Annotated in this window: 87 protein-coding genes and 3 pseudogenes (2 of these 90 running past the window's edge); 68 read left to right on the forward strand and 22 right to left on the reverse strand. The window is 69.7% G+C overall.

Translation table 11 applies throughout. The features are described from left to right. Nucleotides 1–387, reverse strand: the beginning of a protein-coding gene (locus tag ACZK5N_RS01160) for a glycoside hydrolase family 3 protein (protein WP_459018008.1). The gene continues 1,377 nt to the left of window position 1, outside the view; 387 of the gene's 1,764 nt are visible here — the first part of the coding sequence; the start codon lies at nucleotides 385–387; its stop codon lies off the left edge, out of view. A 176-nt stretch (nucleotides 388–563) separates the two neighbouring features. Here ACZK5N_RS01160 and gnd point away from each other — a divergent pair. The 3 genes and pseudogenes from gnd to ACZK5N_RS01175 form a co-directional block, all read left to right on the forward strand. Then, nucleotides 564–2,021: pseudogene (gene gnd / locus ACZK5N_RS01165) on the forward strand (NADP-dependent phosphogluconate dehydrogenase); the annotation flags it as partial. A gap of 11 nt (nucleotides 2,022–2,032) precedes the next feature. Beyond that, nucleotides 2,033–3,106, forward strand: coding sequence for a PfkB family carbohydrate kinase (locus tag ACZK5N_RS01170; RefSeq protein ID WP_459018009.1), 1,074 nt, complete (start codon nucleotides 2,033–2,035; stop codon nucleotides 3,104–3,106). Nucleotides 3,107–3,191: 85 nt separating this feature from the next. Then, a complete protein-coding gene (locus ACZK5N_RS01175) occupies nucleotides 3,192–4,499 on the forward strand; it encodes a lactate racemase domain-containing protein (RefSeq protein WP_459018010.1) in 1,308 nt (435 codons plus the stop codon). An 831-nt stretch (nucleotides 4,500–5,330) separates the two neighbouring features. Here ACZK5N_RS01175 and ACZK5N_RS01180 read toward each other — a convergent pair. After that, the gene (locus ACZK5N_RS01180; RefSeq protein WP_459018011.1) at nucleotides 5,331–6,785 is read right to left on the reverse strand and encodes an MFS transporter; all 1,455 of its coding nucleotides are present in this window, start codon (nucleotides 6,783–6,785) and stop codon (nucleotides 5,331–5,333) included. A 284-nt stretch (nucleotides 6,786–7,069) separates the two neighbouring features. On the opposite strand from ACZK5N_RS01180, the gene uidA reads away from it, so the two are divergent. From uidA to pknB, 14 genes are all read left to right on the forward strand, one after another. Further along, the gene (gene uidA, locus ACZK5N_RS01185; RefSeq protein ID WP_459018012.1) at nucleotides 7,070–8,854 is read left to right on the forward strand and encodes a beta-glucuronidase; all 1,785 of its coding nucleotides are present in this window, start codon (nucleotides 7,070–7,072) and stop codon (nucleotides 8,852–8,854) included. Between the two features lie 5 nt (nucleotides 8,855–8,859). Beyond that, nucleotides 8,860–9,774 (forward strand): ATP-dependent sacrificial sulfur transferase LarE, encoded by a 915-nt coding sequence (gene larE / locus ACZK5N_RS01190; protein ID WP_459018014.1) that lies wholly within the window; start codon nucleotides 8,860–8,862, stop codon nucleotides 9,772–9,774. Next, the gene (gene larB / locus ACZK5N_RS01195) at nucleotides 9,771–10,457 is read left to right on the forward strand and encodes a nickel pincer cofactor biosynthesis protein LarB (RefSeq protein ID WP_459018016.1); all 687 of its coding nucleotides are present in this window, start codon (nucleotides 9,771–9,773) and stop codon (nucleotides 10,455–10,457) included. Before larE ends, larB begins: the two co-directional genes overlap by 4 nt. Next, nucleotides 10,450–11,829, forward strand: a complete 1,380-nt coding sequence (gene larC, locus ACZK5N_RS01200) for a nickel pincer cofactor biosynthesis protein LarC (RefSeq protein ID WP_459018018.1) — start codon at nucleotides 10,450–10,452, stop codon at nucleotides 11,827–11,829. Before larB ends, larC begins: the two co-directional genes overlap by 8 nt. Beyond that, a complete protein-coding gene (locus ACZK5N_RS01205; RefSeq protein ID WP_459018020.1) occupies nucleotides 11,822–12,880 on the forward strand; it encodes a LacI family DNA-binding transcriptional regulator in 1,059 nt (352 codons plus the stop codon). Before larC ends, ACZK5N_RS01205 begins: the two co-directional genes overlap by 8 nt. Before the next feature lie 7 nt (nucleotides 12,881–12,887). After that, entirely contained in the window at nucleotides 12,888–14,309 is a 1,422-nt protein-coding gene (uxaC, locus tag ACZK5N_RS01210; RefSeq protein WP_459018022.1) for a glucuronate isomerase, read from the forward strand. Further along, the gene (locus ACZK5N_RS01215) at nucleotides 14,306–15,730 is read left to right on the forward strand and encodes a mannitol dehydrogenase family protein (protein ID WP_463624562.1); all 1,425 of its coding nucleotides are present in this window, start codon (nucleotides 14,306–14,308) and stop codon (nucleotides 15,728–15,730) included. Before uxaC ends, ACZK5N_RS01215 begins: the two co-directional genes overlap by 4 nt. 38 nt (nucleotides 15,731–15,768) lie before the next feature. Further along, nucleotides 15,769–16,800: a methylmalonyl Co-A mutase-associated GTPase MeaB gene (meaB, locus tag ACZK5N_RS01220; protein ID WP_463624563.1), complete on the forward strand. Its 1,032-nt coding sequence runs from the start codon at nucleotides 15,769–15,771 to the stop codon at nucleotides 16,798–16,800. Between the two features lie 111 nt (nucleotides 16,801–16,911). Beyond that, the gene (locus ACZK5N_RS01225) at nucleotides 16,912–17,616 is read left to right on the forward strand and encodes an FHA domain-containing protein (protein ID WP_459018028.1); all 705 of its coding nucleotides are present in this window, start codon (nucleotides 16,912–16,914) and stop codon (nucleotides 17,614–17,616) included. Next, complete coding sequence (locus ACZK5N_RS01230; protein ID WP_459018030.1) at nucleotides 17,617–18,078, forward strand: FHA domain-containing protein FhaB/FipA; 462 nt, start codon at nucleotides 17,617–17,619, stop codon at nucleotides 18,076–18,078. Then, complete coding sequence (locus ACZK5N_RS01235) at nucleotides 18,078–19,532, forward strand: PP2C family protein-serine/threonine phosphatase (protein WP_463624564.1); 1,455 nt, start codon at nucleotides 18,078–18,080, stop codon at nucleotides 19,530–19,532. Before ACZK5N_RS01230 ends, ACZK5N_RS01235 begins: the two co-directional genes overlap by 1 nt. Then, nucleotides 19,532–20,926 carry an FtsW/RodA/SpoVE family cell cycle protein gene (locus tag ACZK5N_RS01240; protein ID WP_459018034.1) on the forward strand — a complete coding sequence of 465 codons (1,395 nt, stop codon included), beginning with the start codon at nucleotides 19,532–19,534 and terminating at the stop codon, nucleotides 20,924–20,926. The genes ACZK5N_RS01235 and ACZK5N_RS01240 overlap by 1 nt, the downstream gene beginning before the upstream one ends. Then, nucleotides 20,923–22,350, forward strand: coding sequence for a peptidoglycan D,D-transpeptidase FtsI family protein (locus ACZK5N_RS01245; protein WP_463624565.1), 1,428 nt, complete (start codon nucleotides 20,923–20,925; stop codon nucleotides 22,348–22,350). The genes ACZK5N_RS01240 and ACZK5N_RS01245 overlap by 4 nt, the downstream gene beginning before the upstream one ends. A gap of 68 nt (nucleotides 22,351–22,418) precedes the next feature. Further along, the gene (gene pknB, locus ACZK5N_RS01250; RefSeq protein ID WP_463624566.1) at nucleotides 22,419–24,305 is read left to right on the forward strand and encodes a Stk1 family PASTA domain-containing Ser/Thr kinase; all 1,887 of its coding nucleotides are present in this window, start codon (nucleotides 22,419–22,421) and stop codon (nucleotides 24,303–24,305) included. A 24-nt stretch (nucleotides 24,306–24,329) separates the two neighbouring features. Here pknB and ACZK5N_RS01255 read toward each other — a convergent pair whose 3' ends face one another. Next, a complete protein-coding gene (locus tag ACZK5N_RS01255) occupies nucleotides 24,330–24,968 on the reverse strand; it encodes an aminodeoxychorismate/anthranilate synthase component II (RefSeq protein ID WP_459018039.1) in 639 nt (212 codons plus the stop codon). 50 nt (nucleotides 24,969–25,018) lie between these two features. After that, the gene (locus ACZK5N_RS01260; RefSeq protein WP_463624567.1) at nucleotides 25,019–25,798 is read right to left on the reverse strand and encodes a DUF881 domain-containing protein; all 780 of its coding nucleotides are present in this window, start codon (nucleotides 25,796–25,798) and stop codon (nucleotides 25,019–25,021) included. Between the two features lie 75 nt (nucleotides 25,799–25,873). On the opposite strand from ACZK5N_RS01260, the gene ACZK5N_RS01265 reads away from it, so the two are divergent. The 12 genes from ACZK5N_RS01265 (at nucleotide 25,874) to ACZK5N_RS01320 (ending at nucleotide 39,227) form a co-directional block, all read left to right on the forward strand. Then, the gene (locus tag ACZK5N_RS01265; RefSeq protein WP_459018043.1) at nucleotides 25,874–26,158 is read left to right on the forward strand and encodes a cell division protein CrgA; all 285 of its coding nucleotides are present in this window, start codon (nucleotides 25,874–25,876) and stop codon (nucleotides 26,156–26,158) included. Then, nucleotides 26,155–26,799 carry an HAD family hydrolase gene (locus tag ACZK5N_RS01270; protein WP_463624568.1) on the forward strand — a complete coding sequence of 215 codons (645 nt, stop codon included), beginning with the start codon at nucleotides 26,155–26,157 and terminating at the stop codon, nucleotides 26,797–26,799. Before ACZK5N_RS01265 ends, ACZK5N_RS01270 begins: the two co-directional genes overlap by 4 nt. Nucleotides 26,800–26,822: 23 nt before the next feature. Next, nucleotides 26,823–28,331: a lysine--tRNA ligase gene (locus ACZK5N_RS01275; protein WP_463624569.1), complete on the forward strand. Its 1,509-nt coding sequence runs from the start codon at nucleotides 26,823–26,825 to the stop codon at nucleotides 28,329–28,331. Between the two features lie 197 nt (nucleotides 28,332–28,528). Beyond that, nucleotides 28,529–29,548: a LacI family DNA-binding transcriptional regulator gene (locus ACZK5N_RS01280; protein WP_463624570.1), complete on the forward strand. Its 1,020-nt coding sequence runs from the start codon at nucleotides 28,529–28,531 to the stop codon at nucleotides 29,546–29,548. A 54-nt stretch (nucleotides 29,549–29,602) separates the two neighbouring features. Further along, a complete protein-coding gene (locus ACZK5N_RS01285; RefSeq protein WP_463624571.1) occupies nucleotides 29,603–30,667 on the forward strand; it encodes a BMP family lipoprotein in 1,065 nt (354 codons plus the stop codon). Nucleotides 30,668–30,742: 75 nt separating this feature from the next. Further along, on the forward strand, nucleotides 30,743–33,523 hold the full coding sequence (locus ACZK5N_RS01290; protein WP_463624572.1) for an ATP-binding cassette domain-containing protein: 2,781 nt from the start codon (nucleotides 30,743–30,745) through the stop codon (nucleotides 33,521–33,523). Then, nucleotides 33,520–34,479 carry an ABC transporter permease gene (locus ACZK5N_RS01295; protein WP_458995246.1) on the forward strand — a complete coding sequence of 320 codons (960 nt, stop codon included), beginning with the start codon at nucleotides 33,520–33,522 and terminating at the stop codon, nucleotides 34,477–34,479. Before ACZK5N_RS01290 ends, ACZK5N_RS01295 begins: the two co-directional genes overlap by 4 nt. 56 nt (nucleotides 34,480–34,535) lie before the next feature. Continuing rightward, entirely contained in the window at nucleotides 34,536–35,516 is a 981-nt protein-coding gene (locus ACZK5N_RS01300; protein ID WP_458995247.1) for a nucleoside hydrolase, read from the forward strand. Nucleotides 35,517–35,535: 19 nt separating this feature from the next. Next, nucleotides 35,536–36,486: a nucleoside hydrolase gene (locus tag ACZK5N_RS01305; protein ID WP_459018057.1), complete on the forward strand. Its 951-nt coding sequence runs from the start codon at nucleotides 35,536–35,538 to the stop codon at nucleotides 36,484–36,486. Next, the gene (locus tag ACZK5N_RS01310) at nucleotides 36,486–37,460 is read left to right on the forward strand and encodes a nucleoside hydrolase (protein ID WP_459018059.1); all 975 of its coding nucleotides are present in this window, start codon (nucleotides 36,486–36,488) and stop codon (nucleotides 37,458–37,460) included. The genes ACZK5N_RS01305 and ACZK5N_RS01310 overlap by 1 nt, the downstream gene beginning before the upstream one ends. A gap of 4 nt (nucleotides 37,461–37,464) precedes the next feature. Then, entirely contained in the window at nucleotides 37,465–38,268 is an 804-nt protein-coding gene (locus ACZK5N_RS01315) for an SDR family oxidoreductase (protein WP_459018061.1), read from the forward strand. Further along, the gene (locus ACZK5N_RS01320; protein ID WP_459018063.1) at nucleotides 38,265–39,227 is read left to right on the forward strand and encodes a ribokinase; all 963 of its coding nucleotides are present in this window, start codon (nucleotides 38,265–38,267) and stop codon (nucleotides 39,225–39,227) included. The genes ACZK5N_RS01315 and ACZK5N_RS01320 overlap by 4 nt, the downstream gene beginning before the upstream one ends. Here the strand turns inward: ACZK5N_RS01320 and ACZK5N_RS01325 are convergent. Further along, nucleotides 39,208–40,110, reverse strand: a complete 903-nt coding sequence (locus ACZK5N_RS01325) for a LysR family transcriptional regulator (RefSeq protein WP_459018065.1) — start codon at nucleotides 40,108–40,110, stop codon at nucleotides 39,208–39,210. The two genes, ACZK5N_RS01320 and ACZK5N_RS01325, sit on opposite strands and share 20 nt — an antisense overlap. A gap of 107 nt (nucleotides 40,111–40,217) precedes the next feature. On the opposite strand from ACZK5N_RS01325, the gene ACZK5N_RS01330 reads away from it, so the two are divergent. The 12 genes from ACZK5N_RS01330 to ACZK5N_RS01385 all read left to right on the forward strand — a co-directional run bounded on the left by ACZK5N_RS01330 (nucleotide 40,218) and on the right by ACZK5N_RS01385 (nucleotide 53,769). Next, the gene (locus tag ACZK5N_RS01330; protein WP_459018067.1) at nucleotides 40,218–41,138 is read left to right on the forward strand and encodes a pseudouridine-5'-phosphate glycosidase; all 921 of its coding nucleotides are present in this window, start codon (nucleotides 40,218–40,220) and stop codon (nucleotides 41,136–41,138) included. Beyond that, on the forward strand, nucleotides 41,138–42,028 hold the full coding sequence (locus ACZK5N_RS01335) for a carbohydrate kinase family protein (protein WP_463624573.1): 891 nt from the start codon (nucleotides 41,138–41,140) through the stop codon (nucleotides 42,026–42,028). Before ACZK5N_RS01330 ends, ACZK5N_RS01335 begins: the two co-directional genes overlap by 1 nt. A 349-nt stretch (nucleotides 42,029–42,377) precedes the next feature. Continuing rightward, nucleotides 42,378–43,679, forward strand: a complete 1,302-nt coding sequence (locus tag ACZK5N_RS01340) for an ABC transporter substrate-binding protein (RefSeq protein WP_463624574.1) — start codon at nucleotides 42,378–42,380, stop codon at nucleotides 43,677–43,679. Between the two features lie 72 nt (nucleotides 43,680–43,751). Continuing rightward, nucleotides 43,752–44,684 (forward strand): carbohydrate ABC transporter permease, encoded by a 933-nt coding sequence (locus ACZK5N_RS01345; RefSeq protein WP_463624575.1) that lies wholly within the window; start codon nucleotides 43,752–43,754, stop codon nucleotides 44,682–44,684. Then, on the forward strand, nucleotides 44,684–45,592 hold the full coding sequence (locus tag ACZK5N_RS01350) for a carbohydrate ABC transporter permease (RefSeq protein WP_463624576.1): 909 nt from the start codon (nucleotides 44,684–44,686) through the stop codon (nucleotides 45,590–45,592). The genes ACZK5N_RS01345 and ACZK5N_RS01350 overlap by 1 nt, the downstream gene beginning before the upstream one ends. Then, nucleotides 45,589–47,004, forward strand: coding sequence for a GH1 family beta-glucosidase (locus tag ACZK5N_RS01355; RefSeq protein ID WP_463624577.1), 1,416 nt, complete (start codon nucleotides 45,589–45,591; stop codon nucleotides 47,002–47,004). The genes ACZK5N_RS01350 and ACZK5N_RS01355 overlap by 4 nt, the downstream gene beginning before the upstream one ends. 8 nt (nucleotides 47,005–47,012) lie before the next feature. Further along, nucleotides 47,013–48,017 carry a LacI family DNA-binding transcriptional regulator gene (locus ACZK5N_RS01360; RefSeq protein WP_463624578.1) on the forward strand — a complete coding sequence of 335 codons (1,005 nt, stop codon included), beginning with the start codon at nucleotides 47,013–47,015 and terminating at the stop codon, nucleotides 48,015–48,017. 97 nt (nucleotides 48,018–48,114) lie between these two features. After that, nucleotides 48,115–49,068, forward strand: a complete 954-nt coding sequence (locus ACZK5N_RS01365; RefSeq protein ID WP_459018080.1) for a DMT family transporter — start codon at nucleotides 48,115–48,117, stop codon at nucleotides 49,066–49,068. Further along, the gene (locus ACZK5N_RS01370; RefSeq protein ID WP_459018082.1) at nucleotides 49,065–50,351 is read left to right on the forward strand and encodes an ABC transporter substrate-binding protein; all 1,287 of its coding nucleotides are present in this window, start codon (nucleotides 49,065–49,067) and stop codon (nucleotides 50,349–50,351) included. The genes ACZK5N_RS01365 and ACZK5N_RS01370 overlap by 4 nt, the downstream gene beginning before the upstream one ends. Continuing rightward, nucleotides 50,348–51,271 carry a carbohydrate ABC transporter permease gene (locus ACZK5N_RS01375; protein WP_459018084.1) on the forward strand — a complete coding sequence of 308 codons (924 nt, stop codon included), beginning with the start codon at nucleotides 50,348–50,350 and terminating at the stop codon, nucleotides 51,269–51,271. The genes ACZK5N_RS01370 and ACZK5N_RS01375 overlap by 4 nt, the downstream gene beginning before the upstream one ends. Before the next feature lie 3 nt (nucleotides 51,272–51,274). Next, nucleotides 51,275–52,132 carry a carbohydrate ABC transporter permease gene (locus ACZK5N_RS01380; RefSeq protein ID WP_459018086.1) on the forward strand — a complete coding sequence of 286 codons (858 nt, stop codon included), beginning with the start codon at nucleotides 51,275–51,277 and terminating at the stop codon, nucleotides 52,130–52,132. Further along, on the forward strand, nucleotides 52,132–53,769 hold the full coding sequence (locus ACZK5N_RS01385; RefSeq protein WP_459018088.1) for an MGH1-like glycoside hydrolase domain-containing protein: 1,638 nt from the start codon (nucleotides 52,132–52,134) through the stop codon (nucleotides 53,767–53,769). Before ACZK5N_RS01380 ends, ACZK5N_RS01385 begins: the two co-directional genes overlap by 1 nt. Nucleotides 53,770–54,012: 243 nt before the next feature. On the opposite strand, the gene ACZK5N_RS01390 is transcribed toward ACZK5N_RS01385, so the two are convergent. Further along, nucleotides 54,013–54,726 carry an NUDIX hydrolase gene (locus tag ACZK5N_RS01390; RefSeq protein WP_459018090.1) on the reverse strand — a complete coding sequence of 238 codons (714 nt, stop codon included), beginning with the start codon at nucleotides 54,724–54,726 and terminating at the stop codon, nucleotides 54,013–54,015. Between the two features lie 63 nt (nucleotides 54,727–54,789). Between ACZK5N_RS01390 and nadA the strand changes: the two genes are divergently transcribed. From nadA to ACZK5N_RS01410, 4 genes are all read left to right on the forward strand, one after another. After that, the gene (gene nadA / locus ACZK5N_RS01395; protein ID WP_459018092.1) at nucleotides 54,790–55,824 is read left to right on the forward strand and encodes a quinolinate synthase NadA; all 1,035 of its coding nucleotides are present in this window, start codon (nucleotides 54,790–54,792) and stop codon (nucleotides 55,822–55,824) included. Next, complete coding sequence (nadB, locus tag ACZK5N_RS01400; protein WP_459018094.1) at nucleotides 55,821–57,500, forward strand: L-aspartate oxidase; 1,680 nt, start codon at nucleotides 55,821–55,823, stop codon at nucleotides 57,498–57,500. Before nadA ends, nadB begins: the two co-directional genes overlap by 4 nt. Then, nucleotides 57,497–58,414 carry a carboxylating nicotinate-nucleotide diphosphorylase gene (gene nadC / locus ACZK5N_RS01405; RefSeq protein ID WP_459018096.1) on the forward strand — a complete coding sequence of 306 codons (918 nt, stop codon included), beginning with the start codon at nucleotides 57,497–57,499 and terminating at the stop codon, nucleotides 58,412–58,414. The genes nadB and nadC overlap by 4 nt, the downstream gene beginning before the upstream one ends. Nucleotides 58,415–58,550: 136 nt before the next feature. Further along, nucleotides 58,551–59,387, forward strand: a complete 837-nt coding sequence (locus tag ACZK5N_RS01410) for a type IV toxin-antitoxin system AbiEi family antitoxin domain-containing protein (protein ID WP_459018098.1) — start codon at nucleotides 58,551–58,553, stop codon at nucleotides 59,385–59,387. A gap of 76 nt (nucleotides 59,388–59,463) precedes the next feature. Here ACZK5N_RS01410 and ACZK5N_RS01415 read toward each other — a convergent pair whose 3' ends face one another. The 4 genes from ACZK5N_RS01415 to ACZK5N_RS01430 form a co-directional block, all read right to left on the reverse strand. After that, the gene (locus ACZK5N_RS01415) at nucleotides 59,464–60,948 is read right to left on the reverse strand and encodes an amino acid permease (protein ID WP_459018100.1); all 1,485 of its coding nucleotides are present in this window, start codon (nucleotides 60,946–60,948) and stop codon (nucleotides 59,464–59,466) included. 25 nt (nucleotides 60,949–60,973) lie between these two features. Further along, a complete protein-coding gene (locus tag ACZK5N_RS01420) occupies nucleotides 60,974–61,426 on the reverse strand; it encodes a NanQ anomerase/TabA/YiaL family protein (RefSeq protein ID WP_459018102.1) in 453 nt (150 codons plus the stop codon). Then, entirely contained in the window at nucleotides 61,423–64,509 is a 3,087-nt protein-coding gene (locus ACZK5N_RS01425) for a glycoside hydrolase family 2 TIM barrel-domain containing protein (protein ID WP_459018104.1), read from the reverse strand. The genes ACZK5N_RS01420 and ACZK5N_RS01425 overlap by 4 nt, the downstream gene beginning before the upstream one ends. A gap of 112 nt (nucleotides 64,510–64,621) precedes the next feature. Next, nucleotides 64,622–66,073 carry a nitronate monooxygenase gene (locus ACZK5N_RS01430; protein WP_459018105.1) on the reverse strand — a complete coding sequence of 484 codons (1,452 nt, stop codon included), beginning with the start codon at nucleotides 66,071–66,073 and terminating at the stop codon, nucleotides 64,622–64,624. A gap of 219 nt (nucleotides 66,074–66,292) precedes the next feature. Here ACZK5N_RS01430 and ACZK5N_RS01435 point away from each other — a divergent pair, with 219 nt between their 5' ends. The 9 genes and pseudogenes from ACZK5N_RS01435 (at nucleotide 66,293) to ACZK5N_RS01475 (ending at nucleotide 74,696) form a co-directional block, all read left to right on the forward strand. Beyond that, nucleotides 66,293–67,318, forward strand: a complete 1,026-nt coding sequence (locus ACZK5N_RS01435) for a LacI family DNA-binding transcriptional regulator (RefSeq protein ID WP_459018106.1) — start codon at nucleotides 66,293–66,295, stop codon at nucleotides 67,316–67,318. Between the two features lie 169 nt (nucleotides 67,319–67,487). Further along, nucleotides 67,488–68,615 (forward strand): molybdopterin-synthase adenylyltransferase MoeB, encoded by a 1,128-nt coding sequence (gene moeB / locus ACZK5N_RS01440; RefSeq protein ID WP_459018108.1) that lies wholly within the window; start codon nucleotides 67,488–67,490, stop codon nucleotides 68,613–68,615. Between the two features lie 16 nt (nucleotides 68,616–68,631). Continuing rightward, nucleotides 68,632–68,871, forward strand: a complete 240-nt coding sequence (locus ACZK5N_RS01445) for a MoaD/ThiS family protein (protein WP_459018110.1) — start codon at nucleotides 68,632–68,634, stop codon at nucleotides 68,869–68,871. 13 nt (nucleotides 68,872–68,884) lie between these two features. After that, nucleotides 68,885–69,103: pseudogene (locus tag ACZK5N_RS01450) on the forward strand (DUF4031 domain-containing protein); the annotation flags it as partial. Nucleotides 69,104–69,179: 76 nt separating this feature from the next. Beyond that, nucleotides 69,180–69,755: an HD domain-containing protein gene (locus tag ACZK5N_RS01455; RefSeq protein WP_459018112.1), complete on the forward strand. Its 576-nt coding sequence runs from the start codon at nucleotides 69,180–69,182 to the stop codon at nucleotides 69,753–69,755. Between the two features lie 84 nt (nucleotides 69,756–69,839). After that, the gene (locus ACZK5N_RS01460; RefSeq protein WP_459018113.1) at nucleotides 69,840–70,295 is read left to right on the forward strand and encodes a cupin domain-containing protein; all 456 of its coding nucleotides are present in this window, start codon (nucleotides 69,840–69,842) and stop codon (nucleotides 70,293–70,295) included. 89 nt (nucleotides 70,296–70,384) lie between these two features. Then, on the forward strand, nucleotides 70,385–70,975 hold the full coding sequence (locus tag ACZK5N_RS01465) for a TetR/AcrR family transcriptional regulator (RefSeq protein ID WP_459018115.1): 591 nt from the start codon (nucleotides 70,385–70,387) through the stop codon (nucleotides 70,973–70,975). Continuing rightward, on the forward strand, nucleotides 70,972–72,717 hold the full coding sequence (locus tag ACZK5N_RS01470; protein ID WP_459018117.1) for an ABC transporter ATP-binding protein: 1,746 nt from the start codon (nucleotides 70,972–70,974) through the stop codon (nucleotides 72,715–72,717). Before ACZK5N_RS01465 ends, ACZK5N_RS01470 begins: the two co-directional genes overlap by 4 nt. Next, nucleotides 72,714–74,696: an ABC transporter ATP-binding protein gene (locus tag ACZK5N_RS01475; protein ID WP_459018119.1), complete on the forward strand. Its 1,983-nt coding sequence runs from the start codon at nucleotides 72,714–72,716 to the stop codon at nucleotides 74,694–74,696. Before ACZK5N_RS01470 ends, ACZK5N_RS01475 begins: the two co-directional genes overlap by 4 nt. Before the next feature lie 372 nt (nucleotides 74,697–75,068). Here the strand turns inward: ACZK5N_RS01475 and xylB are convergent, their stop codons facing one another. Together xylB and xylA are read right to left on the reverse strand one after the other, a co-directional pair. Continuing rightward, complete coding sequence (gene xylB / locus ACZK5N_RS01480) at nucleotides 75,069–76,460, reverse strand: xylulokinase (RefSeq protein ID WP_459018120.1); 1,392 nt, start codon at nucleotides 76,458–76,460, stop codon at nucleotides 75,069–75,071. 11 nt (nucleotides 76,461–76,471) lie between these two features. Then, the gene (xylA, locus tag ACZK5N_RS01485; protein ID WP_459018121.1) at nucleotides 76,472–77,641 is read right to left on the reverse strand and encodes a xylose isomerase; all 1,170 of its coding nucleotides are present in this window, start codon (nucleotides 77,639–77,641) and stop codon (nucleotides 76,472–76,474) included. Nucleotides 77,642–77,713: 72 nt separating this feature from the next. Between xylA and ACZK5N_RS01490 the strand changes: the two genes are divergently transcribed. From ACZK5N_RS01490 to ACZK5N_RS01505, 4 genes and pseudogenes are all read left to right on the forward strand, one after another. Continuing rightward, nucleotides 77,714–78,934 carry an ROK family protein gene (locus tag ACZK5N_RS01490; protein WP_459018122.1) on the forward strand — a complete coding sequence of 407 codons (1,221 nt, stop codon included), beginning with the start codon at nucleotides 77,714–77,716 and terminating at the stop codon, nucleotides 78,932–78,934. A gap of 27 nt (nucleotides 78,935–78,961) precedes the next feature. Beyond that, nucleotides 78,962–79,813, forward strand: a complete 852-nt coding sequence (locus ACZK5N_RS01495) for a VOC family protein (protein WP_459018123.1) — start codon at nucleotides 78,962–78,964, stop codon at nucleotides 79,811–79,813. A 188-nt stretch (nucleotides 79,814–80,001) separates the two neighbouring features. Then, entirely contained in the window at nucleotides 80,002–81,519 is a 1,518-nt protein-coding gene (locus tag ACZK5N_RS01500; RefSeq protein ID WP_459018124.1) for a potassium/proton antiporter, read from the forward strand. A 63-nt stretch (nucleotides 81,520–81,582) separates the two neighbouring features. Then, nucleotides 81,583–82,428: pseudogene (locus ACZK5N_RS01505) on the forward strand (PPK2 family polyphosphate kinase); the annotation flags it as partial. A gap of 164 nt (nucleotides 82,429–82,592) precedes the next feature. Here the strand turns inward: ACZK5N_RS01505 and ACZK5N_RS01510 are convergent. Further along, a complete protein-coding gene (locus tag ACZK5N_RS01510; RefSeq protein ID WP_459018125.1) occupies nucleotides 82,593–82,949 on the reverse strand; it encodes a BlaI/MecI/CopY family transcriptional regulator in 357 nt (118 codons plus the stop codon). Between the two features lie 80 nt (nucleotides 82,950–83,029). Here ACZK5N_RS01510 and ACZK5N_RS01515 point away from each other — a divergent pair, with 80 nt between their 5' ends. The 4 genes from ACZK5N_RS01515 (at nucleotide 83,030) to ACZK5N_RS01530 (ending at nucleotide 90,682) form a co-directional block, all read left to right on the forward strand. Next, nucleotides 83,030–84,514 (forward strand): cytochrome ubiquinol oxidase subunit I, encoded by a 1,485-nt coding sequence (locus tag ACZK5N_RS01515; RefSeq protein ID WP_459018126.1) that lies wholly within the window; start codon nucleotides 83,030–83,032, stop codon nucleotides 84,512–84,514. Between the two features lie 13 nt (nucleotides 84,515–84,527). Next, nucleotides 84,528–85,604 (forward strand): cytochrome d ubiquinol oxidase subunit II, encoded by a 1,077-nt coding sequence (gene cydB / locus ACZK5N_RS01520; RefSeq protein WP_459018127.1) that lies wholly within the window; start codon nucleotides 84,528–84,530, stop codon nucleotides 85,602–85,604. 34 nt (nucleotides 85,605–85,638) lie between these two features. After that, entirely contained in the window at nucleotides 85,639–89,049 is a 3,411-nt protein-coding gene (gene cydD, locus ACZK5N_RS01525; protein ID WP_459018128.1) for a thiol reductant ABC exporter subunit CydD, read from the forward strand. Between the two features lie 127 nt (nucleotides 89,050–89,176). Continuing rightward, a complete protein-coding gene (locus tag ACZK5N_RS01530; RefSeq protein ID WP_459018130.1) occupies nucleotides 89,177–90,682 on the forward strand; it encodes a molybdopterin-dependent oxidoreductase in 1,506 nt (501 codons plus the stop codon). A gap of 12 nt (nucleotides 90,683–90,694) precedes the next feature. On the opposite strand, the gene ACZK5N_RS01535 is transcribed toward ACZK5N_RS01530, so the two are convergent. Continuing rightward, nucleotides 90,695–91,765 carry a glycerate kinase gene (locus ACZK5N_RS01535; RefSeq protein ID WP_459018132.1) on the reverse strand — a complete coding sequence of 357 codons (1,071 nt, stop codon included), beginning with the start codon at nucleotides 91,763–91,765 and terminating at the stop codon, nucleotides 90,695–90,697. 53 nt (nucleotides 91,766–91,818) lie between these two features. Between ACZK5N_RS01535 and ACZK5N_RS01540 the strand changes: the two genes are divergently transcribed. Continuing rightward, nucleotides 91,819–93,090 carry a glycosyltransferase gene (locus ACZK5N_RS01540; protein ID WP_459018134.1) on the forward strand — a complete coding sequence of 424 codons (1,272 nt, stop codon included), beginning with the start codon at nucleotides 91,819–91,821 and terminating at the stop codon, nucleotides 93,088–93,090. A 144-nt stretch (nucleotides 93,091–93,234) separates the two neighbouring features. On the opposite strand, the gene fumC is transcribed toward ACZK5N_RS01540, so the two are convergent. The 4 genes from fumC to ACZK5N_RS01560 all read right to left on the reverse strand — a co-directional run bounded on the left by fumC (nucleotide 93,235) and on the right by ACZK5N_RS01560 (nucleotide 97,661). Continuing rightward, nucleotides 93,235–94,623, reverse strand: coding sequence for a class II fumarate hydratase (gene fumC / locus ACZK5N_RS01545; RefSeq protein ID WP_459018135.1), 1,389 nt, complete (start codon nucleotides 94,621–94,623; stop codon nucleotides 93,235–93,237). A 211-nt stretch (nucleotides 94,624–94,834) separates the two neighbouring features. Beyond that, the gene (locus ACZK5N_RS01550) at nucleotides 94,835–97,015 is read right to left on the reverse strand and encodes a heavy metal translocating P-type ATPase (protein WP_458995293.1); all 2,181 of its coding nucleotides are present in this window, start codon (nucleotides 97,013–97,015) and stop codon (nucleotides 94,835–94,837) included. Between the two features lie 104 nt (nucleotides 97,016–97,119). After that, nucleotides 97,120–97,329 carry a heavy-metal-associated domain-containing protein gene (locus ACZK5N_RS01555; RefSeq protein ID WP_458995294.1) on the reverse strand — a complete coding sequence of 70 codons (210 nt, stop codon included), beginning with the start codon at nucleotides 97,327–97,329 and terminating at the stop codon, nucleotides 97,120–97,122. A 20-nt stretch (nucleotides 97,330–97,349) separates the two neighbouring features. Further along, nucleotides 97,350–97,661 carry a metal-sensitive transcriptional regulator gene (locus ACZK5N_RS01560; RefSeq protein WP_458995295.1) on the reverse strand — a complete coding sequence of 104 codons (312 nt, stop codon included), beginning with the start codon at nucleotides 97,659–97,661 and terminating at the stop codon, nucleotides 97,350–97,352. 590 nt (nucleotides 97,662–98,251) lie between these two features. Between ACZK5N_RS01560 and dnaB the strand changes: the two genes are divergently transcribed. Then, on the forward strand, nucleotides 98,252–99,604 hold the full coding sequence (gene dnaB / locus ACZK5N_RS01565) for a replicative DNA helicase (protein ID WP_458995296.1): 1,353 nt from the start codon (nucleotides 98,252–98,254) through the stop codon (nucleotides 99,602–99,604). Between the two features lie 85 nt (nucleotides 99,605–99,689). Continuing rightward, a complete protein-coding gene (locus tag ACZK5N_RS01570) occupies nucleotides 99,690–102,389 on the forward strand; it encodes a phosphoenolpyruvate carboxylase (protein WP_458995297.1) in 2,700 nt (899 codons plus the stop codon). 321 nt (nucleotides 102,390–102,710) lie between these two features. Here ACZK5N_RS01570 and ACZK5N_RS01575 read toward each other — a convergent pair whose 3' ends face one another. Then, entirely contained in the window at nucleotides 102,711–104,123 is a 1,413-nt protein-coding gene (locus ACZK5N_RS01575) for a sodium:proton antiporter (protein WP_458995298.1), read from the reverse strand. A 326-nt stretch (nucleotides 104,124–104,449) separates the two neighbouring features. Here ACZK5N_RS01575 and ACZK5N_RS01580 point away from each other — a divergent pair, with 326 nt between their 5' ends. Further along, nucleotides 104,450–105,310 (forward strand): iron-sulfur binding domain-containing protein, encoded by an 861-nt coding sequence (locus tag ACZK5N_RS01580; protein WP_458995299.1) that lies wholly within the window; start codon nucleotides 104,450–104,452, stop codon nucleotides 105,308–105,310. A gap of 966 nt (nucleotides 105,311–106,276) precedes the next feature. Here the strand turns inward: ACZK5N_RS01580 and yicI are convergent. After that, on the reverse strand, nucleotides 106,277–108,496 hold the full coding sequence (gene yicI / locus ACZK5N_RS01585; RefSeq protein ID WP_458995300.1) for an alpha-xylosidase: 2,220 nt from the start codon (nucleotides 108,494–108,496) through the stop codon (nucleotides 106,277–106,279). Nucleotides 108,497–108,726: 230 nt separating this feature from the next. Here yicI and ACZK5N_RS01590 point away from each other — a divergent pair, with 230 nt between their 5' ends. Together ACZK5N_RS01590 and ACZK5N_RS01595 are read left to right on the forward strand one after the other, a co-directional pair. Further along, nucleotides 108,727–109,695: a LacI family DNA-binding transcriptional regulator gene (locus ACZK5N_RS01590; RefSeq protein WP_458995301.1), complete on the forward strand. Its 969-nt coding sequence runs from the start codon at nucleotides 108,727–108,729 to the stop codon at nucleotides 109,693–109,695. Nucleotides 109,696–109,941: 246 nt separating this feature from the next. Continuing rightward, nucleotides 109,942–111,966: a glycoside hydrolase family 3 protein gene (locus ACZK5N_RS01595; protein ID WP_459018137.1), complete on the forward strand. Its 2,025-nt coding sequence runs from the start codon at nucleotides 109,942–109,944 to the stop codon at nucleotides 111,964–111,966. Between the two features lie 1,614 nt (nucleotides 111,967–113,580). On the opposite strand, the gene ACZK5N_RS01600 is transcribed toward ACZK5N_RS01595, so the two are convergent. Both ACZK5N_RS01600 and ACZK5N_RS01605 read right to left on the reverse strand, forming a co-directional pair. Further along, nucleotides 113,581–114,507: a carbohydrate ABC transporter permease gene (locus ACZK5N_RS01600; RefSeq protein WP_458995303.1), complete on the reverse strand. Its 927-nt coding sequence runs from the start codon at nucleotides 114,505–114,507 to the stop codon at nucleotides 113,581–113,583. Nucleotides 114,508–114,521: 14 nt separating this feature from the next. Next, nucleotides 114,522–115,343, reverse strand: the 3' portion of a protein-coding gene (locus ACZK5N_RS01605; protein WP_459018139.1) for an ABC transporter permease subunit. 180 nt of this gene lie beyond the right edge of the window; the window shows 822 of its 1,002 coding nt (coding positions 181–1,002); its start codon lies beyond the right edge, outside the window; the stop codon is at nucleotides 114,522–114,524.

The following is a 115,343-nucleotide window of genomic DNA, read 5'->3' on the forward strand; positions in this document are numbered from 1 at the left end:
GACGCCGGAGATGCGGCCCATCTCATAGGCGTACCTGGCGTCCTGGGTGTTGCCGATCTTGGCCTCCCAGCCGACGTAGGTGCCGTCGGTGGCCGCGCCGTTGCCGCCGGCCTCGGTGTTCGCCGCGATCAGCATGGGGATCTTGGACTTGGTCTGCAGGATGTTGTTCTGCTCCCAGACCTCGTCCGCCTTGGCGGGGACGTAGCGCACCGCGCCGATGTGATACGTGTCGAGGACGCCGGTGAGGTACTCCTCGGTGCGCTGGGCGCCCATGTTGACGAAGAGCTGGCCGATCTTCTCCTCGTCGGTCATCTCCGCGATGGTGCTCTGCACCCAGCTGATCGCCTCGTCGTCGAGGTTGAAAGGCGTGGCCTTCAGGTCCACCATGATGCTGCTCCTTGCTCCGTTGCTGATGATGTAACCGTACGAGCGACAGGCCCTCGGACCACGTCAGTTGCCTTTAGTTGCCATGCCCGAGGTTTGCCCTGAGCAACAAGTGGCAACTTTTCCTGCAGCGTGTGTTCGCGGGGCCATCCTGAAGGGGCACACGACCCAAAGGAGCATCGATGGCACTCGCCACCCCAACCCCGTCCAGCGCTGACATCGGAGTCACCGGCATGGGGGTGATGGGCTCGAACCTGGCCCGCAACCTCGCCCGCAACGGCCACAAGGTGGCCATCCACAACCGCAGCGTCGCCAAGACCGAGGCCGTCATGGACGCCCACGGCACCGAAGGCGTCTTCGTCCCGGGGGCGACGATGGACGAGTTCGTCGCATCCCTCAGCAGCCCGCGCGTCGCGATCATCATGGTCCAGGCCGGCCCCGCGACCGACCTCGTCATCGAGGAGCTCGCCGCACGGATGGACGAGGGCGACATCATCGTCGACTGCGGCAACTCCCTGTTCTCCGACACGCGCCGCCGGGAGGCCGCGCTCCGCGAGCGGGGTCTGCACTTCGTGGGCGCCGGCGTCTCCGGCGGTGAGGAGGGCGCCCTCTGGGGTCCCTCGATCATGCCCGGTGGCTCCGTCGAGTCCTACAAGCGCCTCGGCCCCATGTTCGAGTCCATCTCCGCGGTCGTCGACGGCGAACCCTGCTGCACCCACGTCGGCCCCGACGGCGCCGGCCACTTCGTCAAGATGGTCCACAACGGCATCGAATACGCCGACATGCAGGTGATCGGCGAGGCCTACGACCTGCTGCGCCGCGCGCTCGGCCTGACGCCCGCCGAGGTCGCCGACATCTTCGCCGAGTGGAACAAGGGCGACCTGGACTCCTACCTCATGGAGGTCAGCGTCGAGGTGCTGCGCCACACGGACGCCACCACCGGCCAGCCCCTCGTCGACATCATCGTCGACCGCGCGGGCCAGAAGGGCACCGGCTCCTGGACCGTCCAGACCGCCCTCGACCTCGGCGTCCCGGTCACCGGCATCGGCGAGGCCACCTTCGCCCGCGGACTCTCCTCGTCCGTCGAGCAGCGGCTCGCCGCCCGCAACTTCGACGGCCAGGCCGCAGCCTGGGACGTGACGGATCGCGACGCCTTCATCGAGGACGTGCGGCTGGCGCTGTACGCGTCGAAGCTCGTGGCCTACTCCCAGGGCTTCAACATGATCCAGGCCGCCGCCGCGACCTACGGCTGGGACATCAACCTGGGCGAGCTTGCGCGCATCTGGCGCGGGGGCTGCATCATCCGCGCCCAGTTCCTCGGCGAGATCACCCGCGCCTACACCTCCGCACCGGAACTGCCGCTGCTCATCGGCGACGGGTACTTCTACGACAAGATCGTCGCAGCCCTCCCGTCGTGGCGTCGCGTCGTCAGCCAGTCGGCGCTGCACGGCGTCCCGGCACCGGTGTTCTCGTCGTCGCTTTCCTACTACGACGGTGTCCGCGCCGATCGCCTCCCCGCCGCCCTCATTCAGGGTCAGCGCGACTTCTTCGGCGCTCACACCTACCGCCGGATCGACCTCGACGGCTCCTTCCACACCCTCTGGGCCGCCGACGGCCGCCCCGAGGTCGAGGCCTGAGGCGCGGGATCATGAAACTCCGTGACGATGCGCAGTGGGCCCTCGTGGTGCCCACGTCCATGGGGGTGCGACTCACGCCGGTGAACCGGCAGAGCGTGCACACCTCCCGGGAGTTCACGCTCCAGGCCACCTCGGCCGAGACCAACGTGGCGTCGGTGGTGTCCTACCTCGGCCTGCCCGTCAAGGTGCTCACCAACTTCGTCGAGGGATCGCCCATCTCGGCGTTCATCAAGGCGGACCTCCGGGGTCGCGGCATGGCGTTCGAGGGTCCCGACGTGCCGCAGGGCGACGCCTGGGGCTACCGGCACCAGTTCAACATCGCCGACTCGGGCTTCGGGGGTCGCGGCCCGCGGGTCTGGAACGACCGCGCGGGCGAGGTGGGGCTGACCCTGTCGGCCGACGATTACGATCTCGACACGCTGTTCGCCACGGAGGGCGTGAAGATCCTGCACCTTTCGGGGTTGGTCGCCGCCCTGTCGGAGCAGACCGCGAAGTTCTGCGTCGAGGTGGCCCGCAAGGCCAAGGCGCACGGCACCGCCATCAGCTTCGACCTCAACTACCGGGCGTCCTTCTGGAAGGGCCGCGAGCAGGAATTGCGGTCGACCTTCACCGAGATCGCCGGGCTCTGCGACATCCTCTACGGCAACGAGGAGGACTTCCAGCTATGCCTGGGCATCCCAGGGCCAGAGGCCGGCGGTGAGGCCATCGGGGCCAAGATCGACAGCTTCAAGGAGATGATCGGGCGCATTCGCCAGACGTACCCCCAGGCCTCCTACGTCGGCACCTCGCTGCGCGAGGTGGTCTCGGCCAACCGCCACGAGTGGGGCATGGTGCTGTGGGGCGACGGCGACTTCCATGTCGCCGAACTCCGCGATATCGACGTCATCGACCGCATCGGCGGCGGCGACGGCTCCGTCGGCGGCGTGCTGTACGGCATCCTCAAGGGTTGGCCCGCCGAGAAGTGCATGCAGTTCGGGTGGGCGACCGGGGCGCTGGCCGCCACGTCGCTCAACGACTACGCCGCACCGGCCGACGAGGAGCAGGTCTGGTCCATCTGGTCCGGCAACGCGCGCGTGAAGCGCTGACCGCTCCACCGTTCCGCCACTTCCCCCGGGCCCTCCTCTACGGGCCCGGGGGATTTCCCCATTCACGAGAGTTAGGCTGATCATCATGATGAACCTGTACCCGGGCGTCGCGCCGGCCGCCACCGTCGGCGGGCCTGAGACGACCCTCACGGAGGAGCAGATCCGGCGCTTCGTCGCCGACGCCGTCGGCGCTTACGACGTCGCGGGCAAGCGGATCACCCTCGTGGTCCCAGACGGCACCCGCCACGCGCCGGTGGCGATGCTGGCGCACCTCGTCCGCGACGCCCTCGGCACCCGCCCAAGCTCCGTCCGCGTCGTCATCGCCCTCGGCACGCACGATTACATGTCCGAGGAGGCGATCGCGGCGCTGATGGGCTACGAGCCCGGCCACTTCGCCGACGAGTACCCCGGTTGGGAGATCCACAACCACGACTGGCGCAACGACGAGACGTTCGCGGATCTCGGCACCATCGACGCCGCCCGCATCGGGGAGCTGACCGACGGACGGCTGACGGACCGGGCCATGACGGTGCTGGTCAACAGGATGGTCGTCGACACCGACATCTCGCTGGTCCTGGGCCCGGTGCTGCCGCACGAGGTCGTCGGCATCTCCGGCGGCAACAAGTACTTCTTCCCTGGCCTCTCGGGACACGACGTGATCGACATGTCGCACTGGGTGGGGGCACTCATCACGAGCTTCGAGATGATCGGCAGCGTCGGCATCACGCCGGTGCGCCAGATGATCGACGCCGCCGCCGCGCTCATCCCGTCGACGAAGCTGCTCCTCGGGATGATCGTCAAGCCCGGCTCCGACGATCTGCAGTTCCTGTCGTTCGGCGACACACGCACGTCGTGGGAGGCGTGCGCACAGGTGTCGAGCCAGGTGCACGTCAAGTACGTGCCCAAGGCCTACAAGCGGGTGGTGTCGGTCATTCCGACGATGTACGAGGACATGTGGACGGGGGCGAAGGGCTTCTACAAGATGGAGCCGGTCGTCGCCGACGGCGGCGAGCTGATCATCTACGCGCCGCACATCAAGCACGTCTCCGTGATGCACCCGGGGATCGAGGAGATCGGCTACCACAACCGGCAGTACTTCGTCGGTCAGTGGGAGCGATTCAAGGATCACCCGTGGGGTGAGCTGGCGCACTCCACCCACCTGCGCGGGCTCGGCGACTACGACCCGGACACGGGCGTCGAGACCAATCGCGTGACGGTGACGCTGGCGACGGGGATCCCACGCGAGGTCGTCGAGAGCATCAACCTGAACTACCTGGATCCGGCGGAGGTGGACCTGGCCGCAATGGAGGCGGACCCGGACACCCTCGTGGTGCCCAACGCCGGCGAACTGCTGCACCGCACTGAGGCACAGCGCCACCGTCTCCCCGCCTGACGACGACCGCCTGCCGGCAGGCACAACCGGGCGTTCCCCCTCGTCCCTGGGGCCACTGCGCCGCAAGGACGAGGGGTCCTGGATGGTCTGCCGCCACTCACTTGAGCCGGATCTGAGTCTCGCGGGAGTTGGATCGATCGAATCCTTCCAACTCAGCCTTGAGCCTCGGATCCGGCTCGTGCGCCTTTGCCGAGAGCCGTGTCCGGCTCAACTCAGTCCCCCGAGAGCCGTGTCCGGCTCAATCCCCTACCCGGCCACGATCCCCGGTCGATCGGTTGTCGGGACTCGACGAACGACCTGAGCGCGGAGATCGGCAGGGCGGCTTCGCGCACTGATGCCCAGCCCTCCGAACGCGCTGAGGGCGGGGATCGGCGGGGCGGCTCGGCGCACTAATGCCCAGCCCTCCGAACGCGCTGAGGGCGGGGATCGGCGGGGCGGCTCGGCGCACTGATGCCCAGCCCGACGATCACCCCACTGGCCTCCCGCCTGCACATACCCGAGCCAGGGCCGCCCCGCCGACACCCGCCCGGACCTGGCCACGTCACCGGTGACCAGTGCGGGGAGCGGTGAGCCGAGTCCCGGGCGGCCTCACCCACCCGCGCGACGCGAGGGTCGACACCGGTCAGGGACCCGGACAGAGCGGCCGCCCGGGACTCGGCTCACGGCTCCCCGCACCATCGAGAGGCGCATCGCCCCCGGCGGGGCGGACGGGGCATCGCCCCCGACGGGGTGGACGACAGAACGGCCCCCGACGGGGTGGACGACAGAACGGCCCCCGCCGGAGCGGGGGCCGTTCGTTTCCTGGATGAGCCCCGAGGGGTCGTGTCCGGCTCAGACGGTGGCGGCAGCCTCCGCCTCGGCGCGACGACGCTTGAGCTCGGCGATGTTGGAGGCGACAGCCTCCTTGCCCAGCGGGTAGACGAGCCAGAGGGCGAGACCGCAGGCCAGGTACATGAAGCCCGGCAGCAGTGTCGACAGCATCCAGATGCCCTGGATGGTCTCGGGGCTCTGGGTGACGGACTCGCCGGCCGTCGTGGCCGTCTGGTAGCCGATCCAGCCGAGCGCCATGGATCCGAGGCCACCGGCGAGGGCCTGACCGAACTTGCGGGACCACGAGTACACGGCGTAGACGACGCCGTCGTTACGGGAACCGGTCTTGACCTCCTGCTGGTCGATCACGTCGGTGATGAACGCCCAGACGAGGACGTTGAACAGGCCCAGGCCGATCACCGCGAACCCGAAGATGAGCAGGAAGGCGAAGGGCGAGGTGCGGAGGTCCACGAAGTACAGGGAGATGTGGAGCACGCCGCAGAGCAGCACTCCGATGACGCCGATCTCCTTCTTGCCGAACCGACGGGCCAGCGCCGGGGCGAAGGCGGCCAGCGCGAGGGCCGGGGCGAACGACAGGATCTGGCCGATCGAGGCAAGCTCGCCGCGCTCGAAGTACTCGAGCCACAGGAAGGAGCTCACCGAGCCGGCGAACAGCGAGGCGAACAGCAGCATGATGGCCGCGAGGATCAGCCCGCCGAGGGCGCGGTTGGTGAACAGGCCCTTGACGATGGCGCCGGCGCCGCCGCCCTCACCCTTGGGCTTCGCCTCGACGACGACGCGCTCCTGGACGTTGACGTAGCAGAGGGCGTAGCAGACGACCGCGAGGACGCCGAACACGACGGCGATGATCGGGAACCGGCCCGTGAGGATCTCCTTGCCCTGGAACGCGATGAGCGGGACGGTCAGGGAGATGACGATGCCGGCGAGCGAGGCGCCCATCGAACGGAACACGGAGAGCTGCGCGCGGTCGTCGGCCTCCGGCGAGATGGCCGACGCCATCGAGCCGTAGGGGATGTTGATCATGGTGTAGAAGACCGAGCCCCAGAGGAAGTAGGTGACCCACATCCACGCGATCTTGGCGCCCATCTGCGCCTCGCCGACGGGGAGGAACCAGTACATGGCGAAGATGGCGACCATGGCCAGCGACACCGGGATGGCGCCACGGAGGAGCCAGGGGCGGAATCGGCCGGCCGCGGTGGGCTTCGAGCGGTCGACGATGATGCCCATGCCGACGTCGGTGAAGGCGTCGACGAAACGGGCGACCAGGAAGACCAGGCCGACGGCGATCGGGTCGATGCCCATGCCCTTGATGAAGAAGGCGCCGAGGAAGAAGGCGGACATCATGAAGGTGAAGTCGTTTCCGAAGTCACCGAACATGTAGCCGATCTTGTCGCGCCAACCGAACGGACGAATGGCCTTGACCGCCCGGGTGGGGGTCTCGAGGTGTGTTGACATTACGTCTCCTTTGACTGGGCGGCTTCGACGCCGCCTTGCTTGTTCAGTCAGGCCCTCGATGTGTTGCCGATTCGCCTGAGCTAGTGGAACAAATGTGCCACCGGCGACCTCGGAGGCATCAAAGTTGCCGCTTCTTGCCATGCTGCACGGCGCCCTCCGCGCTCCGGCGCCATGAGTGTCAAGGACCCACGGCAACTTATGGCAATTCAGGATCCGCAAACCAGGCAACATGATGCAATAACTGGCACAGCCGCACTGACGCACCGCCTCGCAAAGGAGCAAGCATGCTGGGAGCCCGCACCTCACCGACCCGGTCCATCACCACGCTCGACGGCGTGTGGGACTTCCAGGCAGACACTGCCAACGAGGGCCGGAACCAGCGGTGGTTCGCCGGCGCGTTGGCCGACCCGCGGCCCATGCCCGTGCCTGCCTCCTACAACGACGTGACCACCGACACCGCGCTCCACGACCATGTAGGCGTCGTCTGGTACCAGCGAAGCGTCACCGTCCCCCGCGTCGCCGACGGCGAGCGTCTCCTCCTCCGGTTCGGCGCCGCGACACACGAGGCCACCGCCTGGGTCGACGACGCCGAGGTCGTCAGCCACGTCGGCGGCTACCTCCCCTTCGAAGCGGACGTGACGGACCTGGTCGCGCCCGGCGACTCGTTCCGGCTCACGGTCGCCGTCGACAACCGCCTCACCTGGCAATCCATCCCCCCAGGCTTCGTCAAGACCGACGCGCTGGGCCGCGAGAAGCAGTACTACTTCCACGACTTCTACAACTACGCGGGCCTGCACCGCTCCGTGCTGCTCTACACGCGGCCCGCCGTCGCTGTCACGGACGTCACGATCGTCACCGACATCGACGGCGCCGACGGCATCGTGAAGTACGACGTGACGGCAGACGGAGCGAGCACCGTCTCCGTGCGCGTGCTGGACGCAACCGGCACCGAGGTGGCCAGCGCCGAGGGCGCCACCGGTCAGCTCGCCGTCGCCGACGCCAACCTGTGGGAGCCCGGGCGCGGCTACCTCTACACCCTCGAGGTCCGTGCCGACCAGGACGTGTACCCCCAGCCGTTCGGCATCCGCACCGTCGAGGTCAAGGACTCGCAGTTCCTCATCAACGGCAAGCCCTTCTACTTCCGCGGCTACGGCCGCCACGAGGACAACCTGTCCCGCGGCAAGGGCCACGACAACGTGCTCATGGTCCACGACTTCGAGCTCATGACATGGCAGGGCGCCAACTCGTTCCGCACCTCGCACTACCCCTACGCGGAAGAGGTCATGGACTACGCGGACCGCCAGGGATTCGTCGTCATCGACGAGACCGCCGCCGTGGGCCTCAACGCGGGCATCACCGGCGGCATCTTCGGCGACGACACCCCTCGCTCCACCTTCAGCCCGAACACCGTCAACGACGAGACCCAGCGGGTCCACGCGGACCACATCCGCGAGCTGATCGCCCGCGACAAGAACCACCCCAGCGTCGTGCTGTGGTCGATCGCCAACGAGCCGGAGACCTTCACCGACGCAGGCCGCACCTACTTCGAGCCACTCGTCGCCGCCGCCCGCGAGGCCGACCCCACCCGCCCGGTGGGCTACGTCAACGTGCAGCTCTCCACCCCGGACAAGGAGAAGGTGGCCGACCTCTACGACGTCGTCATGCTCAACCGCTACTACGGCTGGTACTGGGACAACGGCGACGTGCCCCTGGCCGAGGCGCACCTGCGCGCCGAGATCGATGCCTGGATCGAGCTGGCCCCTGGCAAGCCCATCATCTTCACCGAGTACGGACCCGACACGCTGAGCGGGCTGCGCGACTTCCACCATCGCCCCTGGTCCGAGGAGTTCCAGACGGACCTGCTTGGCATGTACCACCGCGTGTTCGACGACTACCGCGAGGTGGCGGGCGAGCAGATGTGGAACTTCGCGGACTTCCAGACCACTCCGGGCATCATGCGCGTGGGCGGCAACAAGAAGGGCATGTTCACCCGCGACCGACTGCCCAAGGCTGCCGCCTATTCCGTGCGTGAGCGCTGGCTGCGCCTGCGCGACGAGCAGGGGCGCTGACGGCCATGTCCTCCCATCGCGCAGCGTGGCTGGCGGAGCAGATGCGGGTGGATCTGCACGGCGAGCTGCCGGCAGACCTGGAACTGATCGCGACGCTCGTCGCGGCCGACCTCCTGCTGCACTCGGGTGAGTGCCCGCGGGTCGGCGTCGCATACTCCGGAGGCGTCGATTCGGCGGTCCTGGCGGCGCTCACCGCCCGAGCCGTCGGGGAGGCCAACACAGTGCTGCTGCTCGGCGTCTCGCCGTCGCTGGCCCGCCGCGAGCGGCGCCTCGCCCACCACCAGGCCGATCAACTGGGCCTGCAGGTGATCGAGGTGGCCACCCACGAGCTCGAGAACCCGTCCTACAGCGCCAACCCGGTGGACCGCTGCTACTTCTGCAAGGACGAGTTGTTCACCCGTCTGGACGCCCGAGTGGTGGCCGAACTCGGCCTCGACGTCGTGGCCTACGGCGAGAACGCCGACGACGCCGGGCGGCCCGACCGCCCCGGCAGCCGGGCGGCCCGGGAACATCACGTCCGGCACCCCCTGTCCACGGCGGGCGCCACCAAGGCCGACGTCCGCGCCATCGCCGCGCACCTGGGCCTCCAGGCGGCCGCGAAGCCCGCCTCGCCCTGCCTCGCCAGCCGGATACCGCACGGCCAGGAGGTCACGGCGGAGAAGCTCGCCGCCATCGACGCGGCAGAAGACGCGGTGCTCGCTGCGGGGTTCACAGACTGCCGCGTCCGCCACCACGGCGACACGGCGCGGATCGAGGTGCCGACACCGGAGTTCGCTCTCCTGGCCGACGACCACCGCCGCAGCGCGCTCCTGGCAGCCGTGCGGGCCGCCGGATTCCGGCACGCCACCCTCGATCTCGCCGGCATCCAGTCCGGCGCCTTCACCCTCCAGCTGCTGACTGCCAGGCCGGAGGCGCTGTGAGCGACATCGCCACCCTGGACTTCGGCCGTTTCGCCCGCCGCGGCTACGCAGAGGCGGTCTTCTGCCTCGGTAAGACCGCGCACCAGTGCGGTGTCATCGCCCGGATGTGGCGCGAGCGCGCCGCCGCCGGCGAGGAACCGATCGGCGCCGTCCTCTTCACCCGCGCCACCCGGGACCAGGCCGACGCCATCAGGGCCGAGCTTCCCGACGCCCTCTACGACGCCACGGCCGCGCTGCTGGCGTGGCCCGCCGATCCGCCCACACCGTCGGGGGGCCGGGTCGTGGTCGCCTGCGCGGGCACCTCGGATCTCCCCGTCGCCCGGGAGGCCGCGCTGACGGCCCGACACCTCGGCCGCGAGGTGCTGGAGATCGTCGACGTCGGCGTCGCCGGCCTCACCCGCATCCTCGACCGCCTCGACGACCTTCGTGACGCGGACGTCATCGTCGTGGTGGCCGGGATGGACGGGGCGCTCGTGCCGGTCGTCGCCGGGCTGGTGTCCTGCCCCGTCGTCGCCGTCCCGACCTCCGTGGGATACGGCGCCAGCTTCAACGGTGTCGCGGCGCTCCTCACCATGCTCAACACCTGCGCCCCCGGCGTCGGGGTGGTCAACATCGACAACGGCTACGGGGCCGGCCACCTCGCCGCCCAGATCTCCGCCCCCCGGAAGGACCGCCATGCATGACATCATCACCGGCGGCCATCACCAGCACGAGCGCCTGACCACCGCCGACGGCCAGCTGGTTGAGGCGGGCCTCCGCATCGAGCCCGCGGGTATCTGGCGTGACGACGTCACCGCCCCCAGGACCCTCTGGATCGACGCGAGCCAGGGCGCGTCGGGCGACATGCTGCTGGCCGCGCTCCTCGACGCCGGCGCCGACGCCGGGTCGGTGGCCGCCGTCCTGAATCTGGTGGCCCCGGGCGCGCTGCATCTTCGGTCGCGACGCCTGCACCGCGGCCCGTTCGCCGCTCACAAGGTCGATGTGATCGCTGACGAGACCAACCCTCCCGCACGACATCTCCGCGACATCGAGGCCATGCTGGACGTGCCGGGCATGCCCGCCACGACGCTCCGGCTCGCCACCTCGGCGTTCCGCTCGCTCGCGCGGGCCGAGGCCGCCGTCCACGGCACCGATCCCGAAGCCGTCCACTTCCACGAGGTGGGCGCGCTGGACTCGATCGGGGACATCGTCGGCGTGTGTGAGGCGTTCCGCACCCTGGGCGTCGAGCACGCCACCAGTTCCGTCGTGGCGGTCGGAGCCGGCACCGTCCACACGCAGCACGGGCTGCTCACCGTCCCGCCACCAGCGGTGATCGAGCTCGCCGTGGGCTGGGAGGTGGAGGCGGGCGGACCGGTCGACGTGGGCGAGCTCTGCACCCCCACCGGCATGACCCTCATCCGTACCCTCTGCGACGGTGTCGGCCAGCTGCCGACGATGTCCGTCCAGAGCGTGGGTGTGGGCACCGGCAGCCGTGCCCGAGCCGACCGTCCGGGCGTCCTGCGCGTCGTCGTCGGCACCACAACCGCCCAGGCCGGCCCCCAGGGGGCCCGCGACTCCACTCCCCACGAGGTGTGCGAGGTCAGCGCCAACATCGACGACCTGGACCCGCGGGTCTGGCCAGCGGTGCTCGACCGCCTGCTCGACGCCGGCTCCGTCGACGCCTGGCTCACGCCGATCACGATGAAGCGCGGCCGACCCGCCCACACCGTCGCGGCCCTGGTGCCGCCGGCGGCCGTCGACGCCGTGGTGGATGCGCTCATCACCCACACCTCGACCATCGGGGTGCGGGTCTCGCCCCCGTGGCGCCGCCGGACCCTGAGCCGCACCTGGCGGACGGTCGAGGTGGACGGCGTCGAGGTGCGGATCAAGGTCGCCGGCGACGGCGCGGATTCGCCCATCCGCCAGGCCACCGCCGAGTTCGTCGACGTCGAGGAACTGGCCCGACAGCTGGGATGCGCGCAGCGCGTCGCCCTCACCCTCGCCCAGGGCGCGGCCTGGCGGGCCGGTCTCTTCCCAGGGGCGCCGTGGCCCGGCGAGGAGGCGACCGATGACTGAACAAGGCACCCCCAAGCGCCGCAAGCGCGTCACGATCTACGACGTGGCCAAGGAGGCCGGCGTGGCACCGTCGACCGTCTCGCGCGCCTTCGCCCGTCCCGGCCGCGTCAACTCGGAGACGGGTCTGCGCATCCATGAGGCCGCGGCCCGGCTCGGGTACCGCGTCGACCCGATCGCACGTCCCGACGGGCTCACCCGGAGCACGAAACTGCTCGCCTTCGTCGTCGCCGACGTGACCAATCCCGTCTATGCCCACATCATGAAGGGCTTCCAGCAGGAAGCCGCGGCCCACGGGCACACCGTCCTCCTCATCGACTCGCAGGAGGACGGCCAGACGGAGAACCGGCTGATCCACAGCGTCCTGCACCTGGTCGACGGCGTGGCCCTCACCTCGTCGCGGCTGAGCGACTCGGCGATCACGCAGATCGTCAAGGTCACCCCGGTCGTGGCCGTCAATCGCACCATCGCCGGGCTGCCGTCGATCATTCCCGACACCGCCCGCGGGATGCGACGCGCCGTCGAGCATCTCGCAACGCTCGGCCACCGCCACCTCACCTACCTCTCGGGACCGGCTGCGTCCTGGGCCGACGGCGCCCGATGGCGCGCGGTGTCCGAGGCGTGCCACGAGCTGAGCCTGCACCTGCGGCGCATCGGCCCCAACGCACCGTCGATCCACGGCGGATTCGCCGCGGGCCGCACCTGGCAGGAGCATCCCACCACCGGGGTGATCGCCTTCAACGACATCATGGCCATCGGATTCATGAAGCAGGTGCAGGGCGCCGGCTACCGCGTGCCCGACGACGTGTCGGTGATCGGCGTGGACAACTCCATCTCATCGGTGCTCACCACACCCACCCTCACCACAGTCTCCCCCTCGACGAGCCTGATCGGCGCCCGCGCCGCGCGGGCACTCATCACCCAACTCCGCCATCGGAGCACTCCGAGCGCCGAAACCATCGTGACCCCCATGGAGCTGCTGGTGCGCGAAAGCGTCGGGCCGCCTCCTTCCAAGACCCTCACCGCCATCCACCCGACTCCAAAAGACAAGTGAGACACCGATGTCCCCCACCGCACTCAACCCCCACCCGGACCGGCTCCTGCCGGCTGATCCGGGAACCCGGGCGATCGCACGCGAGCTGTACGCGCAGGTGGCCGACCTGCCCATCATCTCCCCCCACGGCCACGTGCCGGCGGAGTGGCTGGCCGACGACGAGCCCTTCAGCGACCCGACCACTCTCCTGCTCACCCCGGACCACTACACCAACCGGATGCTGCACAGCGCAGCCGGCGTGGACCTGGCCGACCTGGGCGTCCCCGTCGGCACACCCCTCTCCGAGTCGCAGGCCCGGGCTGCCTTCCGCAAGCTGTGCGAGAACTGGACCGTCCTGCGCGGCACCCCCGTGCAGTTCTGGTTCGAGTCCGAGTTCCACGACGTGTTCGGCGTCACCGTGCGGCCGTCGGCGGAGACGGCCGATCAGATCTACGACCAGATCGCCGACAGCCTGACCCGCGACGAGTTCCGCCCGCGCGCCCTCTACCAGCGCTTCAACATCGAGGCGATGGCCACCACCGACGACCCGTGTTCGGACCTGTCCGCCCACGCGAAGCTCGCGGCCGATCCCACCTGGACCGGCCGGGTGGTGCCCACCTTCCGGCCCGACGCCTACCTCGAGTCCGCCCGGCCCGGCTGGCGAGCCCTGACGGCCGACCTCGCCCGGGTGACGGACGTCGACATCGCCGACTACGCCTCGCACGTCGAGGCGATGCGCGTGCGCCGCCAGTTCTTCAAGGACAACGGCGCCGTGTCCACCGACCACTCCCACGCTGATGCCGGCACCGCGCGACTCACCGACGCGCGCGCCGAGACCCTGTTCCAGCAGGCCCTGTCCGGCACCATCGCCCCCGCCGACGCGGACGCGCTGCGTCGCCACATGATCAATGACCAGGCGCGCCTCGCGTGCGACGACGGCCTGGTGATGACCCTGCACCCCGGGGTGCACCGCAACCACGACACCGCCACGCAGGCCCGCTTCGGCGCCGACGTGGGCGGCGACGTGCCCTACGGCCTCGAGTTCACCCGCGCCCTGCAGCCGATGCTGGACGCCTACGGAAACGCCGACGGCTTCCACCTGGTGGTCTTCACCATGGACGAGACGGTCTACTCCCGCGAGCTCGCGCCGCTGGCCGGGTGGTACCGCGGAATGTACGTCGGGGCGCCATGGTGGTTCATCGACGAGGCCGACGCCATCATGCGCTACCGGCGCAGCGTCACCGGCTACGCCGGCTTCACCAAGACGTCGGGCTTCATCGACGACACCCGCGCCTACTGCTCCATCCCAGCACGCCACGACGTGGCCCGCCGCGTCGACTCCGCCTTCCTCGCCACCCTCGTCGCCGAGCACCGGCTCGCCATGGACGAGGCCGTCGAGACGGCCATCGACCTCGTATCCACCCAGCCCAGGAAAGTGTTCAAGCTGTGACCACCACCACGCCCCTCACCCGCGCCGGCTTCGGCCGCCCCGCCGCCCCCGTCCGCATGGTCCACCTGGGCCTCGGCAACTTCACCCGCGCCCATCAGGCCTGGTACACCGAGCACGCCTCGGACGCCGACCAGTGGGGCATCGCGGCGTTCACCGGCCGTCGCCCCGTCATGTCCGACCTGCTGACCCCCCAGGACGGTCTCTACACCCTCATCACCAAGGGCGCCCACGGCGATACCTTCGAGGTGATCTCGTCGATCTCCCGCGTGCACCCGGCCTCGGACTTCGCGGCGCTGATCGGCTACTTCGCGTCGCCGGACCTCGCCGTCGTCACCTCGACAGTCACGGAGGCGGGCTACCACCGGATCGCCGACGGGCACCTCGACGCCGACGACCCGGCGGTCGCGGCCGACCTCGCGACCCTGCGGGACCTGGTGGCCGGCGGCGACGTGAGCCCGGACCGGATCGCCCAGGCCACGGTGTCGACCGTGCCGGCGCGCATCCTGGCCGGGCTGCTCGCCCGCCGGGCCGCCGGCTCCGGCGCGATGACGATCCTCCCCTGCGACAACATCCCGGACAACGGCACGGCCTTCGCCACCGTCGTCACGGAGGCCGCAGCCCTGGTCGACCCCACGCTGGTGGGATGGATGACCGACAACGTGGCGTGGGCCACCTCGATGGTGGACCGCATCACCCCGGCCACCACCCCAGAGGAACTGGCGGCCGTCTCCGCGACGCAGGGCTACGTCGACGCGTCGCCCGTGCCCACGGAGCCGTTCAGCGAGTGGGTGATCAGCGGGCAGTTCCCGGCCGGCCGGCCGGACTGGGAGTCCGCTGGAGCCCAGATCGTCGAGCACGTGGAACCGTACGAGCAGCGCAAGTTGTGGATGCTCAACGGGTCGCACTCGCTGCTGGCCTACGCCGGGCCCATCCTCGGCGTGGAGACCGTCTCGGAGGCCATCGCGCACCCGACGCTGCGCGCGTGGGTCGAGCAGTGGTGGGCCGAGGCCGGCCAGGGTCTGAGCGTCCCGTGGGAGGCGTACGCCCAGGCGCTGCTGGAGCGCTACGAGAACCCCAACATCCGGCACCTGCTCGCGCAGATCGCCAGCGACGGCTCCCTCAAGCTCCCGGTGCGCATCGTGCCCACCGTGGCCGCCTTCCGGGCCCGCGGCGAGATGCCTGCGGCGGCCGTGCGCGCAGTGGCCGCCTGGCTACTGCACCTCCGTGGGCACGGGGCGCCGGTGCGCGACGCCGCCGGGGAGCGCCTGACCGGTCTCGTGGGTGAGGATCTGGTGGCCGACGCGGCTCGCGTCGTGGCCTTCCTCGAGCCCGAACTCGCCGGCGACCAGCCGCTCCACCTCGCCGTCGCGGTGGCAGCGGAGGAGATCCTGGAACTGGAGGGAAACGCCAACCAGGGCTGACGGCCCCACCGCTACCGGCGACGGTAGGGTCTTGAGCCATGCGGAAGGTGACACCCGAGGAGCTGGCGGACCGGATCGTGGCGGGGTCGCGTGGGCACATCGCCCGCGCGATCACGCTCGTGGAGTCCACCCACCCCGCGCACCGGGACCAGGCGCACCGGCTGCTGCAACGGATCGCGCCACTGACCGGCAACGCGTTCAGGGTGGGCATCTCCGGCGTCCCCGGGGCAGGCAAGTCCACCTTCGTCGACGCCATGGGCGTCAAGCTGATCGACGAGCGGCACCACAAGGTGGCCGTGCTCGCCGTGGACCCGTCGTCGTCGCGCACCGGCGGCTCCATCCTCGGCGACCGCACCCGCATGGCGGAGCTGGCCGCCCGTGAGGACGCCTTCATCCGGCCCTCGCCGTCGGGCGGGCACCTCGGCGGAGTGGCGCGCGCCACCCGCGAATCGATGCTGGTACTGGAGGCCGCCGGCTACAACGTCATCCTCGTGGAGACCGTGGGCGTGGGCCAGTCCGAGGTGGCCGTCGCGGGGATGGTGGACACCTTCCTCATGCTGCAGGTGGCCCGCACCGGCGATCAGCTGCAGGGCATCAAGCGCGGCATCCTGGAGCTGGCGGACGTGATCGCCATCACGAAGGCCGACGGCGACAACGAGCAGGCCGCCAGGGTCGCGGCCCGGGAGCTCAGCATCGCCATGAAACTGATCACCAGCGACACCAAGAAGCGACGCGCGCCGGTGCTGACCTGCTCGTCGTACACGGGCACCGGCCTGGACGAGCTGTGGAACACCGTGGAGAAGCACCGCGCGGACCTGGAGGCCGAGGGGTCGCTGGCCGCCCGGCGCCTGGACCAGCAGCGCGACTGGCTGTGGAACATGGTCCAGGACGAACTGCTCGAGACCCTGCGGACGTCGCCGGAGATCCGGGCGGTCGCCCACGACGTCGAGGCGCAGCTCGCCGACGAGTCCCTGTCCGCGCTGGAGGGCTCCCAGGTGATCCTGCGCGCGTTCGCCGGCGCCGTGCGCACCTTCGCCTGGGCGCACGACGCGCATCGACGCGCCGTCTAGGGTTCAAGGGCCTGTCACGGGGCTGTCTCGCGCCGGCATCGGCGCGGCAGTTATGCTGGCCCGGTACCTTTGCCTGTGGGGAGGCGCCGTCTGAGCACCGAGAGGAGGCGTATGGGAGTCTTCGACAAGGCCGAGAAGCGGATCGAGTCCGCCGTCGGCAAGGTCTTCGCCCGGGCCTTCAAGGGCTTCGTCCACCCCGTCGAACTCGTCGCGGGCATCCAGCGCGAACTCGACGCCGAGGCCAAGCTCCTCAGCCGCGACAAGCGCCTTGTGCCCAACGCGTTCACCATCGGGCTCTCGCGTGCGGACTACGACAGGCTCGTGCCGTACTCCAAGACGCTCAACGCCGAGATCATGCCCGGGATCCGGGATCATGCGGCGGACCGGCACTACGTGTTCAACGGCCCGGTCACCATCGACTACACGCTCGATGAGGCACTCCCCACCGGCCAGTTCACCGTGGCCAGCCACGCCACCACCACCGACGGCACGGGGCACTCATCCTCCCCCGACGCGGGCGGGCGGCTGGTCGTGGAGGTCAACGGCGTGCGCCACCCGCTGGTGGCCCCCGGCCTGCTGATCGGGCGCGGCGCGGAGGCTGACCTCCGGCTCAACGATCCAGGCGTCTCCCGGCGCCACGCCATGATCACGGTCTCGGGCGATCCCGACCATCCGGTGGTCACCGTCGAGGACCTCGGCTCCACCAACGGTGTGCTGGTCAACGGGAGCCGCGTCACCAAGACCAGGGTTGGCGAGGGGGCCAGGATCGAGGTCGGCAACACCAGGATGCTGATCCACGCACCGACGGGATCGTAGGTGTCAGACCTCATCGTCGCGGCGATCAAGATCGTCTTCCTGGCCATGCTCTGGCTCTTCATCCTCTTCGTCGCCAACGTGGTGCGCACGGACATGTTCGGTCGCCGCGTGCCCGTGTCCTCGCTCACCGCCATCCCGGCGGACCGGGGTCGCGGCAGGAACAGATCCAAGCTGCCCACCCGCTTCGCCATCACGGCCGGCCCCCAACAGGGCACCTCGGTGCCCGTCGAACCCACCATCAACCTGGGCCGCGCGGCAGATTCCACGCTGCTGCTGGACGACGACTACGCCTCGGCCCGGCACGCCCAGCTGGTCCAGAAGGACGCCACCACCTGGGTGATCACGGACCTGCAGTCCACCAACGGCACCTACGTCAACGGCAAGCTCGTCACCGAGCCCACCAGGGTCACCGTCGGCGATGTCGTGCGCATCGGCAAGACCCTCATGCGGTTCGAGATCTGATGGCGTTCTCGCTGCGCTTCGCCGCCCACTCCGAGGTGGGGCGCGTCCGCAAGAACAACCAGGACTCCGGCTACGCCTCCCCCACGATGCTCCTGGTCACCGACGGCATGGGCGGTGCGGCCGCCGGAGACCTCGCCTCCGCCGTCGCGGCGCTGGAAGCGGCCCGCTCGGATCATCGCGCCGCCGACGGCGAGGAAATGCTGGAGCGCGTGGCCGGCATGATCGCCAGGGCGAACACGAAGCTGAGCGAGTTGATCGAGGAGGACCTCGAGCTGGACGGCATGGGCACCACCTTCTGCGGCGCCATGTTCAACGGGGAGCAGTTCGGCCTCGCCCACATCGGCGACTCCCGCGGCTACCTGCTGCGCGACGGCACCCTCACGCAGATCACGCACGACCACTCCTGGGTCCAGTCCCTCCTCGACGAGGGGAAGATCACCGCGGCGCAGGCCGCCACGCATCCGCACCGCTCGCTGATCCTCAAGGTGCTCAACGGGCAGGTGGAGTTCGAGCCGGACCTCGACCTGCTGGACGCCCGGCTGGGCGACCGGATCATGTTCTGCTCAGACGGCCTCAGCGGCCTCGTCGACGACGCCACCCTGCTGCAGATCATCCGGCGGGAGGACCCCGTGACCGCCATCGCGTCCCTGGCCGAGCGGGCCAACGCCAACGGCGGTCACGACAACATCACCATCGTCATGGCAGACGTCGTGGAGCACGACGACGCCCTGGACGCCCGCGCCGGTGTGCTCGTCGGCGCCGCGACGGAGCTGGACGTGCCGCGCACCGGCGAACTGGCCCTCCGCAAGGATCCGGGCAACAGGGACCCGCGCTGGCCGCAGTCGGCCAAGGATGTGGTCGTCGAACACGACGCCTCGGAGGTGGCGCGCTACGCGCCGCACGAACCCAGGCGACGATGGCCCGGCGCCACCGCCATGATCCTGGCCATCGCCCTGGTGCTGGGCGGCGGCACCTGGGCGGTGTATGCCTACTCCCAGACGCGCTACTTCGTGGCCGCCGACGACGGGTTCGTGGCCATCTACAACGGGCTCCCCGGATCGCTGCTGGGCGCGGACCTCAACACGCTGACCCAGCGCACCGACATCCGCGTGACCGACCTGCCGCCGTTCTACCAACGGGTGGTGGACTCCACCATCCAGGTGGACGGCATCGCCGCCGCCGAGAGCACCACCGAGCAGCTGCGCGGGCTTGCCGAACGCTGCGTCGAGGTCCGGCGCGAGCGCCAGCAGCCCACTCCTCAGCTGTCGCCGTCGCCCAGCGCGAGCGTCAGCCCGAGCCCGGCCCAGACCATCCCCGGGCTGCCCACCACGACGCTGTCCGCCGCCCCGAGCGGGCCGTCCAGCCAGTCGGCCGTCCCGAGCTTCCTGCTGCCCACGGAGATCGTCACCGCGACCCCGACGGCCAGCGAAGAGGCAGACCCAGAGGCCTGCTGATGACGGCGACGGTGCAGCCGGCGGTCTCCGATGAGGTCATCGTCTACAAGAAGCGGCGGACGGTCGAGCTGTTCCTGCTGCTCTTCGCGCAGTCGTTCGGTCTCGCTGGCTGGGTGATCACCAGTCTGAACCTGTACGGGGAACTGCCGCAGGGCCTGGTCCCGGTCGCCCTGACCTGGTACGGCATGGGCCTGGCCACGCACCTCGTCGTGCGGTTCCGGCTCCCCTACGCGGACCCGGTCATCCTGCCGTCGGTCTTCCTGCTCAACGGGCTCGGGCTGGCCATGATCGCCCGGATCGACCAGATCCCGGAGCCGGTCAACGACGACGCCGCCACGCAACTGCTGTGGACTGGGTTGGGTCTGGCGCTGTTCACCGTCGTCGCGTTCGGGCTGCGGGACCACCGCCGGCTCCAGCGCTACCCGTACCTGCTGTTCATCTCCGGGCTCGTCCTGCTCCTGCTCCCGCTGCTGCCTGTCATCGGCGTGTCCTCGGGCGGAGCCCAGATCTGGATCCGCGTGTTCGGGCTGTCGTTCCAGCCGGCCGAGGTGGCGAAGATCCTGCTGGCCGTCGCGTTCGCCGCCTACCTCTACGAGAAGCGCGAGGTGCTGGCCCTGGCCGGCCGGCGGTTCATGGGCATCGACCTGCCCCGCGCCCGGGACCTCGGGCCCATCGCGGTCATGTGGGTGCTGTGCCTGGTGGTGATGGTCTACCAGAACGACCTGGGCACCTCCATGCTGTTCTTCGGGCTGTTCACGGTGATGATCTACGTGGCGACGGAGCGGCCGGCCTGGCCGATCCTGGCCGGGATCTCGTTCATCGGGGCGGCCCTGGCCGCCTACCGGTTCACCGGGCACGTCCCGCGGCGGGTCAACGCCTGGCTGGACCCGTTCAGCGACTACGACCGCAACCTGCAGATCATCAGCGCCCAGTTCGGCTACGCGTGGGGCGGGCTGTTCGGCCGCGGCTGGGGCCTCGGGCGCCCCGGCCTCACGCCGCTGGCCAAGAGCGACATGATCGCGGCGGCCCTCGGTGAGGAGATCGGGGTGATGGGCGTGATGGGCATCGTGCTGGTCTACGCGCTGCTGGTGGCGCGCGGCTTCAAGACGGCCGTCACCTCGCCCGACGGGTTCGGCAAGCTGCTCGCCACGGGCCTCAGCTTCGCCTTCGCCCTGCAGGTGTTCGCCATCATCGGCGGCGTCTCCCGGCTTCTCCCCCTCACGGGGCTGACGACACCGTTCATGTCCCAGGGCGGGTCCAGCCTGATCGCCAACTGGATCATCGTGGCCATCCTCATGGTGATCTCACACCGCAGCCGCATGCCCCAGGCCGCGACCGCCGCGCCCCGCGAGGTGGGCGCCCTCGACGACGCCACGACGGTGATCAGCCGATGAACGGCCCCATCCGCAAGGTCACCGTGTTCGTGGCGCTCATGATGGCCGCGCTGCTGCTCAACTTCACCGCCATCTCGGTGGTCCAGTCGGAGGACCTCAACGCGGACTCGCGCAACCGTCGGGTCCGCGACGCCGAGTTCTCGCGACCCCGCGGAGCCATCCTGGTGGGCAACGAGCCCATCGCGGTCTCGGTGCAGCGCCCCGGCCGCTTCCCGTACGTGCGTACCTACCCCGCCGGCGAACTCTGGTCCTCGGTGACCGGCTGGTACTCCTACGACTACGCCCGCTCCGGCCTCGAGAGCTCCTACAACGAGGACCTGGCGGGCACCTCCTCCGAGCAGTCGTTCGGCCGCCTCGTGGACCTCGTCGCCGGCAAGCGGTCGCAGGGGGCCAACGTGTCCACCACGCTCAACCCCCGCGCCCAGGCGGCCGCCGTCCGTGCGCTGGGTGATCAGCGGGGCGCCGCCGTCGCCATGAACTACGAGACCGGTGAGATCCTCGCGCTGGTCTCCACGCCCACCTACGATCCCAACCGCCTGGCGACGGTGGATCTGGAGGCCGAGCGGGAGGCGTGGACCGAGCTGCTTGACTCCCCGACGGAGCCGCTCAAGAACCGCGCCACCCGCGAGGTGTACCCGCCCGGATCAACGTTCAAGCTCGTCACGGGCGCCGCCGCGCTGGAGGACGGGATGGTGCCCAGCAGCGAACTCGACGCCCCCGCGTCACTGCCGCTGCCCAACTCGAGCCGCTCCATGGGCAACTCGACCAACTGCGGCGGAACGACGGTGACGCTGGAGGAGGCGCTGAAGACCTCCTGCAACACCGCCTTCGGCTCCTTGGCCCTCAGCCTGGGCGACGACAAGCTGCGCGCCATGGCGGAGGCGTTCGGCTTCAACCAGGAGCAGACCTCGGACATCACGGTGGCCACCTCGCGCTTCCCCGCCGAGATCGACGCGGCCCAGACTGCGCTGTCGGCCATCGGGCAGTACGACGTGGCCGCCTCCCCGCTGCAGATGCTGCAGGTGGTCGCGGCGATCGCCAACGACGGCGTGATGATGGCCCCCTACATGGTGAGCACCGTGACCAACCAGGATCTGACGGTCCTGGACTCGCGCGGCCCCGAGGTGGCCGGGCGGCCCCTCAGCAGTTCTTCCGCCGAGTTGTTGCAACAGATGATGGTGGCCACGGTCGAGGACGGCACGGGCCGGCCCGCGCGCATCGACGGCGTAGTCGTGGGCGGCAAGACCGGCACCGCCCAGACTGCCCCGGACCGCCCGCCCTACGCCTGGTTCGTGGGCTATGCGGAGGACCCGACGGTGGCCGTCGTCGCCTTCGTCGAGGACGCCGACGTGGCCCGCGACGACATCTCCGGCGGCAGGGTGGCCGCCCCCATCTTCACGGCGGTCCTGGAGGCCCTGCGATGAACTTCTCAGACATCTCTCAGGTCCATGACGCAGTATGGTGCCTGACTATCCGGAAGGATCGGTAAGTGATGACAGAGCGAGGAGCGCTGCTCGGCGGCCGCTACGAACTCGACCAGGTGATCGGTCGAGGCGGCATGGCCGAGGTGTGGCGCGCCCGGGATCTGCGCCTGGAGCGCGACGTGGCGGTCAAACGTCTGCGCGTGGATCTCGCCAGCGACCCCACCTTCCAGGCCCGGTTCCGCCGCGAGGCGCAGTCGGCCGCCGGGCTCAACCACCCCAACATCGTGGCGGTCTACGACACCGGCGAGGAACGCGACGCCTCCTCTGACATCTCGGTGCCGTTCATCGTGATGGAGCTGGTGGAGGGCGTGACGCTGCGGGAGGTGCTGCGCGACGGCCGCAAGATCGTGCCCGAGCGTGCGCTGGAGTTCACCGCGGGCGTCCTGGACGCGCTGGCGTACTCGCACCGCGCCGGCATCATCCACCGCGACATCAAGCCCGCCAACGTGATGCTCACCCCCAACGGCACGGTCAAGGTGATGGACTTCGGCATCGCCCGCGCCGTCGCGGACACCTCCGCCACCATGACCCAGACCGCTGCCGTGATCGGCACCGCGCAGTACCTCTCCCCCGAGCAGGCGCGTGGCGAGAAGGTGGACAACCGCTCGGACATCTACTCCGTGGGCTGCCTGCTCTACGAGCTGCTCACCTCCCAGCCCCTGTTCAAGGGCGATTCGCCTGTCAGCGTCGCGTATCAGCACGTCCGGGAGATCCCGGTGCCGCCGTCGCACGTGGACCCCGAGGTGACCGCGCCCATGGACGCCATCGTGCTCAAGTCGTTGGAGAAGGACCCCCGGGACCGCTACCAGGACGCCTCGGAGATGCGCGAGGACATCCTCCGCTCACTCAACGGGCAGCCGGTCCTGGCGTCGCTGCCCACGGAGAACCCCACGCAGGTCATCCCCAGCGACCCGATGACCACCACCGCGAGGCGTGGCCTCGCGCCGGTGCCTGCCGCGGCACCGTCGCCGGCCCTCTCGCCAGTCAGGGTGGATGAGGTCAGGGACACCGACCGCCGCTCCAACCGTGGCGTCATCGCGTTGGCCATCATCGCCGGCCTCATTCTCATCGCCATGGGAGTGGCTCTCTGGAGCCTGCTCAACCCGCCCGAGCCCGTCGTGGAGACCGTGGCGGTACCGACGGTGGTGGGCCAGACGCAACTCGCCGCCGAAAACCTGCTGACAGACAAGAACCTCGTGCCGAACGTGACGTTCGAGGCCGGAACCGACGAGAACAAGGGCTTGGTCCTGGACTCGGATCCGGACTCCGGCGAGCTGGTCGAGCCCGGCTCCACGGTGACGCTGGTGGTTTCGAGCGGCCCGGATGTGAGAACGGTGCCCGACGATCTGACCGGCATCCCCGTCGCCGAGGCGCGACGGCTGCTCGAGACCGCGGGGCTGACCAACGTCACCGAGGAGGACGCGGACCCGGCCACCGAACCCATAGACGCTGTCGCCGGCAACGTGGTGTCGGTCAACCCCGCCTCCGGGGCCACCGTGGCTCCGGACAGGGAGATCGTGCTGCAGGTGGCCACCGGGACGTCGGTGGTGCCGAGGCTCACGGACCGCACGCTGTCCGCCGCGCGTGACGAGGCGGAGGCCGCAGGGTTCACCATCGAGGCTGAAGAGGTGGAGACCGACGAGGTCTCCCCCGGACTTGTGTTCGATCAGAACGAACCCGCCGGTGCTGTCCTCGAGCGCTCGACGGTGATCAAGGTCAAGGTGGCGGTGGCCCCGCCGGAGCCCGAACCCCCGGTCGTCACGGTCACCGCGACGCCGTCGGAGACCCCGACGCCGGACCCCACTCCGTCGGAGACCCCGACGCCGGACCCCACTCCGTCGGAGACGCCCAGCACCGAGCCGGACCCGAGCGTCTCTCCGTCGACGACACCCTGAGCCCTCGGCCGCCCGGAGGGGCGGTCAGCCGAGGGTGGTGGTGACCAGGGGCGACAGGTCGACGGCCCGGGCCGGGGCGTCGGTGTCCCCGCACTCGGCCAGCCAGTTGGCGAGCATCTGGTAGCCACCCTCGGTGAGGACGGACTCGGGGTGGAACTGCACCGCCTCCACCGGGAGGCTGCGGTGCCGCACCGCCATGATGACGCCCGTCTCGGTGCGGGCGGTCACCTCGAGCACGTCCGGCACGGTGTCCTCGACGATGGCCAGGGAGTGGTAGCGCGTGGTGGTCACGGGCGAGGGCAGGCCCCGGAACACGCCCTTGCCCTCGTGGAACACCGGGGAGGTCTTGCCGTGCAGGAGCTCCGGGGCCCGGTCCACGACGCCGCCGTAGGCCACCGCCATCGCCTGCAGCCCCAGGCACACGCCGAACAGCGGCTTCACGCCGCCGAGCGTCCGCACCACCTCGACGCAGACACCTGCCTCCTCGGGCGTGCCGGGACCCGGCGACAGCAGGACACCGTCGAAGCGGTCGTGCCAGCCCGCCTCGGCGAACCGCGGGTCGTCGTTGCGCCACACCTCCACCTCGGCGCCGATCTGCGCCAGGTAGGACACGATGTTGTAGACGAACGAGTCGTAGTTGTCGATCACGAGGATGGCTGCCACGCGGCCATTGTGCCACCGCGGGGCGGGAACCCCGGTCCGTCCCCGGTGGCTCAGCGCGATACCCGGGCCAGGCGGACGCCCGTAGACCCGCTGAACGCCGGGAACTCCAGCCCCTGGGGTCGTTCCACCGCGTACCCGAGGCCGTAGGCGGCCACGTACTGACGGTAGATCTGCACCGCCGGCGAGTCGTCGAGGCCGGCCAGGAGACGCTCCTGATCCCCGATCGCCTCGATCACGTAGGGCGGCGCATAGGGGATGCCGTGGAGGACGACGGTGTTGCCCACGCACTTGATGCCGGTGGTGGCCACCACACGCTGACCCTGGATGGTCATGGCTTCGGCGCCACCGGCCCACAGTGCGTTGACCACCGCCTGGATGTCCTGCTGGTGGACCACGAGGGCGTCGTCGTCCACCCCGGCGGGTTTGACGTCTGCGGGGGCGTCGGTGAGCGTCACCCGGAGCCCAGGCCCGACCACCGCCACCATGCTCGCCGCCAGTTCCGCGCGGGCCACCTCATCCGCCAGCACATCGGTGCCGGCTGCCTCGGGTACCAGGGACTCCACCTCGGCGCGGATCCGGTCCGCCTCCTCGCGCAGCTCAGAGTTGCGGCGGCCCTGGGACACAATGAGGTCCCGCATGTCCGCCGTGCGGTCCGAGCGGAGATCGGTGCCCCGCGCCGCGAGCGCGGCCACCGTCATCATGAACCCCGCCAGGAGGCACACGAGCACCGTGGTGACGCGTCCGCGGCCCGACCGGGGCCGTTCCTGGTTCTTTCCCATGTTGGCGCGCACACGCGGGATCCGTTCTGTGATCGCGCGCCACATGGTCATGTGCCCACGGTACCCGCCGATGTGGGGGAATCTGCGGCTCTGACCTAGGCTGGGTGTCCGACGAAGGAGGCAAGTGTGCCTGAATCCAAGGTTCGCAAGACGGCAGAGGACAAGCGCAAGGCGAAGGCGAAGTCCGAGCTGGTGGAGAGGCGTGGCGAGACCGCGCGGCTCGCCCCGGCCGGCCGCTCGTGGGTGCCTGCCGTGTTCCTGCCCATCGGCCTGGTGGGCGTCGCCTGGATGGTGACCTGGAACCTGGCCTACGAACACATCGGGTTCATGCGAGCGCTCGGAGACTGGAACCTTGTGATCGGGCTCGGCCTGATCGTGGTGTCCTTCACCGGCATGACGCTGTGGAAGTGACCCCGCTCGGCACATTCGACGCCGTCATCTTCGACTTCGACGGGACCCTCGCGGACTCCGTCGCGTCCATGCACCGCGCCTACGCCATCTGGGCCCGGGAGTACGGCATCGACCTGGAGTCGCTTCGTCAGTACACCGGCCGGCCGGCCGAGGCGGTTGCCCGGGCCCTCGTGCCCGCGGACATCGCGCCCGCCGCCGGCGCCCGCATCGACGAGCTCGAGATCTCGGACACCGAGGGCGTCGTCGCGCTTCCTGGGTCGGCAGCCGCCTTCGCTGCCATCCCCGCCCACCTGCGGGCCATCGCCACGTCGTGCACCACGGCCCTCCTCGACGCGCGCCTGGGCGCCACGGCACTCCCGCGCCCGAGCGTCATCGTCACCCGTGACCAGGTGGAGCGGGGCAAGCCCGCCCCGGACAGCTTCCTGCTGGCCGCCGCACGCCTCGGCGTCGATGCATCCCGCTGCCTGGTGTGCGAGGACGCGCCCGCGGGTGTCGCGGCCGCGCGTGCCGCAGGCATGCCGGTGCTCGGCGTCCTGACCGAACACACCGCCGACGAGCTCGGGGCCGACTGGGCGGTCGATTCGCTGGCGGGCGTCGTGTTCGACACCACGGCCGACGGCGTGCGCGTGAGCTGGGCCTGAGCGCCACAGCTAGGATGACCGGCGTGACCGATACCCCTACTCCCCAGCACAGCGACTCGGAGCAGACCGCCGTCCGCAAGGAGAAGCGCGCCCGGTTGCTCGGCTCCGGCGTGCAGGCGTACCCCGCGGACCTCTCCCGCTCCCACTCGCTGCGCGAGATCCGCGCCGCCTGGGGACACCTGGAGGCCGGCGAGGAGACGCAGGACGTCGTGACCACCGGCGGCCGCGTCGTGTTCATCCGCAACACCGGGAAGCTGGCGTTCGCCACGCTGCAGGACGGCTTCACGCCGGACGACAACGGCGAGCGCCTGCAGGTCATGCTGTCGCTGGCCGAGGTGGGCGACGAGGCCCTGGCTGCCTGGAAGACGGACGTGGACCTGGGCGACTTCGTATGGGTCACCGGTCGCGTCATCTCGTCGAAGCGCGGCGAGTTGTCCATCATGGCCGGCCAGTGGCGCATGGCGGCCAAGGCGCTGCGCCCCCTGCCGGTCATGCACAAGGACCTGTCCGAGGAGGCCCGCGTCCGCCGACGCTACGTGGACCTCATCGTCCGCGAGGACGCCCGCGAGATGGTGCGCGCCCGCTCCGCCATCACCAGGGCCATCCGTGAGACCCTCTACGCCCGGGACTACCTGGAGGTGGAGACCCCCATCCTGCAGCTGGTGCACGGCGGCGCCGCCGCGCGGCCGTTCTCCACGCACATCAACGCGTTCGACATCGACATGACGCTGCGCATCGCCCTGGAGCTGCACCTGAAGCGCACCATGGTGGGCGGCGCGGACCGCGTGTTCGAGATGGGCCGCGTGTTCCGCAACGAAGGCATCGACTCCACCCACTCGGCGGAGTTCACCATGCTCGAGGCCTACATGGCCTGGGGTGACCAGCGCACCATCGCCAGGCTCATCCAGGACGTCGTCGTGGCGGCCGCGGACGCGGTGGGGTCGCGGCAGATCGAGACGCCCAAGGGCGTCATCGACCTCGACGGCGAGTGGGCCTGGCTGTCGGTCTTCCCCACGCTGTCCGAGCGGCTGGGCGAGGAGATCACCGTCGACACCCCCGTCGAGGTGCTGCGCCGCCACGCGGACGCCCACGAGGTGGAGTACGACCCGAAGTGGGCCGCGGACAAGATGGTGATGGAACTGTTCGCCGAGATCGTCGAGCCAGACCTCCTGCAGCCCACGTTCGTCTACGACTACCCGTCGATCGCGCAGCCTCTCGCCCGCCAGCACCGCACCGAGCCCGGCAAGGTCGAGGCGTGGGACCTCATCATCGGCGGTCTCGAACGGGGCACCGGGTTCACCGAGCTCGTGGACCCGGTGATCCAGCGCGAGGTGCTGTTGTCGCAGTCGGTCAAGGCGGCGGGCGGTGATCCCGAGGCGATGCAGTTCGACAACGACTTCATCGAGTCGCTCGAGTACGGCGTCCCGCCGATGGGTGGGCTCGGCCTGGGGATCGACAGGTTGATCATGCTGCTGACCGGTGTCGGGATCCGGGAGACCATCCTCTACCCGCTCCTCCGTCCCCAGGCCTGACAGGGCGTTCCGCTCTCCCGAACCGCCGGCTCAGCGTCGGGGGGCAGCACCTGCCCGCCTAGGACGTGCGCCATGACGAAACCCCTGTTTCAAATCAGTTGACATGCGCGCCGAGGCGTGTTTAGCTACTCTCACGAAACCCGGGTAACGCAAGGCGACGGCGCCTTCCCGGGGGCCCCACGAGGAGGTGGTTCAGCATGGTTCGTCGCGTCGACGTTGCTCGGCTCGCGGGGGTCACGCCCGCAGTCGTCTCCTACGTCACCAACGGCTCGCACCCCGTCTCGGCCGCCACCCGCCGTAAGGTCGAGGAGGCCATCGAAGAGCTGGGCTATCGGCCCAACGCCGTGGCCCGCGCGCTGGCCATCTCCCGCACGCACACCATCGGCCTCATCGTCCCCGCGGTGGCGAATCCCTTCTTCGCCGAACTCGCCTCAGCCATCGAAGCCGCGGCGTTCGCGGCCGGCTACACGGTAGTCGTCGGCAACGCATCGGACGAGGGCCGTCACGTCCTCGACTACGTCCACACCTTCGCGGACCGGCAGGTGGACGGGCTCGTCGTCGTCCCCATCACCGACTCCGCGCAGGACGCCCTGGCGGCCGCCAGGGGCCGCGGCATCCCCGTCGTGTTCACCGACCGGGCCGCCGGTGTGGACGTCCCCACGGTGAGTGTCGACAACGTCGACGGAGCCCGCGCGGCCGCACTCCACCTGGCGGAGCACGGGCGCCTCGTCCACGCTTGCATCACAGGCTCCGCTGACGCCCCCCCGGCCCTCGATCGCGTGATCGGTTGGCGCGCCGGGCTCGAGCAGGCTGGCGTACACGTCGACGAGGGTCTCGTGGTCCACACCCCCTTCACGGCCGAGGCCGGATACGACGCGGCCCGGGCCCTCATCGCAAGCCGCCCGGATGTCGATGCGGTCCTGGTCGGCAGCGACCTCCAGGCGATCGGCGTGCTGCGCGCCATCTTCGACGCGGGAAAGCTCCCTGGAGCCGACATCGCGCTGGCCTCGTTCGACGGCATCACGGCGGGCCGTTACACCTACCCTCGGCTGACTACGGTCGCCCAGCCACTCGCGGCCGTCGCAACGGCCATCATCGAACTTCTCGCGGGACTCATCGAGTCGCGCGAGGACGGTGCCGACCTCGGCACCACCCGGATCCTGTCCACCCAGCTGGTGATCCGGGAATCCTGCGGATGCCCTCCGCAGACGCCCTAGCGGGACGCCGGCACACCCGCCGGTACGCCCCCACCCATCCCACAGAGGAGTGAGATGAACATCCGCATCCGCGCCGCCGCGGCCATTGCCGCCGGTGTCCTGGCCCTGACCGCCTGCTCCAGCCCCAACGGCGGGACGAGCAGCGCACCTGCCCCCTCCGACTCCCAGAGCGCCGCGACCGACGGGGACCTGCTCTCGGTCGCCAACGTCGTCAACGGATATCTCGGCGACCAGGGCTTCTTCGACGATGCCGAGCGCGGCATCCAGGAGCTCGCCGCCGCCGGTCACAAGACCACCACGCTGCAGGCCGACGCCAACAACCCCAGCCAGTGGAAGGCGAACCTGGAATCCGTCTCCGGCAACGACTGGGATCTCGTCGTCCTCGGATCCGCCCAGATGACCGACATCCTGTCCGAGGCGTTGACCAAGTTCCCGGAGCAGAAGTTCATCTTCTACGACAACGTCTTCGAGCACGAGAACGTGGCGAGCGTCATCTACAAGCAGAACGAGGGATCGTTCCTCGCCGGCGTGCTCGCCGCGCAGGTGACCACGAACAAGGCAGACTTCCCCCTCTCCGGTGAGGGGAAGAAGGTCGGCGTCGTGGGCGGCATGGACATCCCGGTCATCAACGACTTCGTGGCTGGCTTCACGGCTGGTGTCGAGGCCGTCGACCCGTCGATCGAGGTCCTCACCACCTACGTCGGCAACTTCACCGACTCGCAGAAGGGCTACGACCAGGCCAAGGCCATGTTCGACGACGGCGCTGACGTCGTGTTCCAGGTCGCCGGCGGTGCGGGCATCGGCGTGCTCCAGGCTGCCAAGGACGCAGGGCGTTACGGCATCGGGGTGGACGGCAACCAGAACGGCCTGCAGCCCGGGCACGTCCTGGCCTCCATGACGAAGAACATCGCGCACTCGCTGGTCCTGACCATCGAGGCGGCCCAGGCCGGCGAACTGGAGTTCGGAACCACCACCCCCTACGGCCTGGCCAACGACGGTGTCCGCCTGGACTTCGCGGACAACGGCGACATCGTCCCCCAGTCCGTGATCGACGAGATCGAGGACTACAAGCAGAAGGTCGTCTCGGGCGAACTGACCGTCCCGACCTACAACGGCTGATCCCCTGTTGGTGGCGGGGAGGGTGCGCCCTCCCCGCCACCAACCCCCACCCCACTATCCCGCCTAGGAGCCGGAATGGACCAGCCGATTCTCGCGCTGCGCAACATCACCAAGACCTTCGGACCGAAAGTCGCCAACGAGAACATCTCGCTGACCATCTACCCCGGTGAGGTCCACGCCCTGGTCGGCGAGAACGGCGCCGGCAAGACCACGCTCATGAACATGGTGTCGGGCAACCTTCAGCCCGATTCCGGCGAGATCTTCTTCGACGGCCGCAGCGTCGTCATGAGCGATCCCCGCAAGGCCGATGCCTTGGGAATCGGGATGGTGCACCAACACTTCAAGCTCGTCCCCAGCCTCACGGTCACCGCGAACATCTTTCTGGGAAAGGAGACCGTTAGGGCGGGAACGCTGGACGCGGAGCCTATGCGAGCGCGCGTGCGCGAGCTATCGGAGCGGTTCGGACTTCCCGTCAATCCCGACGACGTCGTGCGCGAACTGTCGGTCGGGGAACGGCAGCGCGTCGAGGTCATCAAGGCACTCTCGCACGACACGCGGCTGCTGATCCTGGACGAGCCTACCGCCGTGCTGACTCCGGCCGAGACCGATGAGCTCTTCATTGTCATCCGCCAGCTGGCCAAGCAGGGGTGCGCCATCCTGTTCATCTCGCACAAGCTCGGCGAAGTCCTCGCCATCGCCGACACCGTCTCCGTGATCCGGGACGGCAAGGTGGTGGGGACACGACCGGCCGAAGGCCTCTCCCAGACCGACATCGCAGCCATGATGGTCGGCCGCGAGGTGCTGCTGCGCATCAGGCACCGGCCCGCCACTCCCGGGGATGAGATCTTGTCCGTGCGCGACGTCTGCGCCGTCGACAAGCGCGGCGCACTCGCCGTCCGCAACCTCTCCCTGCAAGTGCGGCGTGGTGAGATCGTCGGCATCGCCGGCGTCGAGGGAAACGGACAGTCCGAACTGGCAGCCGCGATCGCCGGCATGTACAAGGCGCCGCGGGGGGCCATCACCATGGCTGGGCGCGACGTCACGCGGGCCTCAGTGGCCGCACGCCGCGACCTCGGTCTCGCCTACATCCCCGAGGACCGCCACCACGAGGGCAGCGGACCGCGCCTCACTGTTGCGGAGAACATCGCCGCGACCCACATGCGGCACCCCATCGTCACCAAGGGGTGGCTCTCCGCTCGCAAGATGCGCGAACTCGCCTCATCGCTGATCGCCAAGTTCGACATCCGCGGTGCCGGACCCGACACGGTCATCTCCACGCTCTCCGGCGGCAATATGCAGAAGGTCATCATCGCCCGCGAGTTCTCGAATGAGCCTGCACTGCTCATGGTCTCCCAACCGACGCGAGGCGTCGACGTCGGCGCCATGGAGTTCGTGCACAACTCGATCGTCGCGGCGCGCGACGCAGGGGCGGGCGTTCTGTTGTTCTCGGCTGACCTCAACGAGGTGATGAGCCTGTCCGACCGGCTGCTCGTCATGTTCCGTGGCGAGATCGTCGCCGAGTTCACCCAGGCCAACATGTCCGAGGTGGCCGTGGGCCTGGCTATGGCGGGCGTCGCCCCCACCCCCGAAGCGCTCGCAGAGGCGGAGGCCCGGCACCGCCGGGTGCAGGAGGAGCTCGCGGCCAGCGGCTCCACCGGGGACGCCGAAGTGGCCGAGGTGGCCGACGACGAGGTGGTTGCGGCTCCCCTGACCGACGCGGAGGCGGCGCGAGTCGCGGCCACGGCACTCCCCCACGCCTCGGGTTTCTTCGCCGAGTTCGCCAAGAACGCGTTCACCAGCGCCCTCCAGCCACTCCTGGCGATCGGCGCGGCCCTGGTCCTCGGCGCCATCGTCATCCTCGCCATCGGTAAGAATCCGCTCACCGCGTACTCGGCGCTGTTCCTGTCCGGCTGGAGTTCGCCCTTCGGGATCGCGTCGATCATCGCCGCGTTCGTCCCCCTGGCCATCCTGGCCGTTGGCACGATCATCAGCTTCCGAGCCGGGTTCTTCAACATCGGCGCGGAAGGCCAGATGTTCCTCGGCGCGTTCTTCGGCGCGTTCGCGGGGTTCACCTTCCCCGATCTCCCGGCCCCAGTGCTGATTCCCCTCGTTCTGCTGTTCGGAACCGTCGCGGGCGGGCTCTGGGGGCTGCTCCCGGGCGCGCTGCTGGCCCGCTGGCGGGTCGACATCATCGTCACCACGCTCCTTCTGACAGACATCGCGAAGCTGCTCACGCAGTACTTCGTGTCCGGGCCATTCCAGGACCCCTCCGCAGGCATCGCCGGAACCCGCCACATCGCCCCCCAGGCCCGGCTCACCATGTTCAGCTCCACGTACGGGCTCGGGGCTGACCTGCTCCTCGCCCTCGCGGCCGCAGTTCTCATCGCGGTGATCTTCGACCGGACGCCGTGGGGCGCGAGGGTGCGGCAACTTGGCGAGATGAACGACTTCGCGGAATACACCGGGGTGTCGGCCTCTCGGATGTCGATGCAGGTCATGATGGTGTCTGGTGCCGTGGCCGGCTTCACAGGGGCCCTCTTCGTCCTCGGCCCTAACGGGGGCCGGTTCCTCCAGCAGTTCTCGCCCGGCTTCGGTTTCATGGCGATGACCGTGGCGCTCCTGGCCCGCCTCAACCCGTGGCTCGCACTGCCGGCCGCTCTGTTCTACGCCACCATGCTCGGCGGATCGACGGGGCTGCAGACCGCAGGCGTGCCCTTCCCCCTCGTGAGTATCCTCCAGGGCCTCATCATCATCATGATCACGGCCACTTTCACCTGGAACTGGTGGCGCAGGCGGGTGCGCAGACCCGACCTGACCCAGCCGACCACTGCGACCACCGAAGGAGCATCGCTGTGACCGATGTGCTGTCCCAGTTGTTCACGGTGACCATGCTCGCCGTCATCCTCACCAAGCTCACGCCGATCCTGCTCGCCGCCATCGGCGGCGCCTTCACCCAGATGGGCAACGTGCTCAACATCGGCCTCGAAGGCATGATGCTTGTCGGAGCGTTCACGGGCGTCGTCGTCGGCGCCGCCACCGGCAGCCCGTACGTCGGTGTGCTCGCCGCCGTGGGCGCCGGGATGCTGCTCGCGGTGATCTTCGCCGTTGCCTCCCTCGTATTCAAGGCCGACCCGATCATGGTAGGTATCGGCGTCAACTTCCTGGCCATGGGATCCACGATCCTGTTGCTGCAGGTGTTCTACGGCAACCCCGGCGTGACCCCCGGCAATGTGAAGTCGAACCTGTCGAGGATCGACCTCGGACCGATCGGCGACATCCCCCTCCTCGGCGACGCGATCAACAATCAGACGATCCTGGTGTGGCTGGCCCTGCTCATGGTGCCTCTCTACGCGTTCGTTCTGTACCGCACGCCCTACGGGGTGCACCTTCGTGCCGTGGGCGAGGACGAGCAGGCAGCCCTGGCTGCAGGCATCAACGCCTCGCGGGTGAAGTTCATCGCGATCATCATCTCCGGTGCCCTGTCAGGTCTGGCCGGCGCTCAGCTGTCGATGGCCGCACTCGGCTCCTTCACGGCCAACATGACCAGCTCCCGGGGCTTCATCGCGGTGGCCGCACTGACCTTCGGACTGGCTCGTCCCTACCGGACCTTCATCGCCTGCCTCATCTTCGGCGTCGCCGACGCGTTCGCCGATCGACTCGGCCTGGCAGGGGCCAACCCGTCACTCGCCCTGATGACGCCCTACGTCATCACCATCGGCGCTCTCGTGCTCGCTTCGCTCCGCGTTCGCAGCGCCTTGGCATCGAGGGCGAGGCGCGCCCTCGAGAGCGTCACCGCCCCCGCCCGTCCCTGATCCCTCCCCCCGACCCGTTTCGGTTTCTCGCATCTGCACCCTCTGAAGGAATTCACATGCCCCAAAAGATCATCATCGACTGCGACCCAGGACACGACGACGCCATCGCGATCCTGCTGGCCGCTGGGAATCCCAACATCGACCTGCTCGGGATCACCACCGTCGCGGGCAACCAGACCCTGCCGAAGGTCACCCGCAACGCCTTGTCTGTGTGCGCGGCCGCCGGCATCACGGTTCCCGTGGCCGCCGGCGCCAGCCTCCCCCTCGTCACGCCCCAGGTCGTCGCCGAGGACATCCACGGGGCCACTGGACTGGACGGCCCGCTCCTTCCGGATCCGACGTTCGAGCTGGATCCACGCCACGCGGTCGACTTCATCATCGACACGGTGATGGCCGAGGAACCGGGGACCGTCCACCTCGTGCCGGTGGGACCGCTGACCAACATCGCGTTGGCGATGCGCAAGGAACCGGCGATCATCGACCGGGTCAAGTCCGTCGTCCTCATGGGCGGTTCCTACACCCGCGGTAACTCGACCCCTGCCGCCGAGTTCAACATCTACGTCGACCCGGAGGCCGCCGAGGCGGTGTTCCGCGGCGCCTGGGACGTCACCATGGTCGGTCTCGACCTCACGCACCAGGCCCTGGCCACGGCCGAGCTTCAGAACCGGATCCGCGACCTGGGCGGCGACCTGTCGCGGTTCGTCCTGGACATCTGGGGCTTCGTCGGACGTGCGTACAAGGAGTTCTACGAGTTCGACTATCCGCCGGTCCACGACGCAGTGTGCGTCGCAGCCATCGCCGACCCCGCGGTCTTCACGACGGCCAAGGCGTTCGTCACAGTGGAGTTGCACGGCCAGTGGACCAAGGGGATGACCGTGACCAACTTCGAGTCGGTCCCCGGGATGCACCACGCCGCCAACGAGGGCCTTCCCATGGGTAAGCCGACGACGAACGTCGCGATGACCCTCGACTGGCAACGTTTCGCCGATCTCGTGGGCGACGCCATCGAGACGCTCAGCACCACATCGGCCCGCTGACCACCGACTAGGAGCCATCATGCCTGTCCCCATCATCATCGATACGGACCCCGGTATCGACGACGCACTCGCCATCATGCTCGCGGTCGCCTCGCCCGAGGTCACCGTCCTGGGCCTCACCGCCGTCGCCGGCAACACCGGACTCCACCACACCGCCGTCAACGCAGCGGCACTCGCCGACCTGCTCGACCTGGACGTTCCGATCGGATACGGCGCCGCCGCGCCGCTATGGCGACGCGACACCGTGCCGGACGGCAACGTCCACGGCGACAACGGCTTCGGCGGTTACGAACTGCCGCTCTCCACCCGGACCCTCGAGCCCGCGATCCCACTGCTCGTCCGTCTGGTCGAGAGCAGCAGCGAGCCGGTGACCCTGGTGGCCATCGGTCCGCTGACGAACGTCGCCGCCTTCATGGCGCTGCACCCCGACACCGCCCGCAAACTGCAGCGGATCGTCATCATGGGCGGCGGCACCCTGGATGTGCTGGGCAACGCCACCCCTGCCGCAGAGTTCAACATCTACTACGATCCTGATGCCGCGGCCCGGGTCTTCGACTTCGGGGTGCCCATCACCATGGTCGGGCTCAACGTCACGCACCGCGCGATCCTCTTCCCACGCGACTTCGCACCGCTGGATCAGTCAGGGGGACCCATCGCGGAGATGGTGGCGCGGATGCTCGGACACTACGGAGAGCACGCCTACTCGGGGCTGGATGGCGGCGCCGCGCAGCACGACGCCTTGGCACTGGCGGCAGTGGTACAGCCCGATGTCATCACGACGCGCCACCTGCACGTCGACGTCGAGAACGTCGGCCGGCTCACGGCTGGGATGACCGTCGTGGACTTCCGGAAGCGCCCCGGGCGCGAACCCAACTGCGATGTCGCGCTCGACGTCGACGCGGACCGCTTCCGCGACCTACTCATCGGCCGGCTCGTCGACCTCGACGCCACCCTGAAGAACGGACTCTGATGCCCACCAAAATCCTCCTCGACTGCGATACCGGCGTTGACGACACCCTCGCCATTCTGTACGCGGCGCTGCACCCCGACATCGACCTGGTGGGTGTGGGCACGGTGTGGGGTAACGTCGACGTGCCAACCGGGACGCGCAATTCGATCCACACACTCGAGATGGTGGGCATGGGCCATGTGCCTGTCGCCAGAGGAGCGGCCGGCCCGCTCCTGGGCGGGGAGGCGTCCTTCGCCTATCACGTCCACGGCGACGACGGGCAGGGCAACGCCGGCACCGGCCGCTCGGTCGGACCGGCTGTTCCGGGGACGGCGGCGGAACAGATCGTCCGGCTCGCGCGGCGCCATCCGGGTGAGATCACCCTGGTCCCGGTCGGGCCGCTGACGAACGTCGCTCTGGCCCTGGGGCTGGAGCCGGAACTACCCTCCCTGATCAAGGAGGTCGTGCTGATGGGCGGAACGGCGCAGGCCCCGGGCAACGTATCCCCGGTGGCCGAGGCGAACATCGCCCATGACGCCTGGGCGGCGCAGGCAGTCTTCGCCGCCCCGTGGCCGATCACGATGGTCGGGCTGGACGTCACGATGAAGACGCTCATCACCCCCGAGCGTCGTGCTGTCCTCGACGCCGGCGGGTCCCTCGGACGATACGTCTCGCGAATCCACCAGTTCTACGGCGAGTTCTTCCAGCACAACGACTTCAGCCAATGGCGCGCCACCATGCACGACACCATGGCCGTCGCCGCGGCAGCCGGCACCCTGCGTATCACGCTGGCACCCGTCGTCCATGTCGAGGTGGACGTGTCCGGTGGCCCCTCCCACGGCCAGACCATCTGCGATCTGCGGGGGATCTATCGCGGTTACCCGGCACAGGAGGGCGCGCATTGCCGCGTGGTACTGGAGTGCGACGACACCATCGCCGACGACGCCGTGGCGCTCGTGGCTTCCTTCGGCGACGCCCTGACCCCGACGGAGTGACGTCGTGATCGACTACACCGGAAAAGTGGCCCTCGTGACGGGGGCCGCCCGTGGGATCGGCCGAGCCACGGCCCTGCTTCTGGCGGAGGCGGGCGCGAAAGTTCTCGTCACGGACTTGGAGCAGCCCCTAGCCAACCTCACCTACTCGACATCGGGGCGGTCGGCTCTCACGGCCACTGCCGACGACATCCGAGCAGCCGGTGGCGTCGCCACCGCGATGACCGCAGATGTGCGCGACCTCCCCAGCTTGTCGCTGGCCGTGAGCCACGCGATGGATCTCTGGGGCCGGCTCGACACCGTCGTAGCCAACGCCGGCGTCGCGAGTTGGCCGCCCAGCACCTGGGAGGCCTCCGACGAGCAGTGGGACACGATGCTGGGTGTCGTCCTGACAGGCAGCTGGAACACGGTACGGGCGGCTGTGCCCGCCCTCCGGGCGGGCGGCCGCGGCGGAGCCATCGTGATGATCGGCTCGACCGCGGCGGTCAAGCCACTGGCCACCATCGGGCACTACGCAGCCGCCAAGAGCGGCCTGGTGGGACTCTGCAAGTCCCTCGCGCTGGAACTGGCAGCCGATAACATCAGGGTCACCGTGGTGCATCCCGGCGGAACGGCCACGCACATGACACAGAACCCTGCCGCTGAGGCGTGGCAATCGTCCTTCGGCGGCGCGGGATCCCTGGCGCTACCGATGCCCATCACCCGACTGGACCCCGAAGACGTGGGCCGGGCCGTGCGGTGGCTCGGCTCCGAGGAGGCGCGCTACATCACCGGAACCGAACTGGTCGTCGACGGGGGTGCGACGCTGTGAGCGCGCTGCCCCTGAGCCCTTCCTCAGCAGTCGACAAGTCGGAAACCGTCGTCATCCTCGGCAGCGCGAACGCGGACCTGGTGGTACACGTGGACCGACGCCCGTCCGGCGGCGAGACCCTCCTGGGCGGAGATCTCCACCTGTTTCCCGGCGGGAAAGGCGCGAACCAGGCGGCGGCAGCAGCACGATGCGGCGCATCGGTGACGTTCCTGGGTGCCCTGGGCCGCGACAGCAATGCGGACCTACTGCTGTCGGCGCTGGGGGGCGCCGGAGTCGACACGTCCCACGTGATGCGAGCGGACGTACCCACCGGATGCGCCCTGATCCAGATCACGCCCGACGGGGAAAACTCGATCGTGGTTTCTCCTGGAGCCAACTCTCTGATGGACATCCCAGCGGCCGACGCCCTGAGAGATACATGGCTGGGCGCAGGCGTGCTGGTCCTCGCACTCGAGATCCCCTTTGAGACTGTGCTCCACGTTGTTGAGGTGGTCGGGAACACCGGGGTGCGGCTGCTGCTCAACGCCGCCCCGGCGCGGACTCTCTCCCCAGCGACGCTGAGGCACTGCGACCCTCTGGTGGTCAACGAGACGGAGGCCCGCGAGGTGCTGGGCAACTCAGCGATCGCGCCGGACGCGCCGTTCGAGGTGCTCGCGCAGGCATTGCTGCTCGCCGGGGCCCGTTCGGTGGTCATCACCTTGGGCGTGGACGGATCGCTCATCACCGACGGAGGGCCTGTGGTCCATGTGCCCGCCTATCGCGTCGACGCCGTCGACACCACCGGGGCCGGTGACGCCTTCGTCGGGGCAGTGGCTGCCGAACTGGCCCGCGGAGTGGCGCTGGAGGACGCGGTGCGTTTCGCCACGGCCGTGAGCGCGGTGTCGGTGCAGAAGCTGGGGGCGCAGTCTTCCTATGTCGATCGTGCCCACGTGGAGCGCTTCATCGCCTCACACCGCTGACACGAAGGGGGGCCGTCAGATCCATGAGGATCTGGAGCACTCGGCCCGCCGACCCGTGCCCTCCCCAAGCGACTTCGAGCGGGACGCTTGCCGGGGGGACCATTGCCACGGAGACGAGGTCGTGGCGCGCTTCCCGCTCGGCGAAGTCGGCCGGCACGACGGCAAAGGCCCGCGCCTCCTGGAGGTAGTAGGACCACGAACCCGAGATCCTGGAGGTGCCCGTCAGAATGAGTGGTTCCAGCCCTCGGCTGCGGCAGGATTCGACGACGAGGTCGAAGTAGGCGGAATGCTGCTCGCGTGGCCAGATGAGGAGCGGCAGGCCGTCCAGACCCGCCATCTGAGCGGCGGTGGCGCGGTTCAACAGCGACCGATGGGCCAGCACCTTCAACTCGTCCCGCCCGATGCGGCGGGTCTGAACCCGTGCCGAGCGACCGAGAAGATGCCCGATGCCGAGATCCGCATCACCGCGCTCGACCGCCGAGAGAACGGACCCGGTCTCCACTTCCATGACCTCGATGGCCATTTCGACCTGCTCGTGCACGGTCTTGAGGAGTTGCGGCAGCAGCCGGTTGACGATGCTGGGGGAACCCGCTACTCGCACCTTTCCGCGCACCTCACGCCGGAGACCGTCAGCCGCGGCTCTGAACTCCGAGAGGGCGTTGAGTACTCCGACTCCCTGGCGGTGGAGACGCCGCCCTTCATCGGTCAGCTTCGTGCCGGCCGGGGACCGGAGAAACAGCGGTACGCCGACGGCCCGCTCGAGACGCTGGACCTCCTTGCTCACCGTCGGCTGCGACAGGCCCAGCTCGACAGCGGCGCGACCGAAGTGCCCCGCCTCCGCCACGGCGGCGAACGCGCGCAGTTGCGTGATGGTCACCTCCATGCCTTAACGCTATCACCTGATACCCATTTGATGCTTTTCAGGCATGGACCTACGCCCTAGCCTTAGTGTCAATCAGAGACATCCGTTTCGCTTCCGAAAGGCACCCCATGACCGATCTCTCGCTCCGCGTCGCCGCCCACGTACAGGACGCCCTCGACCGTGGCATTCCCGTGGTGGCCCTCGAGTCCACGATCTTCACCCACGGTCTCCCCCGGCCCCGCAACGTCGAAGTCGCGCTCAGGGGCGAGGAGATCATCCGCGAACTGGGCGCCGTCGCGGCCACGATCGGCGTCGTCCACGGCCGCCCGGTGGTCGGTCTCACCGCCGCCGAGATCAATGAACTTGCCCACGACGACGCAGCGGCCAAGGCATCCATCCGCGACCTCTCCTACGCGGCGGTCACGCGGAAGAACGCCGGCACGACGATCGCTGCAACCGCGTTCCTCGCGAAGGCCGCAGGAATCGACGTCTTCGCCACCGGCGGTCTCGGCGGGGTCCATCACGGGGCGTCCACGACCTTCGATGAGTCGGCCGACATTACCGCGTTGTCCCAGATCCCGATCGTCCTGGTGAGCTCCGGTGCGAAGGCGATCCTGGACATCCCCGCGACGCTTGAGCGCTTCGAGACGCTGAGCGTCCCGGTGGTGGGCTACCGCACCGACCGCTACCCCGGCTTCTACGTCACCGATTCCGGCTACGACCTGACCGCGCGCGTGGACAGCCCTGGTGACATCGCCACGATGGTCACGGCCCAGAGCGATCTCGGCCTCAGCAGCGCCATCCTGGTCGCCAACCCGATCCCGGTCGACAAGCAGCTCGATCCCCGCGAGCTCGACGGAGTCCTCGAGCGCGCCTGGGCGGCGGCCGACGAACAGGGCATCAGCGGCCAGGCGTCGACGCCCTTTCTCCTCGACTTCATCCGCGTCGCCACCGAGGGTCGCAGCCTCGACGCCAACGTCGCGTTGTACTACAACAACGCACGGCTGGCCGCCGAGATCGCCACCGAGCTGGTCGCCAGGCCGGCCTGATGTTGGGGGTCATCGGAGACGTCGTCCAGGACGTGGTCGTGTGGCAACTGGAGCCAATCCGGCACGCCACGGACACGCGCTCGATGATCAGGACGACCCGTGGCGGTTCTGCGGCCAATGTGGCAGCCTTCGCCGCATCGCGCTATCCGACACGGTTCATCGGGTGCGTCGGTGACGACCTCGCAGGTCTCGCACTCACCCGGGAGCTGGAGGGCTGCGGCGTCGATGTCCGCATGCAGGTGCGCGGGACCACGGGCCTGATCGTGGTTCTCATCGACGAGCACGGTGAGCGACTGATGTTTCCCAGTCGGGGCGCCAGCGCGATGCTCGAATCGGTCGACCCGGCCTGGCTGGACGATCTCGAGATCCTTCATCTCACCGCCTACTCCTTCGAGGCGGGGAGCACCGTCGCCGCCGTCGGGGAGGTTGTCCGCGAACACAAGCGCAGAGGCGGTCGGGTGTCCCTCGACGTCTCATCCGTGGGGATGATCGACCACTTCGGAGTGGACCGCTTCCTCGGCCTGATGGTGGACCTGCAGCCGGACTTCATCTCCGCCAACCGGGACGAATCGCTCTACCTGGGGCTCTCCGACGGCGATCGTCCTGGCCCCAACCTGGGCTCCTTCGACACCGTACTCCTGGCCAGACACGGCAAGGACGCGACTCAGGCCTTCAGCTACGGTCGACACGTCGCAACCGTCCCTGTGACACCGGTCGACGACGTGCGCGACATGACCGGGGCCGGGGACGCCTTCAACGCAGGTTTCCTCTCCTCGTTCCTCACGAACGGAGGAGATGTGGTTCGAAGCTGCCTCTCTGGTCATGCACTGGCCCGACAGGTCCTGCGATCACCCGGCGCCACAGAGAACGCCGCTCCCGTAGCGGACTGACCCCCTTCCGTCCGCTACGGGCCGGGGGCCCTGCGCTGACTCGCGGTCTACGGACCCCCGATGAGCCTGACACGCGGTTCGACGACGGACGTTGAGCCTGCACCCAGAGTCGCCGTCGGGATTCGACCATTCACGGCGCGACCGTCGCTCGAGCCGTGGATCAGGCTCATCGGGCCCCTTGACCCGCGACGGCTATACGGCGTCGATTATCACAACTGGGTAACGTGAGTTGACTCTCTCCGCGCGCCCGGTTAGTCTTTCCGTATCCCTGAGAGCGCTCTCTAAATATTCAGCACCGAAGCTGAGAGCGCTCTCGCAGGAGAAGCACAGTTCTTACAAAGGAGTCACCGTGCGTGCTGCCATCCGTAATCTCGCCGCCGTCGCTTGCGTCGGCGCCCTACTCACCGCCTGCTCGTCGGGCACCCCGGACGCCACCACGTCCCCCGACGCGTCGGCAAACCCCGACGAGAAGGTCACTCTCACCGTCGCCACCTTCAACGAGTTCGGCTACGAGGACCTCTTCACCGAGTACATGGCCGACAATCCCAACGTCACCATCGAGGCCCGCAAGGCCGCGACCTCCAACGAGGCCCGCGACAACATGAACACCCGCCTCGCCGCAGGCTCCGGCCTGGCCGACATCGAGGCCATCGAGATCGACTGGCTCACCGAGCTCATGCAGTACCCGGACAAGTTCGTCGACCTGGCCGACCCCGAACTCGACGGACGCTGGCTGGACTGGAAGACCGCTGCCGTCACCACCGACGACGGCAAGGTCATCGGCTACGGCACCGACATCGGCCCCGAGGCCATCTGCTACCGCGCCGATCTCATGGAGAAGGCCGGCTTCCCCACCGACCGCGAGGAAGTGGCCGCGCTGCTCGAGGGCGACTGGGACAACTACTTCAGCGTCGGCAAGGACTACGTGGCCAAGTCCGGCGGCGTCGCCTGGTTCGATTCCGCCTCCGCGACGTTCCAGGGCATGGTCAACCAGGTTGAGAATCCCTTCGAGAACTCCGACGGCACACCGATCCCGCTGAGTGAGAACTCCGAGATCAAGGCGATCTACGACCAGATCGCCACCGCCTCGGTCGACGACAACCTCTCTGCCGGGCTCGCCCAGTGGAGCGAGGACTGGACCAATGCGTTCCAGACCGACAAGTTCGCCACGATGCTGTGCCCCGGCTGGATGCTGGGCGTCATCGAGGGCAACGCCGAGGGCGTCGAGGGCTGGGACATCGCCAACGTGTTCCCCGGCGGCGGCGGCAACTGGGGCGGCTCGTACCTGACCGTCCCGGAGCAGGGCGCCAACCATGATGCGGCCAAGAAGCTGGCCGCATGGCTGACCGCCCCTGAGCAGCAGATCAAGGCCTTCACCGCCAAGGGCACCTTCCCGTCGCAGGTCGAGGCCCTCACGGATCCGGCCCTGCTCGATCAGACCAACGCGTTCTTCAACGACGCCCCCACCGGCCAGATCCTGGCCGACCGCGCCACCGCGATCGAGGTCGCGCCCTTCAAGGGCCCGAACTACTTCGCGCTCGCCCAGCTCGTCACCGACGCGCTGAACCGCCTCGACGTCGAAGGCACCGACGACGCCGAAGGCTCCTGGGAGAAGGCCCTGACGGCGTACGACGCCCTCGGCCTCAGCTGAGTCACCGCGGGGTCGGGGGTCGTTCCCCGGCCCCCGACCCCGCCCCGTCCCCGCTGCCCCGAAGGAACCCCCATGAAACAGCTCACCTGGAGCCAACGCATGAGCCGGCTCGACGTCAAGGCGTCGCCGTACCTCTACATCAGCCCCTTCTTCATCCTCTTCTTCATCGTCGGCCTGTTCCCGCTGGTGTACACCGCCTGGGTGTCGATCCACGATTGGCACCTCATCGGTGGCCAGGGCGACCTGGTGGGCCTCAAGAACTACACCGACGTGCTGCAGCAGCCCAACTTCTTCAAGGCGCTACGCAACACCTTCTCGATCTTCCTGCTCTCCTCGGTGCCGCAGGTCATGGCCGCGATCGTCATCGCCTACCTGCTCGACACCAACCTCCGCGCCAAGACCTTCTGGCGGATGGGCGTGCTGCTGCCCTACGTGGTGGCGCCCGTGGCCGTCTCCATGATCTTCGCCAAGATCTTCGCCGACCAGTCGGGCCTGGTGAACGCGGTGCTCGCGAACCTGGGCGCCGCCGGCATCGGCTGGCACGCCGACCCGCTCGCGGCCCACGTCGCCATCGCCACCATGGTGAACTTCCGATGGACCGGCTACAACGCGCTGATCTTCCTCGCCGCGATGCAGGCCATCCCTCGCGAGGTCTACGAGGCGGCCATCGTCGACGGCGCCGCCCGCTGGCGAACCTTCTTCTCCATCACCATCCCGATGCTCCGGCCCACCATCATCTTCGTCGTCATCACCTCCACCATCGGCGGCCTGCAGATCTTCGACGAGCCCCGCATGTTCGACACCCTGGGCCAGGGCGGAGCGGACCGGCAGTGGATGACGCTGACGATGTACATCTACGAGCTGGGCTGGGGCGCTCAGAAGAGCTTCGGCCGCGCCGCGGCAGTGTCCTGGATCCTGTTCCTCATCATCATCCTGGTGGGCGTCGTCAACTACCTGATCACGCGGTCCATCTCGTCGTCGTCGAGCGGAAAGGCGGGCCGTTGATGTCCACCCAGATGTCCTCCCCCATGGCCACCCAGCTCGCGGGCAAGGGCGCCGGGCGCGCCGTCAAGCGCAAGCTGCACGGCGTGGACAAGCGGCCGGGGTGGGTCACCTACGCCGCGCTCGCCGCCGTCGTCCTCATCTCGATCTACCCGATCTACTTCACCATCCTGCTGGCGTCGTCGAACGCCGGCGAGATCGCCCGCAACCCCATCCCGTCGCTCATCCCTGCCGGGGAGTTGCTGTCCAACATCGGCCGCGTCATCGCGTCGGACATCCAGTTCTGGACGGCGTTGCGCAACTCGATCATCGTCTCGACGATCACCGCCGTCTCTGTGGTGTTCTTCTCCACGCTGGCCGGCTACTCGTTCGCCAAGCTGCGGTTCCGCGGCAGCAGCGGGCTGCTGGTCTTCGTCATCGCGACGATGGCCGTGCCCACGCAGCTCAGCATCGTCCCGCTGTTCATCCTGATGTCCGAGCTGGACTGGGTCGGCAAGCTGCAGGCGGTCATCGTGCCGGGCATGGTGACGGCGTTCGGCGTGTTCTGGATGACGCAGTACCTGCGCGAGGCACTCCCGTTCGAGCTGATCGAGGCGGCCCGCGTCGACGGCGCCTCCATGATCCGCACGTTCTGGTCCATCGCCCTGCCGGCCGCGCGTCCGGCTGCGGCCATGCTGGGGCTGTTCACCTTCGTCGGCGCCTGGACCAACTTCTTCTGGCCGTTCATCATCCTGGGCTCTGCCAACCCCACCCTCCCGGTGGCATTGCAGCTGCTCCAGGCGTCCTACTTCAAGGACTACTCGCTCATCATGGCCGGCGTCGTCGTCGCCACGCTACCGCTGGTGATCCTGTTCGCCGTCGCCGGCCGCCAACTGGTTGCTGGAATCATGCAAGGAGCTGTCAAGGGATGACCACACGCTACGAGTTCCCCGAGGGATTCCTCTGGGGAAGCGCCACGGCGTCCTACCAGATCGAGGGAGCCGCCCACGAGGACGGCCGCACCGACTCCATCTGGGACGTGTTCTGCCGCGAGCCCGGCGCCATCGTCGGCGGGGACGACGGGTCGGTGGCGTGCGACCACTACCACCGCATGCCCCAGGACGTCGCCCTCATGGGGGACCTCGGCCTCCAGGCCTACCGGTTCTCCACGGCGTGGCCGCGAGTACGCCCTGACGACAAGGACTTCAACCCCAAGGGGCTGGACTTCTACTCGCGCCTGGTCGACGAGCTGTTGGGCACGGGCATCACCCCGTGGGTCACGCTCTACCACTGGGACCTCCCGGCCGCCCTGCAGGACAAGGGCGGCTGGACCAACCGCGACACCGCCTACCGGTTCGTCGAGTACGCCGAGGCGATGCACGGGGCCTTGGGCGACAGGGTCAATATCTGGACCACACTGAACGAGCCGTGGTGCTCGTCGTTCCTCTCCTACGCCGGCGGCGAGCACGCCCCCGGGCACGCGTCCCGGCGCGAGGGACTGCATGCCGCGCACCACCTGCTGCTGGCGCACGGCATGGCGACGGCTCGGCTGCGCGAGCTGGCCCCGTCGGCCACGCTGGGGATCACGACCAACCACACGGTCGCGGACCCGGTGGACCCGTCGTCGGAGACGGACGTGGACGCCGCCCGGCGGATCGACGGCGTCTTCAACCGCTTCTTCCTGGACCCGATCTTCCGGGGCTCGTACCCGGCGGACGTGCTGGACGACCTGGCGGGTCTGGGCCTCGAGGACGCCATCCGGCCCGGCGACCTGGAGATCATCTCGACCCCCATCGACGTGCTGGGTGTGAACTACTACCACGGCGAGGCCGTCACCGGCACGCCGTCGTCGGACTACGCGCCTGTTGAGCTGCCCGACGGTCGCGCGCGGGGTAACCCGAACATCGGCTCGGAGTGGGTGCGGTCCGTGCCGCGCGGCCTGCCGGTCACGGACCAGGACTGGGAGATCCAGCCCGAGGGGCTGACCCGGCTGCTGGTGCGCCTCCACGAGGAGTACACCGGCCCGGCCGGAGTCGCGATGTACGTGACGGAGAACGGCGCCGCGATGGCGGACGTGCCGGACGCCGAGGGCTTCGTCGACGACCAGGATCGGGTGTCGTTCGTGCGGGACCACCTCGTCGCGGTCCACGACGCCGTCTCGCAGGGTGTCGATGTGCGCGGCTACTTCGTGTGGTCGTTGCTGGACAACTTCGAGTGGGCATGGGGATACGACAAGAGATTCGGTATCGTCCGCGTGGACTACGAAACGCAGCGCCGCACCCCGAAGGCGTCGGCTCTGTTCTTCCGCGACGCCGCGCGGAACAATGCGGTTGAGGAAGGCTGACCAGGACCATGATTCGACCCACGCTCGAGGACGTCGCGCGCTTCGCGGGCGTGTCTCGGGCCACCGTCTCGCGGGTGGTCCGGCGGGACCCCAACGTCGCGTCCGTGACCGCCGCGAAGGTGGATGCCGCCGTCGCCGAGTTGGGCTACGTGCCCAACGCATCGGCCCGTTCACTCGCGACGGGGCGCTCCAACACGCTGGCCATGGTGGTCCCGGAGCCGGACAGCCGGGTGTTCTCGGACCCGTTCTTCGGGCTGGCCGTGGCCGGTATCAACGCCGGCCTGGCGGGCACGGACATGCAGCTGGTGATGGTGTTCGCGTCGCGGCCGGACCGCTCCGGGGCAGTCGTCGACTTCCTGCTCGAGGGCCGGGTGGCGGGGGCGATCATCGTGTCGCACCATCGCTCCGACGGGCTGGTCGCGGCAGCGGCGTCGCTGCCCATACCGACGGTGTTCCTGGGCGCACCACTGCTGCGTGATCCCGCTCAACGGGCCTACTTCGTCGACACCGACAACCTGGCCGGAGCCCGGCTGGCCGCCGAGCGGATGCTGGCGACGGGGGTGCGGCGGCCGGCGACGGTCGCGGGTCCGCTGGACATGGCGGCGGCGCTGGACCGCCTCTCGGGGTGGCGCCAGGCGCTGGAGGCTGCGGGCCTTGAGGTCGCCGTCGCGCACGGGGACTACACGCGGGAGTCAGGGGCCCGGGCCGCGGGCGAGCTTCTCGACGCGGACCCGACCATCGACGGGATCTTCGCCGCGTCCGACCTCATGGCGCAGGGCGTCATGGATACGCTTCGCGGCCGTGGGATCCGGATCGGGGACGAGGTGAAGGTGATCGGGTTCGACGACTTCGAATCCGCCGCGCACACCAACCCGCCGCTCACCACGATCGCCAACCCCGCCGTCGAGTTGGGGCGCCAGGCCACGCTGATGGTCCTGAGCCTGGTGGAGGGGCACGACACACCCACGCCCGTGACCCTGCCCGTCGAGTTGCGGGTCCGCGACTCCGGCTGACGCGCTCGTCGCCGATCCACCAGCCACAGGTTCGTTTGCATCGAGCCCTTTGACAATCTACACTTCCAATGTAACCGGTTACATTCGAGGAGGAAGTGTGCGGCGGTCCACCACAGCCACCCTGGCCCTCCTCGTCGTGACCGCGATCTGGGGCTCGACCTTCTTCATCATCAAGGACGCCGTCAGCAGGATCGACCCCATCGACTTCCTCGCCGTTCGGTTCGCCGTCGGCGCCGCGATCCCCGCCGCCATCTTCTGGCGACGGCTCCGGCGCCTCACCGCGACCCAGTGGCAGATCGGTCTCGCCCTCGGTGGTCTCTACGGCCTGGCCCAGATCGTCCAGACCGTCGGCCTCCAGACGACGGCGGCCTCGGTCTCCGGGTTCATCACCGGCACCTACGTGGTCCTGACCCCGATCATCATGTGGATCGCCTTCAAGGCCCGGCTCAACGTCCGCACCTGGGTGGCCGTCGGCCTCGCCCTCGCGGGCCTGGCCGTCCTCAGCCTCACCGGCCTCGGCAACGGCGGTGTCGGCGAGGCGCTCACCCTGGTGGGCGCCACCCTCTACGCCGTCCACATCGTCCTTCTTGACCGGTGGTCGCGCTCCATGGACGCCACGAGCCTGGCCATCGTCCAGCTCATCGGCGTGGCACTCACCACCGGATTCCTCGGCCTCCCCGGCGGCTACCACGTGCCCGCGGACGCGAAAGTCTGGGGCGCCATCGCCTACACCGCGATCATGGCCGGCGTCGTCACGATGCTCCTGCAGACCTGGGCGCAGCGCCACATCACCCCGACCCGCGTGGTCCTCCTCATGACGTTCGAACCCGTCTTCGCCTCGGCCTTCGCCGTAGGGCTCGGAGGCGAGACCGTCACCATCCGGCTGTTCGCCGGCGGCGCGCTGATCCTTCTGGCCACCCTCATCGGTATCCGCGGCGGCCAGGCCGACCCCGCCGACGACACCCCCCTGATCCCGGCGCCTCCCGGCGCCGACACCCCTCCCCCACCCAACCCCGTCATCAACGGAGATAGACAAGGAGATCACCCATGACCACCCTGACCCGCCGCCGCCTCGGCGCCCTGGCCGGACTCGCCGCCATCGGCATCGGCCTCACCGCCTGCTCAGGCAACACCTCGACCCCGGCCGAGGGCAACGCAAAGGTTGTCTGGTCCACCTGGGGCTCGCCTGAGGAGCTCAAGATGTTCGACGACGTCCAGGCGGCCTTCAAGGAGGCCAACCCCGACGTCGAACTGGTGTTCCAGCCCACCCCGTCGTACTCCGACTACCACTCCAAGCTGCTGACCCAGCTGTCGTCGGGCACGGCGCCGGACGTGTTCTACGTGGGCGACGATCGCATCGCCTCGATCATCCGCAACGACGTGCTCCTCCCCGTCGAGGGCGCCTCAGTCAAGGAGAGCGACTTCGCCGAGAACGTCCTGGACGTGGCCCGCTGGGAGGGTGAGCTCTACGCCCTGCCCAACGACGTCAACCCCGACGCTCTCTGGTACGACAAGGAGGCCCTCGCGGCCGCCGGCATCACCGAGGACCCGGCCGAGCTCGCCGCCAACGACGAGTGGACCACCGAGAAGTTCTTCGAGATGACCGGCAAGCTCGCCGCCGCCGACCTCACCGGCGCCGTCTACTGGAACTACTGGGCCACGCACAACTCGATCATGACCGCCGGCGGAGGCGAGGTGTACGACGACGAGGGAACCTACGTGGCCAACACCGACGCCAACAGCGTCCGAGCGCTCGACGAGTACGCGACCCGCTTCGCCACCGGCGAGCTGAAGCTGGCCGACCTCCTCCCCGAGGGCTCCGGCGAGGACACCCTGCTCGTCACCCACAAGCTCGGCTTCCTGGCCCAGGGCCGCTACACCATCGGAACCATCCGGAGCGCGGGCGTCGACGAGGCCCTCTACGACATCATCCGTTGGCCCACCCCCGACGGCAAGGCCGCGCCCACCGGCGTCGCCGCGTCCTACCTCGCCGTCAACGCGAAGGCCCAGGACCCGGAGGCCGCGCTGAAGTTCCTCTCCGCGTTCCTCGACGCCGAGGGTCAGCAGCTTCGCCTCGAGGGCACCGGAAACGCCGTGCCGTCGATCAAGGGCGCCGACGACATCGTCCTGGCCGACGGCTACCCCGCCCACGCCCAGACCATGCTGGACATGCGCGACATCGGCTACTCCAACTTCGCCACCGAGGCCGCCGTGCCGGACCTGTCCAACCAGATCGCGGTGGAGTTCATGCAGCCGCTCTACGAGGGCAAGTCGGACGCGCAGACCACGCTCGACGCCGTCGCCAAGCTGGTCGAGGAGAAGACCGCGTCATGACCGCAGCCCCGCTCGTGGCCGGGGGGCGACCCCCGGCCCGGCGCGGCTGGCGGGAGAAGGACAAGTACTGGGGCATGTTCTTCGTGGCGCCCCAGGCGATGGGCATGCTCCTGTTCACCCTGCTCCCGTTCGCCGCCGCCTTCCTGCTGGCGTTCACCGACTGGAACGGCTTCGGGATGCCCGAGTTCATCGGCTTCGAGAACTTCGCCGACCAGCTCAGCAGCCCCCTGCTCGGCCGCGCCATCCTCAACACCATGGTGATCGCCGTCATCACGGTGCCGATCGGGCTCTTCCTCGCCATCCTCGCCGCCGTGGTGCTCAACAAGATCAGGGGCCGGGCGGTCTACCTGGTGCTGTTCTTCGCCCCCGTCGTCACCAGCTCGGTGGCCATCGCGCTGATCTGGCAGCAGCTCCTGCGGGCCGACGGAGTGCTCTCCGGCTCCCTGACCCGGCTTTTCGGCATCGCCCCCATCGACTGGCTCGGTGACCCGGTGCTCGCGCTGCTCGCCGTCTGCCTGGTGACCATCTGGGCATCACTCGGCCTCAACGTGGTCATCTTCATGGCCGGCCTGCAGTCCGTCCCCCCGTCGGTGATGGAGGCCGCCGCGATCGACGGCGCCGGCCCTGTGGCGCGGTTCTTCACCATCATCCTGCCGCTGCTGTCGCCCATCGTCTTCTACCAGTCGGTGGTGGCGTTCATCAGCTCACTGCAGACCTTCGACCTGGTGTTCGTGCTGGTCAACAACGCCGGGCCGGACAACGGAACCCGCACGATCGTCTACCACATCTACGACCTCGGCTTCGCGAAGTCGCAGTTCGGCCTCTCCAGCGCCGCCTCCATCGTCCTGCTCGCCCTGACGCTGGTCATCACGGCCATCCAGTTCGGCGCGCAGAAGAAGTTCGTCCACTACGAGAGCTGAGCCATGACCGTCCTCACCGACACCCGACCCCGGGCGCGCCGCGACCTCGGCTGGCTCAAGCACCCGCTCGTGTTCGCCGCCGCCCTCCTCATGGTGGCGCCGTTCCTCTGGATGCTGCTGACCTCGTTCAAGGGGCTGCCGCAGCTGCTCGCCAACCCGTTGTCCGTCCTGCCCGACCCCTGGGTGTTCACGAACTGGGCCGACGCCTGGGCCGCGCTCCCCTTCGGCCGCGCCTACGTCAACTCGATCTACATCACGGTGCTCGTGGTCTTCGGCACGTTGCTGACCACGTCAATGGCGGCGTACGGCTTTTCCCGGATCCCGTTCAAGGGCTCGAAGGCCCTGTTCTGGGTGTTCCTCGCCATGCAGATGGTCCCGAAGCAGGTCACCCTGGTGCCGTTCTACTTCCTCATGGCGCAGATCGGCTGGGTGGACTCGCACCTGTCTCTGATCATCCCCGCGATCATGGTCAACCCCTTCGGCGTGTTCCTGGCGAGGCAGTTCATCTCCTCGGTCCCGATCGAACTGGAGGAGGCCGCGATGATCGACGGCGCCTCCCGCTGGCGGATCTACTGGACCATCATCCTGCCCGCCATCCGGCCGGGTCTGGGCGCGCTCGGCATCATCGTCGCGCTCGACGCATGGAACAACTTCCTCCTGCCGCTGGTGCTGCTCAACTCCACAGACCTGTTCACCGTGCCGCTGTTGCTCAGCCAGTTCCAGGGCCAGTTCGGTGGGATGAACTACGGCATCGTCATGGCCGCGACCGCCCTGTCGACGGTGCCGATGCTCATCGCGTTCGTGATCGGGCAACGGCAGATCATCGAGTCGCTGGCCACCTCGGGGCTCGGCGGGCGCTGATGACCGACCTCGGCCGCGACCTCGCCCACCGCCTCGACCTGCTCGACGTCCCCTACACGGCGCGGTTCTCCCGGCTGTTCGTGCGGCGGGGGGACGACGGCCTGACGGTGTACGAGGCGGCGTACGAGCGGCCGCTCGACGAGAGCGTCGTGGTCTCGGGGCTGCGGGTCCTCGACGACGCCGGCCGCGAGGTGGAGATCGTGCGCGCGAGCCCGGCGGGCATCGAGTTCGACGGCGGCGCCAGACTGGTCGTCGACGGCGGCGAGGTCCTGATCGGCGGCCTGCCGGAGCTGTGGTCGGTATCCGTTCCGCTGGTTGAGAAGAGTGGAGCGACGGAGCCGATCCACGCGTCTCGACACCTGGGAAACCCAAGAACCCGTACCTCCCCCGACCAGGACCTCCTCGCCCCCCACGACACCGCCCTCGCCGAGTGGCTCGCCCGCTGCCCCGCCGTCGATCCCGCCTACCGCGACCTCACGCGCTTCTGCTGGTGGGTCCTCGGTGTCAACACGCTCCGCCTCGACGCCCCCGACGGCCTCAGCCGCGCCGTCGTGCCGTCGAAGCTCGGCTACGTCGGGCTCTGGCAGTGGGACGCGTACTTCATCGCGATCGGGCTCCGCCACGGCGACCCCGACCTCGCAGTCGAGCAGCTCCGCATCGCGCTTGCACACCAGGGCGACGACGGCCAGCTCCCCGACGTCGTGCACGAGCAGGGCGTCCTCGCGTCCAGCGACGACCTCCCGCCCGCGGACCTGGAGAACCTCCGCGCCATGGCGTCGCCGTCGCTCGCCCACTCCCGCGTCCCGCTCACCAAACCGCCGCTGACCGCGCTGGCCGTGGCGAAGCTGGCCGAGGTCCTCAGCGATGGCGTCGTCGACCAGTTCCTCCCAGCGATGCTGCGGGCGCAGGAGTGGTGGTACACCCACTCCTCCCGCGGAGGCCGGCCGGTCTACCTGCACCCCTACTCGTCCGGTCTCGACGACTCCCCGATCTTCGACGACGACGCCATCGTCGCCTCGCCGGACCTGGCCGCGTACCTAGTCCTGTCCGACCGGCTCCTGGCGGGCTGGCTCGCCGAGCGCGGCCGCCACGACGAGGCCGCCGCTTGCCGTGCCCGGGCCTCTGCCACCGTCGACAGGCTCGCCCACACCTGGGACGAGGCTCGCGGCTTCTTTCCCGCCCTCGGCGAGGACGGCCAGCCGATCGCGGCCGAGACCATCGTCTCCCTCATGCCCCTTCTGGCCGACGGCCTGCCGGGCCACCTCGTCGGCGGCATCCTCGCCGCCCTCGCCGACCCCGGCCGCTTCGCCACGCCCCGTGCGCTGCCGACGGTGGCCGCGTCGGACCCCGACTATTCCGCCGAACGGATGTGGAGGGGACCCGTGTGGGTGAACACGAACTGGTTGGTCGCCGAGGGCCTCCGCCGCCAGGCCGCCGTCGACTCCACACGAGCCGACCGTCTTCTGGCTACCGCCGACCGCCTCGACCGCGACACGCTGGCCCTCGTCGACGAGCACGGCCCGAACGAGTACTTCAACCCGGTGACCGGCGAGAAGCCGCCACGCGCGACGACGGTCTTCGGCTGGTCGGCCGGGCTGGCCGTCGACCTCGCCGTCCGCCTGTCTCGACCCCGCTGAACCCGCCCGCGCCCTTCGCCAAGCTGCCCGACACGGGCCCTTCCCCGCTCCCTGCAGAGCCCTGCCCCGTTGCGTGAGACGCACGCAAGCCGGGAGCGGCACAGCGCGTCGAAGCCGACGTGACAAGCCGCCCAACCCGGCGACAGGTCCCAGCACCGTGCGCCAGATGCTTCGACACGGCCGGCGGCGCTCCGCGCCCGCGACCGGCTCACTCAGTGGGGGCGACGCCTCGCTCCAGGAGTGCTACTCGGGGCGGAGGACGGCAAAGGGGTCGGTGACCACCAGCACCTGGTCGCGGAACCGGAACACGCGGGCCGGGCGGCCGCCCTTTGTGCCCGGGGCCGACATCTCCCCGGTCGGCACCAGCTGGCCGCGCCTCGTCAGCACCCGCTCCAGGTTCGTCGGCGCGACATCGTGGCCCAACGCCGCGACATACACCTCCCGCAGCTCAGCGATCGTGAACTCCGCCGGCATCAGCGCGAACCCGATGTTGGTGTAGCTCAGCTTCGCCCGCAGCCGGGTCACTGCCTGCGCGACGACGGTGGCGTGGTCGAACGCCAACTCCGGCAGTTCGTCGACGGCGAACCACGCCGCCCGCTCCGGCAGGTGCGGCTCCAGCACCGTCGGAACGAGCCCGAGGTAGCTGGTGCCGATGGTGCGCTGCGCGGGGTCGCGGCCAGGGTCGGAGCGCGTGCCCAGCTGCTCCAGGTGTGTCAGCCCGGATGCGTCCACCTTCGCCGCCAGGTGCCTGAGCACCGCCGCCTCCAGCGTCTCCTCAGGTTCGACGGGGCCGCTCGGCAGCGCGTACCGGCCCGCGTACGGCTCGTGGTCCCGCCTGGCCAGCAGCACGGAGAGCCGAGGGCCGTCGTCGACCACGCGGACCTGCAGGACCGCCCCGATGGCCTCGTGCCGATAGAGGGCGACGCCCACGGAATCACGCGGAGGATGGGGAGCCATGGATCGCATGCTACAGTTCCCCTGGTTTTCGTCTGCGAGTCGAAAACCGGAAAGGAGCAGGAGATGACCCTCCTACTGGAGCCCTCCGTCGGCACCGAGGCCTGGGAACGCTGGACCGCCGACGAGGTAGCCGCGTGGCAGGCGCGGGTGCACGCGCTCGCCGCCGCCCGCAACGCCGTCATCCTCGCCCACAACTACCAGGCGCCGATCATCCAGGACGTCGCGCACCACGTTGGCGACTCGCTGGCCCTCTCCCGGATCGCCGCGACCTCCGACGCCGAGACCATCGTCTTCGCCGGCGTCCATTTCATGGCCGAGACCGCCAAGCTCCTCTCCCCCGCCAAGCGCGTCCTCATCCCGGACCAGGCGGCCGGCTGCTCGCTCGCCGACACCATCAACGCCGACCAGCTGCGCGCGTGGAAGGCCGAACACCCCGGCGCCGTCGTCGTCAGCTACGTCAACACCACCGCCGAGGTCAAGGCCGAGACCGACGTCTGCTGCACCAGCTCCAACGCCGTCGAGGTGGTCCGCTCCATCCCGGAGGATCGCGAGATCCTGTTCCTCCCGGACCAGTTCCTGGGCGCCCATGTGCGCCGCGCCACCGGCCGGACGAACATCCACGTCTGGCTCGGCGAATGCCACGTGCACGCCGACATCTCGCCGACGGACCTCATCGACGCCGTGCGCGACAACCCCGCCGCGGACCTGTACGTGCACCCCGAGTGCGGCTGCACCACCAGCGCGCTGTGGCTGGCCGAGTCCGGTGAGCTGCCCGCCTCCCGCACCCACGTGCTTTCGACGGGCGGCATGCTGGACCACGCGCGCCGGGAGACGTCGCGGCAGGTACTGGTGGCCACTGAGATCGGCATGCTGCACCAGCTGCGCAAGGCCAATCCCCTGACAGACTTCCAGCCGGTCAACCCCAAGGCCTCCTGCCCGTTCATGAAGATGACGACCCCGGAGAAGCTGGAGGCCTGCCTCGGCGACCCCGCCCTGACCAGGGGTTACGAGGTCGATGTGCCGGCGGATGTGGCCGCCCGGGCGCGCCGGGCCGTCGAGCGGATGGTGGCGATCGGCAATCCCGGATCGGGGGAATGATGCCCGCCCGGGCACTCCCGGCGAAGCCTCGCGCGTGGACGGGGCGGACCGACGTCGTGGTGGTCGGCACCGGCGCGGCGGGCCTGTCCGCGCTGCTCCACCTGGCCGCGGCCGGCGTCGACTGTGTGGCGGTCACCCGCGGCGAGGTCACGGACTCGGCCACCGCCTGGGCGCAGGGCGGGCTCGCGGCGGTGTGGGACGACGGCGACACGCTCGCGGCGCACGTCGCCGACACGCTGACCGCCGGGGCGGGACTGTGCGACGAAGGGGTCGTGTCGGACCTGGTGGCGAGTGCTCCGGGGGCCATCCGGCGGCTGATCGGGCTGGGGGCGCAGTTCGACCGCGACCCAGCGGGTGGGCTGGACCTGCACCTGGAGGGCGGACACTCCGCGCGCCGGATCATCCACGCCGACGGCGACGCCACCGGGGCGGAGATCGAGCGGGCGCTGTGGGCTTCCTTGTCCGGCGCCTTGGCTGGGTCACGGACGCGGGTGATGGCTCAGACGCGGCTGATCGATGTCCTGATCGACGGCACCGGGCGCGCCTGCGGGGTGCGGCTGCTGGACGCCGACGGCCAGGTTGGCGAGCTGCTCGCGGGCGCCGTCGTGCTGGCCACCGGCGGCATGGGCCAGCTGTGGCCGGTCACGAGCAACCCGCTGGGCGCGACGGGCGATGGGGTCGCGGCGGCGCTGCGGGCCGGCGCCGAGGTCCGCGACCTCGAGTTCATGCAGTTCCACCCCACCGTGCTGGCCGACGACGCCGCGGGCGAGCGGGGCGTGCTGGTGTCGGAGGCGGTGCGCGGCGAGGGGGCGTGGCTCGTCGACGATGCCGGCCGCCGGATCATGGCCGGGGTGCACTGGTTGCTCGAGCTGGCGCCGCGCGACGTCGTGTCCGCAGCCATCATGGCGGAGCTCTCCCGGAGCGGGGCGCCCCATGTGTGGCTCGACGCGACGTTCTTCGGGCGCGAGCGCTGGGAGCACCACTTCCCCGGTATCCTCGCGCTCTGCCGGGGCCGGGGCGTCGACCCGGTGACCGAGCGCATTCCGGTGCACCCCGCCGCGCACTACGCGTGCGGGGGTGTCGCGGCCGACCTGCACGGCCGGACGTCGGTGCCGGGGCTGTACGCCGTCGGGGAGGTCGCGGCGACGGGGGTGCACGGGGCGAACCGGCTGGCGTCGAACTCGCTGACTGAGGCGCTCGTCGCGGGCGACCGAGTGGGCACGCTGCTCACCGACGGCGACCGCGCCCGGCAGAGCGGCTCCGCTTGTCACCCGGCAGTCAAGGCCGGTCACCAGTCGGCGGGCGGCGCCGTTGACGACGGGGCCGTTGTCGTCGACCCGTCTTTCCTGCCCGAGCTGCGGGCCTGGATGCAGCGGGAGGCATTCGTGTCGCGGACGGGCTCCGGGCTGGCCAGGCTCGGGGCCGCGCTGGCTGCAGCGCCGAGAGGTACCGGCCCGGTGGACGACGCCTCGCTGACCGCGACCAACCTCCACGCCGTCGCCACCGTCATCGCCGCGGCCGCGGCGGAGCGGACGGAGTCGCGGGGTGCGCACCGCCGCTCCGACTTCGCCGCCACCTCGCGCACCTGGGAGCGGCGAATCACCGTCCGCCCCACGGAGGGCGGGCTAGAGCTGACCTCCGTACCCCTGGCCATCGCCGAAAGGACCGCAGCATGACCGCCGTGTCGACCGACATCGACCTTGCCCCCCCGGACCGCGACGTGGCGGACGCCTGGACCGCCGTCGACCCCGCCGAGGTGCGGCGGATCATTGACGTCGCGGTGGACGAGGAACTAAGGCTCGGCCCGGACGTCACGACGGAGGCGACGGTGCCGGCTGGGGCCGTCGGGGTCGCGGAGGTGGTGGCGCGCGAGGCCGGCGTCCTGGCTGGCATGGCTGTGGCGGTCGAGGTGCTGCGGGTGGTGGCGTCGCGGCTGGGGGTCGAGGCTTCCGCCGAGGTGGTGCTGGCTGACGGCTCCAGGGTCGCGATGGGGGACGTCGTGCTGCGGATCAGCGGGCCGGTGCGCTGCCTGCTGACCGCCGAGCGGACCCTGCTGAACTTCCTCGGGCAGCTGTCCGGGGTGGCGACGGCGACGGCCGAGTGGGTGTTCGAGGTGTCCGGCACGGAGGCCCGGATCCGCGACACCCGCAAGACTGTGCCGGGGATGCGGGCCCTGCAGAAGTACGCCGTCGTGTGCGGCGGCGGGGTGAACCACCGGATGGCGCTCGGGGACGCGGCGCTGATCAAGGACAACCACGTGGCCGCAGCCGGGTCCGTCGCGGGGGCGTTCCTTGCGGTGCGTGCGCACGCACCGGGTGTCGCGGTGGAGGTGGAGTGCGACACGGTGGCGCAGGTGCACGAGGCGGTCGCGGCGGGTGCCGAGCTGGTGCTGCTGGACAACATGACCCTGGCCGAGACCCGCGAGGCGGTCGCGGTCTGCCGCGCGGCGGGGGTCCGGACGGAGGCGAGTGGGGGGTTGACACTCTCGCGGGCCGCTGAGGTCGCGGCGACGGGCGTGGACTTCATCGCCGTCGGCGCGTTGACCCACTCCGCGAGGGTGCTCGACCTGGGCCTGGACCTCACCGCCTGACCAACGACCGGGTCCCGCGGCCACCTGTCTGCAACTTGCTATCCAGAGCGCGGTTTCTGTGGATATACGCAGAAACCGCGCTCTGGATAGCAAGTTGCAGGGCGAGCGCATCCACAGGTTGCCTGGAAGGTGGGAGATGCTCCGCCAGGCTGCCGAGAGTGGCGGCATGGACCTCCAAGGCATCTATTCCACCGCTCAACTTCGGGCCGCCGGCGTCAGCCGGCACCACGCAGCACTCCTTGTCAAGAGCGGAACCTTGCGCCGAATCCGGCCAGGCTGGTACGCCACGGACGGCGCCGACGAACAGGTCGAGCGCGCCCTCAAGGCTGGCGCCAGGCTGGGCTGCCTCAGCGGATGTCGACACCATGGGCTCTGGGTGCCCAACAAGTCAGCGATTCACGTGGTCTACGGGCTCGGCACTGACCCGGTCGAGCGCAAGGGGTTGATCGCCCATCCCTATAGGTTCAGGTATCCGCAGGAAGCCGTCTGGCCGCTGGCGGACTGCTTGCGACAGGTGGCGGTCCGGCACCCGGTCGAGGACGCGATGATTGTGGCCGAATCCGCCCTGAACCTCGGCCTGGCACCTCTGGAGGAGGTCCGCTGGGCACTCGGAGGGCTGCCGAAGAAGTACGCCGACTACCGCGACCGCATCGCACCTGCCCAGTCCGGGAGCGAAACGAGAGTCAGGCTCTTCTTCGTGCGGAGGCGCGTCCCCGTCCGGGCTCAGGCCGAGATCGACGGCGTCGGGTTCGTCGACCTCCTGGTGGGAGACTCGCTCATCGTCGAGTGCGACAGCCAGGCGCACCACGGCGAGACCAACTACGAGAACGACCGTCGGCGAGACCTTGCCGCGAGAGGACTCGGCTACACGACGCTGAGGCTCAGCTACCAACAGATCTGGAAGCACTGGCCGGCCACCCAACAGAGCCTGATACGGGAACTCCGCACACGCCGCCACATCAGGCCGAAGTGATCTGCAACTTCCTACGCAGAGAGCGGCATCTGTGCATATGCGCAGATGCCGCTCTCTACGTAGATTCCTGCAGGGGTCAGGCCGCGACACCCACCTCCGCGCGCACCATCTGCTCGGCCGACGGCTCGAGCTCGGCGCTCGCCGCCTCCGGATCCGTCACCTTCAAGCGACGGATGTAGCGCTCGTACCAGAGCACCGCCAGGCCGAGGAACACCACGACACCGCCCACGTTGTAGGTCAGCGTCAGCCACAGCTCCTGGCCCAACGGGACCGTACCCGCGACGAACACGAACGCGAACACCACCAGGAGGAACGTCGCGACACCCAGGCCGAGCGACCGCGACCCCATCCGGAAGTCACGCGCCACGCCGTCGTACCGGCGACGCAGCATCCAGTAGGCCAGCAGGATGAGCAACGGAGGCAGCAGCGCCGTGGCGGCCGTCATGTTGATGACGATGCCGAGCAGGTCGTTGACGTTGCCCGAGCCGAGGGCCGGGATGACGAGGATCGGCACCACGATGGCGAACTGCAGCCAGGCGGCGCGCCACGGGATGCCCTCGGAGTTCAACTCGACGAGCTTGCCGCCGAAGATGCCGCGAGGGATCTCGGAGAAGAAGATCTTCACGGGGGTGGAGGTCCACATCAGTAGGGACCCGAGGGTCGCGGCGAGCAGGATCACGCCGACCACGCGGTTGACCAACACGGCTGAGAGGCCGAAGTGCTCACCGAGGGCGCCCATCACCACGAACAGACCGTTGGAGTAGTCGAGCGTGCCCACCGGCACGAACACGTTCATCAGCAGCGACGCGGTGGCGTACAGCAGGCCGATGACGATGCCGGCGATGACGATGGTGCGCACGAACGCCTTGACGCCGCCTCGGAGGTCGTTGAGGAACACTGCCGAGGACTCGGCGCCGCCAACGCCCTGGATGATCCAGGCCAACGTGCCCATGAAGCCCCAGGCCAGCGCGAATGTGGAGAGGTCCGGGGTCATGGCACCCGTGGTGATGGGCGAGGCCGGCTCGACACCGCCGAACAGTGACGCGAGCGAGAGCACGATGAACGTGGCCGTCAGCACCAGCACGAGCGTGGCACCGATCGAGGTGATCGAGCCGATCCACTTGGCACCCTTCGTCGACACCCACGTGGCCACGGCGAAGATGAGGATCGACAACACCGTGATCCACAGCTGGGAGAGCTGCTTCTCCTCGCCGTAGATCAGGTACGACGCGAACACGAGGATCAGCGGCAGCAGCGAGGCGAAGTAGAACAGGTTGACGAACCAGTAGCTGAAGGCCGTCAGGAACGCCCAACGGCCGCCCATCGACGTCTTGACCCACTGGTAGACACCGGACTCGGAGTTCTTGTTCAGCGCCACGAATTCTGCGATGACAAGGGTGAACGGGATGAAGTAGAGGAGCGTGGCGAAGAAGAACGCCGGCGCGGAGGCCAGCCCGATCGCCACGTTGTTGTTGATGACGTTGCGGATGTTGAACACCGCCGCCACTGTCATGGTGAGCAGCGCGAACATGCCGATCCGCGCGCGATTGGTTCCAGTCATGGTGACTTTCTGTGTTGGGGGTGGGCTACTTGTTGTGGAAGCTGGCGCCCTCGACGGTGACGTGCAGCAGCACGGCCTCGCCGCAGGGAGCCGGAAGGATGCGGGCGGCCTCGTCGATGTCGACGACAAGCAACCCGCCGTCGGGGACTCGGACGGTCTCGCCGGAGCCGGTGAACAGCTGCCGGTCGGTGAGGTCGTCATAGGCCCCTTCGACGGCGAGGTCCACCTTGGCCGCCACCTCCACCGCGACCTCACCGCTGAGCGCGGCGACGACGAGGTGGTAGCGACGGCGCCCCACCATCTCCTCCGTCGCGAGGGCTGTCGCGGGGGCCTTGCGGTAGGTGAGGGAGTCACCGATGGAGTACGCGACGCCGGCGGACAGGCCGGGAGCGGCGTCGAGGGCCTCCAGGGTGCGCGCCCACTTCGTCGTTCCACCCAGGATCTCTCGCAGGGTGGCGTGGTCGGTGAAGAGCCTCATGCCGGGTCCTCCTGGCTGGTGACGGGCTGCAGGGTGAACTCGAACTCGAACGCCTCGAACCGCGTCCGGTAGGCGTCCAGCACCTCGGAGCCCCAGGAATTGGAGCCGAGGCCGAGGACCTGGTCGTTGAGATTGAGGGTGACGGTGTCGCGGCGCGTGAGGTCCGTGACGTGCCGTGCGGCGTCGATGTCTGCGCAGCTGTACGGCCACGCGGAGAAGTGGAACGGTCGCTCCCCGGCCCGCCGCGACACCCGCAGCCCCTGCCCGGAGCCGTCGGTCACCTCCACCCACCGGACGTCGCCGCGATTGCCGTAGTCCTGCGGGACGACGTAGGGCGTGACCATGGCGTCGACGTCGCTGGACCAGAAGCCAACGGGGTTGGCCGTCGCCGAGTCGGGGTAGTTCTCGCCCGGTCCGCGCCCGAACCAGTCCACCCGGCGGAGGTCACCGGGCAGCTCGAGGGTGACGCCGATGCGCGGGACGATGTCGCGGTAGTTGCCGTAGGGCGTGCCGACGGCGCGGACGGTGGCTGCGCCGTCGGGCGTGATCCGCCACTCGATGTCCACATGGCACCCGAAGTCGAGCACCGGCGGCGCGATGCGGGCGCGATAGCTGAGCAGAACGTCGTTCCCGTCCGAACGCCAAGCGACGTCGCGGACGGAGGTCTGCATGAGCTGGAGGTGTCGCGGGAACCAGAGCTCGTCGGCCTCCTGTTGGTGGTTGTCGATCAGCGGCTTCCAGAATCCGACGCGGAGGGGGGCGGCGACGAGGTCGCGGCCGGCGGACGTCCAGGAGAGGAGGTCTGCGGTGAGGATGTCGAAGGTGAGCCGGCCGGTAGAGGTGTCGACGTGGAGCAGGTGGTGGTCGGGATCCGCGTGAACGGTGGGGCCGCCCAGCGCCTCAGCCACCCGCGAAGGGCCCTCCCCGCGCGGGTCAAGCGCCTCAGCCCGCGGAGACGTGCCCGTAGTGGCACCCTCCGTGCTCACCCCTGAGCGTGGGGGCCCGGACTGGGGGACCGTCTCCGCGCCGGCGCCCTGCACAGCGAGCTGATAGCGGCCGATTTCGTGGCCTGGCTCACACCACGGGGTGGCTCGGGTGGTCACGACGGTCGCGATCGACGCCGCCTCCCGAGCCCCGACGAAGGGCAGGGCGTACGGGATCTCGGCGGTCTCTCCCGGCGCGATGGGGGTAACGCGCAGCACATCGGTAGCAGTCAGGTCACCGTCGGTCCAGGTGTCGACGCGCAGCTCGATGTCGCCCAGATCGGTGAACCAGCGGCGGTTGGTGACCCGCACTCCGCCGTCGACTGCCTCCACCAGGACCGGGCAGATCACAGCCGCGTACTCGGTCAGTCCTGGGCTGGGCTCCTGCCACGGAAAGACGAGGCCGTCGATGCAGAAGTTGGAGTTGTTGGGGTAGTCGCCGAAGTCGCCGCCGTAGCGGTGGTACTCCTGCCCATCCTCGCCCACCGCGAGCAGGCCATGGTCCGCCCACTCCCAGACGAAATGCCCCTGGATGGAGTCCCAGCGGTTGAACACCGCCTGGTACTCGCTCAGCCCGCCGGGGCCGTTACCCATCGCGTGGCCGTACTCGCAGATGATCCGCGGCTTGGGGTGCGGGTGCTCGCCGAAGTCGTTCATCTGCGAGACCCGCGAGTACATGGTGGAGATCACGTCCACGTGCTCGGCGTTGCGGTCCTCCTCGTAGTGCACGGGACGGTAGGGGTCCAGCGCCTTGGCGCGGCGATACATCGCGGGGATGTTGCAGCCGTAGCCGGACTCGTTGCCGAGCGACCACATGATGATGCAGGCGTGGTTGCGCTGCGCCAGCACGTGCCGCTCGATCCGGTCCACGTACGCGGTCTCCCAGGCCGGGTCGTCGGTGATCCGCGACAGGTCCCCGACGTTGGCGAAGCCGTGGGACTCCAGGTCCGTCTCCGCCAGCACCATCAGCCCGATCTCGTCGCACATCTCGTAGAAGCGCGGGTCGTTGGGGTAGTGCGCGGTGCGCACGGCGTTGATGTTGTGGCGCTTCATGAGCTCGAGGTCGCGGCGGACGCGGTCCATGCCGACGGCGCGACCGCGGCGGTCGTCGTGGTCGTGCCGGTTGACGCCGTGCATCATGAAGTAGGACCCGTTCAGCCGGAGCAGGCCGTCCGCGACGGTGACCTCGGCCAGGCCCAGACGGTGCGGGACATGCTCGGCTGGGCCGTCAGGCCCGACGACGGTGAGCAGCATGTCGTAGAGGTGCGGTTCCTCCGGGTTCCAGAACCGTGCTCCGCGGATGGTGACGGCTGCCGTCGAGCCGGGCGCCAGGGTGGTCTCAGCCACCGGGACACCGCCGTCGGCGATCGTCCAGGTCAGCGAGGAGGCGCCGTCGGCCGACGCGGTGAGGGTGACCTCGGCGTCGTCGCCCACCTTGTGCGTGCGGACGTGGAAGTCCTTCAGCCGCGCGGCGGGGCGGGTGACGAGGTAGAGGTCGCGGAAGATGCCCGAGGCCCACCACATGTCCTGGTCCTCGATGTAGGTGGCGTCGGAGAACTGCAGCACGGTGATGGCGAACAGGTTGTCGCCGTCGACCACGTGGGCGGTGATGTCGAACTCCGCCGACAGCCGCGACCCCTTCGTCATGCCGACGAACTCCCCGTTGACATGGATCTCGGCGTAGCTCTCCACCCCGTCGAGGCGAAGGACCATCTGCTCGCCGAGGGCCGGCGCCGACAGCCGGACCGTGCGCTGGTAGGCGCCGGTGGGGGTGTCGGCCGGGACGTGCGGCGGCTCGATCGGGAACGGGTACCCCTCGTCGGTGTACTGGAGCCGGCCGTGTCCGTCGAGCTGCCACAGGTGCGGGACGACGACGGTGTCCCAGTCCTGCTCTGTCGCCGTGAACGACGACGGCACCCGCGCCGGGTGGTCGAACAGACGGAAGCGCCAGGGGCCGGTGAGATCGACGAAGCCGCGCGAGGCCCTGCGGTCGCGACCTTCGGCCAGCTCGGGCGTCGCGTAACCGAAGAAGTAGGCCCGGGCGGGCATTCGGTTGCGTCCGGTCAGCGCCGGGTTCTCCCAGTCGAGGGGCTCCGTCATGGACGCGGTCTCCTTTAATCGTACGTCTCTCCCGGAATGTAACCGGTTACATTGATAGTAGAACAAGACCCCCGGCTGCGCCAACCGGGGGTCTCGAGGAGGGGTGAAGCGCCTAGACGGCGTCGACTGGGACGGCGTCGGTGCGGCCGGTCAGCAGCCACTCGACGGCCTGCTTCGCCGTCCACCCCCCCGGGTGGCTGATGGCCAGCTCCTCGGCGCTGGACAGGTCCTGCCCGAGAGTGATGGCCGGCTGCTCCCGGTACCCGTTCTTGCGCAGCTGCCCGAGGCCGATGTTGGCCATCAGGGCGTTGCACAGGCACTTGCGCCCCACCGTCTCCTCCGCGGAGCCGCCCTTGCGCAGGTACGGCGTGATGGGCTCCGAGGGACAGCGGTAGGTGATGGACTTGTCAGGACGCTCAACCGGGACGCGCAGGTAGCCGAGGTCACAGATGCGCTCGCGCGCCTCGTAGACGTCGTCCTCCGACAGCGTGTCCGAGAGCTGGGCCACCTTGAACGGGAACCCCGTCGGCGAGGCCCGGGGATCGTTGCGGACCACCAGGCTCCCGGAGGTGAGTTCGGACATCAGCCGGTTCCTCAGCTCTGCGGTGATCCCGGACTCTTCGGCCAGGGCGAACAGCGTGCCGGTCTGTACGCCGGCTGCACCGGCGGCGCGCGCTTCGGCCACCTTCTCGGGTGACGCGTAGCCGCCGGCGAGCCAGAACGGCAGCCCCACGTTCGCCACCTTCGCCAGGTCCGCGTCGTCCCTCGGCCCGTACACCGGGTCACCGGCATCGTCCAGGACCACCTTGCCGCGCGGCGGAGAGCTGTGCCCGCCCGCCCTCGGACCCTCGACGATGAATCCGTCGGGGCGGATCTCGGGGTCGCGGTTGAGGTAGTCGGCCAGCACGTGGAGGGTCACGATCGCGAGGAAGTTGGGGCGACGCAGCGCCGGCAGTTCGTCGCCGAGCATCGTGGCCGGGCTGAGGGTCGCACGGTGCGTCGTCGTGGAGTTGATCACGTCGATCGTCAGGTGCCCGGTCCGGCCGGAGGCGTACTCGGTGAGCAGCCTCGGCATCTCACGGGGCACCCCCGCACCCATGATGACGTAGTCGACGTCCGCCAGCATCGCGCCCAGGACGGCCGAGAGGGTGGCCGTCTGGATCTTCTCCAGCAGGTTGATGCCGACCTGGCCGGCGTGGCCCTCTTTGGCCAGCCAGACCTCGGTGAAGTTACCCACCAGGCTCAACTCCAGCGCCGCCCTCCGGGGAGAGATGGTCAGGGTGGGGTGCGGGCGGTACGGCTGGCCCTCGGGGCGTCCGCCCTCGAGGTAGTACGTGGCCATGACGCGCTGCGCCATCGCCTGCGACGGGAAGTGCGCCATCGCCCGGCGACGATGCCCTCCCGGATCGCCGTCCTGGAGCTCACGGGCGAGCACGCCGTCGAGAGCAGTTCCTGAAACGACGCCGAGCTCCCCGCACAGCGAGACCTCCCGGGCCAGTTTCCACGACGAAACAGCGACGCCCATGCCGCCCTGGATCACCGTCGGGGGATGTGTGATGGGCACCGGAATCTCCTCGAGAACGCGCAACAAGATATCCCTACGGTACCGTAACTTACGCTAGCGTAGACATCTGGGGTCCCGACAGGCGGACTTGAACGATCCCTCACGCCCAGAGATCCCCGCAATCAGGCGTGGCCGATCTGCGCCGAGCAGCGCGGGTGCGAGGCGACGGCACCCGGGAGCGTGAGAGGATGAGCGACACCCGCGCAACCAAGGAGTCCCGTGCCCAGAGCCCCCCGCACCGGCCGCGCCAGCGTCACCATCGGCGACGTGGCGCGCGTGGCGGGAGTGTCGCGGGCGACGGCGTCGCGGGCCCTCAACGACTCGCCGTTGGTCACCGAGGACACCAAGCAGAAGGTGCGCGAGGCCGTCCGCGAGACCGGCTTCGTCATGAACGCGCAGGGCCGGGCGCTGGCCGTCGGCAAGGCGGAGTCGGTGGCGATCCTCGTCACCGAGCCCCTCGACGAGCTGTTCCAGGACCCCACCTACGCCTCCATCCTCCGCGGTATCACGGAGGGGCTCGCCGAGACGCCCACCCTCCCGATCCTCCTGCAGGCGTCCTCGTCGGCCGAGCACCGGCGCGCACTCCGGCACTTCGAGCGACGCTCGGTCGACGCAGTGATCGACATCTCCCCCTATGTGGGCGGCGAGATGCTCGAGGCGCTCAAGGGAGGCGACCTCCCCGTCGTCCTGTGCGGCCAGCTGGAGGGGCATCCCTACGAGGGCGTCTTCTCCAGCGTGTACGCCGACGACGTGCGCGGGGCGGGGCTGGCCGGCGCCAGGATGGTGAAGCGCGGGAGGACCAGGATCGCGGTGATCAACGGCCCGATCGACAACCCTGCCGCCGCGGACCGCCTCGTCGGCTACCGGGAGTCGCTGGGCAGCCTGTTCGACGAGCGGTTCGTCCTGTCCACCGGCTGGGACTCCACCTCCGGGTTCGAGGCCATGCGCCGGCTCCTGCAGAACGAACCCCACCTCGACGGGGTGCTCGCCGGGTCGGACCGGATCGCGATGGGGGCCATGGCCGCACTCGAACTCGCGGGGCGCTCCGTGCCCGAGGACGTGTCGGTGATCGGCTTCGACGACCACGCCGTCGCTTCCACCTCCACCCCGCCGCTCACCACGGTGCGGCAGCCGATGCGGCAGGAGGGCAGGATCGCGGCGGAGCTGGCTCTGGGCATGGTCGACGGCGACGCGCCCAGGACGGTGGTGCTGGCGATGGAACTGGTGGAGCGCGCAAGCGTCTGACCGCCCATGGGCCGATGCCCGCGTCGTCGGGGGCGGGGGGTTGAGCCGATGGATGGGTTCGCGACGTGACTCCTGCTCAGTCTCCGCGGGGCGCGCTTCACGAACCCATCCATCGGCTCAACTCGCACACGCCACAGGGCGCCAGCGCCTCGCCAGGTAGGCTCGAACGGTGACAGCCCCGCTAGTTGAACCCGGCCCGGAGCTCACCCGCGCCCAGCTCACCCGCTACTCGCGACACCTGCTGGTCCCCGGCATGGGCATCGAGGCTCAGCGGCGCCTGCTCGCCGCCCGGGTCGCGGTCGTCGGCGCGGGCGGGCTCGGGAGCCCGATCCTGGCCTACCTGGCCGCGGCCGGCGTCGGGCACCTCACAATCATCGACGACGATGCGGTGGACGCAAGCAACCTCCAGCGGCAGATCATCCACCGCGACGACGCCGTCGGCCGCCCCAAGGTTGACTCGGCCGCCGCCTTCGTGGAGGCCCTGAATCCCGACGTCACCGTCACCACCCACCGCACCCGCATCACCCCTGACAACGCTCGGAGCCTTCTCGAAGGCCACCACCTCGTCCTCGACGGCGCCGACAACTTCCCCACCCGCTACGCCGTCTCCGACGCCAGCGCGGAGCTCGGACTCCCCCTCGTCTGGGCCGCGGTGCTGCGGTTCGACGCGCAGGTCTCGTCCTTCGTGCCCGGCCGCCCCGACTCGGTGACCCTCCGCGACCTCTACCCGGTCCCTCCCCGTCCTGAGGACGTGCCGTCGTGCGCGGAGGCCGGCGTGCTGGGCGCACTGGTGGGGCAGGTGGGGTCCATCATGGCCGCCGAAGCAGTCAAGCTGATCTGCGGATTCGGCGAACCGCTCGTGGGCCGCATCCTCCTCATCGACGCCCTCACCCAGCGCACCCGCGAGGTGCCGCTGCGCCCCGCGCCCCCCGCCGCCCACGTCCACACCCCCACCAGAGAGGCCACCATGACACTGAACGAGCTCACGGTCGAGGACGTCGCCGCCCTCCTCGAGAGTCCCGCGCGTCCCACGCTCCTGGACGTCCGCGAGCCGGCGGAGCATGCGCTGGGCACGATTCCCGGTTCGCTGGCGGTGCCGCTCGGCGAAGTGCTGACCTGGGACCGGCTGGACGACAACCTCCCCGACGGACCGGTCATCGTCTACTGCAAGATCTCGCCCCGCGCGCGCCGCGCCGCAGCGCACCTCATCGGGCTCGGCCACCCCGACGTGTCGCTGATGGACGGCGGCATGATCGCGTGGGGCGAACGGATCGACCCCAGCTTCCCGCACTACTGATGCGACACTGGTTCCCATGGCGACGGTGAGGTACTTCGCCGCGGCCGCCGAGGCCGCGGGCACGGAGCAGGAACAGGTGGACGCGGCAACGCTCGGCGCCCTGCTGGCCGACCTGCGCGCGCGACACGACGCCAGGCTCACCCGCGTGCTCGAGGTCAGCTCGATCCTCCATGACGGCCGATACGCGGAGGACCCTTCCACTCCGCTGGCGGACGATGCCCTCCTCGACGTCCTCCCGCCCTTCGCCGGCGGCTGACGGGGGCTCGACGATGGCCGTGCTGATCGACCCGCCCCGGTGGCCGGCGCACGGCACCCTGTTCGGGCACCTGGTCTCGGACTCCTCGCTCGACGAGCTCCACGAGTTCGCCGCCCTCGCCGGCCTGCCTCCCCGCGCCTTCGACCACGATCACTACGACGTCCCCGCCTCCCGGTACGACGCGCTCGTGGGTCGGGGCGCCGTGCCCGTCGGCGAGCGCGAGCTGGTGCGGCGCCTGGCCGCCTCGGGGCTCCGGGTGCGCATGGTGGACAAGACCCCCCCCGCGGGCGGCCGCCCGGGCCGCGGTGGTGGGGGCCTGGGAAGGCCTCGGCCTGCCGACGACCCTCCGCGACCATCTCGTCGCCCGCTGGTCCGAGCCACACCGCCATTACCACGACCTCCGCCATCTGGCGCAGTGCCTGACCGCCCTGGGTCAGCTGGACTGCGCGGACCCCGTCGTCGAGCTCGCCGCCTGGTTCCACGACGCGGTCTACGACGGGGTGCCCGGGGAGGACGAGGAGGCGTCGGCGAGCCTGGCCGAGGCATCGCTCACCGGATTGATCCCGGATGTCGACGTGGCGGAGGTGTCGCGGCTGGTCCGGATGACCGCGACCCACGCGCCCGCCGACGCGCGCGGAGCCCTCCTGTCCGATGCGGACCTCTCGATCCTCGGGCAGATCCCTGGGCGCTACCACGTCTACGTCCGCGACGTCCGTCTCGACTACGCGCACGTCGACGACGACGCCTGGCGGGCCGGACGAGCCGCTGTTCTGCGTCAACTGCTCGACATGAAGCCCCTGTTCCGGACCGCGCGAGGGCAGGAGATCTGGGAGCCCCGCGCCCGGGAGAACCTGTCCGCGGAGCTGGCGGGACTGACTCGCTGAGGGTCGGCCAGGAACCGGCATCATTCCCCCCTCCGCGTGGTCCGACGCTGGGCTAATGTGGTCAGACGACCGGAGGGAGAACCGATGAAGATCACGGACAACGGGCCGGAGCCCAACGTCTTCGACCTGGAGACCGCCACCAAGCAGAATCCGAACTACCGCACCGTCGCGTGGACCGGCAAGTACCTGCAGGTCACGCTGATGTCCATCCCCGTCGCCCACTCGATCGGGCTCGAGGTGCACCCGGACACGGACCAGTTCATCCGCCTCGACGCAGGCAAGGGCCGCTGCCTGATGGGACCGAGCAAGGACGAGCTCAACGTGAAGGTCGACGTGGAGGACGGCTGGTCCGTCCAGGTCCCCGCCGGCACGTGGCACGACATCGTCAACACCGGCGACGAGCCCATGCAGCTCTACGTGATCTACGCCCCGACGCACCACGCCAAGGGCAAGGTGCACAAGACCGAGGAGGACTCGGAGGCCGACGAGAAGGCGGGCAAGGACGAGCCGCCGTCGTGGACGGTCCAACCCGACGAGTGACCTGCTGAGGGGCCCCGCCACGGCGCGGCCCCTCGTCGTTCCCTGAGGTGAAACTTGATGAGTGAGTGTTCACTCACTACACTCGTCCCGTGACCCGAGCAGCACCCATGCCCCCCGAACAGCGCCGGGCGGCCATCGTCGAAGCAAGCATCCCGCTCCTGGAGAAGCACGGCCAGGCGCTCACCACCCGCATGGTGGCAGAGGCCGCCGGCGTGGCCGAGGGCACGATCTTCCGCGTCTTCGACTCACTCGACGACCTCATCTCCGCCACCATCAGCGAGGCACTGTCCGCCGAGCGGCTGGCCACCCACCTGGCCGCGTCGGACCTCACCGGCGACATCGAGACCCAGACCCGCGCCGCCATCGAGCTCATCGAGCAGTACCTGCACTCGGTGCACACCATGTTCGTGGCCGCACACGGAGCAGCGAAGCACACCGCCCCGCACGCCGCGCAATGCGCCCGCACCGAACTCGAGGCCCGCACGGCCGAGCTCGACGCCTGGATGACAGAGGCGTTCGAGCCGCACGCACCTCGGATCACGATCCCCCTCGACGCCTTCGCGACGCTGCTGCGCACCTTCGCCGTCGGGCACGCCTCACGCTTCGTCTCGTCGTCACTCTCACTCGACGACCTCGCCCGCCTCGCGCTCCACGGGGCGCTCCGAAAGGACACCGCATGATCTCCCGCTTAGGGCGGCTCATCAACCGCTACATCCGCCCCTACTGGGGGCTCCTCGCGATCGTCATCGTGCTGCAGACCATCGCGACCATCATGTCGCTGTACCTGCCCACCCTGAACGCCCGCATCATCGACGAGGGCGTCGTCACCGGCAACACGGACTTCATCTGGGGAACCGGCGGCATCATGCTGGCGCTGTCGGCCGTCCAGGGCGCCGCACAGATCGCCGCCGTGTGGGCCGGCGCCAACGCGGCCATGCAGTTCGGCCGCGACGTCCGGGCCGCCATCTTCGAGCGAGCCCTCTCCTTCTCCGCCCGCGAGCTCAACAAGTTCGGCGCCCCGTCGCTGATCACCCGCAACACCAACGACGTGCAGCAGGTCCAGATGCTGGTGCTCATGAGCGCCGTCATGCTCGTCTCGGCCCCCATCACCATGGTGGGCGGCGTCTTCATGGCGCTGCGCGAGGACGCCGGGCTGTCGTGGATCATCCTGGCCGCCGTCGTGGTCCTGGGCGCCGGCATCACCATCCTCATCGTCAACATGGGCCCGCTGTTCGAGACCATGCAGAAGCGGATCGACACCCTCAACCGCGTCCTCCGCGAGCAGATCACCGGCATCCGGGTGGTGCGCGCCTTCGTCCGCGAACCCCACGAGGCCCGCCGATTCGACAAGGCCAACGCCGAACTCGTCGACACCACCACCACCGTCGGACGGCTCATGGCCTTCCTGTTCCCCTTCGTCGGGCTCATCATGAACGTCTCCACCGTGGGCGTGATGTGGTTCGGCGCCCAGCGCATCGAGTCCGGAGACATCCAGATCGGTCAGCTCACCGCGTTCATCTCCTACCTCATGCAGATCCTCATCTCGGTCATGATGACGACGATGCTGCTGGTCATGGCGCCCCGCGCCGCCGTCTGCGCGGACCGCATCATGGAGGTCCTCGACACCGAGAGCTCCGTCGCCCCTCCGACGAATCCCGTGGCGCCCACGGGGGAGCGCGGGCACGTCGTCTTCGACGGGGTGAGCTTCTCCTACCCAGGCGCGGAGTCGCCGGTCCTCCGGGACGTCTCCTTCGAGCTGACCCCCGGCACCACCACCGCGATCATCGGCTCCACCGGGGCCGGCAAAACCACCCTGATCAGCCTCATCCCCCGCCTGTTCGACGCGACGGGTGGCCGAGTGCTCGTCGACGGCGTGGACGTGCGCGACCTGGACCCGGACACCCTGTGGGCCCGGATCGGCCTCGTGCCGCAGAAGCCCTACCTGTTCACCGGCACCATCGCCAGCAACCTGCGGTACGGCAAGCCGGACGCCACCGACGAGGACCTGTGGTCCGCGCTCCGCGTCGCGCAGGCGGAGGCGTTCGTGCTCGAGAAGGACGACCAACTCGGGGCGCACATCTCCCAGGGCGGCACCAACGTCTCCGGGGGGCAGCGACAGCGTCTGGCCATCGCCCGGGCACTGGTGAAGAAGCCGAGCGTCTACATCTTCGACGACTCCTTCTCCGCCCTCGACGTGGCCACCGACGCCCGGCTGCGCGCCGCGCTGAAGCCCGAGACCGCGAGCGCGGCCGTCCTCGTCGTCGCCCAACGTGTGTCCACCATCATCGCGGCCGACCGCATCCTCGTCGTCGACGACGGCGAGATCGTCGGTCGCGGTACCCATGAGGAACTGCTGGCGTCCAACGAGACGTACCGCGAAATCGTCGAATCCCAGCTGAGCGCCGAGGAGGCCGCCGCATGAGCGAGAACAGAGCCATCCCCGTCAAGGCGAACGAACGCCCCAAGCACGCCCCCGCCCTTCGCGGTGGCCCCGGTCACGGCCCGATGGCGGGCAGCGGCGAGAAGGCCGCCAACTTCAAGGTGTCCGTCAGACGGCTGCTCGGGCATCTCCGCCCCCAGCGCGCCGGGATCATCCTGGCGATCGCCATGGGCGTGCTGTCGGTGGCGCTCAGCGTCGTCGGCCCCAAGATCCTCGGTCGGGCGACAGACCTCATGCTGTCCGGCATCATCGGCGGCCAGATGCCCGCCGGGGTGAGCAAGCAGCAGGTCGTGGACCGCGCCGTCGCCGAGGGGAACGCGGACTTCGCGGACCTGCTGCGCAACCTGGACTTCGTCCCCGGCGAGGGCATCGACTTCGGGGCCATCGGCGGCATCCTGCTGTGGGTGCTCGGCCTCTACGTCGTGTCGTTCATCTTCTCCTACGTGCAGGGCTGGGTCCTCAACGGCGCGGTGCAGAAGTCGATCTACCAGATGCGCCGCGAGGTGGCCGCCAAGCTGGACCGGCTGCCGCTGTCCTACTACGACAAGCAGCCGCGCGGCGAGGTGCTCAGCCGCGTCACCAACGACATCGACAACGTGTCGCAGACCCTGCAGCAGACCCTGTCGCAGCTGCTCAACTCGCTGCTCATGGTGATCGGCGTGCTGATCATGATGTTCTGGATCTCCCCCATCCTGGCGCTCGTGGCGCTGGTGTCGGTGCCCATCGCCATGGTGGTGGTCTCCGTCATCGGGAAGCGCTCCCAGAAGCTGTTCGCGCAGAACTGGAAGTCCACCGGAGAGCTCAACGCGCACATCGAGGAGGCCTTCACCGGCCACTCGCTGGTCAAGGTGTTCGGCCGCCAGAAGGAGGTCGAGGCCGAGTTCCAGGTCCGCAATCAGGAGCTCTACAAGGCGGGCTTCGGCGCCCAGTTCATCTCCGGCATCATCATGCCGGTCATGTTCCTGGTCGGGAACCTGAACTATGTGGTCATCGCCGTCGTCGGTGGCCTGTGGGTGGCGTCGGGGCGGATGAACATCGGCGACGTGCAGGCGTTCATCCAGTACTCCCGCCAGTTCACGCAGCCGTTGACACAGGTGGCGTCGATGGCCAACCTGCTGCAGTCCGGCGTCGCTTCGGCGGAACGGGTCTTCGAACTGCTGGACTCCGAGGAGATGTCGGAGGAGCCCGCAGGCGAGCTGAAGGTGTCGCGGGGGGATGTGGTGTTCGACCACGTCGGGTTCTCCTACAAGCCCGAGCATCCGCTGATCCAGGACCTGTCGTTGACCGCTCTGCCCGGTCAGACGGTGGCGATCGTCGGGCCGACCGGCGCGGGAAAGACCACGCTGGTCAACCTCATCATGCGGTTCTACGACCTGCAATCCGGCCGGATCCTGATCGACGGCGTCGACATCTCGACGGTGGCGCGCGGCGAGGTGCGCGGCAACATCGGCATGGTGCTGCAGGACACGTGGCTGTTCGGCGGCACCATCCGCGACAACATCGCCTACGGCCGTCCGGACGCCACCGAAGAGGAGATCCTCGCGGCCGCGCGGGCCACGTTCGTGGACAGGTTCGTGCACTCGCTGCCGAAGGGCTACGACACGGTGATCGACGAGGAGGGCTCCAACGTCTCCTCCGGCGAGAAGCAGCTGATCACCATCGCGCGGGCGTTTCTCGCGGATCCGGCGCTGCTGATTCTTGACGAGGCCACCTCGTCGGTGGATACGCGGACCGAGGTGCTGGTGCAGCACGCCATGGCGGCCCTGCGCACTGGGCGGACGTCGTTCGTCATCGCGCACCGGTTGTCGACCATCCGCGACGCGGACCTGATTCTTGTCATGGAGGAGGGGCGCATCGTTGAGCAGGGCACGCACCACGAGCTGCTCGACGCGAGGGGTGCGTACTTCGACCTCTACCAGTCGCAGTTCAACGCAGCGATCGAGGAGGAGACGGCCGCCTGATCCGCTCTCGACGCCTCCTGAGGAGGTGGGTGTGGCGTTTCGGGGGTGTCGCGGGGCGCGGAGAGGGCATCAGGACCTGCGGCCGGTGTTCCTCCAGGAGGGCATCCGGGCCCCTCATGCGCCTGAGACCCGCCCTGGAGGAACACCAGCCGCGCCACAGCAGGACGACGCGCGGAACCGGGAGCCGAGGACCGGGCGGCTCCTCTACGCGACCAACGCTGGGGCCGGCGCCAACAGCGAGAGCCGCACACAACGGGCCGCCCGGTCCTCGGCTCCCGGATCCACGCCCATACCCAGACAAGGGCTTCGCCTACGGCGATGCGTTGAGAACGGCGATGCGTCAGGAACGTAGGAACGGCGAAAGGTTGAGGATCACCAGCCGTTGGACTCGGCCAGCCTCCCCGCGACCTCGCGGTAGCGCGACCCGATCTCCGGCCGCGACTCCGCCTGGTACGACTCCGTCGACGACGACGCCCACGCAGGCCGCGACCCCGACAGCGCCCACGCCGCCTGGCGCGCCGCGCCCAGGGCGACGTACTCGGCCGGGGCCGGAACGTCGACGGGGACCCCCAGCACCTCCGGAGCCAGCCGACGCACTGCCTCCGACTTCGCCCCGCCGCCGATCAGGCTGACGCGCTCGATGGCGACGCCGAGCCGGCGGATCGCCTCCAGACCCTCGCCCATCAGGCACAGCAGCCCCTCGACGGCGGCCCTGGCCACGTTCTCCGGCGTGAAGTTCTTCAGCGTCATCCCCACCAGCGACGCCGTCGCGTCGGGGAGGTTCGGCGTCCGCTCCCCCTCGAACCACGGCACCATGACTAGCCCCTCGGCACCCGACGGGGCCGACAGCGCCAGCCGCGACAGTTCGTCGAAGTCGACCCCCAGCACCCGACGCGCCGCATCGAGGATCCGGGCCGCGTTGAGGGTGGCGGTCAGCGGGAGCCACGAACCGGAGGCGTCGGCGAATCCGTTCACGAGCCCGGACTCGTCGTAGGCCGGCGTCGACGACACTGCCGCGACAACCCCGGACGTGCCGAGCGACACGCTCGTCTGACCGGGCCGGAGATCCAGGCCCAGGGCCGCGCCCGCGTTGTCGCCGCAGCCGGGGCCGAGCAGCCAGCGCCCGCCGTCGACGCCCTCGGACGGCCCGAGTACCCGCGGGAGCACGACCGACGACGCGTCGCGCCGCAGCGCCAACGACAGCAGGTCACGGCGGTACTCGTTGGCCACCGAATCGAAGTAGCCCGTGCCCGACGCGTCGGACCGGTCGGTGACCAGATCCGTCAGAACCCCGGACCCCTGGATCTTCCACGTCAGCCAGTCGTGCGGCAACGCGACGGCGGCCACCCGCTCAACATTCGACGGCTCCGCGTCCGCCATCCAGCGGAGCTTGGTGTTGGTGAACGATGCCAAAGGGAGGTACCCCACCGCCGGGACCCACCCGTCGAACTCCTCACGGAGCTGACGGGCGGCGTCGGCGGACCGGGTGTCGTTCCAGAGCAGGGCCGGCCGGATGACCTCACCCGAGGCATCCAGCGCGACCATGCCGTGCTGCTGGCCGCCGACGCTGATCGCGGCGACGTCGTCGAGCCCACCCGCGGCGGCGGAGGCCGACTGGAAGGCGGTCCACCAGTGATCCGGGTGCACCTCCGTCCCGTCGGGATGGGCGGCTGCGCCCTGGCGGACGATCTCACCGGTGTCGGCGTCAACCACCAACACCTTGCACGACTGCGTCGACGTGTCGACGCCGGCGACCAGCGTCACGGCTTAACCCCTCAGGCCTTGAGCAGGTGGCGGACGGCGGCCTGCTGCAGTTCGACGAAGTGGTACTCGCGGGCACCCTTCTCGTCGGGATCAGGCATCTCGGCGGCGCGCAGGTCCGCGACCGTCTCACCCTCGGCGAGCGTGGGCTCGGCGAGCTCGAAGATCGAGGCCTGGCGCATGAGCTCCTGGACTGCCGGGTCGGCGCGGAATGCGCGGGCGCGCTCGGCCAGCAGGGTGAAGGTCTCCATGTTCGCCTTCGCCGAGTCCCAGATGCCCTCGACGCCCTCGGTGCGGCTGGGCTTGTAGTCGAAGTGGATGGGGCCCTCGTAGCGGGGCGCGTCCGGGCTGGCGGGGAAGCCGTTGACCAGGAGGTCGACGGTGAAGAACGAGCTCATGAGGTCGCCGTGACCGAAGGCCAGGTCCTGGTCGTACTTCAGGCCGCGCTGGCCGTTGAGGTCGATGTGGAACAGCTTGCCCGCGTACAGCGCCAGCGCGAGGCCGGTGGTGTAGTTGAGGTTGGCCATCTGCTCGTGACCCACCTCGGGGTTGAGGCCCACGATGTCGCCGTGCTCCAGCGTCGCGATGAGGCCGAGGGCGTGCCCGATCGTCGGGAGCAGGATGTCGCCGCGGGGCTCGTTGGGCTTGGGCTCGAGGCCGATCTTCAGGTCGTAGCCCTTGTCCTTGATGTAGCCGGCGATCGTGTCCAGGCCCTCGGCGTAGCGAGCGTGGGCCGCGAAGTAGTCCTTGGAGGTGTCGTACTCGGCGCCCTCGCGGCCGCCCCACATCACGAACGTGGACGCACCCACCTCGGCGGCGATGTCGACGGCGTTCAGGATCTTCTTCAGCCCGAAGCGACGGACCGCCCGGTCGTTGGAGGTGAGGCCGCCGTCCTTGAAGATGGGGTGGCTGAACGTGTTGGTGGTGACCATCTCGATGGTCAGGCCCGACTTGTCACAGGCGTCCTTGAGCTGCTTGATCCGGCCCTTGGCGGTGGCCTCGTCGGCGTCGAAGGGGTAGATGTCGTTGTCGTGGAACGTGATGCCCCAGGCGCCGAGCTCGGCGAGCTTGTCGGCGTAGTGCCACGGGTCGAACTCGGGCCGGGTGTCGGAGCCGAACGGGTCGGTGCCACGCCATCCGACGGTCCAGAGGCCGAACGAGAACTTGTAGGGCTGATCGGTCATGCTGATCTCCTCATCGAGAGCGATATTGTTTCTGTCCTGAACTTATAACGGATCTGAGCTAGAGTCAAGCGCATGCGCACCACTTTCGAGCCCAGCAGCGGCGTGGCCCGCCAGGGCAACCTGCGCGCCAGCAACCTCTCGCTGGTCGCACGCCGGATCTACGCCAGCGACACCCCCTTGGCAAGGGCCGATGTCGCCAAGGCCACCGGAATGACCCGCTCGACCGCGTCGCGCATGGTGGACGAGCTGGTGGCCGCCGGGATCGTGACGGAATCCGAGCCGGTGCCGTCCAATCGGCGCGGCCGCCCGTCGGTCCCGCTGCACCCGCGTGCGGGCACCCTCATGGCCCTGGGGTTGGAGATCAACGTCGGCCACAGCGCGGCTCGGCTCGTGGACCTGGGCGGGACCGTCGTCGCCGAGGCGGACCTGCTGGAGGACCACGTCGGCGCCGACCCCGCCCGCACGCTCGCGCAGCTGGCCGGCCTGGGCCGCGACTGCCTCGCGGCCATGCCCCCCGGGGCCACGCTGGTGGGCATCGAGCTCGCCGTGCCGGGCCTCGTCGACGCCGCCACGAACATGCTGCTCAGAGCCCCCAACCTCGGCTGGCGCAACGTCGACCCCAGGCCGTTCCTCCGCGACGGGGGGCTCCCGCAGGTGGAGTCGGTCGCGTTCGGCGTCACCAACGAGGCCGACAGCGCCGCCATCTACGTCAGCCGCGAGCGCCCCGGCCACCCGGGGGATCTCGGCACGTTCCTCTACCTGTCCGGGGAGGCGGGCATCGGCTCGGCACTGGTCAGCGACGGCAAGGTCTCCCTCGGCACCCGCGGATGGGCGGGCGAGATCGGCCACGTCTGCATCTCACCCGACGGACCACGGTGCGGCTGCGGTGCCACGGGCTGCCTCGAGCGCTACGCCGGCACCCGCGCCCTCACCGAGCTCGTCGGGGTGTCCACCATCGACGAGGTCCGCCAGGCCTACCTCGACGACGATCCCCGCGCCGTCGACGCCATCCGGGAAGCCGGGCGCGCCCTGGGCCTGGCGCTGGCCAACGCAGGCAACCTCCTCGACATCACCACCGTCGTCCTGGGCGGCGATCTCGCACTCTTCACCGAGCAGTACCGCCCCCAGATCATGCACGAGCTGGACACGCGGCTGCTGGCACGACCGTTCGCGGAGCCGACGCTGCTGGCCGTGCCGCCGGATCACGCCACGCCCGCCTTCGGCGCGGCGTACATCGCGCTGGAGCGGGTGCTGGACGATCCGGGCCGCTGGACCACACACGGTCTTGATTAGTTGAAGCTTTAACTATATGATGGAGGCATGAGCCTCTCCGCAGACACCCGCATGGGTCGCCTGGAGCTACGCGTCCGGGACATGCCCACCATGATCGCCTTCTACACCGACGGCGTCGGCCTCGAGCCCCTGGCCGACGAGCCCGGGGCCGTCACGCTGGGCCACGGCGCCACGCCCATCGTCCGGCTCACCGAGTCCAAGGACCTGCGGCCCGCCCGCCGTACCGACGCCGGCCTGTTCCACACCGCCGTCCTCTACGACGAGCTGCCCGCCCTTGCCTCAGTGCTGGTGCAGATGTACCAGAAGTACCCCGACACCTACGCGGGCACCGGGGACCACCTCGTCTCGCAGGCCTTCTATTTCACCGACCCCGAGGGCAACGGCGTGGAGCTCTACCACGACCGCCCGCGCGACCAGTGGCAGTGGACCGGCAACCAGGTGCAGATGGCCACCCTCTACATCGACCCGGCGGAGTTCGTCGCCAAGCACCTGGCCGGCACGGACCCGGACCGCCTGCCGCCCACGCAGGCGCAACTCGGCCACGTGCACCTGCAGGTCGGCGACGTCGCGACCGCCCGCGCCTTCTACGTCGACGCCCTGGGCTTCGACCAGACGGCGACCCTCGGAGGGTCCGCCCTTTTCGTCTCCGCGGGTGGGTACCACCATCACATGGCGATGAACGTGTGGAACTCGGCGGGCGCCGGCCCGCGGCACAACACGCTGGGCATGGGGGTCGTCGACATCCTCGTGCCCACCGCCGAGGAGTTGGGCAAGACCGACGAGCGGCTGAGGTTCGCCGGGCACCGTCCCACGTTCGACGGCCGCACCCTCACCGCGCTCGACCCCTGGCGCAACGAGATCCGCCTCACCGTCGGCTGAGGTAGCCCGCCCCGCGGAAACGATCCTCCAGTGCGGCCGCCCCTGCTCATACCGAAGCGGGGACAGCCGCACTGGAGGATCGTTTCCGCGTTCCCCGGCCGATGAACCTTGGAGCTGGACGCCTATCGGCCGCTAAGCTCTAGCCCACCGGCCGAAGGGTCCCCGATGCGCACCACGCGAGCCAGACCATGACCCACGAGGAGCTCAATCTCGTCGTGCTGGCCGTCTCGGGCGTGTTCCTGGCCGGCGTGATCGCGGTGCGCATCTCCTCCCGCAGCGGCATGCCCGGGATGCTGCTCTATCTCGGCATCGGGCTCATCATCGGCGAGTCCGGCCTCGGCATCCTCTTCGACGACACCCAGCTCGCCTTCAATCTCGCGCTCCTCGCGGTGGCCGTCCTCCTCACGGACGGCGGCTTCACCACGCGCTGGGCGGACCTCCGTCCAGTAGCGCTGAGGGCTGGGCTTCTCGCGACGGCCGGTGTCCTGATCAGCGTCACCGTGGCCTCCGCGTTCGCCGTCCTCATCCTCGGGCTGGACCTGCGGACTGCGATCCTGCTCTCCGCGATGGTGTCCTCCACCGACGCGGCCGCCGTCTTCGCCATCCTGCGCCGCCTGCCGATCAAGCGCCGCGTCCGCACCACGCTCGAGGGCGAATCAGGCTTCAACGATCCCCCGACGATCGTGCTCGTCATCGTCGTCGCCTCGGACGCGTGGAACGAGGGGTCCGTGGCCTCGATGGTGGGTACGGCCGCCTTCCAGCTCGTCGCGGGGGCACTGATCGGCCTGGTCATCGCCCGCCTCGGGCAACTCCTGCTCATGCGCATCTCGCTCCCTTCGGCCGGCCTCTACCCGCTGGCCACCCTCACCATCGCGATGGTGGCCTTCGCGACGGCCGGGGTCGCGGGAGGCTCCGGACTACTGGCGGCGTACGTGGCCGGGATCTGGCTCGGCAACCAGACGCTGCCGCACCACGCCACGACGGAGGGCTTCACCGAGTCCCTCGCATGGCTGGCGCAGATCGCGCTGTTCATCATGCTGGGGCTGCTGGCCTCCCCGTCGGAGCTGCCGGGCGCCGTCGTCGACGCGCTCGTCATCGGCTCGGTCCTCACGTTCGTGGCCCGACCGATCTCGGTGTGGCTCTGCCTGGCACCGTTCAGGGTGCCATGGCGGGAGAAGGTGTTCACCTCCTGGGCCGGGCTCCGCGGAGCGGTGCCCATCATGCTCGCGACGATCCCGCTCACCGAGCAACTCCCCCGCGCGAGCCACATCTTCCATGTCACCTTCCTGCTCGTGGTGACCTTCACGCTTCTGCAAGGACCGACACTCCCCCGGCTGGCCCGGTGGATGGGCGTGACGGAGGCCATCTCGCAGCATCCGGTGACCTTCGACTCCTCCCCACTGGAGGGGATCGACGCCGCCCTGGTCCAGGTCACCGTGCCGCCCGGGAGCCGGCTGTCCGGGATGTACGTCGACGACCTCCGGCTGCCCCGCGGTGCGGTCGCGTCCATGGTGATCCGCGGTGACGACGTGCTGGTCCCGGACAGGGCCACCCGGCTGCGGGAGAACGACCAGGTCCTCCTCGCCGTCCGCACGGACCTCCTCGAGCGCACGCAACGCCGGCTCGAGCTCATCCACGAGGGCGGGGCGCTCGCGCGGTGGGTGACGTCGGGACGCAACCGTCGTCGCCTGACCGACGACCGCTGAGCCGAACCCCGCCCCTGGAGCCGGGACCCGGGCCAGAATGGGGTTTCGAGGAAAGGACAACGCATGACCGACTTCTGGAGTGATGACCCCCGCGCGCTGCTGCGCGTCCGGCCGGGCTTCGATCTCTCCACGTTCGATCGAGCGGGCACACCCGGGTGGACGGGCGACAAGGATGAGGCCGAGGACACCATGGCAGAGCGCGGGGAGCTGATGTCCGAGCTCCAGGAGCGCCTGTTCGCCCACGGCCGCTCCGGTGGCAACCGCAGGATCCTGGTTATCGTGCAGGGCCTCGACACCGCCGGTAAGGGCGGCATCACGCGCCACGTCATGGGGATGGTGGACCCGCAGGGCGTGGCCCTGCGCAGCTTCGGGGTCCCGACCGAGGAGGAGCGCAGCCACCACTACCTCTGGAGGATCGAGCGGGGCCTGCCCAAGCCTGGCCTCATCGGGGTGTTCGACCGCTCGCACTACGAGGACGTGCTGGTCGTGCGCGTCGAGGAGCTGGTGGAGGAGGATGTCTGGCGCGCACGCTACGACGAGATCAACGCCTGGGAGAAGGCTCTCGCCGACGACGACACGGTGATCCTCAAGTTCGCCCTCATGGTGTCTCGCGACGAGCAGGGAAAGCGCCTGATGGAGCGCATCGATCGCCCGGATAAACACTGGAAGTACAACCCGGGAGACGTCGATACCCGCCTGAAATGGGACGCCTTCCAGGAAGCGTATGCCGACGTGTTCCGGCTCACCTCGACGGAGCACGCCCCCTGGTACGTCCTGCCCGCTGACAAGAAGTGGTATTCGCGCTTGGCGGCGACTGAGATCCTCACGCGCACCCTCGTCGACATGGACCTCAAGTGGCCCGCGGCGGACTGGGACCCTGAGGTGGAGCGTCGACGGCTGGCCGCGACCATGTCGCCCGAAGCACTCGCCGAGACCGAGGAGGACACCGGGAACGGCAAGAAGGACACCGGGAACGGCAAGAAGGACACCGGGAACGGCAAGAAGGACACCGGGAACGGCAAGAAGAATCGGAAGAAGACGTCCAAGAAGGACGGGTCCGGCTGATCCCCCGCTCAGCCGATGGGGACCGGGCCGGCCAGCGCCGCCCGCTCCTCGTCGGTCAGGGAATCCGCGAGGCGACGCAGGGCCTCGGCTCGGACCTGCAGCGGCACACGCTCGAGCTGGCGCATGAGGTCGCGCACCACCACCTCGGCCTGCGACGACGTGGGCCGGTACTGCCACGCGCGGGCGATCAGTTCACGCGAGACCAGGCCCTTCTTCGCCAGGCGGTCCAGCACCGTCATGACGGTGGTGTAGGCCAGCTCCCGCTCGGCGCTCAGGTCCTGGTGGACATCGGCGACGGATCTGGGCACGTCGGAAGCCCACAGCAGCTCCATGACGCGCTGCTCAAGTTCTCCACGTGACGGCATGGGGCCAAGCATAAACGGCGGAGTCACCTCTCGGATGGACTTGGTTGTTGAATTACGACCCCCCGTAGTACGATCCGAGCATGGATGCTGTGAGCCTGGCACGGTGGCAATTCGGGATCACCACTGTTTACCACTTTCTCTTCGTCCCCATCACCATCGCGATGTCGATGCTGGTGGCGGTACTGCAGACAATCTGGGTGCGCACAGGCAAGGACGCCTACCTGCGGCTCACGAAGTTTTTCGGAAAGCTCTTCCTCATCAACTTCGCGCTCGGCGTGGTCACCGGCATCGTGCAGGAATTCCAGTTCGGCATGAACTGGTCCGAGTACTCCCGGTTCGTCGGTGACGTGTTCGGCGCCCCGCTCGCCCTCGAGGCGCTGTTGGCATTCTTCTTGGAATCCACCTTCATCGGGCTGTGGATCTTCGGCTGGGACAAGCTGCCGAAGAAGATCCACCTGATGACCATCTACATGGCGGCCATCGGCACGATGCTCTCCGCGGTGTTCATCCTCGCAGCCAACTCCTGGATGCAGAACCCCGTCGGCACCGTGTTCAACAACGGGCGCGCCGAGCTCGACGGTGTCGCCGGCTTCCTCGAGGTCCTCACCAACCCCGTGTTCCTCGTCACGTTCCCACACGTCATGGCGTCGTCGTACATGGTGGCCGGAGGCCTCATGGCCGGCATCGCCGGCTGGCACCTGGCCAGGATCAACCGGGACGGCGAGGCCAAGCCGGGCGACGCGGACACCTACCGGTTCGCCGTGCGCCTGGGCGCGTGGGTGCTGCTGGCCGCCTCCGTCGTCACGATCATCAGCGGCGACCTGCAGTCCAAGGCCATGACGCAGGTGCAGCCCATGAAGATGGCCGCGGCCGAGGCGCTGTTCAACACCGAGCGCAACGCGCCGTTCTCGATCGTCACCATCGGCAACCTCGACGGCACCGAGGAGGTCTGGGCCATCAAGGTGCCCGGCCTGCTCTCCATCCTGTCGGGCCACGAAGAGGTCAAGGGCATCAACGACCTGCGCGAGGAGTACACCACCGACGGCTTCCGGCAGTTCGACGGGACGCAGACCTCCATCCAGGAGCAGTACGCCGACGAACTCGCCGCCAACTACCCGGACATCGACCCGATGCCCATCGTCCCGGTGTCCTACTGGACCTTCCGGCTCATGATCGGCCTCGGCATGATGGGCATGGCCATCGGCGCGCTGACGCTGTGGGTGACCCGCAAGGACCGGCTGCCGAAGCCCGGACTGGTGTGGACCCTGCTGATGTTCGCCATGCCGCTGCTGCCGCTGTTCGCGATCTCGTTCGGATGGATCTTCACCGAGATGGGTCGCCAGCCGTGGATCGTCGCCGGAGTGATGCCGACGGCCGCCGGCGTGTCGCCGACCGCGAGCGTCGCGGAGGTGGCGTTCTCCATGATCGTGTACACGCTCATCTACGGCGGGCTCGCCGTGATCGAGGTGTGGCTGTTCCTCAAGTACGCGAAGGCGGGTCTGCCCGAGGTCGCGCCCGTCGAGGTCCAGACCGATGCCGACGCCCCGCTGACGTTCGCGTACTGAGAGAGACACCGAGATGACCACTCTGCTTGAAGCAACCGTCTCCGTCCCCGCGCTGCCCCTGGTGTGGTTCCTGCTCCTCACGGTGCTGTGGCTTGGCTACTTCTTCCTCGAGGGCTTCGACTACGGCGTCGCCATGTTGATCCCCGTCCTCGGGAGGAACGACAAGGACAAGCGCGTCATCGTCAACACCATCGGTCCCGTGTGGGACGGCAACGAGGTGTGGCTACTGACGGCCGGCGGCGCGATGTTCGCGGCCTTCCCCGGCTGGTACGCCTCGCTATTCTCCGGGCTCTACCTGCCGCTGCTCCTGGTGCTCGTCGGCCTCATCCTGCGCGGCGTGGCCTTCGAGTACCGCTCGAAGCACCCCGACAGCCGCTACCGGGCGATGCTGGACTGGTTCGCCATCGTCGGCTCGTTCCTGCCGTCGCTGGTGTTCGGCGTCGGGTTCGCCAACTTCGTCATCGGCCTCGCCAACGACGGCCTGCTGTGGAACGGCTCGTTCTGGGGGCTGTTCGGACCCTTCGCGCTGCTCGGCGGCGTGATGCTGGTGGTGCTGTTCCTGGTGCACGGCTCGGCGTTCATCGCGCTGAAGACCAAGGGCCACATCCACGAGCGCGCCGAGTCCTTCGGCTCCAAGGTGGGCTGGATCGCCACCGCGCTGGTCGCGCTGTTCGTGATCAGCCAGAACGTGTTCTACCCGGCCACCTCCGAGTTCGGCGACTTCTCCCTCATCGTGTGGGCCGTGGGCGTCATCTCGATCCTCGCCATCCTCGGCGCCACCGTGATGATCCGTAGCGGCCGCGACGGCTGGGGCTTCATTCTCACCGGCACCTCCGTCGTCACGCTGTTCGTCGGGATCTTCGTCAAGATGTACGGCAACCTGGGCTTCGCGCAGGACGAGGGGGTCGCCGTCGACGAGCGCCTCAACATCCTCAGCGCCGCGTCGTCGGACACCACGCTCACCATCATGACGTGGGCCGCGGTGATCTTCGTGCCGATCGTGCTGGGCTATCAGGCGTGGTCCTACTGGGTGTTCAGCCGCCGCATCTCGACGAAGAACATCCCCGACGAGGTGGTCGCGGCTCACTGAGGGAACCGTTGAGGGGCTGTGGGAGACTGGCCCGGTGGCAGGCCCGATCCATCCCAGACTCTTCCGCAGAGGCAGGGTCACGCGGTGGTTCATGGTGGCGACGGTGCTCGTCGGCCTCGCCACCGCCGTGCTGCTCATCGTCCAGGCCAGGGTCTTGGCGGACTGGATCACGCGCGCCTTCGATGCCCGGGCACTGCCGGTCGGCTGGCCCGGGGCGCTGGCCGCGCTGGCCGCCGTGTTCCTTGGCCGGGGGCTGCTCGCCTGGCTGAGTTCCACCCTGGCCCACCGCTCCGCGGCCGCCGTGAAGTCCCAGCTACGCCGCGACATCCTCGCCGCCCGCCTCGACACCCCCGTCGGCGCCACGTCGTCGGCCTCGCTGATCCGCATCGTCACGCAGGGCGTCGACGCGCTGGACGGCTACTTCTCCAAGTACCTGCCGCAGCTCGGCCTCGCCGCGACCGTCCCGTTCATCGTCGGCGGCGCGATCCTGCTGGCGGACTGGCCCTCGGCGATCATCGTCGCCTTCACGCTCCCGCTCATCCCGGTGTTCATGGCGCTCATCGGCTGGACCACGGAGAAGGCCACGCGGCGCAGCTTCGCGGTGGCGGACCGGTTGGCCAACCACTTCGCGGACCTCATCGCCGGGCTGCCAACCCTGCAGGCCTTCGCCCGGGCGCGGGCGCAGCGGCGCGGGGTGGAGCTGGGCGAGGAGCAGTACCGCGAGGCCACGATGAAGACGCTGGTCATCTCGTTCCTCTCGTCGTTCGCGCTGGAGCTGCTGGCCACGCTGTCGGTGGCGGTGGTCGCGGTGACGGTGGGGTTCCGGCTGGTCTACGGCGACGTCGACTTCACCACCGCACTCTTCGTCCTCATCCTCGCCCCGGAGGCCTTCCTGCCGGTGCGGCAGGTGGGCGTGCACTTCCACGACTCCGCCGACGGGGTGACCGCCGCCGACGCGGCGTTCGAGGTGATCGACGGCGCCTCGGCGCACGCCGGCACCGTGGCCGCGCCACGGGGAGGGGTACTGCGCCTCGACGACGTGGCCTACAGCTACCCGGGCGCGGCCACTCCCGCCGTGGAGGCCCTGACGGTCGAGGTGGCGCCCGGTGAGGTGGTTGCGTTGACCGGAGCCTCCGGCGGCGGCAAGTCGACGGCGTTGGCCATGGCGCTGGGGTTCCTGGCGCCGGCGTCGGGGCGGGTCTCCGTCGACGGCGTGGACCTGACGACGGTGAACCTCGCGTCGTGGCGGGCGCAGCTGGCGTGGGTGGCGCAGGAGCCGGGGATGTTGAACGGAACCGTGGGCCACAACGTCGCGCTGGGGTCGCCGGGTGCGACGGCCGAGGACGTAGGGCGCGCGCTGGCCGACGCCGGCGCGGACTTCGGGCCGGACAAGGCCGTCGGCGACGACGGCGAGGGCCTGTCCGCGGGCGAGCGTCGTCGCGTGGCGCTGGCACGGGCGCTGGTGCGGGTCCGTTCGGGCGCGCGGTTGCTGGTGCTCGACGAGCCCACCGCCGGGCTGGACGCCGAGACGGAAGCGCGGGTCATCGAGGCGGTGCGTGCCACCGGCGCAGGCGCGCTGATCGTGAGCCACCGGCCGGCCGTCCTGGCAGCGGCTGACCGGGTCGTCGTCGCGGCCGCCCCCGCCCCCACGCGTCCTGGCCCCACCGAGGGGGTGGCCCGCCCTGCCACGGTACCTGGGCGCCGCCCCGGGCCCGACGACGGAGGGGTTCGCCCGCGAAGCGGCGCGGGCCGTACCGACGGGTCGCCTCCGGCGGTCTGCCCGCCGGGCTCCCCCGCCAACCTCCTCCGCGACCTCCTGGCCTCCGTCCCCAGAGCCCGGTCCCGTTTCCTCCTCGCGATCCTTGTCGCCTCCCTGGCCTCCGCGTCGTCCGTGGCGCTCATGGGCGTGTCCGCGTGGCTCATCTCGTTCGCCGCGATGGCTCCCCCGGTCCTGTACCTGCAACCCGCCGCCGTGGGCGTGCGCGCGTTCGGCATCTCGCGCGGCGTGTTCCGCTACGTGGAGCGGCTCGTGGGCCACGATGTCGCCCTCCGTCTCCAGGGCGCGCTCCGCGTACGGCTCTACGACAAGCTGAGCGGCACCACGCTGATCGGGCGACGCCGCGGTGACCTGCTCACCCGCGTCGTGGCAGATGTCGCGGCCATCCAGGACCTCGTCGTGCGCGTGGTGATCCCGCTCGTCTCCGCCGCGACCGTCGTGCTGGCCGCGGTCCTCATCCTCGCGGTCGTCAACTGGCCCAGCGCCACCGCCCTGCTCGTCACGGCCCTGCTTGCCGGTGTCGTCCTCCCGCTGTGGACGCAGCGCGTGAGCCGTGGCGTGGACACGGCCGCCGTTCCCACGCGGGGGCGGCTGGCCGACGGGGTGCGCGAGCTGGCTCGCACGTCCGGGGATCTCGTGGCCTATGGAGCGCAGGGCCCCACGCTGAGCCGGCTGCTCGCCGTCGACGACGAGCTGCGCGCTCAGGAGGCGCACGGCGCCTGGATCCGGGGCGTGGCGACGGCGGGTCAGGTGGTGGCGGCCGGGGTCGCGGTGCTGGCGGCGCTGTGGTTCGGCACGGGCGCCGTCGCATCGGGCGAGCTCGACCCCCGGTTCCTGGCGGTCCTGGCGCTCACCCCCCTGGCGCTCCATGAGGTGCTGGCGACGTTCGCGCAGGCCGCGCAGACCTACACCCGCTCCCGGTCCGCGCTGGACCGGCTCGACGAGGTCCTGGCCGAGCCCGCCGTCGGCAGTGGAGACGCGGCGGCCGACGGCGACGGCGCGCCGGGGCTGGAGGTCACTGGTGTCGCGGTGGGGTGGCCGGGCGCCGGGCCGGTGCAGCACGGGGTGGACCTCGTTGTGGAGCCGGGGGAGCAGGTGGCCGTCGTCGGGCCCTCGGGTGTGGGGAAGACCACGCTGGCGGCCACGGTGATGGGCCTCATCCCGCCGCTGGCCGGCGAGGTGCGGCGCTGCGGCCGCGTGGGGTACCTGGCCCAGGACGCGCACATCTTCGCCACGACGGTCGCGGAGAACGTGCGGATCGGCAACCGCGACGCAACCGACGACGACATCCGCGCCGCCCTCGCCCGTGCCGGCCTGCAGATGGACCCGCAGCGGCGCATCGGCGAGGCGGGCATGACGCTGAGCGGCGGGGAGCGGCGGAGACTGGCATTGTCGCGGCTTCTGGTCGGCGCACCCGACCTCGTCATCCTCGACGAGCCCACCGAGCATCTGGACCGCGAGACGGCCACCGCGCTGATGGACGACGTGTGGCGCGAGTTCGCCGCGGTTCCGGTGCTGGTCCTCACGCACGACCCGGATCTGATCGCCCGCTGCACCCGCGTGCACACTCTGGCCGTCGCACCTGGCGAGCCTCCCGCTGCCGGTGTTGAGCCGGATCTGGATCTCGCGGGGCGTGGATCGTTCACATCGGGGCCGCTCGCGGGTTGAGCCTCGGATCAGGCTCGAGACACCCCGTCGAGAGCCGTGTCCGGCTCAAGACCAGTCAAGCAGAGCCGTGTCCGGCTCAACCCAAATGCCTGACCGCAGCCTTTGGCGCAGGGGGCACTATGGAGACATGCCAGAGCGAGGACGCCTGCCCGCCCTTGAGGGCCTGACTGCGGTAGCGGCCGGGCTGGGCGTGGGGCACGGCCTGTCGGCGCTCGTGTCGTCGGGCTCCTCTCCCCTCATCGCCGTCGCCAACCGGATCGTCGACCTGACCCCGACCCCGGTCAAGGAGTGGGCGGTCAGCACCTTGGGGACTGCGGACAAGGCCATCCTCCTCGCGGGTGTGGCCGCCGTCGTCGCATTGCTCGGCCTGGCCGTGGGCCGCCTCGCCACCCGCTCGCTGACAGGGGCGTGGGTGGCGGCCGGGGCGCTCGGGGCGCTGTGCCTGGTGGCCGCGCTCGCCGACCCTGAGGCCACGCCGCTCTGGGCCCTGCCGTCGGTGGCGGCGGTCGTGGTGGGCGGTGCTGTCCTCACCGCATTCCAGCGCGTCACCGCGGCGGCCGACGACGTGGCCCCGGCGGCCCTGAGCCGACGGCGGCTGCTGGTCGGCGCCGCCGGGGGCGGGGCGGCGCTGGTCGGGCTCGGCGCCGCAGAGCTCGTGCCCACCGTCGCGCCCGTGGGGCCACCCGTCCTGCCGGTGCCGCTGGACCCGCTCCCCGCCCGGGCCGCGGGACTGGAGTCGACGGTCGAGGGAGTGTCGCGGCTCTACACCCCCACACGCGAGTTCTACCGCATCGACACCTCGCTCAGCCCACCGAACCTCAGCTATCGCGAGTGGAGCCTGACGGTCGACGGCATGGTGGAGCGCCCGGTGACCCTGACCTGGGACCAGCTCGTGGCCATGGACGTGGTGGAGGCCGACATCACCATGTTGTGCGTCAGCAATCCGGTGGGAGGGGAGTACATCGGCGCCGCCAGATGGCTGGGCGTGCGGGTGGCCGACGTCCTGGCGCTGGCCCGCCCGGAGGCCGGCGCGGACATGGTGCTGAGCCGGTCGGTCGACGGGTTCACCATCTCCACCCCCCTCCAGGCGCTGACGGACGACCGGATGGCCCTGCTGGCCGTCGGCATGAACGGTGAGCCGCTCCCCCGCAACCACGGCGCGCCGGTGCGGCTCGTGACGCCCGGTTTGTACGGATACGTCGGATCGACGAAGTGGGTCACGGGCCTGACCGTCACCACCTTCGCCCGCGACAAGGCCTACTGGACCGTGCGGGGCTGGGGCGAGCGCGGGCCGGTCAAGCCGGCCAGCCGCATCGACGTGCCACGCCAGGGGGCCGCGGTGCCCGCCGGCCGCGTCGCCGTTGCCGGCGTGGCATGGGCGCAGGGGATCGGCATCTCGAGGATCGAGGTCCGCGTCGACGACGAGCCCTGGCGCGAGGCGACCGAGGGACCGGACGCGGGCGTCGACATGTGGCGTCAGTGGACCTATCCCTGGGACGCGAGCCCGGGCGAACACCTCCTCGCCGTGCGGGTGGTGGACGCCACCGGCACCCCGCAGCTGCCCGGTCCGGCCGATCCGTTCCCCGACGGCGCCGAGGGATACCACCAGATCAGCGTCACCGTGGAGGCATGAGGCGGCCCTGCGTCAGGAAGCGACCTGCGCAGCCAGCGCGCGACCCGCCTCCTCCGCGACCGCCGCCGCGTCCGTCAGCGCCCGCTCCCCCGCCAGGTCCCACAGCGACACGGCGCCTGCGAGCCCGTCGACGGGGGCGTCCAGGCGCCCGGCGATCACCGCGACCCTCGCGTCCCCGGCCAGCTCACGCACCACGGAGACCACCTTGCCGCCCGCGGACTGGCTGTCGAAGCGGCCCTCGCCCGTGATCACCAGGTCCGCGCCGACGAGCGCGTCGACCAGCCCCACAGCCTCCGCGACCGCGCGCGCGCCGGACTCCGTCGTCGCGCCCCACCGCTGCAGCGCGAACCCGGCACCACCGGCGGCCCCTGACCCCGGCGCCTCGACGTCGCCGCCCAGCAGCTCCGCGAAGCGCCCGACGTTGACCTCGAGCTCGTCGACGATCTCACCTCCGCCCTTCTGCGGACCGAACACCGCCGCCGCACCCAGGGGGCCGAGCAGCGGATTCGTCACGTCCGACAGGACCACCGCGCCGTCGGCCGGGGGCGGCACGATCACCGACAGGTCGACCGACGCCACCCGCGGCAGCGCCCCGTTGCCGGGCGAGGTGACCTCGCGCCCCGCGTCGTCGAGCAACCGCGCCCCGAGCGCCACCAGCAGCCCCGCGCCGGCGTCGGTGGAGGCGCTCCCGCCGATGGCCAGCAGCAGCCGCGACACCCCGGCCTCGATCGCCGCCCGCACCGCCATGCCGAACCCGGTGGTATGCGCGCCGCGGGGATCGAGCGGATCCAGGCCCTCGATCCCGCACGTCGCCGCCAGCTCGACGACCCCCGTCCCGTCGGGCAGCCGCAGCCACGACGCTTCCCGCGCGCGCCCCACCGCGTCCACCACCCGCACCGGCATCCGCTCGGCACCTGGCACCGCGGCGAACGCCTCCAGCGTGCCCTCCCCGCCGTCGGCCATGGGATGGAGTGCGACGGTGTCGCGCGGGCGGACGTGCAGCCAGCCGGCGGCGATCCGTGCGGCCGCCTCCGCCGCGGTCAGCGTCCCCTTGAACGAATCGGGCGCGATCACAACGTGCATGGCCGGAAGCCTAGAGGGCCGACGGCGCCGCGGTGAGCCGATAGAGTGACCGGGTGACCTCTCCCGCCGCCGAGCCTGGCCGCCGCCTCAAGGTGGCCCAGTTCACGGACAACTACGGGCCTGGCAGTAACGGGCTCATGTTCGCCGTGCAGCAGCTCGAGGGCAATCTCCTGGACGCCGGCCACGAGGTGATCGTCGTGGCCCCGGAGACCAGGAGCCCCAACCCGCACCACGGCCGCCCCGGCCGCACGGAGATCCGGCTGCCCTCGGTCCGGGTGCCGAAGATGCCCACGCGCGTGGCCAACGGCCGCCACTTCGAGCGCACCATCGATCAGATCGCCGAGATGCGCCCGGACGTCCTCCACGTGCACGGGTTCGGCACCGTCGGCCTCCTCGGCACGTGGGCCGCGCGCCGCCTGGGCATTCCGATGATGATGACCTGGCATACAGACTTCGACGCCTACGCGGACCACTACTCCGCCGTCCTCCCCCTGCTGACCGGGGTGCTGCGGGCCTTCGCGCGGATCACCAAAGGCCAGTTCGTCAGCGCGGAGGACATCCGGCTCGCGGAGATCCGCTACGAGGACCGCGGCCGGTCCACCGCGTCGCTGCTGAGCGTCTGCGAGAAGATGCTGGAGACGGCCACCCTCATCACCACGCCGTCGCCCAAGACGGCCAAGCGCCTCCGTCTCATCACGCCCGACGCCAACATCCTCGTGGTGCCCAACGGGGTGGACCCGCTCCCGCCCGGCCCGCCGCCGTTCCCCCACCCCGACGGTCCACTGGTGCTGTACGCCGGGCGGATCGCGCCGGAGAAGGGCATCCCGCTGCTCGCTGAGGCGTTCAACCTGGTGCACGCGCAACGCCCGGATGCCCGGCTATGCGTCGTGGGGGACTGGGAGCGCTACACGCGCATCAAGAAGGTGCTGGCCGAGGGCAAGGCGGCCGGGAAGATCATCCTCCCGGGTGAGCAGAAGCGCGACGCGCTGGGTGCCTACTACGGCATGGCGGACGTGTTCGCGTTCCCCAGCCTCACCGACACCCAGGCGCTGGTGCTGCACGAGGCCGCCCTGGCCGGGCTGCCGATCGTGAGCGTGGACCATGAGCTGCAGCTGGTGATCGAGCCGGGGGTCAACGGCGAGATCACGCGCCCCACCGCCGCGTCGCTGGCCGCCGGGCTCATGCGCGTCATCGACCGGCTCCCCGACGAGGCCTGGCGCGCGCGCGCCTCTGCACGCTCCGTCGAGCTGGCGTCGCAGTGGACGATCGAGTCCCAGGCGGCCGAACTGCTGAGGCTGTACGCCGAGGTCGCGGCCACCCGCTGAGGCGCGAGGGCGGCCTCCACACTCGCACCCCGCACGCTCCCACCCGCGCCTCACCGTGCACGACACGCCGCGACACTCGCACTTCGAGCCCCTCCATGCGCCCGAAGTGCGGAAAGGCCGTCTATTCGTGCACGACGGCGATCCCTACGGCCCGGTCATGTCCCCCGGGACGACCCACGCGTCGAAGTCCTCGCCGGTCAGCCCGTTGGCCAGCGCCGACTCCCGCAGCGACGTGCCCTCCTTGTGCGCCTGCTTGGCGATCTTGGCAGCCTTGTCGTAGCCGATGTGCCGGTTCAGGGCCGTGACCAGCATCAGGTTGGTCTCCAGGTTCTGCTGGATCCGCGGCAGGTTGGGCTCGATCCCGACGGCGCAGTGCTCGGTGAACGACAGGGCCCCGTCGGCCAGCAGCCGGATGGACTCCAGCACGGCGTGCGCCATCACCGGCTTGAACACGTTGAGCTGGAAGTTGCCCTGGCTACCCGCGAAGCCGACGGCGGCGTCGTTGCCGAACACCCTCGCCACCACCATGGTGAGCGCCTCCGACTGGGTGGGGTTGACCTTGCCGGGCATGATCGAGCTGCCGGGCTCGTTCTCCGGGATGTTCAGCTCCCCGATGCCGTTGCGCGGGCCGCTGGCGTACCACCGGACGTCGTTGGCGATCTTCATGAGCGCGTCGGCCAGCACCCTCAGCTCCCCGCTGACCTCCACGAGCGAGTCATGGGCGCTGAGGGCCGCGAACAGGTTCTCGGCCTGCCGGAACTCCAGCCCGGTCTCCGCGGTGATCTTTTCGGCGGCCAGGCGCCCGAAGTCGGGGTGCGCGTTCAGCCCTGTGCCGACGGCGGTGCCGCCGATCGCCAGGTCCCGCGCCCGGCCGTCGGCGTGGCGCACGCCCTCGACGGCGAAGTCCAGCTGCGCCACCCAGCCGCCGAAGACCTGGCCCAGTCGCACCGGAGTGGCGTCCTGCAGGTGGGTGCGGCCCACCATGATCACGTCGTCGTACTGCCCCGCCTTGGCCGCCAGCACGTCGCGGAGCCGGGCGATGGCCGGATAGAGCCGCTCGTTCAGCTCCGTCACAACCGCGATGTGCATGGCGGTGGGGAAGGTGTCGTTGGAGGACTGGCCCCGGTTGACGTCGTCGTTGGGGTGCACGGGCGTCTTCGAGCCGCGCACTCCCCCGGCCAGCTCGATGGCGCGGTTGGAGATGACCTCGTTGGAGTTCATGTTGGACTGGGTGCCGGAGCCGGTCTGGAACACCACCAGCGGGAAGTGGTCGTCGAGGCGGCCGGCGATCACGTCGTCGGCGGCCTGCGCGATGAGCTCTGCCCGGTCCGCGGGGAGCTCACCCAGCTCGGCGTTGGCCTGCGCCGCGGCCTTCTTCAGCACGCCGAGGGCGCGGATCATGGCGCGTCCCCAGACGAAGGTGTCGCGGCCGATGTCGAAGTTGTGCAGGCTGCGCTGCGTCTGCGCGCCCCAGTAGCGGTCGTCGTCGACCGGGACCTCGCCCATGGAGTCGGTTTCAATGCGGGTGCTCATGGGCCCAACCTACCCGCGCCGGTGGTGCGTCACGGCACAAAAAAGAGCCCGACCGCTGCCCTTGGGGGGGCGGCAGCGGTCGGGCGGTCTTTGGTGACACCATCGGGTGTCGCGCTAACAGTACCCGATCCGGGGCCTCTCGCGCGCGCTCCCGGTACTGGGTTTTCGGGGTCCTTGACCCTTTCTTGACGCGGGATGACAACACCCCCAGTCAGCGGGCCTTGACCCCCCGGAATCCCTTCAACCGAAGGCTGTTCAGGACCACGAAGACGCTCGAGAAGGCCATGGCCGCGCCGGCGATGATGGGGGTCAGCATCCCCAGCGCCGCCAGGGGGATGGCGGCGGTGTTGTAGCCGAACGCCCACACCAGGTTGGACTTGATGGTGCGCAGCGTGGCCCGCGACAGCCTCACCGCGTCGACGGCGGCCATGAGGTCGTGCCGCATGAGCGTGATGTCGCCCGCCGCGATCGCGGCGTCGGTCCCGGTGCCCATCGCGATCCCCAGGTCCGCCTGCGCGATGGCCGCCGCGTCGTTGACGCCGTCACCCACCATGGCCACCTGCCGGCCCGCGGCCTGCAGTTCCTTGATCGCCGCGACCTTGCCCTCCGGAGTCACCCCCGCCCGCACGTCGTCGATGCCCACCTGGGCGGCCACCGCGCGGGCGGTGCGCTCGTTGTCCCCGGACAGCAGCACCGGATGCAGGCCCAGCGCCTTGAGCTCGCGGATGGCCGCGGCTGCGGACTCCTTGACGGTGTCGCCCACGATGATCCGGCCGAGGATGCGCTGCTCATCGGCCACCTCCACGACGCTGCCCACTTGGCCTGCCTCCCCTGCCATCGGGGCCAGCCCGAGGTCCGCCATGAAGGCGGCGGAGCCGGCGAAGACCGCACGCCCGTCCACCACGCCGCGCACCCCGCGCCCGGGCACGTTGACGAAGTCCGTCACAGCCCCCGGCCGCTCCACCTCGGCGACGATGGCCTGGGCGATCGGGTGCTCCGAGCCGGACTCGACGGCGGCGGCGAGCTCCAGTAGCTCCTCGCGGGTGACGCCGTCGGCCGGCTCGACACCGGCCACGGACATCTGCCCGCTGGTGAGCGTGCCGGTCTTGTCGAAGACCACCGTCTCCACCCGGCGGGCGCGCTCCAGCACCTGCGGCCCGCGGATCACGGTGCCGAGCTGGGCGCCGCGGCCGGTGCCCACCATCAGAGCCGACGGCGTGGCCAGGCCCAGCGCGCACGGGCAGGCGATGATCAGCACGGCGATGGCCGCCGACAGCGACATCGTCACCCCGTTGCCCACCAGCAGGTGGCCGGCGAGCGTGAGCGCGGCGATCACCAGCACGATCGGCACGAAGATGCCGGAGACCTTGTCCGCGAGGCGCTGCACCTCGGCCTTGCCGGTCTGCGCCTCCTCCACCATGGCCGCGATCCTCGCCAGCTGCGACTGGGCGCCGACGGCGGTGGCGCGCACCACCAGCCGCCCCGTCGTGTTGACCGATCCGCCCACCACGGATGCCCCGGGCTCCACCTCCACCGGCAGCGACTCGCCGGTCATGATCGAGGCGTCGACGGCGGAGCGCCCCTCCACCACCTCGCCGTCGGCCGCGACCTTCTCGCCCGGCCGCACCACGATCAGGTCCCCCACGCGAAGGGTCTTGACGTCCACTAGGCGTTCGCCGCCGTCGACGACGACGGTGGCCTGCTTGGCGCCCACCTCCAGCAGCGCGCGCAGCGCCGCCCCCGACTCGGTCTTGGCGCGGGCCTCGATCCATCGGCCCAGGAGGAGGAAGGAGATGATGGTGACGGCGGCCTCGAAGTAGATGAATCCGCGGGCGTCCTGCCGGCTGAGGCTGAGCGAGAACTCGTGCGTCATCCCGATCATGCCGGCGTGGCCGAAGACCATCGCGTAGAGGGACCACGCGTAGGCGGTGAGCGTGCCCATCGAGACCAGCGTGTCCATGGTGGTGGTGCCGTGGCGGGCGTTGGTCCACGCGGCCTGGTGGAAGCCGCGGCCCAGCCACAGGACCACGACGCTCGAGAGCACCAGCGCCACCCACTGCCATGCGGGGAACTGGAGGGCCGGCACCATGGAGACCACCACCACCGGCACGCTGAGCGCGAAGGACCACAGCACCCGCGGCTTGAGCGCGGCCGCCTCGTCGGCCTTCTCCGCCTCCGGGACCGGCAGCGTGGCGCCATAACCCGCCTGAGCCACCACTTCCATGAGCCGCTGCGCGGTGATGCCCGTGGGCGCCTCGACGGTGGCCCGCTCCGTGGAGTAGTTGACGGTGGCGGTGACGCCGTCGACCTTGTTGAGCTTCTTCTCGATCCGGGCCGCGCAGGAGGCGCAGGTCATGCCCTGGATGTCGAGCTGGATGGTGGAACCGGCCATGGCAGGCCCTTTCCGGATTCAGGGCGCGAAGGTACGCGCGGACACGGTGAAGGTGATGGGGCGCCGACGGCGGCGCTCAGGCGGGCGGGATGGACCCGCCGGCGTCAGGCCTCGACGACCGAGTAGCTGCCCGCCTCGCGGACGGCCTCGATGATGGCGTCGAAGGGGATGCGCTCCGCGGACTCGACGAGCATCGAGCCGTCGTCCAGGGAGACGGAGACGTTGTCCACCCCGGCCACCTCGGAGACCTCCTCGGTGACGTGGTTGACGCAGTTGCCGCAGGTCATGCCGGAGACGGTGTACTTGCTGATCATGGTGTGAATCCTCTCGTGGGTCAGCGGACGAGCCGCTTGATGGCCTGCATCGCTTCGTCGATCTTCTCCTCGGCCTCCGGCCCACCCTTGCGGGCGGCGTCGGCGACGCAGTGGGAGAGGTGATCGTTGAGAAGGCCGAGCGAGACCGCCTTGAGGGCGCTGGTGACGGCGGTGACCTGGGTGAGGATGTCGATGCAGTACTGATCCTCCTCCACCATGCGCGCGATCCCGCGCGTCTGGCCCTCGATCAGCTTGAGCCGTCGAAGGTACGCCGTCTTCTCCGGGGTGTAGCCGTGCGTGGCGTGACAGCTGCCCTCAATGATGTCGGTCATCGGACCCCCTTCTCGCGACCCACAATACCCCGTGGGGGTATCGGATTCAACTGGTCCCATCATGACATGACAGGGCATCGGGCCCACCGGCGGGGTCGGCTAGCCCGCTCCGGGAGAGACTTGTCCACAGGGAGGGCCGCGGGCCTGTGGAAAGCCTTCCACCGGCCCACGAGTCGGGGTGCGACGGTGGCCCGACGGCCCTCTATCACAGACTGCGGATCGCCGCGCAACAAATGCCAGAATTAACGTGTCGTGCCTAGCCACACGAGTATGGCGCGGCCCTGGGTGACGCGTCCGTCCCCGCTGCCCGACGGGCACGCCTCAGATGCGCCCGGCCCACGCGTCGTCACGGCGATGTGTGGACAAACAGACTCGACACGCCCGCCTCGACGACAAATATAACGATTTGATAACGGCCCGTGACGCTCGGCGCACAACCATGTCCACAGCCTCCCGACTGCCTCCGGAGAGTTGTCCACAGGCCGTCCACAGGCCACCCCCAGGCTTGCCCACAGCCGGCCGCCGGGAGCTGTCGGAGGCGTGCCCTAGCCTGTCCTGTGGCCGGATTCCGGGGCCATGAGGAGGGGACCATGACGCAGACCGCCGTCTACGACGATCGGGATCTGGACCGCACCCCGCCGCAGGACCTGGCCGCCGAGCAGAGCGTGCTCGGGGCCATGATGATGTCGAAGGATGCCATCTCGGACGTGGTCGAGGTGCTGCGCGGGGTGGACTTCTACCGCCCCAACCACGAGACCATCTTCGACGCGATCATCAACCTCTACGGTCGCGGCGAGCCCGCAGACCCCATCACCATCGCCGGAGAGCTCGGCAAGTCCGGGCAGCTGTCGAAGGTGGGCGGCGCCGTCTACCTGCACGACCTCCTGGCATCGGTCTCCATCGCCGCCAACGCCATCTACTACGCAGAGCTCGTCCGGGACAAGGCCGTCCTGCGCCGCCTGGTCAACGCGTCCATCCGCATCGCCCAGCTCGGCTACCAGGGCCAGGGCGAGGTGGACAAGATCGTCGACGAGGCCCAGCAGACCCTCTTCGAGGTCACGGAGAAGAAGGCGTCGGAAGACTACAAGTCGCTGCGCGAGCTCATCGAGCCCACGTTCGACGAGATGGAGGCCATCGCCTCCTCCGGAGACGCGCTCTCCGGCGTCCCGACGGGTTTCGTGGACCTGGACCGGATCACCAACGGCCTGCACGCCGGCCAGATGATCATCGTCGCGGCCCGCCCCGGCGTCGGGAAGTCCACCTTCGCGCTGGACGTGTGCCGCTCCGCGGCCATCCACCACAACCTCACGGCCGCGTTCTTCTCGCTCGAGATGAGCCGCACCGAGATCGTGATGAAGATCCTCTCCGCGGAGGCGTCGGTGCCACTGGGCAAGATCCGCGGCGGCAAGATGGACGAGAACGACTGGCAGCGGGTCACGGACAAGTCGGCCATCCTGGGCGAGAAGAACCTGTTCATCGACGACTCCCCCAACCTCACCATGATGGAGATCCGCGCCAAGGCGCGCCGGCTCAAGCAGCGCCACGACCTGCAGCTGCTCGCCATCGACTACATCCAGCTGATGAGCTCCGGGAAGAAGGTGGAGTCGCGGCAGTTGGAGGTCTCGGAGTTCTCCCGCCAGATCAAGCTGCTCGCCAAGGAGCTGGAGATCCCGGTCATCGCCCTGTCGCAGCTCTCGCGTAACACCGAGCAGCGCAAGGACGGCATCCCGCAGCTGTCGGACCTGCGCGAGTCGGGCTCGCTGGAGCAGGACGCGGACATCGTCATCATGCTGCACCGCCCGGAGATGTACTCGCAGAACCCCACCGACGAGGAGCGCGGCCTGGCGGCGTTCCACATCCCCAAGCACCGCAACGGCGAGACGGGCAAGATCGACGCCCTCTTCCAGGGCCACTACAGCCGGTTCACCAACGCCCCCATGTGACCAGCGCCCGGGCACGAATGTCGCGGCAGGCCGGAACTGAGGAATAATCGCCCATCGCGTGTTCCCAGTGAAAGGCGTCCCTCTCATGACCCGAGAAGCCCAGCCCCCCGTCGACACCTCCCCGGACGCGCTCCTCGTCGCGGACCTCGCACTGCTGACCGAGCTGCACCAGCAGGTGCTCACCGAGTCGGGCCGCGGCGAGCTCGCCACGCTCATGGACCAGCTGCAGGAGGCCGCGGCGGGCGCAGCCGACGGCGGGGACCCGGAGGCGCCGTCGCACATCATCGAGGGCCTGTCCGCCACGACGGCGGCCGCCCTGGCGCAGACGCTCACCGTGCACTTCCACCTCATCAACCTGGCCGAGGAGCGGCACCGCTCCCGCCTGCTGCGCCGCGCCGACCCACGGTCCGGGGACGCCACGCCGGACATGTGGCCCGCGGTCGCGGCGCTGGGCGAGCTGGCCTCCCGGGTGCGGGACCTGCGCGTCCACCCCGTGCTCACCGCGCACCCGACTGAGGCCCGCCGCAGGGCGGTGTCATCGGCGCTGGACCGGATCGGGGACCACCTCGACCTCTACGACGACGCCGCCGCCGGGCAGCAGGAGCGGGGCGCGGCGCTGCGCCGGATGCTCGAGGAGATCGACATCCTCAGCCGCACCTCCCCGCTGCGCACCACCCTGCCGCAGCCCTCCGACGAGGTGCGCGCCGTCATGCAGGTCTTCGACCAGACCCTCTTCCACGCCGTCCCGCGGCTGTACCGCTCCGTCGAATCCGTGATCTCCAACGGCGACGCGGGCCGCCGCGAGCCCGCCGTGCCCGCGTTCCTGCGGTTCGGCTCCTGGGTGGGCGGGGACCGCGACGGCAACCCGTTCGTCACAGCCGAGGTGACGCGGCAGACCGCCGCCATCCAGGCAGACCACGCCCTGCGGGCGCTCGCCACCGGCGCCCAGCGGATCGCGCGCACCCTGACGATGAGCGACGACGCCACCCCGCCGTCGCCGGAGCTGGCCAACTCGCTGGCCCGCGACGCCGTCGCCGCGCCCGACACGTTCGCCGCGATCCGCACGTCGTCGCCCAGCGAGCCGCACCGCCAGAAGCTGCTCTTCGTCTCCGAGCGCCTCGCCGCCACCCGGCAGGGCCGCATCGAGCTGGCCTACCGCCGCCCCGACGAGCTGCTGGAGGACCTGCGCCTCATCCAGGACTCGCTGCGCGCCTCCGGCGACGACCGAGCGGCCTTCGGCGAGCTGCAGCACCTGATCTGGCTCACCGAGACCTTCGGCTTCCACCTGGCCGAGCTCGAGGTCCGCCAGCACAGCGCCGTCCACAAGGCCGCGATCGACGAGCTGCTCGGCCAGCTCGACGAGGCGCCGGCCGACGACGAGGCCCGCCTCGCCCTCCTGGACCGGCTCGCCGTCGACGGCTGGCCGAGCCACGTGCACGCCACGAGCGAGCGCACCCGCGAGGTCCTGGACACGCTGCGCGTGATGTCCTGGCTGCAGGAGCGCTGGGGCCCGCGGTCCTGCGGCCGCTACATCGTCAGCTTCACGCAGGCGGCCGAGCACCTCGTAGGGGTGCGGGCGCTGGCCCGGCTGGCCGTCGGCGACGGCCCGCTGCGGCTCGACGTGGTGCCGCTGTTCGAGACCGGCGCGGACCTCAACGGCGCCGTCGACACCCTCGAGCGCTGGCTGCCGATGCCCAGCACGCAGGCGTGGCTCGGCCAGACGGCGGGGCACGTCGAGGTGATGGTGGGCTACTCGGACTCGGCCAAGGACGTCGGCCCGGCCAGCGCGACGCTGACCCTCTACACCGCGCAGAGCGGGCTCGTGGAGTGGGCGGACCGGCACGGCGTGCATCTCACGATCTTCCACGGTCGCGGCGGCTCGCTCGGCCGCGGCGGCGGCCCGCTGCACCGCGCCATCCTCGCCCAGCCGCCGGGATCGGTGGCTGGACGGTTCAAGGTCACCGAGCAGGGCGAGGTGATCTTCGCCCGCTACGCCGACGAGACCCTGGCGCAGGCGCACCTGGAGCGGCTCACCTCGGCGGTGCTGCTGGCCGGCACCGAGGACGCCACCTGCCGCAACCGCGACGCGGCGGCCGGGTTCGCCGATGTCGCGGCCACCGTCGAGAGCGCCTCCCGCGAGGCGTGGTGGTCGCTGGTGCGGATCCCCGGGTTCGCCGACGTGGTGGCCGAGTCCAGCCCCATGGAGGAGCTGGGCGAGCTGCGGCTGGGGTCGCGGCCGGCGCGGCGCAGCGGGGCCACCGAGGGTCGCGACCTGGCAGACCTGCGGGCCATCCCGTGGGTGTTCGCCTGGTCCCAGATCCGCGCCAACATCCCCGGCTGGTACGGGCTCGGCACCGGCCTGGCCGCCGTCGGGGATCCGGAGCGGCTGCGCGCGGCCTACCGGGAGTGGCCTCTGTTCGCCAGCCTGATCGACGTCGCGGAGATGAGCCTGGCGAAGGCCAACCCGCGGCTGGCGGAGTCGTTCCTGGCGCTGGGCGGGCAGCCCGAGGTGACCGAGCGGGTGCTGACCGAGCTGGAGCTGACCAGGCGCCTCGTGCTGGAGACGATGGGCCAGTCGGAGCTGTTGGAGGCCAAGCCGCTGCTCCAGGGCCGGGTGAGCCTGAGGGCGCCGTCGATCGACGCGCTCAGCCACCTGCAGCTGCGCGCCCTGCGCCTCATCCGGGACGCCGCGTCGCCGATCGACGACGCGGAGCGAGCGGTGTGGTCGCGGGTGCTGCTGCTCACCGTCAACGGCGCCGCGGCCGGCCTGCAGAACACCGGCTAGTCTCCGCCCGGCCCCACGGCTGCCTGAGGCGCGAGGAGCGAGAGCGACGAGCCCCTTCCCGCTGGCTGATTTGTAGGAACGCTCCTTCTTGCGCCACAAGGCCGCCCGCGGCCCCGGACACTGAGGTGCAAGGAGCGAGAGAGACGAGCCCCCTCCCGCTGGCTGAGGTGCGAGGAGCGAAGCGACGAGCCTCGAAGCCTAGAAAACGTTCCTTGTCAGCCCACGTTTATTAGGCTTCGAGGCCGCTACGCGGCACCTCAGCCAGCAGGGGTGGACACCTCAGCCAGCAGGGGTGGGCACCTCAGCCAGCCGGGGCGCGACTCAGCTGCCTGCTTTCACCGACGTCGATCGGCGGATGTCCAGGACCGCCCGGACGAGGATCCACGCCACGATCGCCGCGCCCGCGGCCGACGCGGCCCAGTGGTCCGCGATCATCAGCAGCATCATCGCCAGCAGGGTGGGTGCCAGGTACTGCATGGACCTCACGACGTAGACGCCGAACGACGGCATGTGCACGCCCCGGGAGTCCGCCACGGACTTGACCATGAAATTCGGCCCGTTGCCGATGTAGGTCAGCGCCCCGCAGAACACGGCCCCCAACGAGATCGAGATCAGGAATGTCTCCGGCACCGGCGGCGTCGTGCCGATCATGGCCACACCCGGCGGCGCGGGCACCTGCGAGGCCATCTCGTAGAAGGTGGCGTAGGTGGGCGCGTTGTCCAGCACAGACGACAGTCCGCCGGTGAACAGGAAGAACGTGATCTCGTTGAGCGGAAGCTTGGGCGCCTGCTGACCGAGGAACTCCAGGGCCGGGATCATGGTGAGGAAGATGCCGATGAACAGCGCCGCGACCTCCCCGATGGGCCCCCAGCTGAACTCGTTGTCGCCGTAGCGCACGCTCCTGGGGGTGGTCGCCATCGAGGCGGCGGTCACTGCGATCATGATCAGCTCGCGCACCGGTATCCAGGACCACGCCGTCGCATGGCCGGTCTCGATGGCGTGCAGGTCCATCGACGGAGCGAACGCCACTGCCGCGATGATGATGGCGAACCAGAGGAAGTTGATCTTGCCGCGCACGCCTAGCGGAACGACGTTGGTGTGGTCGAACGCTACGTCCTCCGGCGCCTCGGTGGCGTAGATCCGTCGGTCGAGTGCGTAGTAGCTGACCAGCAGAAGGGCGTTCACGAACAGCCAGTAGGGCCACAGTCCGAACGTCCACGTGAACGGCACGCCCCTCAGCAGGCCGAGGAACAGCGGCGGGTCGCCCAGCGGGGTGAGGAGGCCGCCGCAGTTGGCGACGATGAAGATCGCGAACAGCACCGTGTGGACCCGGTGCTTGCGCTCGACGTTGGTGTTGAGCAGCGGGCGGATGAGCAGCATCGCGGCGCCCGTGGTGCCGACGAACGAGGCCACGAGCCCACCGATGGCGAGGAAGGTGGTGTTGTTGCGGGGCGTGGCCTCGATGTCGCCCTTGAGGAACAGCCCGCCCGAGACCACGAACAGGGCCAGCAGGAGGGCGATGAACTGGGCGTACTCGTAGACGGCGTGGCCGACGCGCCACGGGTCGTCCAGCGCCCACACCGCCAACGCGACGGGGAGGCCCAGCACCAGCGCGTAGCCCAGCTGGGTGGACGGCTTCTCCCAGAGGTGCCTCGTCCGCGTCAAGAGCGGGAACACCGCGATGCCGCCCAGCATCGCGACGAACGGGAGCATGCTCCACCAGGGATATTGCATCGTCGGGTCCCTTCACCGGAGCCCCCCGGGACTCCTGGCCAGATTCGCCCAGCCTAAACCCGGCCCGTTCGACGCGTGCGTGCGGGCCCAGGATCGGGGGCGACGGCAGCCACCCCTGGGGTCGCACGGGACCGGGAGCGGGAGCGCATGGGGCGGGGGCGGGAGTGCGGGAGCGGAAGCGGCGCGCGGGACCGGAGGCGGGAGCGGGGGGCGGGGCGTGGCGGCGGAGGGGCGGAAGCGTCAGCGGGACGGGGAACAGTGGCGACGGTGTCCCGCCCCACCTCGTGCCTGCGCCCCAGGTGCGCGGCGTTTGGCATGATCGGTGGGTGACCGACGACGACCTGGCCCCCCGCCTCGCCGCCTGGTACGCCGCGCACGCCCGCGACCTGCCCTGGCGCGCGGCCGGCGTGACCCCCTGGGGCGTGCTGGTCAGCGAGGTGATGTGCCAGCAGACGCCCGCCGCGCGCGTCGCGCCGCAGTGGGTGGAGTGGATGGGCCTCTGGCCCACGCCGTCGGACCTCGCGGAGGCCGCCACCGCGGACGTGCTCCGGACCTGGGCGAGGCTCGGCTACCCCAGGCGGGCGCTGCGGCTGCAGGAGGCCGGCCGCGTCGTCGTCGATGTTCACGGCGGCGAGGTGCCCGACGATGAGGCCGCCCTCCTGGCGCTTCCCGGCATCGGCCGCTACACCGCCGCCGCGGTCCTCGCGTTCGGCTTCGGGCGACGTTCGCTGGTGCTGGACACCAACGTCCGCCGGGTGCTCGCCCGGTACGACGGGGGCGTCGAGTTCCCGGCCGGCCACGAGACGGCGGCGGAGCGGCGGCGGGCGTGGGAGTTCGTGCCCTTGTCGGACGCCGACGCGGCGCTCTGGTCGGTCTCCGCGATGGAACTGGGCGCGTTGGTGTGCACGGCGAAGGCGCCCCGTTGCGGGGAATGCCCCGTCGCCGACGGCTGCGCCTGGCTGGGGGCGGGACGCCCGGCCTGGGACGGTCCGGAGCGCCGCGTCCAGGCGTGGGAGGGCACGGACCGGCAGTGTCGCGGCAGGATCATGGCGGCGCTGCGCGGCCACGGCGTGGTCCGGCTGGCCGACGTCGCCTGGCCCGACGCCGCGCAACTCGAGGCGTGCGCGGCGTCGCTGGTCGCGGACGGATTGGCGGTCCCCGTCGACGACGCACTCTCCCTCCCCTGACGCTCAGCCACGAGGCGGCTCAGCGCGTGTCGACTTGGGTTGAGCCGGGCCAAGCCGCGAAGCGGCCCAGCCCGCGCCGAAACCACCCAACTGACGCCTGTCCATGGAGTTGGCCGCGGTTCTCGCGATTGGAGCTCACGCTGTCGGTGCCGTGAGCCCTGACACGAGGCCCGTGCGGCCCTTGTCCTGCTACTGCCTGTCGGCCACGTGCTCGGCGGTGGTCGGGTAGTCGAGGCCGCCCGGGCCTCGTCTCACGTCTCCCTGCACTCGTCTGCCTGTGGCGTGGTCGGGTCCGGGCGTGCGCCGGCAGGGCGGCCCTGGCTCGGGTCTGCTTCAGGCGGGTTCTTCCGGGTGCCCCTCGGGCTGGGCATCCCTGCGCCCAGCCGCCCTGCCGTCCCCCACCCTCACGCACACCTCACGTCCCCGCCGTCGCCGTCACTGCCCAGACGCGTGGCACGAAACGCCGCGCGAATCGGACCCCGTCGCCCTATGCGTACCCGACCACCGATCCCGACGGCGTGTCGTGCACGCTCTTCCCGCCCACCAGGACCCGCGACCGGATCAGCGGGGCGGGGGGTGGTGGGGGCCGGGGCAGGTTGGGTGGGCGTTGATGACGGTACGCGGCAGCGCGAAGCGCCGCCGACCGGCATCATGGGCGGCCCGGCCCCCACCACACCCCACCACACCCGACCACAGCTGCCCAGACCGACGCCAGGCCCCCAGACGGAAGCCAGGCGCACCGAGGTAGGGCAGGCCACGACATCGCGCCTGCGCAAAGTCACCGCGCCTGCTCTATAGCGCCGGCGTCTGAACCCACGGCAGGCGGCCCCGAGGCGCCTGTCCTACAGCGCAGGCTCCCAGACATAAGCCAGGCGTCGGGACGGTAGCCAGGCGACCAGACGCAAGCCAGGCGACCAGACGCAAGCCAGGCGGCATGGGCCTGCGCGGGCCGGCTCCCGGCTCAGCTCAGGCGACGGTGAGGGTCCAGGACGAGACGGGGGCCGAGCCGTCGAGGAGGCGGGCCGAGACCTCGCCGTCGTCGTCCGCGACCACCTCGAACCGCGACACCGAACCGTCCGGACGGGGCACCTCGACGGTGCGCGACATCCCGGGCCCGAAGCCGTAGGCCCGAAGCTCCACACCCTCGGCCCAGTCGTAGTCCGGCCGGTCCTGCACCGCACCCCAGGGGATCACCGAGCCGGGGCGCGCGAGCAGCGGCAGCGAGTCGAAGCCGTGCTTCTCCGTCCGCCACCCCGGACCCTCGACGACGCCGCCGTCGAGCACCCGCGTCCACCGCCCGCACGGCACGTAGTACGACACGGTGCCGTCGTCGGTGAAGATCGGCGAGACGAGCAGCTGGTCGCCCAGCATGTACTGCAGGTCCACCATCGCGGCGCCGGGGTCGTCCGGGAACTCGAGGAACAGCGGCCGCATCACCGGCACGCCCTCAAGGTGGGCGATCTCGCCGAGCTGCCCGATGTAGGGCATGAGCCGCATCTTGAGCCGGGTGAACTGGCGCGCCACGTCGACGGCCTCGTCGTCGAACGCCCAAGGCACGCGGTACGAGTTGGAGCCGTGCAGCCGGCTGTGCGAGCTGAGGAGCCCGAACGCCAGCCATCGCTTGAACACAGCCGGGTCCGGGGTGCCCTCGAAGCCGCCGATGTCGTGGCTCCAGAACCCGAATCCCGACGCGGCCAGGCTGAGCCCGCCGCGCAGCGACTCGCTCATCGCGGAGAAGGTCGATTCGCAGTCCCCGCCCCAGTGCACGGGGAACTGCTGCCCGCCGGCCGTGGCGGACCGGGCGAAAACGACGGCGTCGCCCTCGCCCCGCTCCTCAACCAGCAGGTCGAAGACGGCCTTGTTGTAGAGGTGCGCGTAGTAGTTGTGCATCCGCTGGGGGTCCGAGCCGTCGTGCCACACCACATCGGTGGGGATCCGTTCGCCGAAGTCGGTCTTGAGGCAGTCGACGCCCTGCCGCAGCAGGCCGCGCAGCTTCCCGACGAACCAGGCGGTGGCCTCCGGGTTGGTGAAGTCCACCAGCGCCATGCCTGCCTGCCACAGGTCCCACTGCCACACGGACCCGTCGGGGCGCTTGACCAGATAGCCGCGATCCCGTCCCTCCGCGAACAGCACCGAGCGGCGCGCGATGTAGGGGTTGATCCACGCCGAGACCTTCAGCCCGCGCTCGTGGAGGCGCGCCAGCATGCCCTCCGGGTCCGGGAAAGTGGCCGGGTCCCACACCAGGTCCGTCCAGTGGAAGGCCCGCATCCAGAAGCAGTCGAAGTGGAACACCGACAGCGGCAGGTCCCGCTCGGCCATGCCGTCGATGAACGAGTTGACGGTGGCCTCGTCGTAGTCGGTGGTGAAGCTGGTGGACAGCCACAGCCCGTAGCTCCAGGCGGGCACCCGGGCGGGGCGGCCGGTGAGCGCGGTGTAGCGGCGCAGCACGTCGGCGGGGGTGGGGCCGTCGATGATCAGGTAGCGCAGCCGGTGACCGGGCACCGAGAACTGGGCGCGCGACGCGAACTCGGACGCCAGCTCGTAGGAGACATGGTCCGGGGTGTCGACGAAGACGCCGTAGCCGCGGTCGCTCAGGTAGAAGGGCACGTTCTTGTACGCCTGCTCGCTTGAGGTGCCGCCGTCGGCGTTCCAGATCTCCACGCTCTGGCCGTTCTTGATCAGCGGCCCGAACCGCTCGCCGAGCCCGTACAGGTGCTCGCCGGGCGCGATGGCCAGCTGCTCCCTCACGAAGCGCCGCCCGTCGGGGTTGGTGAGCGCCGACGGCGACCTCCCCGTCGAGGAGGTGAGCGGCCCACCCGCTCCGACGAACCGCAGATCCCACGGCACCTCCCTGCCCAGGGTGGCGGTCAGGGTGCCGCTGGTGAGCGAGACGGAGTCGTCGCTCTCGGCGATCGTGACCTCGTGCCCGCCGTCGATCAGGGCGAAGCTGGGCCCGGTGATGGGCTGGTCCCAATGCTCGATGGTGACCCCGATGACCCCCTCCGCGGGCGAGTCGACGGTGATGGTGAGCGCCGGGCAGTTGAGGGTGTCGCCGCGGGTCTCGATCACGCGCGTGGGCGTGTGGGCCACCAGGCGGCCGTCCTCGGCGACGATCTCTGCGATGCTGCGAGGACTGAGCGCCGTGACTCCGGGGCGCAACTGCCAGTAGCCGTCGGTGAACTTCATGCTTGGGTCCTCTCGTCCTGCCGCGACACTTTCGCGTGCCGCCAGATGGTGGGTGGCACGGGGTTGGTCCCCGCCGTGCCGATGGGGCCGGGCCGACGGCCTACCCCGCTTGGTCGAAACGCTTGCGCGGGCCTAGGCTTGGCTTTCACAGGGCCGTATGAAGACGGCGCCGGCCCGTCGGGCCGAAGGGGCCGGACCCCGCCGCTCCCGCCCTGGGACAAGGGGTCACGATGGCTGGTATCCAGGAAGTCGCACGCAAGGCGGGGGTCTCGCAGTCCACCGTCTCCTACGTGCTGAGCGGCCGGCGACCCATCTCCGATTCCACGCGCGAGCGGGTGCTCAAGGCCATCGACGAGCTCAACTACCGCCCCCACGCCGGGGCTCGCGCCCTGGCGTCGTCCAAGACGCACGTGCTGGGCCTGGTCACGCCGCTGCGTCCAGGCGTCAACGTGGACGTCATCATGCAGTTCGTCGCCGGCATCGCCACGAGGGCGCGTCACTTCGAGCACGACGTCCTCCTGGTCACCGAGCCGGACGCCTCAGGCATCGAGGGCGTCTCGCTGCGCTCGATGGTGGACGGCTTCATCGTCATGGACGTCGAGTCCCGCGACAGCCGGCTCCCCACGCTGGCCGCGCTGCGCCAGCCGAGCGTGCTGATCGGCATGCCGGAGGACCCGGGATCCTTGAGCTGCATCGACTTCGACTTCGAGTCCGCCGGCTCGATGGCCGTGCGGAAGCTGGCCACGGCCGGGCACACCCGCATCGCGCTCATCGGTTCGTCGCCCGCGGTGCACACCCGCGGCACGTCGTACGCGGTGCGGCTGGCGCGAGGCGCGGAGCGGGAGGCCGAGGCCCACCACATCGAGCTGCAGCGCCTGGCCTGCGGCGACGACCCCATGGAGGCGTCGCCGCTCATCGACGAGTTGGTGGAGTCCGGCATCACCGGGCTGATCGTGCACAACGAGGCCGCGCTGCCGGGCGTCATCACCGCGCTGGCTCGACGGGGCCCCGAGGTGGCCGACTCGGTGGCGGTGGTGGCCATCGGGCCGAAGTCGTTGCTGCTGGCGCCGCTGCTGCCGATGACGGTCATCGACATCCCCGGCACCACCATCGGGTCCACGGCCGTGGACATGCTGATGGCACTGGTCAACGACCACTCCCTGCCGGAGCGACGGCTGGTGGCTCCGCGGGTGGAGTGAACCGTCGGCGCGGCCGGTGACGGTGCGCGCTGCGGGCCGGATCGCATTGCACTCCTTCGCTGAGCTGGTCTGTCGATTCGTCGTCGAATCATTTCGACACAAGTGAATCACGACGGCGCCTCAGGCCGCAACACCTCGGGGCGGATTGGGCGCCCGGTCTCGCGCACGCAGCGTAGATAGTGCATCATTGGGGCAACGATCACTGCGGGCACCGCCGCCACTCAAGCATCGAAAGGCTTCGACCTCATGGCTTCTGACTCGACGACCAGCAGCACCACTCCCACCCGCGCGACCCTCGAGGATCTGGTGGCCGCGACACTTGCGCGCCTCAGCGACGACGAGGCGGTCGCCCTCCTCCACCAGGTCAACCCGGCGATGCCGGATCACGGCCTGGCGGAGTTCCACACCGGCGCCGAGGCCCTGCACGGCGTCGCCTGGACCGGCACCGCCACGGTCTTCCCGCAGCCGGTGGGCATGGCGGCCACGTGGGACGCCGGGCTGCTGCGCGAGATCGGCGAGGCCACCTCCACGGAGGTGCGCGCCAAGCACGCGGCTGACCCCGTCGGGATGTCGCTCAACGTGTGGGCACCCGTGGTCAACCCGCTGCGCCACCCCTTGTGGGGGCGCAACGAGGAGGGCTACTCCGAGGACCCGCACGTCACCGCCGAGTGCGCCATCGCCTACTCCTCAGGGCTCCGCGGGGACCACGACGTGTTCTGGAAGACCGTGCCCACCCTCAAGCACCTGCTGGCCTACAACAACGAGCAGGACCGCTGCACGTCGTCGTCGAGCCTGCCGCCCCGCGTGCTGCACGAGTACGACCTCCCGCCGTTCGTCGAGCCCATCGCCGCAGGCGTGGTGGGCGGCGTGATGGCCGCCTACAACCTGGTCAACGGCCGCCCGGCGCACACCTCGCAGGAGCTGTTCGAGGCCGTGCGGGCGGCGAATCCGGACCTGCTCGCGGTCTCCGACGCCTACGCGCCCACCAACCTCACCGGCGCCGAGCGGGCCTACCCCACGGAGGCCGATTCCCACGCGGCCGCGATCCTCGCAGGCCTGGACTCCTTCACCGACCACGACGCGGACTCCTCCTCCACGCTCGCGGCCATCAAGGCGGCCCTCGCACAGGGCCTGCTCACCATGGACGACGTCCGCCGCGCCGCCCGGCGCGTGCTGCTGGTGCGGGCGCTGACCGGGGAGCTCACCCCGGAGGCGGACCCGTACGCGGGCATCACCGCAGACCAACTCGACACCCCGGCCCACCGCGAGCTCGCCCGCCGGGCCTCCGCCGCGCAGGTCACCGTGCTGGCCAACGACGGCGTCCTCCCGCTCGCCGCGGGCGCGCGCGTGGCCGTCGTCGGGCCGATGGCGGAGGTGGTCAAGCACGACTGGTACTCCGGCACCCCGCCCTACATGGTCACGCTCGCCGCGGCCGCGGCCGAGACCCACGAGGTCAGCGCGCACGACGGCGCAGACCGGGTGGTGCTGCGGTCGCGGACCACCGGGCTGGCGGTGTCGCGGGCGGAAGACGGCGTGCTTGTGGCCGATCAGGGCCACGACGCCGAGGCCTCGGCGTTCGCCGTCGTCGAGTGGGGATCCGACGTGGTCACGCTCCGCCACGACCCCACCGGCCTGCTCTGGCGAGGCTCCGACGAGGGCATGGTCCGCGTCGACTCCACGCGCCCGGGCGGCTGGGTCACGCACGAGCACTTCGTGCGGCACGCGCACGAGGACGGCAGCTGGTCCCTGCAGCACCGCGGGAGCCGGCGCTGGCTGCGCGTCGAGTCCTGGGGCGGGCTCGTCAGCTCCTCGTCCGACGACCTGGCCACCGCCGAGCGGTTCGACGTCGAGGTGCTGAGCAGCGGCCCCGACGAGGTGGCCAGGGCTGCCGCGGGCGCCGACGTGGTGCTGGTGGCGGTGGGCAACGACCCGCATCTCAACGGCCGCGAGACCGTTGACCGGCCCGAGCCGAGCTGGCGGATCGTCGCGGCGCCGTCGGTCGCGGCGGGTGCGCTGCGGGGCTCCGGCTACCGGGCGCGGGCTGGGGCCGGGCGGGTGGCGTGGCCCTCCGTCGAGCCCCTGCCCGAGCGGTTGAGCGTGCGCCTGCGGGTGGCCACGGGCCTCGGCGGCGAGGTGGAGGTGCGCTGCGGCGACGGTCGAGGACCTGGTCGTAGCCGAGGCCCCGCGCGGTCTCCTGCATGTTGGCCAGCAGCGACTCGAACTCGGCGTCGTTGGCCGCGAACGACATCTTCCACGACTCCTGGACGATGATCGCCTTCACCTGGTTGCGCAGGGTCTCGATCTCCGAGCTGTCGGCGGGGGCCGTGTAGCTCGCGCCGGGGGCGACCATGATCTTGTCCTCCGCCTTCAGGTAGTCCATCGTCGTGGCCGCGCCACCCATCTGCGCGGACCAGTCCTCGATCAGCGGGTTCGACGTGGCGGCCTGGAAGGTCTCCCACATCTTGTAGCTGAACGGGGCGCCGGTGTTCTCGTCGACGTCGATGGGCAGCACGAGCGTGGTGTTGAGCCAGGACGCGCCGTCCTCGTAGGTGCCGCCGCCCCACTCGTCGGGCACGGTTGCGCCGCCGCCGACGAGGGCCTTCATGCCGAACTCGGTGAGCTCAGGCGCACCCTCGGCGTTGACGTCCCAGGTCAGGCCCTGCGGGCCGGCCGCGCCCATGGTCTGGCTGTTGTTGGAGTAGGTGCCCTCGGGGGAGTACAGCCAGTCGATGAACGCCGCGACGCGCTCCGGGTCCTCGGCCTTGGAGCCGATGGCCATGACCTGCTTGCCGCCGAACGGCTCGGCGCCGTAGGAGAACACCTGCATATCCTGCAGCGGGGCGATCATGAAGCCCTTGCCGGCGTTGACGTTGTCGGTGGTGTTGTAGGCCGACTGTCCCTGCCAGGGCCACCAGGAGAACAGGACCTGGCCGTTCTGGTACTTGGAGAACAGGGTGTCGTAGTTCTGAGTGGTGGACTCGGGGTCCATGATGCCCAGCTGGTTGGCCTCGTAGAAGAAGCGCAGGTTGCGCACGTAGGCGGAGTCGGAGTCGATGACGCTCTGGTACTCGGAGCCGTCGGCCTTGGCGTAGACGAAGCCGATCTCGTCGAAGCCGTAGAAGGTGGCGGGCTGCTTGGCGTTGTTCATCATGTTGCCGTCCCAGTCCTTGAACATGGACAGCGCGTAGGTCTTCTTGCCGTTGGGGGCGGTGGGCTCGGCGTCCTGCATCTTCTTGAGCACCGGCAGCAGGTCCTCCAGCGTGCCGATCTCCGGGTAGCCGAGCTCCGCGTACAGGTCCCAGCGGACGAACGGGCCGAAGGTGGGGTCGATGCCCTCGCTCGAGTCCGTGGGCTTCAGCTGCGAGACCTGAGTCGGGAAGGCGTACGTGCCGTCCTTGCCCTCGTTGAGGCGGGTCACGGCGGCGTCGAACACGGCGGCGTTCGACATGGCCGGGTAGTACTGGGAGGCGTCGAGGAGCAGACCGCCCTGGACCAGCTCGTCGAGCTTCTCGCCCTTGTCGGTGACGATGAGGTCACCCAGCTCGCCCGCCGCGACGCGGGTGTTGTAGAGCGTGTCACCGCCGCCCGCCACGTTGGGGGCGATGATGTTGAGCTTCATGTTGAACTTGTCCTTGACGATCTTGGCGAACCATCCGGGCTGCTCGCCCATCTGGTTGGCCAGGCCGTCGAACACGTCGATGGTGATCTCCTCGGACCACTCGGTGGGGAACGTGCCGCTGGCGGCCTGCGACGAGTCGTCGGCGGGAGCCTGCTCGGGGCTGCAGGCTGCGAGCCCGGCGAGACCCATCAATGGTGCGACCACAAGGGCCACAGCCTTCCTGTACTGCATTGGGTTTCCTTTCTGGAGGTGAGGGAGCCGGACCGTCATCCCTTGACGGCGCCGAGCATGATCCCCTTGACGAAGAACCGCTGGAAGAGTGGGTAGATGAAGATGATCGGCAGCACGACGATGACCGACACGGTGGTGCGGATCGACGTCGCCGTCTGAGAGGTGGCGGCCGAGGCGATGGAGCCCAGGTTGCCGCCCGCCTGCTGAGCCGCGGCCGCCAGGGAGGCCGCCTGGTTGATGAACATGTAGAGCAGGAACTGGAGCGTGTAGAGGCTCTGGTCCGTGATGTAGAGCAGCGTGTCCTGGAAGCTGTTCCACTGCGCGACGGCGGAGAAGATGGCCACCGTGGCGAGGATGGGGGTCATGTTGGGCAGGACGATGCGGAAGAACGTCTGGAACACGTTCGCGCCGTCGACCTCGGCCGCCTCCTGCAGCGAGTCCGGCATGGACTCGACGTAGGTCTTGACCAGGATGATGTTGAACGGCTGGACCACGAACGGCAGGACGTAGACCCAGAAGTTGTTGGTCAGCCCGAGGGTCTTCATGATGATGAACACCGGGATGAGGCCCGCGTTGAAGTACATGGTGATGACGACGAGCCGGTACCAGAGCTGCCGCTTCCACAGCCGCGGCTGGGTGAACATGAAGCCGAGGAACGCGGAGGCCAGGACCGTCGCGGCGGTGCCCAGCACCGTGCGGCCGATCGAGACGAGCGCCGCCTGCGGCAGGCCGGGCAGGCTGAACACCTGCGCGTAGTTCTGCAACTGGAGGCCGACCGGCCACCACCGCACGTCGCCCTGGGCGGCGATGTCGTTGGCGCTGATCGAGTTGATGATGAGGTAGTAGAAGGGGTAGGCGCAGATGAGCGCCAGGAGGGCGAAGATCAGGTAGTTGATCCCGTGGAAGACGAAGGATCCCTTCTCTTCGACGATGCGGGTGGGCTGGTGCGCGAGTGCGGTCATGTCTGCTGCTCCGATCAGATGAGGGACGTGCCGCGCACGCGCTTGGCGAGGGCGTTGACCGACAGGAGGAGGACCACCGAGATGATGGACTTGAGCATGCTGATCGCCGTGGCCATCGACAGGCTGTTGCCCGTGATGCCGATGTTGTAGACGTAGAGGTCCAGCACCTGGATGTAGGTCTTGTTGAAGGCGTTCTGGAACACGTAGTACTGCTCCATGCCGTTGTTGAGCAGGTTCGCGATGGACAGCAGCAGGAGAACGAAGTACGTGGGCATGAGCTGTGGGACGGTGATGTACCACATGGTCTGGAACCGGCCGGCGCCGTCGACCTTGGCCGACTCGTAGAGCGCCTGGTCGATCCCGGCGATGGCAGCGAGGTACATGATGGCGCCCCAGCCGACGGTCTTCCAGATGCCCCAGGCGGCCATGGTGAGCCAGATGTGCTGGTCCGTGTCCAGGAACTTCATCGGCACGGTGATGAGGCCGGAGTCCAGCATGAGCGAGTTGACCAGGCCGGTGGTGGAGAACATCGAGAACGCGATCATGTAGACCAGCACCCACGAGATGAAGTTGGGCAGCGTGGTCAGGGTCTGGATGGCGTTCCTGAACCACGGCGCGCGGATCTCGTTGAGGAACACGGCGAACGCGAGCGGGAGCACCGAGGACGCGATGCCGATGAAGCTCATGCCCAGCGTGTTGGCCATGACCTGGCCGATCTGGGCCAGCTGCGTGGGCGAGCCGACGAGGAGCCGGAACCACTGCAGCCCCACGAACTCGCTGCCGGAGAGGCCGAGCGCCGGACGGTAGTCGTAGAGCGAGTAGATCCACCCGTAGAG

Source organism: Tessaracoccus pujii (assembly GCF_055326215.1).

Excerpts from the sequence above, each read along its gene's own strand:
- ACZK5N_RS01445 (WP_459018110.1), top strand. The coding sequence starts at position 68,632 with ATGGCGACGGTGAGGTACTTCGCCGCGGCCGCCGAGGCCGCGGGCACG.
- meaB (WP_463624563.1), top strand. The coding sequence starts at position 15,769 with ATGCGGAAGGTGACACCCGAGGAGCTGGCGGACCGGATCGTGGCGGGG.
- ACZK5N_RS01345 (WP_463624575.1), top strand. The coding sequence starts at position 43,752 with ATGAAACAGCTCACCTGGAGCCAACGCATGAGCCGGCTCGACGTCAAG.
- ACZK5N_RS01240 (WP_459018034.1), top strand. The coding sequence starts at position 19,532 with ATGACGGCGACGGTGCAGCCGGCGGTCTCCGATGAGGTCATCGTCTAC.
- larE (WP_459018014.1), top strand. The coding sequence starts at position 8,860 with ATGTCCTCCCATCGCGCAGCGTGGCTGGCGGAGCAGATGCGGGTGGAT.
- ACZK5N_RS01535 (WP_459018132.1), bottom strand. The coding sequence starts at position 91,765 with ATGCACGTTGTGATCGCGCCCGATTCGTTCAAGGGGACGCTGACCGCG.
- pknB (WP_463624566.1), top strand. The coding sequence starts at position 22,419 with ATGACAGAGCGAGGAGCGCTGCTCGGCGGCCGCTACGAACTCGACCAG.
- ACZK5N_RS01170 (WP_459018009.1), top strand. The coding sequence starts at position 2,033 with ATGAAACTCCGTGACGATGCGCAGTGGGCCCTCGTGGTGCCCACGTCC.
- xylA (WP_459018121.1), bottom strand. The coding sequence starts at position 77,641 with ATGACCGATCAGCCCTACAAGTTCTCGTTCGGCCTCTGGACCGTCGGA.
- ACZK5N_RS01175 (WP_459018010.1), top strand. The coding sequence starts at position 3,192 with ATGATGAACCTGTACCCGGGCGTCGCGCCGGCCGCCACCGTCGGCGGG.
- ACZK5N_RS01325 (WP_459018065.1), bottom strand. The coding sequence starts at position 40,110 with ATGGAGGTGACCATCACGCAACTGCGCGCGTTCGCCGCCGTGGCGGAG.
- ACZK5N_RS01330 (WP_459018067.1), top strand. The coding sequence starts at position 40,218 with ATGACCGATCTCTCGCTCCGCGTCGCCGCCCACGTACAGGACGCCCTC.
- ACZK5N_RS01310 (WP_459018059.1), top strand. The coding sequence starts at position 36,486 with ATGCCCACCAAAATCCTCCTCGACTGCGATACCGGCGTTGACGACACC.
- ACZK5N_RS01205 (WP_459018020.1), top strand. The coding sequence starts at position 11,822 with ATGACTGAACAAGGCACCCCCAAGCGCCGCAAGCGCGTCACGATCTAC.
- ACZK5N_RS01355 (WP_463624577.1), top strand. The coding sequence starts at position 45,589 with ATGACCACACGCTACGAGTTCCCCGAGGGATTCCTCTGGGGAAGCGCC.
- ACZK5N_RS01290 (WP_463624572.1), top strand. The coding sequence starts at position 30,743 with ATGGACCAGCCGATTCTCGCGCTGCGCAACATCACCAAGACCTTCGGA.
- ACZK5N_RS01570 (WP_458995297.1), top strand. The coding sequence starts at position 99,690 with ATGACCCGAGAAGCCCAGCCCCCCGTCGACACCTCCCCGGACGCGCTC.
- ACZK5N_RS01260 (WP_463624567.1), bottom strand. The coding sequence starts at position 25,798 with ATGACCATGTGGCGCGCGATCACAGAACGGATCCCGCGTGTGCGCGCC.
- larC (WP_459018018.1), top strand. The coding sequence starts at position 10,450 with ATGCATGACATCATCACCGGCGGCCATCACCAGCACGAGCGCCTGACC.
- ACZK5N_RS01305 (WP_459018057.1), top strand. The coding sequence starts at position 35,536 with ATGCCTGTCCCCATCATCATCGATACGGACCCCGGTATCGACGACGCA.
- ACZK5N_RS01380 (WP_459018086.1), top strand. The coding sequence starts at position 51,275 with ATGACCGTCCTCACCGACACCCGACCCCGGGCGCGCCGCGACCTCGGC.
- ACZK5N_RS01385 (WP_459018088.1), top strand. The coding sequence starts at position 52,132 with ATGACCGACCTCGGCCGCGACCTCGCCCACCGCCTCGACCTGCTCGAC.
- ACZK5N_RS01390 (WP_459018090.1), bottom strand. The coding sequence starts at position 54,726 with ATGGCTCCCCATCCTCCGCGTGATTCCGTGGGCGTCGCCCTCTATCGG.
- ACZK5N_RS01460 (WP_459018113.1), top strand. The coding sequence starts at position 69,840 with ATGAAGATCACGGACAACGGGCCGGAGCCCAACGTCTTCGACCTGGAG.
- ACZK5N_RS01470 (WP_459018117.1), top strand. The coding sequence starts at position 70,972 with ATGATCTCCCGCTTAGGGCGGCTCATCAACCGCTACATCCGCCCCTAC.
- ACZK5N_RS01225 (WP_459018028.1), top strand. The coding sequence starts at position 16,912 with ATGGGAGTCTTCGACAAGGCCGAGAAGCGGATCGAGTCCGCCGTCGGC.
- dnaB (WP_458995296.1), top strand. The coding sequence starts at position 98,252 with ATGACGCAGACCGCCGTCTACGACGATCGGGATCTGGACCGCACCCCG.
- ACZK5N_RS01515 (WP_459018126.1), top strand. The coding sequence starts at position 83,030 with ATGGATGCTGTGAGCCTGGCACGGTGGCAATTCGGGATCACCACTGTT.
- ACZK5N_RS01575 (WP_458995298.1), bottom strand. The coding sequence starts at position 104,123 with ATGCAATATCCCTGGTGGAGCATGCTCCCGTTCGTCGCGATGCTGGGC.
- ACZK5N_RS01245 (WP_463624565.1), top strand. The coding sequence starts at position 20,923 with ATGAACGGCCCCATCCGCAAGGTCACCGTGTTCGTGGCGCTCATGATG.
- ACZK5N_RS01235 (WP_463624564.1), top strand. The coding sequence starts at position 18,078 with ATGGCGTTCTCGCTGCGCTTCGCCGCCCACTCCGAGGTGGGGCGCGTC.
- ACZK5N_RS01360 (WP_463624578.1), top strand. The coding sequence starts at position 47,013 with ATGATTCGACCCACGCTCGAGGACGTCGCGCGCTTCGCGGGCGTGTCT.
- ACZK5N_RS01280 (WP_463624570.1), top strand. The coding sequence starts at position 28,529 with ATGGTTCGTCGCGTCGACGTTGCTCGGCTCGCGGGGGTCACGCCCGCA.
- nadA (WP_459018092.1), top strand. The coding sequence starts at position 54,790 with ATGACCCTCCTACTGGAGCCCTCCGTCGGCACCGAGGCCTGGGAACGC.
- ACZK5N_RS01600 (WP_458995303.1), bottom strand. The coding sequence starts at position 114,507 with ATGACCGCACTCGCGCACCAGCCCACCCGCATCGTCGAAGAGAAGGGA.
- ACZK5N_RS01490 (WP_459018122.1), top strand. The coding sequence starts at position 77,714 with ATGCGCACCACTTTCGAGCCCAGCAGCGGCGTGGCCCGCCAGGGCAAC.
- ACZK5N_RS01350 (WP_463624576.1), top strand. The coding sequence starts at position 44,684 with ATGTCCACCCAGATGTCCTCCCCCATGGCCACCCAGCTCGCGGGCAAG.
- nadB (WP_459018094.1), top strand. The coding sequence starts at position 55,821 with ATGATGCCCGCCCGGGCACTCCCGGCGAAGCCTCGCGCGTGGACGGGG.
- ACZK5N_RS01595 (WP_459018137.1), top strand. The coding sequence starts at position 109,942 with ATGGCTTCTGACTCGACGACCAGCAGCACCACTCCCACCCGCGCGACC.
- ACZK5N_RS01425 (WP_459018104.1), bottom strand. The coding sequence starts at position 64,509 with ATGACGGAGCCCCTCGACTGGGAGAACCCGGCGCTGACCGGACGCAAC.
- fumC (WP_459018135.1), bottom strand. The coding sequence starts at position 94,623 with ATGAGCACCCGCATTGAAACCGACTCCATGGGCGAGGTCCCGGTCGAC.
- ACZK5N_RS01500 (WP_459018124.1), top strand. The coding sequence starts at position 80,002 with ATGACCCACGAGGAGCTCAATCTCGTCGTGCTGGCCGTCTCGGGCGTG.
- ACZK5N_RS01285 (WP_463624571.1), top strand. The coding sequence starts at position 29,603 with ATGAACATCCGCATCCGCGCCGCCGCGGCCATTGCCGCCGGTGTCCTG.
- ACZK5N_RS01335 (WP_463624573.1), top strand. The coding sequence starts at position 41,138 with ATGTTGGGGGTCATCGGAGACGTCGTCCAGGACGTGGTCGTGTGGCAA.
- ACZK5N_RS01550 (WP_458995293.1), bottom strand. The coding sequence starts at position 97,015 with ATGGCCGGTTCCACCATCCAGCTCGACATCCAGGGCATGACCTGCGCC.
- uidA (WP_459018012.1), top strand. The coding sequence starts at position 7,070 with ATGCTGGGAGCCCGCACCTCACCGACCCGGTCCATCACCACGCTCGAC.
- ACZK5N_RS01590 (WP_458995301.1), top strand. The coding sequence starts at position 108,727 with ATGGCTGGTATCCAGGAAGTCGCACGCAAGGCGGGGGTCTCGCAGTCC.
- cydB (WP_459018127.1), top strand. The coding sequence starts at position 84,528 with ATGACCACTCTGCTTGAAGCAACCGTCTCCGTCCCCGCGCTGCCCCTG.
- ACZK5N_RS01370 (WP_459018082.1), top strand. The coding sequence starts at position 49,065 with ATGACCACCCTGACCCGCCGCCGCCTCGGCGCCCTGGCCGGACTCGCC.
- ACZK5N_RS01300 (WP_458995247.1), top strand. The coding sequence starts at position 34,536 with ATGCCCCAAAAGATCATCATCGACTGCGACCCAGGACACGACGACGCC.
- uxaC (WP_459018022.1), top strand. The coding sequence starts at position 12,888 with ATGTCCCCCACCGCACTCAACCCCCACCCGGACCGGCTCCTGCCGGCT.
- nadC (WP_459018096.1), top strand. The coding sequence starts at position 57,497 with ATGACCGCCGTGTCGACCGACATCGACCTTGCCCCCCCGGACCGCGAC.
- ACZK5N_RS01420 (WP_459018102.1), bottom strand. The coding sequence starts at position 61,426 with ATGAGGCTCTTCACCGACCACGCCACCCTGCGAGAGATCCTGGGTGGA.
- yicI (WP_458995300.1), bottom strand. The coding sequence starts at position 108,496 with ATGAAGTTCACCGACGGCTACTGGCAGTTGCGCCCCGGAGTCACGGCG.
- ACZK5N_RS01410 (WP_459018098.1), top strand. The coding sequence starts at position 58,551 with ATGCTCCGCCAGGCTGCCGAGAGTGGCGGCATGGACCTCCAAGGCATC.
- ACZK5N_RS01415 (WP_459018100.1), bottom strand. The coding sequence starts at position 60,948 with ATGACTGGAACCAATCGCGCGCGGATCGGCATGTTCGCGCTGCTCACC.
- ACZK5N_RS01560 (WP_458995295.1), bottom strand. The coding sequence starts at position 97,661 with ATGACCGACATCATTGAGGGCAGCTGTCACGCCACGCACGGCTACACC.
- ACZK5N_RS01495 (WP_459018123.1), top strand. The coding sequence starts at position 78,962 with ATGAGCCTCTCCGCAGACACCCGCATGGGTCGCCTGGAGCTACGCGTC.
- ACZK5N_RS01375 (WP_459018084.1), top strand. The coding sequence starts at position 50,348 with ATGACCGCAGCCCCGCTCGTGGCCGGGGGGCGACCCCCGGCCCGGCGC.
- ACZK5N_RS01510 (WP_459018125.1), bottom strand. The coding sequence starts at position 82,949 with ATGCCGTCACGTGGAGAACTTGAGCAGCGCGTCATGGAGCTGCTGTGG.
- ACZK5N_RS01180 (WP_459018011.1), bottom strand. The coding sequence starts at position 6,785 with ATGTCAACACACCTCGAGACCCCCACCCGGGCGGTCAAGGCCATTCGT.
- ACZK5N_RS01555 (WP_458995294.1), bottom strand. The coding sequence starts at position 97,329 with ATGATCAGCAAGTACACCGTCTCCGGCATGACCTGCGGCAACTGCGTC.
- ACZK5N_RS01475 (WP_459018119.1), top strand. The coding sequence starts at position 72,714 with ATGAGCGAGAACAGAGCCATCCCCGTCAAGGCGAACGAACGCCCCAAG.
- ACZK5N_RS01530 (WP_459018130.1), top strand. The coding sequence starts at position 89,177 with ATGCCAGAGCGAGGACGCCTGCCCGCCCTTGAGGGCCTGACTGCGGTA.